Source organism: Streptomyces sp. V1I1 (assembly GCF_030817355.1).
Classification (GTDB): Bacteria; Actinomycetota; Actinomycetes; order Streptomycetales; family Streptomycetaceae; genus Streptomyces.
The window spans coordinates 4,825,306-4,939,279 of the sequence record NZ_JAUSZH010000001.1 but is presented as its reverse complement, the minus strand read 5'-3'; the positions used below and the strand labels follow the sequence as shown (position 1 = coordinate 4,939,279).

Genomic DNA, 113,974 nt, shown 5'->3' with positions numbered 1-113,974 from the left:
GACAGGACGGTACCGGGCTATATCCCGACAGGGTAGGGAGCGACGCCCTTCTTGTGACGGATCCGTGAAGGAACCGGAATGGCTGGATACAGCTGATGCCTGAGTGACGGAAGGGGAGAGGGGGGCCGACGCGTCGGCAATATGAGCAGGAGTTGTCCAACTGACGTTCGCACGTACTCCTGTTGCTCGTAGGATCGCTCCTCCTGCTGCCGCGTCGCCGGAGGAGAGCCCAGTTGACCACCTCACGTGACACCCCGCACCGGATGAACCCGGCCGGCGGCTGCCCGCACGCGGACAACGCCCGGCTGCTCGCCGAGGGCGCCGTCGCCCCGGTCGTGCTCCCCGGTGATGTGGCGGGCATGGCGGTGCTCGGCCATGACGCGCTCAAGGAGTTCCTCGCCCACCCCGATGTCGCCAAAGGCGCCGAGCACTTCACCGCGCTGCGCGACGGGGAGATACCCGACGGCTGGCCGCTGAAGACCTTCGCGACCGTGCAGGGCATGATCACCGCCGACGACGCGGACCACCGGCGGCTGCGCTCGCTGGTGAGCAAGGCGTTCACGGCACGGCGGGTGGAAGAGCTGAGGCCGCGGATCGAGACGGTGACGGCACACCTGCTGGACGGCCTGGGCGAGGCGGCCGTGGGGGGCGACGGCGTGGCCGATCTGCGTACCCACTTCGCGCTGCCGCTGCCGATGGGCGTGATCTGCGAACTCCTCGGCGTGGACGCCGAGCACCAGGACCGCCTGCACCATCTGTCGAACCAGGTGGTCAGCACCTCCATCGGCCCCGAGGAGGCGATGGAGGCGAACCGGGAGATGGTGACGGTCCTCGCGTCTGTCGCCGCGACCCGTCTGGAGAACCCGGGCGACGATCTGACCAGCGCCCTGATCGCCGCCCGCGAGGAGGACGGCGACCGGCTCAGCCAGCACGAGCTGATCGGCACCCTGCTACTGATGATCATCGCCGGGCACGAGACGACGCTGAACCTGATCACCAACGCCGTGCGCGCGCTGTGCGCGCACCGGGACCAGCTGGAGCTCGCGCAGTCCGGCAAGGCGTCCTGGTCGGACGTGGTCGAGGAGACGCTGCGCTGGGACAGCCCGGTCAGCTTCTTCCCGTTCCGCTATCCGACCCGTGATCTCACGCTCGACGGAACGGTGATCCCCAAGGGCACGCCGGTGCTTGCCGGTTACTCGGCCGCGGGCCGCGACAAGGCCGCGCACGGCCCGGACGCGGACCGCTTCGACATCACCAGGAGCGGCGGCGCCCGGCATCTCTCGCTGGGGCACGGCCCGCACTACTGCCTGGGCTCGCCGCTGGCGCGGATGGAGGCGACGATCGCGCTGGAGCAGCTGTTCGCGCGCTTCCCGGAGCTGGACCTGGCGATCCTGGAGGCAGAACTGCCGCGGCACGCAAGCTTCGTAGGCAACAGCGTGCAGAAACTGCCGGTACGCCCGCGGCCCTGAGGCCTTTGGCTCACCCTCTGGCCCGTGGGGCGAGCCTCTGGGCCCGTGGGGCGAGCATCTCGACCCGTTGGCCAGCCCTCTAGGCCCGTAGCGCGAGCCTCTGGCCCAGTGGGCGAGCCTCTACCGCAGCGCCGCGTCCACGGCGGCCTCGGCGTGCAGCCGGGTCGTCGGAAAGATGGGCACGGGACTGTCCTCGTCCCGGATCAGCAACTCGATCTCGGTGCACCCGAGTACGACGCCTTCCGCCCCGGCGGCGACAAGTTTGCCGATGACGTCCTGCTAGGCGGCGCGGGACTCCTCGCGTACGACACCGAGGCACAGCTCCTCGTAGATCACCCGGTGCACCAGCGCACGCCCTTCGCCGTCCGGCGTGAGCACGTCCAGCCCGTGCCCGGCCAGCCGGTCCCGGTAGAAGGCCTGCGCCATGGTGAAGGCGGTCCCGAGCAGCCCGACGCGGCCGATGCCCGCGGCCCGTACGGCATCGGCGGTGGCATCCGCGAGATGCAGCAGCGGGACCGATATGGCGGCCTCCACCTGGCCCGCGACCTTGTGCATGGTGTTCGTGCAGATCAGCAGCAAGCCCGCGCCCGCGGCCTGCAGCCCTCTGGCGGCCTCGGCGAGAATCTCGCCGGCACGCTGCCACTCGCCCGCGGCCTGGAGCTCCTCGATCTCGGCGAAGTCGAGGGAGTGGAGAAGGCACTTGGCGGAGTGCAGCCCGCCGAGACGCTGACGTACAAGCTCGTTGAGGAGCCGGTAGTACTCCGCGCTGGATTCCCAGCTCATGCCGCCGATCAGCCCGATGGTCTTCATCGGCCCACCGTGCCACGCCCGCCGTACGACCTCTGCGGGCAAGTGTCAAAATGGAACAAAGAGCCACAGAGAGCCCTTCTCGGGGATGCTCGCGTGGGAGGCCACGATGATGGCGTCGCAGAGCACGGAACCCGCCCCGCACGCGGAACCCGCCCCGCACAGAGACCTGTGGCCGGGGATCGCCGGTCTGACGGCCGCGGCATTGCTGATCACCGGGCATGTGCTGTGGATGCGCACACCCGACATCGAGGGGAGGGGCGCGATCAGGAGGGTCGTGCTCTTCTACGCCAAGGACAGCAACCGGGACCTCTCGGAAGCGGCGACACTGATCCTGCTGGCGGCGGGCCTGCTGTTCCTGTTCCTCCTGGTCGCACTTTCCCGGCTGGCCGGCAACCGCTCGCATCTGGTGCTGGTGGGCGGCACTGTGTTCACCGTGTTCCTCATGGTCGCGGCGCTCGCCGGGAACATCTTCGCGATCACGGTGGACCACTCCGACGTCTTTCCGGTCGTCCCGGCGACCTCGCTCGCTGCGATCCTGCTGCTGCACGTGGCGTACGGCGCGATGGTCGCGGCGATGGCGGGCGCGGCGGTGATGCTCTTCGCGATCTGGCGGGCGGCACAGGAGACCCGCGCGGTACCGGCCTGGCTCGGCTGGGCGGGCTTCGTGGTGGCCGTGCTGTCGCTGGCGGGTCCGGTCAGCGCCTGGTTCACGCCGCTACTGCTGGCGCTGTGGATGCTGTGGGCGGGGGTGCTGCTGATCCTGAACGCGCGCGTGCGGGAAGGTGAGGGGCGGGCGAGCTGATATCCGCTGAGCAGAAGCCAGTGACCAGGCCGACGAGCAGCCCGGTGCGGGGCAGCGACCTTAAATTCGGATGCGTCAGGATCACTCATCTGCGACAGTCGCGCGCTGTGAACAGTGCTGAGCTTGTCTTTCGGCGTGCGGATGACTCTGACGCGGCCGACATGGCCGACGTGTGGCTGCGCTCCTTCACCGCTGCGCTGCCGACGGTGCGCCGCGCGCACGGCGACGACGAGGTGCGGGAATGGTTCACCTACGTGGTCGTGCCGCAGTACGAGACCTGGGTGGCCGTCGCAGAGGGCTCCGTGGTCGGGCTCCTGGTACTCGACGGCGGGGAGCTGGAACAGCTCTACCTCGATCCGTCTTGGCGCGGCCGGGGTGTGGGCGACCGGTTCGTGGACTTGGCGAAGGAGCAGCGGCCCGACGGGCTGGGACTGTGGACGTTCCAGGTCAACGGATCGGCACAACGGTTCTACGAGCGGCACGGCTTCATCGCGGTTGAGCGCACCGACGGACTGTGCAATGAGGAACATGAGCCGGACGTCCGCTACGTCTGGAAGCCTCAGGTGTAGGACTGGCTCAGAAGACCGGTCACGCGGCCGCCGACAAGGGACGTCCGCCCATCGAGATCTCAGGCATCGAGGAGCACGCTCATGGTCAGTGTCAGTGTCGAGACCGCCCAGCAGACCGAAGAGCGCCTCCAACGCGTGATCGCCGGAGCCGACTTCGTGATCCATGAGGGCCTGTGGCTCTTTGAGGAGTTCCCGGCCGACCGGCCGCCGGCTCTCACCTCGGACACGCTGGCCGTGGTCCGGGACGAGGACAGCTGGAGCCGCCTGGTTCCCGCCGCGGGAAGCGGCGGCGATGCCGGCGGCGCCGAACGGTTCGGGATCTTTTCCTTCCACTTCCCGGACGGGGCGGACAACAGCGGTTTCGTCGGCTGGCTGGCCACGCACCTCAAGGCGCAGCTGGGCACGGGAGTCTTCGTCGTCTGCGGCAGCAACCGCGGCCGTGGCGGCATCTACGACTATTGGGGATGCCCCGCCGATCTGACCGCCGAGGCGATCAAGGTGATCGCCGAACTGCGGGCGGCCTGAGGCTCCTTGCGCCGGGGCATTGGTTTCCAGGCCCGGTGAGCCGTCAACCAGCTTTGACCCGGGTTTCCTCATTTTGCCCTGAAAGTGCGTGAATAGCTTGCGGTGCCTTCGGTCAGTAGCCGCTCCACCCCGGACAGAATTATGTGGTTGCCAAGTTCAATGCACCGCATGTGCGTGCACCGCCGAGGGGTGCCTATCCGTGATCGGCGCCCCTCGGCGGTTCAGGTCAGGGAGTCCTCGATCGCCTCGAAGACATCCGAGTCGGTCTCCTTCTGCCAGTCCGGCAGCTCGGGCCAGTCGGCCACATAGCCCGGCTTGGGGTCCTCGAAGTGCTTGAACATCTGGGCCGTCCAGCACGTCGCGACGAAGCGGCTCTTCTGCTCGCGCGTCAGCCTCGAAGCGTGTCCGCCGCTCGCCTCGAGGAACTGGCGCACCTGCCCGTACACGGCACTCGCAGCCTGGCGCTCCCATTCCGGGGTGTCCTCCCAGGGGGTCACGTAGCCAGGCTTCGGCTCGCCGGGGAAGTGCTTCCGCACGCCCGCGATCCATGCTTCCCGGAACAGTCGAGCGCCCTCGGTCTGCGACATGCCTACCCCTCTTGTCACGTCGTACTCAAAGCCGCGATCTCGACTCCCAGCTCGGCCACACGGCAATCACGGGCAAGGGAGCCGAACTCGTCTCGTAGGCCCAGAAGTCTACGTGCGACGTACCCGGAGGAGGATTCCCGGGCAAGCTGTAGAGCCTCGCGGCCAAACGTGACGACCTGCTCGATATCGCGGCGCTTCGCTCCGATCGCGGCTAGGTCCGTGAGGGCTGCTCCGCGTCGACGGAACGACTGTCCCTGGGCAAGGGCGCCTTGATTCAGGGCGCTCAAGAGAGCCGTCTCGGCGAGATCGAGGCGGCCGAGGTGAACGTATCGGGCCCCGCGTTCCTCAGCCAGCCGCGAACCGTCGAAACGGAGCCAGCCGCCATTGTGGGCGGGCCTGCCAAGGTCACTGACCTTCTCCGCTTCGTCGAGTGCGCGCTCGCAGGCGTACAGATCGCCGAGACCGGCATGCGCCTCAGCCTGCACGGAGGCGATCCAGTGGCGCGTTGAGAGCGAGCTGTCCCCTCGCTTCGCGATCCTCTCGGCGGCCGACAAGATACCAACGGCCTCCTTGTACTGGTGCCCGGACATCTCGACGTACGCGTGCCGCACGAGAGCGCAGGCCCAGAGGTCGAAGGAACCGGCATCCCGGCTCGCCGACGCGGCGAGCGTGTAGGAGGCTGCGGCATCCGTGTAGCGATTGCTGTCGAAGGCCAATTCCCCCGCGAGTTGGAAGAGGTCGCCCGCAGCCCTGCACAGGGAACCAACCTCCCTGTCCGATCGGCCGTCCAGCGTCTTGTTCAGTGACGCGAGTTGCTCGCACACGATCGGATAGACGGAGCCTTTCGATCGAGCGAGCTGGTACACCTGCCAAAGGTGAGTGTTCATGCGTAGGAAGTCGTCGGATGCTCCCTGGTGCACTCCTTCAGCGAGCGCTTCAGCCTCGTCGAGGGGGAGGGCTGTAAGGGCGCCGGTTACAGCAATCACGCGCAGGAATTCGCGTCGCATCATGTCGTCGATGTCCCCCGAGCCGTGGTGGTCGCTTGGCGGCGGCCCTGCGGACGCCTGGGGGGTGGTTCTTGACTGCGCCACCAGGGTGTCGAGTTCGGCAAGGTCGACTTGTAGTGCCTCGGCCAGGTTCGGCCGTAACGGCGGCTGAGGCACGGTCCGTCCGCTCTCCCAGCGGCCAACTGTTGTGCGGTCGACGCCGAGCGCATGGGCAAGGCCTTCCTGACTGTAACCCAGGACTTTCCGCCGTTCAGCAAGACCCATACCGACCCCTTTCCACGCGGCGGTCGCCTTTACGCAGGTGGCGCACCCCGTGCATCGGATATGCATCAAGACTGCCGCATGGATGCCGTGGAGAGCCCCACCTCCGGGCGGTTCCCTGGATGTTGTCAGCAAGTGGAACCGGTCGACGCCAGCAAGGGGTACGGGCATGGAGACGACGAACGCCGGAGCGTCTGAAGGGGAGCAGCTTCCTGTCGATCTGGAAACCATCGGCGTCACCGTGGCCAACGCGCTCGCCATCCGGCTCTCGATGCCTGAGCGCCCGCTGATCGACGCCACGACCCGAACCTTGATCGGGCACCTCGACGAGCTCCTGCTGGAGGACCTCGGATTCGACGAAGACCCCGATGTCCGAGCGATGTACCAGCAGGCGTATCGGCTTCTGGAACTGAGCCGCCGGCCTACTCGCCAAGCCACTCGGTTCGGCGCGTACGAGTACATGCGGGAAGTTGCGCGGCTCACGAAGCGGTTCGCCTCCGTTTACCGCGAGCTGAACGAGGAGGCGAGCAATGCCACCCCGTGAAGAACGACAAACCGAGCTGTCGGGGCGGCTCCACGCACCAGGCACCCATCCCTTCACACAGGAGGACCGCACTATGAGCACAGCCGTTCAGATCCGGACCCGCGATCCGCGCGTCATCCTCAACGCACTCGCTGACCGGGTACCCAACCTGATCACCGAAGAAGAGCCAACCTTGTGGGATCGCGAGGTCGCGCTCCTGGTCCGCGACAACCCGATCATGACCCGGGCCACCGCCCAGCGGCTGCTCGGCCAGGCCATCGCCTACACGATCACCGCCATGGAGCGGCCCGGCGTGGACATGGGCGTCGGCTACACGGTCGACGTAGCCGTGCACCAGCTCATCCTGGACACCTGGCTCTTTTTCGCGATGTGCGACCAGTACAACAACGGCACCTACAAGCACCACGCGCCGCTCATTCGCCGACGCTGCGACGGCACCGTGTTACGCACGGCCGAGCTTCTTCGGGACAACGGCTTCGAGGTGGACGACGAACTCTGGGCCAAGGACGAGGCCACCTGCTCACCGTGTGACAACAAGGTGCCCGACAGCCACTGAGCGGCAGTAAAGTCCTGCCCCCTGCCACTCTCTTCAGGATGGCAGGGGCAGGGCGCACTCCCACTACTCACGCAGAGGATGCACGTTGCCTGCACGACACGACGTCGACGCCGAACGCGAACTCTGGGATGCGTACGCCCAGAGCACCAAAGGCGATGTGTTCGACTCCGATCCCGTCTTCTGCTGGACCCAGTACGCCGGACACGGGCCAGGCACGGAGCTCCTGGGCAACCCGGAGTCCGCGCTGGAGATCGGGTGCGGCACGGGGCGTGCTCTGGCCTTTCTCGCTCAGCAGGGCGTCAAGGTGACCGGCGTCGACCTCTCGCCCGTGATGGTGGAGCACACCACCGAGCGCTGGGGGCCGATGGGTGCGCAGTTCGTCTGCGCCGAGGTACTCGACCACCTGCGCGCCAGCACGAAAACCTACGACGCGATCTATTCGATCTTCGGGGCCGCATGGTTCACCGATCCGGTCAAGCTGTTCCCGCTGATCGCCGAGCGGCTGAACCCCGGTGGAGTCCTGGTCTTCTCCCAGCCACCGGCCATCCCTGGAGCATACGGTCCGCAGGGAATGTACAAAGGGGGATTCGCCGGCAAGGCAATGTTCACCTACCGCTACAGCTACACGCCCCGAAGGTGGTCGAGCCTGCTGGTCAAGAGTGGTCTCAGAAGTGTCGAAGCGCACGTCCTGGATGCTCCGGTGACCGGCCACATCGGCACACTGATAGTGCGCGCTGTTGCAAGTTGAGGCTCCTTGCGCCGGGCGTGGGAAATCCGGGCACCGGTGGACCACCAACTGGCCTTGCTGGATGCCCCTTTAAAGAACTTGGGAAAGAACTTCCCTCACCCAACCGGACTTCTCACTCGTTCAGGTGACGAAGTGGCAGATGTTCGGGGACGGGCGGTACGGTCGCGCATACCAACCGCATATGACGACGGCCCCCGCCGGGACTGGCATCCCGGACGAGGGCCTGTTCATCCAGGAAGAAAAGGCTTCCCGATGACTGCGACGCAGTTTAGCGCGCCCGTGTCCGCGCGCGCCGAGACCGGCTCGCATGCCGGAGTGATGCACGTACGGCACCGCCACGACTCCGAGTTCACCGTCGTCGGCAACCACCTCGCCCAGCACCGTGAGTTGTCCGCCGTCGCGATCGGAATCGGCGTCCACATCCAGTCCCTCCCGGACGGCGCCCGCGTCAGCATCGGCAAGCTCGTCGAGCGTTTCCCGGAGGGCGAGGTCCGCATCGCCCGCGCATTGCGAGAGCTGGAGGCCGCGGGGTACCTGGAGCGGCGGCTCAGGCGGGTCCCGAGCGGGCAGGTCGTGACCCGTACGACGTGGTACGAGCGGCCGGGCGCCCAGCCCGTCGCCGCGGACGCCCCGGCCGAGCCGGAGCCCGCACCCGAACCCGTACAGGCATCGCAGCCAGAACCGGAGCACGCCGACCCCCTCGCCGCCGAGCTCCTCGCCGGGCTCCGCCGCCAGGACCCCCGCGTGCTGCTCTCCGAGCGGGATGTACGCCGCCTCGCCCCTGCCGTCCGGACCTGGCTGGACCGCGGCGTCTCCCCCACTCAGGTCGCCCGCACGCTCACCGCGGACCTCCCCGTCGGGATCATCCGCCGCCCGGCGGGGCTACTGCGGCACCGGCTCACGGAGTGGCTGCCACCTGTGCTGCCTGCGGCTCCATCGTCGGCCGCCAAGCCCGACCCGTTCCAAACATGCGACGGCTGCGAGCGAGCCTTCCGCGCCCCGGAGCCGGGCCGCTGCCGGGACTGCCCGCCTGCGCCGCGCGCCGCCTGACAATTCGGGCGCGGGGCGCGGAGAGGCATTGCCCGACACGGCTGCGCTGGGAGGAATCCAGCGGAATCAGTAAGCTCTCTGGCGCTCAGTGATAGGCATGTTGGGCGGTAGCCCAACGGCGAGCGGTGGGGGACGCCATGGTTGATGCAGTTGTTCCGATACTTCTGGTGCTTGGGATCGCCGCGTGGTTGTTCCTGCGTGAATCAAACAAAACCTCGGTTCAGTCACTTGATAGCTCAGGGTGCGGCTGCATCCTCGGGTTCGTGCTGCTGATCTTTGTGGCGTTGATGTTCGTCGGCGCGAAGTACGGCGGTTGACCGGCGGCACTGCCCCGCCGCCCCGGAGCCGGAGTGGACGACGCGGAGCACTGCCGCTTCGCGGTCGAGGTGCTGCTCAGCGGAATCGGCGAAGCCCGGCCGTAGCCTCGGAGCAAGCAGCACGACGAGAGGACACCCCCATGCCACCTGTCATCGCCGTCACCGGAGCCAGTGGCCGCGTCGGGGGACGGGTTGCCCGTCGGCTTGTCGGGGCCGGGGCCGCCGTTCGGCTGCTTGGGCGGGATCCGGGGCGGCTGCCCGCGCTGGCGGGGGCCGACATCGCGCCCGCCGCCGATTACCGGGACGGGGAAGCGATGCGGCGGGCCCTCGACGGGGCGCAGACGCTGTTTCTCGTCTCCGCGCACGAGGCGCGCGAACGGGTGCGGGTGCACACCAGCGCCGTCGACGCGGCCGTTGCGGCGGGGATCGAGCGCATCGTGTACGTGTCCTTCCTCGGCGCCGCGCCCGCCGCGACGTTCACGTATGCCCGCGACCACTGGCACACCGAGCAGTACATCCGGGGCACGGGGTCGGCGTACACCTTCCTGCGGGACAGCTTCTATCTGGCCGAGCTGCTGGCGATGGCCGGGGCGGACGGGGTGATCCGCGGGCCCGCGGGCGAGGGGCGGGTGGCCGCCGTCGCGCACGAGGACATCGCGGACGTGGCCGCTGCCGTGCTGCTGGGCGATGGGCACGACGGGGCGACGTACGACGTCACCGGGCCCGTCGCGCAATCCCTCGACGAGGTGGCCGCGGAACTGAGCCGGGTCACCGGGCGTACGGTCACCTATGTGGCCGAGACGCGCGAGGGGGCGTATGCCTCACGGGCCCACTACGGCGTCGAGGACTGGGAGGTCACCGGCTGGGTGTCCTCGTACGAGGCGATCGCCGCCGGGGAGATGGCCACCGTCTCCGATGCCGTACCGCGGTTGACCGGGCACCCGGCGAAGACCTTCGCCGAGTATGTGAGGGAGAACCCGGACAGCTACGGGCACCTCTTGCCCTGACGCCATACGTCCGAGACGAGCGGGACGCCCGGCCGGTAGGCGAGGTGGACATGGCTCGGGGCGTCCAGCAGCACCAGGTCGGCGCGGGCGCCGGGGGTGATGCGGCCGACGTCGTCACGGCGCAGGGCCGCCGCGCCGCCCGCCGTCGCGGACCAGATGGCCTCGTCCGGGGTCATCTTCATGTCCCGTACGGCGAGGGCGATGCAGAACGGGACGGAGGACGTGAACGACGAGCCCGGGTTGCAGTCCGTGGACAGCGCGACGGTCACGCTCGCGTCGAGCAGGCGGCGGGCGTCCGGCCACTCGGCGCGGGTGGAGAACTCCGCGCCGGGCAGCAGCGTGGCGACCGTGTTCCCGCTCGCGAGGGCGTCGACGTCCGCGTCGGTAAGGTGCGTGCAGTGGTCGGCGGACGCGGCGTCGAGCTCGACGGCGAGCTGCACGCCGGGGCCGTAGCTCAGCTGGTTGGCGTGCACGCGGGGGTGCAGGCCCTTCGCCTTGCCGGCGGTGAGGATCGCGCGGGCCTGGTCGCCGTCGAAGGCGCCCTTCTCGCAGAAGACGTCGACCCAACGGGCGTACGGAGCACAGGCGTCGAGCATCTCGCCGGTGACCAGGGCGACGTATGCGGCGGGGTCGTCGGCGTAGTCGGGCGAGACGATGTGCGCGCCGAGGTAGGTGACCTCGTCGGTGTGCAGCGCGGCGATGCGCAGGGCGCGGGCCTCGTCCTCGACGGTGAGCCCGTAGCCGGACTTGGTCTCGAAGGTGGTGGTGCCCTGGCGGAGGGCCTCGGCCATGTACTTCGCGACGTTGGCGCTCAGTTCGTCGTCGGTGGCGGCGCGGGTGGCGGCGACGGTGGTGCGGATGCCGCCGGCGGAGTAGGCGCGGCCGGACATCCGGGCGTTGAACTCCTGGGTGCGGTCGCCCGCGAAGACGAGGTGCGAGTGGGAGTCGACGAACCCGGGGATGGCGGCGCGGCCGCCGGCGTCGTACGCCTCGTCGGCGTCGGGCGCGCTTGCGGCGGGGCCGGTCCAGGCGATGCGGTCGCCGTCGATGACGACGGCGGCGTTCTGGAGGAGCCCGATGGGGGTTCCGTCGCCGAGGGCGGGGTTGTTGGTGACGAGGCTGCCGATGTTGGTGATGACTGTGGTGGTCATGGGTTCCTCTTCACTGGCGAACGGTCACGTGGTGCGGCTCCAAGGGAGCCCCTCCGGCGATTGAGGAGGGGGGTCTGGGGCGGAGCCACAGCAGTGGCCCGGGCTGGTCATTCGCGCAGCGCCGCGATCGACTCGGCCAGCGCCCGCGCGACGTCCGGGATCACCGCGTGCACCCCGTCCCGCACAACCTGCCGGCCTCCCACGATCGTGTGGCGTACGTCCGCCGACGTCGCCGCGAAGACCGCCGTCTCGGCCGCGAGGCGCGGCACCGGGCCCGCCGTGCGGACCGAGTTCAGGGTCACCGTCGTGAAGTCCGCGAGCGCGCCCGGCTCGAGGCGGCCCGCGTCCGGGCGGCCGAGGGACGCATGGCCGTCCGCCGTCGCCGCGCGCAGTAGCGCCGCGGCGGTCCAATGGCCGCGGGTGCGGGTGCGCAGGCGTTCGTTCAGTTCCATCGCGCGCGCCTCCTCCAGCAGGTCGATCACCGCATGGCTGTCGCTGCCGAGCGACAGCGGGGAGCCCGCACGCTGCAGCGCCGCCGCCGGGCCGATGCCGTCCGCCAGGTCGCGTTCCGTCGTCGGGCACATGCACGTGCCCGTCGTGGTGCCGCCCAGCAGCGCGATGTCCTCGTCCGTCAGATGCGTGTTGTGGACGCCCGTCGTACGTGGGCCGAGTACGCCGTGGTCGGCGAGCAGCCGCGTCGGGGTGCACCCGTGCGCGGCGAGGCACGCGTCGTTCTCCGCCGTCTGCTCGGAGAGGTGGACGTGGAGCGGGGCCTGCCGGGCCGCGGCCCATTCCGCGACCGTGCTCAGCTGGCCGGCCGGGACGGCTCGTACCGAATGGATCGCCGCGCCGATCAGCGCGTGATCGCTGCCCTTCAGCGCGGAGGCCCGCTCCGCCCACGCCTCCGCCGTGCCGTCGGAGAATCGCAGCTGGTGCTTGTTCGGGGCCTGGCCGAAGCCGGACGACAGATACGCCGTGTCCAGCAGCGTGATGCGGATCCCCGCATCCGCCGCCGCGGCGATCAGCGCCTCGCCCATCGCGTTCGGGTCGGAGTACGCCACGCCCCCGGGCGCGTGGTGCAGATAGTGGAACTCGCCCACCGCCGTGATTCCCGCCAGCGCCATCTCCGCATAGACCGCCCGCGCGAGGGAGAAGTACGAGTCGGGCGTCAGCCGGGACGCCACCTGGTACATCACCTCGCGCCAGGTCCAGAACGTCCCGGAGCCCACCTGGACCGTCCCGCGCAACGCCCGGTGGAAAGCGTGCGAGTGCGCGTTCGCCAGGCCCGGGACCGTCAGCCCGCGCAGCGCCACCGCGCCAGGCGGAGGGGCCTCGACCCCCTTGCGTACGGCGGTGATCCGGCCGTCAGCCACCTCCAGCGCGACGCCCGGCTCGACGTTCGTCTCCAGCCAGGCGTGCTCCGCCCAGTACGTCACCTGCACGCGAGGCCCTCCAGTACGTCGGCGAGTGCGAGCACCCCGGCCACGCAGTCGTTCTCGGCGGCGAACTCCGCCGGGGAGTGCGAGACGCCCGTGGGGTTCCGTACGAACAGCATGGCCGTCGGGATGGATCCGGACAAAATACCTGCGTCGTGTCCCGCGCCCGTGCCGAGGACCGGGACCGCCCCGCCCAGGATCTTGTTCAGCTCGTCGCGCAGCGCGTGCTCGAACTCGATCACGGGGGTGAAGGATTCCCGTACGACCGACAGGTCCACCCCGTGCCGGTCTGCGTACTCGCGCGCGGCTCTCTCGATCCCGGCCGTCACCGTGTCGAGCGTGGCCTGGTCGGGGGCGCGGGAGTCCAGCCAGCCGCGCACCAGCGAGGGGATCGCGTTGACGGCGTTCGGCTCGACGGCGATCTTGCCGAACGTGGCTACCGCGCCCGCGAGTTCCGCCTCGCGGCGCGCGGCGAGGACCGTCTCCGCGTACGTCAGCATCGGGTCGCGGCGGTCGACGAGCCGCGTCGTGCCTGCGTGGTTGGCCTCGCCGTGGAAGTCGTACCGCCAGCGGCCGTGCGGCCAGATCGCGGACGCGATGCCGACCCGGTCGCCGGACAGGTCGAGGGCACGGCCCTGCTCGACGTGGAGCTCGACGAACGCGCCGATACGAGCGAGCCGTTCGGGGTCCGGGCCGATGGCGTCCGGGTCGTACCCGGCGGCCTCCATGGCCTGCGGGAGGGTGATCCCGTCGGCGTCGCGCAGCCGGTGGGCCGCTTCGACGGTCAGCTGTCCGGCCGCGAGGCGCGAACCGACGCAGGCGAGGCCGAAGCGGGCGCCCTCCTCGTCACCGAAGTTGGTGATGGCGAGGGGCCGGGTGAACTCCGCTCCTCTGCGGCGGAGTTCATCGAGCGCGGCGAAGGAGGAGACGACGCCGAGGGGGCCGTCGAACGCGCCGCCGTCGGGGACGGAGTCGAGGTGCGAGCCGGTGACGACGGCGTCCCCGGCGGCGACGTCCTTATATGTCGCAGCGCCGAGCCAGGCCCACTGGTTGCCGTTGCGGTCGACCTCGTAGGTGAGGCCGCGGGACTCGGCCTGCGCCTGGAACCAGGCACGGCAATCGCGATCGGCCTCGGTCCACGCGTACCTCCTGTACCCGCGGGTGTCGGCGTCGCGCCCGATGGGCGCGAGGTCCCGCCACATTTCGTGGAAGGAGGGGGAGCTTTCCCCAGCCCCGCCCCCGTCCGACCCAACACCGCCCCCGTCCGGCCCACCACCGGTCCCGTCCGGCCCACCCGGCTCGTCCGGCGTTTGAGGACCGGGGTCCGGGGCGGAGCCCCGGCCACGGGATGGGGGTACTCCCCCTGGCTGCGCCGGGGGCACCCCCACCCAGGCGAAGCTCTGGGGGAGGGCGGGGTGGGGGGAAAGTCTCCTCGGTCACGCGGTCCCGCCCTCCCGCATCGGAACCCGCACGCCCCGCTCGTCCGCGACCGACTCCGCGATGTCGTAGCCCGCATCCACATGCCGGATGACGCCCATGCCCGGGTCGTTCGTCAGCACCCGGCGGATCTTCTCGCCCGCCAGCTTCGTGCCGTCCGCCACCGAGACCTGGCCCGCATGGATGGAGCGGCCCATGCCGACGCCGCCGCCGTGGTGGATGGAGACCCAGCTCGCGCCGGACGCGACGTTGACCATCGCGTTCAGCAGCGGCCAGTCGGCGATCGCGTCCGAGCCGTCGAGCATGGCCTCCGTCTCGCGGTACGGGGACGCCACCGAGCCGCAGTCCAGGTGGTCGCGGCCGATCGCCAGCGGGGCGGCCAGCTCGCCGGACGCCACCATGTCGTTGAAGCGCTCGCCCGCGCGGTCCCGCTCGCCGTAGCCGAGCCAGCAGATACGGGCCGGCAGGCCCTGGAAGTGGACGCGCTCGCCGGCCATCTTGATCCAGCGGTGCAGGGATTCGTTCTCGGGGAAGAGCTCGAGCATCGCCTTGTCGGTTTTGTGGATGTCCGACTCCTCACCCGACAGGGCGGCCCAGCGGAACGGGCCCTTGCCCTCGCAGAACAGCGGCCGGATGTACGCCGGGACGAAGCCGGGGAAGGCGAACGCCCGGTCGTAACCGGCCAGTTGGGCCTCGCCACGGATCGAGTTGCCGTAGTCGAAGACCTCGGCGCCCGCGTCCATGAAGCCGACCATGGCTTCCACATGCTTGGCCATGGACTCACGCGCGCGCTGGGTGAAGTCCGCCGGCTTCTCCTCCGCGTACGACTGCATTTCGTCGAAGTCGACACCGATCGGCAGGTACGACAGCGGGTCGTGGGCGCTCGTCTGGTCGGTCACGATGTCGATCGGCGCGCCTTCGGCGAGCATCCGCGGCAGCAGCTCCGCCGCGTTGCCGAGCAGGCCGATGGAGAGCGGCTTGCGGGCGTCGCGGGCCTCGACGGCAAGCTGGAGGGCGTGCTCCAGCGAGTTCGCGCGCACATCCAGGTAGCGGTGCTCGATACGGCGCTCGATCGCGCGCGGGTCGACGTCGATGCAGATCGCGACGCCGTCGTTCATGGTCACGGCGAGCGGCTGCGCGCCGCCCATCCCGCCCAGACCGGCGGTGAGAGTAATCGTCCCGGCCAGCGTGCCGCCGAACTTCTTCGCGGCGACCGCGGCGAACGTCTCGTACGTGCCCTGCAGGATGCCCTGCGTGCCGATGTAGATCCACGAACCGGCCGTCATCTGGCCGTACATGGTGAGTCCGAGGGCCTCGAGCCGCCGGAACTCCTCCCAGTTCGCCCAGTCGCCGACCAGGTTGGAGTTGGCGATGAGCACGCGCGGCGCCCACTCGTGCGTCTGCATCACGCCGACCGGGCGGCCGGACTGGACGAGCATCGTCTCGTCCTGCTTCAGCGTCCGCAGCGTGCGCACCATCGCGTCGAAGGAGCGCCAGTCGCGGGCGGCCTTGCCGGTGCCGCCGTAGACGACGAGCTTGTCCGGGTGCTCGGCGACCTCGGGGTCGAGGTTGTTCTGGAGCATACGGAGGGCGGCCTCCTGCTGCCATCCCAGGGCGCTCAGTTCCGTACCGCGCGGTGCCCGTACGGGGCGGGGTCCTGACATGGCAATGCCTCCTCGCGACTGCGACCATGACTGTTGGCTCATCTATTCACATCCTGTCTGGCTGAATAGTCTTAGTCAACAGCTGCGTCGCAGCCTCCCGGATGATTGGCTGGCGGACATGGCTTCAGACCGTCGGGATCAGGCCGTACGAGCGGCCGTGGGGCAGGGACTTCTCAGCGAGGCGCAGCCGGTCGCCGCCCTCCTCGACGTGGCCGGCATTCGCGCCTCCGCCGCCTCGCTGCGGGCGGCATTCGATGCCGTCACCGACGCACCCGTGCTGCACGCCTTCGCCGTGAAGGCCTCACCCCTCGTTCCCGTACTCGCGCTGCTGCGCGCCGAGGGCATCGGGGCGGAGGTCGCGAGCCCGGGCGAGCTGGCGCTGGCCAGGGCCGCTGGTGTGGGCGCCGACCGCACGGTCCTCGACTCCCCCGCGAAAACCCCCTCCGAGCTGCGCGAAGCCCTCGCCCTCGGGATCGCGGTCAACGCCGACAATCCGCAGGAGCTCGCGCGCATCGACGCCCTCGTCTCGTCCGCCCACAGCCGCTCCCCGCTGGGCCTGCGCGTCAATCCGCAAATCGGCCGCGGTGCCATCGGGGCGCTGTCCACGGCCACCCCCACCTCGAAGTTCGGGGTCGCGCTGCGCGACGACGGGGCTCGCGACTGGGTCGTACGCGCGTATCTCGACCGCCCCTGGCTGACCCGGCTGCACACCCACTCCGGCTCTCAGGGGATGCCGCTGACCCTCATGGCCCAGGGCATCCGGGCGGTGTACGAGCTCGCCGAGGAGATCAACGCCGCGGCCGGGCGGCAACAGATCGACACCATCGACATCGGCGGCGGCCTCCCGGTCAACTTCGCCGCCGACGAGGAGACCCCGACGTTCGCCGAGTACGCCGGGCTCCTCAGGGAGCAGGTCCCCGGGCTGCTCGACGGGCGCTACGGTCTGGTCACCGAGTTCGGCCGGTCCCTGCTCGCCAAGCACGGCACGGTCCTCGCCCGCGTCGAGTACGCGAAGACGGCAGGCTCCCGCCCCATCGCGGTCACCCACGCCGGCGTGCAGGTCGCCACCCGTACCGTCTACGACCCGATCTCCTGGCCGCTACGCATCGCCGCGTACGACTCCAAGGGCGTCCCGAAGGCCGGTGCGGACGTCCGGCAGGACGTCGCGGGACCGGCCTGCTTCGCGGGCGACCTGCTCGCCGAGGCGCGGCCGCTGCCGCTGCTGGAGCAGGGCGATGTGATCGCGGCGCTGGACACCGGCGCGTACTACTTCTCGAACCACTACGGCTACAACAGTCTTCCGCGGCCCGGGGTCTATGGCTTCGGGGCCGGTGCGGACGGGTCGGTGCGGTTCGCGACCGTACGGGCTCCGCAGAGCCTGGCGGAGATCGTCAACGAGTCCGGCGGCGATCACCCGGATGCGCTGACCGGCGACGTCTGAGGTATTCCGTACCGCGCATGGGGCAGATCTTCTCTGTCATCCCACCGACCGGAGGGCCCCATGTCCACGACCGGCACACCGGCCACGACGCCGCTCGACCAGCCGCCGCTCAAGCGGGCCATCGGCCCGAAGCTGCTGATCCTGTTCGTGATCGGCGACATCCTGGGCACCGGCATCTACGCCACGACCGGCAAGGTCGCGGGGAAGGTCGGCGGGGCGCTGTGGCTGCCGTTCGCCATCGGCTTCGTGGTCGCCATCCTCACCGCGGCGTCGTACGTCGAACTGGTCGGCAAGTACCCGAAGGCCGCGGGCGCCGCGCTCTACACACAGAAGGCATTCAAGGTCCACTTCCTGACCTTCATCGTCGCTTTCATGGTGATGTGCTCGGGGCTCTCGTCCGCGAGCGCCGCCGCGCGTGCCTTCAGCGGCGACTACTTCCAGGAGTTCACCGACGCCATCCCGTCGACGCTGATCGCGATCATCTTCATCCTGGCCCTGGCGAGCCTGGCGCTGCGCGGCGTGTCCGAGTCGGTGAAGACCAACGTGGTGCTGACGCTGGTCGAGCTGACGGGCCTGCTGGTGATCCTCGCGATCGGCCTGTACGCCGTGCTGGCGGGCGACGGCGAACCGTCCCGGCTGGGCGAGTTCCAGGCCGAAGGAACCGGGTTCGCGCTGCTCACCAGCGTGCTGGGGGCGACCGCGCTCGGCTTCTTCGCCTTCGTGGGCTTCGAGGACTCGGTCAACATGGCCGAGGAGACGCAGGACCCGGCCCGCACCTTCCCCAAGGCGATCTTCATCGGCGTCGCCGTCACCGGCACGATCTATGTGCTGGTCGCGCTGGTGTCGTCGCTGCTGGTCGAGTACACCGTGCTGGAGAAGTCCAGCGGCCCGCTGCTGGAGGTCGTCAAGGCCGGCGGGGTCGCTTTCCCGCCCAGACTCTTCGCCCTGATCGCGCTCTTCGCCGTCACCAACTCCGCGCTGATCAACATCATGATGGCCTCGCGGCTCTGCTACGGCCTCGCCAACGAGAAGGTGCTGCCGCGCGGCATGGGCCGGGTGCTGCGCAACCGCCGCACCCCCGTCACCGGGATCATCTTCGTCACGGTGATCGCCATCGGGCTGGTGTGCACCGGCGAGATCGAGGGGCTCGGCGACACCACGGCATTCCTGCTGCTGTGTGTCTTCGCGGTGGTCAACGTCGCCGTACTGGTCCTGCGCAAGGACCACGTGGACCACCCGCACTTCCGCACCTGGACGCCGCTGCCCGTGCTCGGCGCGATCACCTCAATCATCCTGGCCAGCCCGCTCTCGGACCGGGCTGCGGACGTCTACATCCGGGCCGGGGTGCTGCTCGCGATCGGGCTCGTGCTGTGGGCGATCAACAAGGTGGTGATGAAGGTACGCGGCGAGGAGTAAGGCCACCGGCAGCACCGATCGCCCCCGGCGAGGCTCTGCCATCGCCCACCCGAACGGGCTACTACTCCACGAAAAGCCCCCGCGCCGCCGCCCTCGCGTCGAACTCCTCCAGGCGCGCCTGTGCGTCCGGCAGGTCGTCGCACATCGCCTCCAGAAGCACCCGGCCCAGCAGCATCGGCGCGCACGCCGTGTCGAAGGCCAGGCCGGTGCCCACCGCCGCCGGGATCAGCAGGTCGCTGTGGCCGGCCACCGGGGCGAAGGCCGAGTCCGCGACCGTCACCAACGTCAGGCCCGCGGAGCGTGCGTACGCCAGTGCCTCCACGACCTCCTTGGGGTGCCGCGGCAGCGCGAAGCACATCAGCGCGCTCGCGCCCGCGCGGCGGGCCGCGTCGATGCGGTCGGCGAGCATCGTGCCGCCCTCGTCGAGCAGGCGTACGTCCGGGTGGACCTTGGCCGCGAAGTACGCGAAGCCCCTGGCCTGCGAGGACGCGGCGCGCAGGCCGAGCACCGGCAGCGGGCGGGACGCGGCGAGGAGCCGGCCCGCGCGTTCGACCGGAGACGGGTCGGCGAGCAGCTCGGCCAGGTGGCGCAGGTTCTCGATCTCGGCGTACACCGCCTGCTGGTACTCGTTGTACGCGTCCGGGCCCGCCTCGCTCTCCGCCGGCGCGACCTCCCGCAGATGCCGGCGCAGCGCCGGGTAGCCGTCGAAGCCGAGCGCGACGGCGAAGCGGGTGACGGACGGCTGGCTGACACCGGCCAGCTCGGCGAGCTCCACGCTGGACAGGAAAGGCACATCGGCCGCCCGCCGCACCATGCTGTGTGCGATCCGCCGCTGCGTCGGGGTGAGCCGGTGGCCCTCGAAAAGCTGCTGCAGTCGCGCGGCAGGGCTGTCGTTCATGCCATCCCCCTCGTCGTGTCCCTCATCAGGTCCGTGAACCGGTCGAGCAGCTCGGCCGCCCGCGTCACATCGTCGGTGAGCGGCCGGTCGGCGACGTCCTCGTCGAGGACCGACTCGGCCAGCTCGAAGGCGCGGCCCACCGGGAGTTCCGGGTCTGGCCGCAGCCCGCGCTGGCGCAACGCCCGTACCGCCGCGACGAGTTCACAGCCGACCACAAGACGGTACGCGCCCCCCGCCCGCAGCGTCTGGCGCGCGGCCAGCGAGGCGAAGCTGGCTTGCTCCTCGACGCCCCGGGACAGTACCGCGTGGCCGAGCGACGCGGGCGCGGAGAAGGCCCGCAGATCGCCGAGGGCCGCGCCCGCCGCGTACTCGAGGATCATCACGCCGGAGCTCGCGGCCTCCGCGTCGGCGAGGAAGGGCCGCAGCCGAGTGAAGGCCGGCTCGTTCAGTGCGGAGAGCCGGGAGGTGGACAGCCGCGCGGTCTGGGTGATGGCGAGCCTGAAGTGGTCGAGATCCAGGGCGAGTTGCGCCATGTAGAAGCCGCCGTGGTGGTAGGCGGCCATGTCTGTGGCCCGGATCAGCGGGTTCTCGGCGGCCGCGTTGATCTCAACCGCGAGGGTCCGCTCCAGCGCGTCCGCCGCGTCCTGCGCGGGCCCGTGGATCTGCGGCAGACAGCGGAATCCGTACGGGTCCTGGATCCGGCCGAGCGGCGGTGTCGGCCGCTCGGGCGCGCCGAGCAGCCGACGCATCCTGGCGGCGACTGCGTACGTGCCGGGGTGCGGGCGGGCCGCGTGCACGGGTTCGGCGTACGCCTCGTAGGAGCCGTCGACCGCGAGCAGCGAGAGGGCGGCGACCAGCTCGGTTGCCGAGACGAGCGCGCGCAGCTCGTCGAGGGCGAGCGCGGCCTGGCCGAGGGTGAGGGCGTTGGAACTGATCAGGGCGAGGGCGTCGTTGTTGTCGAGGGCCTGCGCCTCGGGGGGCCGGCCGCCCGCGTCGACATTCCAGGGCTGTTCGCCGGCGAGTGCGAGCCCCATCTGGGCGAGGGCCGCGATGTCGCCGGTGCCGACCGAGCCGAACTCGTTGACGACCGGGTATGCGCCGCTCTCCAGCGCCTCGCAGAGCGCGGTGACGACGCCGGGACGCAGTCCGGCACCGCCCGCGAGCAGCTGGTTCGCCCGCACGGCGAGCATGGCGCGGACCTCGCGGGCGGGCAGTGGATCGCCGATCGCACCGGCGTGCGAGCGCAGCAGCCGCAGCCCGTGGTCGGCGGCGGCCTCGGTGGGCACGTCCTCGTTCCGGTTGGCGCCGACGCCGGTGGAGCGCCCGTAGACGCGGCCGGACGCGGCGAGCTCCCGCGCGGCGTCCCAGGCGGCCTCGACGCGCTTGATCGCTTCCGAGCCGGGTACGGGACGGGCCGCGCCGACGGCCAGCCGGACGACGTCCGCGACGGGGAGGCTCTGTCCGTCGAGGACCACGATGCCGGTGGGCGAGTCCACCATGTGGGACGACATAACGCGCAAACCCTTCCTTTTCGGACGGTTTGTCCTGCCTTCCGAGCGTCCGTAACGAGTGATTTACCCCGGGGCATTGACAACTTATTCAGACACCGAGAACTCTGCATGACGATATGCAGGCCGGGCAAGGGACGAATGATGATCAAATTCGAAGCAGTGAACAAGCGCTTCCCCAACGGCACGACGGCAGTCCACGACCTCACCCTGGAGATGACCGACGGCGGTATCACCGTCCTCGTCGGCTCCTCCGGATGCGGTAAGACCACAACGCTCCGCATGATCAACCGAATGGTCGAACCGACCTCGGGCACGATCCACGTCGGCGGCAAGGATGTTCTGAAGCAGGACGCGGCTCAGCTGCGCCGCTCCATCGGATACGTCATCCAGCAGTCCGGCCTGTTCCCGCACCGCACGATCCTCGACAACATCGCGACGGTGCCGCTGCTGCTGGGCTGGGGCCGGCGCAAGGCGCGGGCGCGGGCCGCCGAACTGCTGGAGACGGTCGGTCTCACCGCCGACGCCGGCAAGCGCTACCCGCACCAGCTCTCGGGCGGACAGCAGCAGCGGGTGGGCGTGGCCCGCGCGCTGGCGGCGGACCCGCCGGTGCTGCTGATGGACGAGCCGTTCGGCGCGGTCGACCCGGTCGTCCGCACCCAGCTCCAGGACGAACTGCTCCGTCTTCAGCAGGAGTTGGGCAAGACGATCGTGTTCGTCACGCACGACATCGACGAGGCGGTCCGGCTGGGCGACCGGATAGCGGTGTTCCGCACGGGCGGCCATCTGGTCCAGTGCGCGACCCCGGCGGAACTGCTGGCGCGCCCGGCGGACGATTTCGTGGCCGACTTCCTGGGCGCTGAGCGGGGGTTGAAGCTGCTGTCGCTCTCGACACTGGCGGGCGTCCCGCAGCAGCGGGCCGCCGCGCTGCGGTCGGACGAGCCGGTCGCCGCGGCGGCCGCGGACGGCCGCTGGCGACTCGTGGTCTCGCCCAAGGGCGAGCCGCAGGGCTGGCTCGACACGGACGCGCTGCCCGCACAAGGCGTGGCCGGTGACGCGCAGTTGCTCCCCGTACGCGCGCTGCGCGACGGTGACTCGCTGCTCTCGGCACTCAACGAGTCGGTCGCATCCCCGGCCGGCCTGGTGGCCCGGGTCGACGCGGACGGCGTCCTGACGGGCGTGAGCGCACGAGAGGTGATCCACGACAAGGCGGGCGAGTGGCACGGCTCGGCGGCGACCGCGACCGGGCCGGAGCCGGCCGGGTCCGCGACGGACACCGCGACCACCCCCCTCAAGGGCGGCACCTCATGACCATCGAATGGTCGTGGATATCCGACCACGCCGGCGACCTCACCACCCTCACTCTCTCCCACCTCCAAGCCGCCCTCTCCGCAGTCCTGTTCGGGCTGCTCATCTCCCTCCCCCTGGCCGTCGTCGCCCACCGGATCAAGCCGCTCCGCGGATTCCTCCTCGGGCTGTCCAACGTCCTGTTCACCATCCCCTCCATCGCCGTATTCGTGCTGCTACTCCCGGTCTCCGGACTGACCCGCACCACCACTGTCATCGGCCTGACGATCTACACCCTCGTCGTCCTGCTCCGGAACACCGTCGAGGGCCTCGACTCCGTGCCGGCCAAGACGAAGGAGGCCGCCCAAGCGATGGGGACACGCCCCCTGCGTACTCTCCTGACCGTCGAGCTGCCCCTCGCGCTGCCCGTGATCATGGCAGGCGTGCGCATCGCCACCGTCATGTCGATCTCGCTCGTCAGCGTCGCCACCTACATCGGCGACGGCGGCCTCGGCCAGCTCTTCACCGACGGCTTCCAGCGCAACTTCCCCACCCCCGTGGTCGTCGGCGTCGTCCTCACCCTCCTCCTCGCGCTGATCGCGGACACGCTGCTCGTCGCCGTGCAGTACGTCCTCACCCCCTGGACCAGGCTGCAACATTCAAAGCGTGAGAGGGCCTGACGACATGTACGAGCTCTTCAAGAACCTCGGCTCCTGGCTGGTCAGCGGCGAGCAGTGGACGGGACCCGACGGCATCGGCCACCGACTGACCGAGCACCTCCAGTACTCGCTCCTCGCGACCCTCATCGCCGCCGTCATCGCGCTGCCCGTCGGCCTGCTCATCGGGCACACCGGCCGCGGCGCGTTCCTCGCCATCAACCTCTCGTCGTTCGGCCGGGCCCTGCCCACCGTCGGCCTCGTCGTCCTGGTGTTCCTGGCCAGCGGCCTGTCCATGACCCCGGTGTACGTCGCGCTGGTCGCCCTCGCCGTCCCGTCGATCGTCACCAACACCTACGCCGGCATGACCGCCGTCGACCCCGAGGTGAAGGACGCCGCCCGCGGCCAGGGCATGCGCGGCCACCAGGTCCTGTTCCAGGTCGAGATCCCGCTCGCGCTGCCGCTGATCATGAGCGGGCTGCGGCTCGCCCTGATCCAGGTCGTGGCGACGGCAACCATCGCCGCGTACGTCAGCTTCGGCGGACTGGGCCGGTACGTCTTCGACGGCCTCGCCCAGCGCGACCTCGTCCAGGTCCTGGGCGGAGCCGTACTCGTCGCGATCGTCGCCGTCGTACTCGACCTGGGGCTCGCCGCCCTCCAGCGTGTCCTCTTCCGCCACCGCACCGCCGCTCACTGAGGAGCTTCAGCCATGAACCGACGTACCCTCCTCGGCGGCCTGTTCGCCGCGGCCTCCGTCCCCGCTCTCGCCGCCTGTAGCAGCGGCATCACCTCCCTCGAAGGCGAAGGCGGCAACGTGTCAGGAGGCGGCTCCAGCAAGGACGGCGTCACCATCGGCACCGCCAACTTCACCGAGAACCAGATACTCGGCTACCTGTACGCGGCCGTGCTCGAAGCCGCCGGTGTGAAGACGAAGGTCCGCCCCAACCTCGGCACCCGCGAGATCCTCATCCCCGCCCTCCGCGGCGGCGACATCGATCTGCTCCCCGAGTACCAGGGCGCGCTGCTGCACTACCTCGACCCGAAGGCGAAGGGCACCGAGGAGGGCGAGATGCAGAACGCCCTCGCCATAGTCCTCCCCAAGGGCCTGCAGATACTCCCCTACGGCCTGGCCGAGGACTCCGACGCCTTCGCCGTCACCCGCGAGACCGCCGACAAGTACGGCCTCAAAACCCTCGGCGACCTCGCCAAGCAGAACGGCAAGCTGGTCATAGGTGCGGCCCCGGAGGTCAAGAAGCGGGTCGTAGGCGTCGTCGGCCTGAAGGACGAATACGGCGTGGAATTCAAGGAGTTCAAGTCGCTGGACTCCTCCGGGCCGCTGGTCAAGGGCGCGCTGAAGAAGGGCGACGTACACGTCGCCAACCTCTTCACCACCGACACCGACATCGCCGCCGAGGGCTGGGTGGTCCTCGCCGACCCCAAGAACCTGATCCCCGGTCAGCATGTGGTCCCGCTGATCGCGGACCGCAAGGCCGACTCGACCGTGCGCAAGGCGCTGGCCCGGCTCGGCGCCGTACTGACCACGGAGCAGCTGACCGAGCTCAACCGGCAGGTCGACAAGGACAAGAAGGACCCGGAGGACGTGGCGAACGCCTGGGCGAAGCAGCACGGGCTCGCGAAGAAGGGAAGCTGAAACCGACGGCGCATCGCGGACCGTACGACCCTCACCCCCCAGGTAGCCCTAGGGACGAACAGTGGGGCTACCCCCACTGACGCGGGCGCCGCCCGTCCGTAGCGTGAACGGTTATGGAAGCCCGCGACCCTGAGCTCAAAAAGGAGCTCGACGCCACCCTGCACGCCCGCCGCGAGCTGGGGGAGGAGTACGACTCCGCGCTCGTCGAATCATTTCTGGAGAAGGTCGAGCAGCGCCTCGACGGCACGGTGGACCGCCGTGTCCGGCGCCAGCTGGCCGAACAGCAGATGGTGGTCGCCCGGGGCGCCCACCCGCCGCAGTCCGCGGAGGCCAATTTCGGGGAGCGGTTCGGCTTCGGGATCATTTCGATGATCCTCGCCGTCCCGCTCTCAGCGATCGCCGTGGTCAATGCCGACCTGCCGGGCCTGGTCGTTGCCTGGTTCGGGATCGTCGGCGTGAACGCGGTGCATGCGGCGCGGGGCTGGCCGTGGATGCGGGGGTCGCGCGAGCGCGACAAGTCCGGCTGGGAGGACTGACCCGGGGCTCCGCCCCGGACCCCGCGCCTCAATCGCCGGCGGGGCTGTTTTCGCCTCGTCCGCCGGAAGATCAAGCCGGACCGGCGGAAATTCAAGCCCGCTGGGGGGTCCATCCGGACGAAGTCTGGGGGGAGATTGAGGACACGCCCGAAGGGCGTCCGGGGTTCGGGGCCGAGCCCCGCCACGGGGCTCCGCCCCGACCGCCTGGCGAGTGAGCCGAAGGGGCGCGGAGGTGTCGAAAGGGATGGGGGTACCTCCCAGCGGTAGCTGGGGGAGCGCGGAGGCGCCGAGGAACGAGGTGTCGAGCACGATCGACCGTCGACACCATCCGCGGCCGGAGGCCGCTGATGGGCACAGCGGCGCCCCGTGGGGGTCCCCCCGCCGAAGGTAGGGGGAGAACCCGAGCGCCAAAAAAGAGTTGTGCGCGGGGACCGCCGCACCCCCGGCGAACCGGGGGGCGGGACGACGGCGGTCCCCGCGTGGGACACGGTCCCGGGTCAGGGCCGGTCTCCGCGTCCAGGGCGTCTTGGGAGGTCCGGGAGCCGCTCCGGAGGTCCTAGACGCCGCATTGGGTGCCGGCCGGGATCCCTGCCCGGGCCCCCTGCCGACATCCACCAATGTGCCGGACGCGTGTTAAGCGGGTGCTGCGCGTACGTGTCGCGCTCGTACCGTTTTCGCGACCAGGGCACTTCGCGGGGGCCGGGGGTCACCCCCGGAAGGCGCAGCGGGGGTCGCAGCCGGGAGCGCCCCGGTCGCGCACAGAGCGAACTCCCGCCCTCCGGCTGCTACTTGCCGCCGCCCGCGAGGAACGCCAGCAGGTCCTGACGGCTCACCACACCCGTCGGCTTGCCCTCCACCAGCACGATCGCCGCGTCCGCCGCGCCGAGCACCGACATCAGGTCGCCGACCGGCTCGCCCGACCCCACCTGCGGGAGCGGCGCGCTCATGTGCTTCTCCAGCGGGTCGCCCAGCGAGGCGCGCTGCGCGAACAGCGCGTCCAGCAGCTCCCGTTCGACGACCGAGCCGATGACCTCGGCGGCCATCACGTCCGGGTGACCGGCGCCCGGCTTCACGATCGGCATCTGGGAGACGCCGTACTCGCGCAGCACCTCGATCGCCTCGCCGACCGTCTCCTCCGGGTGCATGTGCACCAGGCTCGGGATCTTGCCGCCTTCCTTGTGCCGCAGCACATCCGCGACGCTCGCGGACGGGCCCGAGTCCTCCAGGAAGCCGTAGTCCGCCATCCACTCGTCGTTGAAGATCTTGGAGAGATAGCCGCGGCCGCTGTCCGGCAGCAGCACGACCACCACGTCGTCCGGGCCGAGCCCCTCGGCCACACGCAGCGCCGCGACCACCGCCATGCCGCAGGAGCCGCCGACGAGCAGCCCCTCCTCCTTGGCGAGCCGGCGCGTCATCTGGAAGGAGTCCTTGTCGGACACGGCGACGATCTCGTCGGTCACGGTCCGGTCGTACGCGGACGGCCAGAAGTCCTCACCGACGCCCTCGACGAGGTAGGGCCGGCCGGAACCGCCGGAGTACACGGACCCCTCCGGATCGGCGCCGATGACCTTGACCTTGCCGTCGCTGGCCTCCTTGAGGTAGCGGCCGGTGCCGGAGATCGTGCCGCCGGTGCCGACGCCCGCGACGAAGTGGGTGATCCGCCCGTCCGTCTGCTCCCACAGCTCGGGGCCGGTGGTCTCGTAGTGCGAGCGCGGGTTGTTCGGGTTGGAGTACTGGTCGGGCTTCCAGGCGCCGGGCGTCTCCCGCACCAGCCGGTCGGAGACGTTGTAGTACGAGTCGGGGTGCTCGGGGTCGACGGCCGTGGGGCAGACGACGACCTCGGCGCCGTACGCACGCAGCACATTGATCTTGTCCGTGGACACCTTGTCCGGGCAGACGAAGATGCACTTGTAGCCCTTCTGCTGGGCCACGATGGCAAGTCCGACGCCGGTGTTCCCGCTGGTCGGCTCGACGATCGTGCCGCCGGGCTGCAGCGCTCCGCTCTCCTCGGCCGCTTCGATCATGCGCAGGGCGATCCGGTCCTTGACCGACCCGCCAGGGTTGAAGTACTCGACCTTGGCCAGGACGGTCGCCTGGATGCCTGCGGTGACGCTGTTCAGCTTCAGCAGCGGGGTGTTGCCGACGAGACTGATCATCGAGTGGTGGATGCGCACAATGTTCTCCGGGATCTCCGTAGTGATGCGGCCAGCGTAAGCGGAGCAGCGCGTGATTGGGCGACGGTAGCCACGGGGCAGTTAGCTGATGACGACGTAGAGCTGCGACGCAGAGCTACGAGGCGGCTACGAGGAGGTGGCTCGGACTGTGTCGAGGGCGAGGGTGGCACGACGCATCGCCGCGGGCGCGGCCTACGGCGGCGGCAGCATCGGGCTGCTCGGAGCGGCGACCGTGGGGCTGGTACTGGCGGAGGTCCAGCTGGCGAAACGCTCGGTGGGCGGGGGCACGGCCCCGCTCCCGCCGCGCGGTGACGGCCTGTACGGACTGGCCTTCGGGCACAGTGATCCGCTCCTCCTCGGCGTGCTCGGGGACTCCACGGCGGCGGGGCAGGGCGTACGCAGGGCGGGCCAGACGCCGGGGGCGCTGCTCGCGTCCGGACTCGCGGCGGTGGCCGAGCGGCCGGTGGAGGTGTGCAATGTGGCCCTGCCGGGCGCGCAGTCGAACGATCTGGAGCGCCAGGTCACGGTGCTGCTCGCGGACCGGTCCCGGGCCCCGGACGTCTGCGTGATCATGATTGGCGCGAATGACGTGACGCACCGGATGCCGCCCACACACTCCGTCCGGCTGCTCTCCTCCGCGGTGCGCAGGCTGCGTACGGCGGGCGCGGAGGTGGTGGTGGGCACCTGCCCTGATCTGGGCACTATCGAGCCGGTGTACCAGCCGCTGCGCTATCTGGCCCGCCGGGTCTCGCGCCAGCTGGCGGCGGCACAGACGATCGTGGTGGTGGAGCAGGGCGGCCGTACGGTGTCGCTGGGCGACCTGCTGGGCCCTGAGTTCGCTGCGAACCCGCGGGAGATGTTCGGCGCGGACAACTACCACCCGTCGGCGGAGGGCTACGCGACGGCGGCAATGGCGATGCTGCCGACCCTGTGCGCGGTGCTGGGCCTGTGGCCGGAGACCGACCACCTGGACGCGGACCGCGACGAGGGCATGCTCCCGGTGGCGCGGGCGGCGGCCACGGCGGCAGCGGAGGCGGGCACGGAGGTCACGGGCGCGAGGGCCCCGTGGGCGCTCCTGAAGCACCGCCGTCGCCGTCGCCTCCCGGAGCCGCCCCCGACGACCGAACCGGCACCGGCACCGTCGCCGTCCGAAGTACGGCGGGCGTAGGGCGCGGGCAGCGCGGGGCGGCGCGGGCACATCCCGGGCAGCGCGGGGCGGCGCGGGCACATCCCGGGCGACGCGGGGCGGCGCGGGCACATCCCGGGCGACGCGGGGCGGCGGGAAGTTGCCGCCGTCGCCCGCGCCGCGCAGGCGCATAATGGAGGAGCTGAGCGATCGCTTAGAAAAGAGGTCCGTCTCACACGACCCGGCCCGTGACCCCAGCGATACGGACGGGTAACTTCCCAGACAGTCCTGCCCGAACCGCCTCGCCCCTCATGGAGCTGTGATGCCCGAAGCCGTGATTGTCTCTGCTGCCCGCTCCCCCATCGGCCGGGCCTTCAAGGGCTCCCTCAAGGAGCTGCGCGCCGACGACCTGACCGCCACGATCATCCAGGCCGCGCTCGCCAAGGTCCCTGAGCTCGACCCCAAGGACATCGACGACCTGATGCTCGGCTGCGGCCTGCCCGGCGGCGAGCAGGGGCACAACCTCGGCCGCATCGTGGCCGTGCAGATGGGGATGGACCACCTCCCGGGCTGCACCATCACCCGTTACTGTTCCTCGTCCCTCCAGACCTCCCGCATGGCGCTGCACGCCATCAAGGCCGGCGAGGGCGACGTCTTCATATCCGCCGGCGTCGAGACGGTCTCGCGCAGCACCAAGGGCAACTCCGACACCCTGCCCGACACCCACAACCCGCTCTTCGCCGAGGCCGAGGCACGTACCGCCGCCCGCGCCGAGCAGGAGGGTGCGGACTGGCACGACCCGCGCGAGGACGGCCTGATCCCGGACGCGTACATCTCGATGGGCCAGACCGCCGAGAACCTGGCCCGCCTCAAGGGCGTGACCCGCCAGGACATGGACGAGTTCGGCGTGCGGTCCCAGAACCTCGCCGAGGAGGCCATCAAGAACGGCTTCTGGGAGCGCGAGATCACCCCGGTCACCACCCCCGACGGCACAGTCGTCTCCAAGGACGACGGCCCGCGCGCGGGCGTCACCCTCGAGGGCGTCCAGGGCCTCAAGCCGGTGTTCCGCCCCGACGGCCTGGTCACCGCCGGCAACTGCTGCCCGCTGAACGACGGTGCCGCGGCTCTCGTGATCATGTCCGACACCAAGGCGCGCGAGCTGGGCCTGACCCCGCTGGCCCGCATCGTCTCCACCGGCGTCTCCGGCCTCTCCCCCGAGATCATGGGCTACGGACCCGTCGAGGCCTCCAAGCAGGCGCTGTCCCGCGCGGGGCTGACCATCGGCGACATCGACCTGGTCGAGATCAACGAGGCCTTCGCCGCGCAGGTCATCCCGTCCTACCGCGACCTGGGCGTCGACCTGGACAAGCTGAACGTCAACGGCGGCGCCATCGCCGTCGGCCACCCCTTCGGCATGACGGGCGCCAGGATTGCCGGCACGCTGATCAACAGCCTCCAGTTCCACGACAAGCAGTTCGCTCTGGAGACCATGTGCGTGGGCGGTGGCCAGGGCATGGCCATGGTCATCGAGCGGCTGAGCTGAGCGGCAGCGGAGGGTACGGGTCGCCTGAGGTACGAAGGCGGCACTTGCCCGAAGCGGAGGCGAAGCGGAACGCGACCAAGAGAGCGAGCGCCTCTGCTAGAGCTTTCGGGCCTGCGCGGAACTCGAGTCGTGACCGAATCTCCCCCAGGATGTGACCTACCTCCTGGGGGAGAGCCCTTTCCCCAGGTCAGCACTGCTTTCACGCTAAACACAGGACACAAAGTCCTGTCCAATTCGTGACGTAATGCACTGACAGGGGGCGCGCGCTGACCGCAAGCTGATGTAGGAAGTCGGGGGGATCGAGTGAAACCGGGAGTAAGTCAGTGAGCGCCATGTCTCTTGCCCTGCTGCTGACCACGGCCGCAGCCACGGCCGTGGGTGCCGCTGCCCTGCACGCCGCCCACGGGCTCCGTAAGCAGGTCACGGCCCTGCGCACCGAACTGGTCACCGCGCACGGCACCAGCCGCATCGCCTCCGTACCACAGGCCCGCACCGCCCCGGCTGCCGAGATACGCGCCGCCGTCGCCGAGGCGCTCGCCGAGGAGCGGGAGCGCGAACTGGCCGAGGCGCGCGCCTTCTGGGCCGCGCAGGAGTCCCGCGACGCGGCGGACGCTCCCTCCCTGCTGGGCGGCCTGGCCGCCCCGGGCGACGAGCTGCCCTTCTACGTCCCGCGCCACTCCGACTTCGCCGGCCTCGAGGCGATGGACTTCGAGGCGGCCGAGGCGCTCGACGAGCTGGCGGACCTGCCCGAGGTGACGGAGTTCGCCGAGGACTCCCCCGAGCTGGCCGCGGCCCGCCGCCGCCATCCCTCGCACCCGGACTTCGTCCCGGTCCAGACCCCGGTGATCACCGACCACGAGCGCACCGTGGCCCGCCTCGAGGAGCTCGCCGAGACGCGCACGGCCCTCGCCGACGTACGGCCGGGACCGCTCGGCACGCTCGATGTGTACGTCTTCGCAGACGGCACGACGCTCTGTATGACCCCCGGCCACCGCGAGACCGCCGAGCAGCTCGCCGAGGCACTGCGGGCCGGCGACACCCCGGTGCTGCTGGGCGGCTCCGGCGTCGCGGGCGCTTATGCCCTGACTTTCGCGTGCGGCGAGGAGAGCGTCTATATCCTCGCGGACCGCGTCATCGCGTCGCTGTAGACCCGCCCGCGGGCTACAGCCCCGCCCGCCGGGCGGCCGCTTCAACGAGACCCACGGCCTCGTCCACCTCCCCCAGGGACCGGGACGGGGCCGTTCGCAGCGCTTCGGCCAAATCGTTCCCGGCGACGTTAAGTTGATCCGCAACTGCGAACAGGCCCGCCTCCGGCATGATCCGCGGGGCCTCCCCGGGCGTCTCGATCCGCTGGGCCCGCACCGCCAACTCCCTGGCCAGCGCCAGCCCTTCGGCCGCCGCACCCCGGCTCAGCCGGCTCTGCGGGGCGGCCCGCAGACGGTCGGCGAAGCGGTCGACGGCGGCCGTCAGCTCAGTCGTATCAAGCACTCCGCGACCCTACGCGCCACCCCGGCACTGTTGCCAATCCGCGAACCCTCAGGCACGGTGGCGTTAAGGACCACACGCGCAAAGCGTCCGGAGGCGCCGATGTCCCAAGTCTTCTCCGAAGAGACCCATCGCAACCTGCTCTCCAGAATCCCCCACTGCACCGGTCGTGAAATCTCCGACTGGCTCCGCACCGTCGATGAAGGCCCCTCCCTCTTCCGCTTCGAGGAGAAGGTCAGCTGGCTCCGGAGCGAGCACAACCTCGCATACGGACATGCCAAAGCGATCATCCATGAGTACGACCTGAGGCGCGCCGCGCGCAAACTGCTCTAGGTCCCGAGACGCCGAAGAGCCCGCGGGCAATCCCCGCGGGCCCTTCGTCACGGCCTGGACGGCCGGTCCCGGACAGAGCCGGTCCCGGACGGTCAGTCGTTGCCGTTGAGGATCGACAGCAGTCGCAGCATCTCCAGGTAGATCCACACCAGGGTCAGGGTGAGGCCGAAGGCCGCCAGCCAGGACTCCTCGCGCGGAGCGCCGTACGCGAGCCCGTCCTCGACCTGCTTGAAGTCGAGGGCCAGGAAGCACGCACCGAGGATGATGCCGATGACACCGAAGAGGATGCCGAGGCCGCCGCTGCGGAAGCCGAGGCCGTCACCGCCGCCGATGACGGCGAACAGCAGGTTGACCACCATGAGCAGCATGAAGCCCATGGCCGCGGCCATCACAAAGCCGTAGAAGCGGCGGTTGACCCGGATGAGCCGGGTCTTGTACGCGATGAGCACACCGGCGAAGACGCACATGGTGCCGAGCACCGCCTGCATCACTGTGCCCGGGCTGATGTAGGTGCTGACCGCGCTGGAGATCACTCCGAGGAAGACACCCTCGAAGGCGGCGTAGGCCAGGATCAGCGCCGGCACCGGCTTGCGCTTGAAGGCCTGAATGAGCGAAAGGACCATGGCCACCAGGGCCGCGCCGATCGCGATGCCGTACGACTTGCCGATGTTGGCCTCGTCGACGGGCAGCAGGACCCAGGAGAGTACGGCGGTGAGGACGACCGTGCCGAGCGTCATGGCGGTGCGCGCCACGACGTCGTCGATGGTCATCACATTGGGACGGGCGGGGGCCTGCGGACCCGCGCCGAACTGCGTGTCCGCGGGTGCGTACGGGTTGGTCGCGTACGGGGCGGCCGCGCCCTGGGCGTAGGGGTTGTTTCCTACGGCGGGGCCCCCGGCCTGCGGCTGCTGCGCGTTGAACCCCGCGTAGCCATTGTCGCGGCTGAACCCCCGTCGCGAGAAGACCGGGTTACTGCTCCTCATCTCACTCCTCCATGGCCACCCTGCGCGGCCTTGGGGTCAAGAGTAATGCGGGAGCAAAAGAAGCACCCTAGTGCTCGGGGAGGATCTTTCCGCGATCGTGACCGCAGCGGCGTCCGCCGGGGCGGGCACCGCCAGGTGCAGAGGGCGGTGTGGTGCCCGGAACCGGACTTGAACCGGTACGCCCCCGAGGGGCAGCGAGGTTTAAGCTCGCCGTGTCTGCATTCCACCATCCGGGCGTGGCGCGCGGGTCCGCGTTGGCACTTGAGCCTATCCGGGTAGACCCCCCGGTCCGTGGCACCAGTGGCCCGATGTTGTCTTATTTTATTGACTTCTGAGGGTGTGTCAGTGCAGGTAAGAGGGCATTCGTACCCGCCCCGCCCGGCCCGTGGCCGCCACCGTCCGCGCGCGGGATTGACGGAAAGTCGCCGCCCCCTCCGCCGTCTCCTCCACCGGCCCCTCCCCCTCGCCGGATCTCAGGGACGCCGTCATACCAAAGGAGGACGATCCGGCGCTGCGGTCCGACTGAAGAGGGCCCCAGGAACGGGCACCGGGGCTGACGACTCGCCGCCGGATGGCGGAAAGGATGGTCTCGTTCCCGCAGACCACCTCGACAGGAGAGCCCACTCGTGACCACGACCCCCCTCGCTCACCGCGCCACCGCAGTGGCCGCCCGCGCCACGGATCTGTCCAAGGTGTACGGACAGGGCGAGACCCAGGTGGTCGCGCTCGACCGGGTCACCGTGGACTTCCGGCAGGCGGAGTTCACCGCGATCATGGGCCCCTCGGGCTCCGGCAAGTCCACGCTGATGCACTGCGTGGCCGGCCTGGACAGTTTCAGCTCCGGGTCCGTACGGATCGGTGAGACCGAGCTCGGCTCCCTCAAGGACAAGCAGCTGACCCAGCTGCGCCGGGACAAAATCGGCTTCATCTTCCAGGCGTTCAACCTGCTGCCGACGCTGACCGGACTGGAAAACATCACTCTCCCGATGGACATCGCGGGACGTAAGCCCAACAAGCAGTGGCTGCAGCAGGTCATCGAAATGGTGGGCCTGCAGGACCGGCTCAGCCACCGCCCCACGCAGCTCTCCGGCGGCCAGCAGCAGCGCGTCGCCGTCGCCCGCGCCCTCGCCTCGCAGCCGGAGATCATCTTCGGTGACGAGCCGACCGGAAACCTGGACTCGCGCTCGGGCGCGGAGGTGCTGGGCTTCCTGCGCAACTCCGTACGTGAGCTCGGTCAGACCGTCGTCATGGTCACCCACGACCCGGTGGCCGCCTCCTACGCCGACCGGGTGATTTTCCTGGCGGACGGCCGGATCGTCGACGAGATGCTGCACCCCACCGCCGACGGGGTCCTCGACCGGATGAAGGAGTTCGACGCCAAGGGCCGGACCAGCTGAACGACCGCTGTTCCCCACCCTCCGGCTCTCACCCCAGGACTGACACAGACATGTTCCGAACCGCCCTGCGCAATGTGCTCGCGCACAAGGCCAGGCTGCTGATGACCGTGCTCGCCGTGATGCTCGGCGTGGCCTTCGTCTCCGGCACCCTGGTCTTCACCGACACCCTCGGCAACGCCTACCGCAAGCAGTCGGCCAAGAGTTACGACAACGTCGCGGTCGCCGTCACGACATACGCCGACCAGACCGACGGCCAGAAGAATTCCAACATCGACGCCAAGACCCTGGAGAAGATCCGGAGTCTGGACGGGGTCGCCGAGGCCACCGGGCGGGTCTCCGGCTTCGCCGGGGTCGCCGACCAGGACGGCAAGCTGATCGGCAACGGCTGGTCCAACACCGGCGCCAACTTCGCCCCCGGCAAGGACGGCAAGGACGCCGCGTACACCTTCACCGACGGCTCGGGCCCGGTGAAGGACAGTCAGATCGCCCTCGACAAGGACTCCGCGGACAAGGGCAAGTACCGGGTCGGGGACACCGTGCGGGTGGCGACCAACGGCCCGGCGAAGGAGTACACCCTCTCCGGTGTCTTCACCACTGAGGACGGCGCCGTCAACGCGGGCGGCAGCCTCGTCCTCTTCGACACTCCGGTCGCCCAGAAGCTCTATCTGCAGCCCGGCTACTTCAAGGACGTCACGATCGCCGCCGCGGCCGGCGCCTCCGACCAGAAGATCCTGGACGAGGTCAAGCCGCTGCTGCCCAAGGACGCCGAGGCGCAGACCGGCAAGCAGCTCGCCGACGACCAGGCCCGGGAGATCGAGCAAGGCCTGTCCAACCTCAACACGATGCTGCTCGCCTTCGCGGCCATAGCCCTCTTCGTCGGCGTCTTCCTGATCGCCAACACCTTCACCATGCTGGTCGCCCAGCGCACCAGGGAACTGGCCCTGATGCGCGCCGTCGGAGCCTCGCGCCGACAGGTCAAGCGCTCGGTGATGCTCGAGGCGCTGGTCGTGGGCGCGCTCGCCGCCGTGATCGGCTTCGTCCTCGGTATCGGGCTGGCGACCGGGCTGCGTTCCGCGATGGGCTCCTTCGGCGCGAAGGTGCCCGCCGGTCCGCTGGTCGTCTCGCCCACCGCGATCGCCTCCGCACTCGCCGTCGGTGTACTGGTCACCGTGCTCGCCGCGTGGCTGCCCGCCCGCCGGGCCGCGAAGATCCCGCCGGTGGCGGCGATGGGCAGCGCCCATCTGCCCGCGACCACCAAGTCCCTCGTCGTACGCAACACCCTCGGCAGTGTCATCACGCTGGCGGGTGCGGGGGCGATCCTCGCCGGTGCGGCGATGGGCAAGGAAGCAGGCCGGATGGTGATCGGCGCAGGCGCGTTCCTGACGCTGATCGGCATCATCGTGCTGATCCCGCTGCTGTCCCGTCCGGTCATCGCGCTGGTACGGCCGCTGCTGCACCGGGTGTTCGGGGTGTCCGGCAAGCTGGCCGGGCAGAACGCGGTCCGCAATCCGCGCCGTACCGGAGCCACCGCCTCGGCGCTGGCGATCGGCCTCACGCTGGTCACCGGCCTCACGGTCATCGGTGTCACGCTCGGCGGGGCCATCGACAAGCTGACCACGGACAACATCCGCGCCGACTACATGGTCACCATGGCGGGCGGCGGCGCCCTCGACAAGTCGGCGCTCACCGCGCTGGAGAAGGCGAAGGGCGTCAGCGCCGTCTCCCCGCAGCAGGCCACCTCGGTGGAGATCAAGGACGAGTTCCACTCCGCCTCGGCGGTCACTCCCGGGGACGTGGAGAAGGTCTTCGATCTGCAGACGGTCTCCGGCTCCATGGCCACGCTCGGCAAGGGCCAGATCGCGGTCGCCGAGAAGACCGCCAAGTCGAACGGCTGGAAGGCCGGCGACACGGTCGCGGTCAAGTTCGGCTACGACAGCGACGGCGGCAAGGCGGATACGAAGACCCTGACGGTCGGCGCGGTCTACAAGGAAAACGAGTTCCTCTCGCCGGTCCTGCTGTCGACGTCGCTGGTCGCTCCCTACGAGCCGAAGCCGTACATCCCCGAGGTCTGGGTGAAGATGGACGGCGGCGCGAGCAAGGCGAACGAGCAGGCGCTGGTGGACGCGCTGGGTGACAACCCGGCGATGAGCATCATGGACCGGCAGGACATCCGGAACATGTTCGGCGGCATGATCAACACCATGCTGAACATCATGTACGGACTGCTGGCGATGGCTCTGATCATCGCGGTGCTCGGTGTCATCAACACCCTCGCGATGTCCGTCTTCGAACGTCAGCAGGAGATCGGCATGCTGCGGGCGATCGGCCTGGACCGCCGGAAGGTCAAGCGCATGATCCGCCTGGAGGCGGTGGTGATCTCGCTCTTCGGCGCGGTGATCGGTGTTGCGCTCGGCTCCTTCCTGGCCTGGGCGATCGGCGAGACGATCAAGTCGGAGATCCCCGGGTACGCGCTGGTCGTGCCGTGGGACCGGATCGGGATCTTCCTGCTGCTCGCCGGAGTGGTCGGGGTGCTGGCCGCGCTGTGGCCGGCCCGCAGTGCGGCGAAGCTGAACATGCTGACGGCGATCAAGACGGAGTAGCAGTACGGGATGTGAGGGGCCCCGCGACCGGGAGTCGGTCGCGGGGCCCTTTGCGTACGCGCTCAGTGCCAGTCGCGGGCCCGCAGCGGAAGCCCGGACTCCCCGCTCTCGGGGGTCTTCACGGCCAGGATCTGGTTGACGCCGATCCTGTTCCGCTCGAAGGAGACCGCGGACGCGGCCATGTAGAGCCGCCAGACGCGGGCCCGGCCCGGCGAGCTGTGCCGCACGGCCTGGCGCCAGTTCGCCTCCAGGTTGGTGACCCAGCGGCGCAGAGTGAGGGCGTAGTGCTCGCGGATCGACTCGACGTCGCGGACTTCGAAACCGGCTTCCTCCAGGGTGCTGACGGTACGGCCGAGGGGAGCGAGTTCGCCGTCGGGGAAGACGTATCGGTCGATGAACTCATCGACGTGGTAGGCGGATTCGTCTCTTTCGGGACGGCGGGCGATCTGGTGGTTGAGCAGCCGGCCGCCGGGCTTGAGGAGGGAGAAGAGCTGGTCGGCGTACTCGTGGTAGCGGACCTGGCCGACGTGTTCGGCCATGCCGATGGAGGAGATGGCGTCGTACGGGCCGTCCCTGACGTCCCGGTAGTCCTGAACGCGGATCTCGATCCGGTCGGTGAGGCCCTCTTCGGCGATGCGCTTGCGGGCGTAGGCGGCCTGCTCGCGGGAGAGGGTGACGCCGGTGACCTGAACGCCGTACTCGCGTGCGGCGTGGACCGCCATGGAGCCCCAGCCGCAGCCGACGTCGAGGAGCCGGTCGCCCTCCTTGAGGGCGAGCTTGCGACAGATGAGGTCGAGCTTGTCGCGCTGCGCTTCTTCGAGGGTGCCGCCGTCCTGCCAGTAGGCGCAGGAGTAGACCATGGAAGGCCCGAGGACGAGCTCGTAGAAGTTGTTGCCGACGTCGTAGTGGTGGCTGATGGCCTTCTTGTCACGGCGCCTGGTGTGCAACGGCCCGGCGCGCCGTCGGACTTCCTCGGGGGGCGGTGGCGGCGGGGGCAGCGCCCCGCCGATCTTCAACAGCCCGCGGGCCGCGGCGCGCAGCCTGGGGTCGAGAAGCGGATTGCCGCTGTCCTCGGCCCCGTCGCCGCGAACCCAGATCAGCCCGGAGAGCAGATCGAGGACGTGGTACAGATCCCCCTCGACATCGATCTCGCCGGCCACCCAGGCCCTGGCGAGCCCGAGCTCCCCAGGCCGCCACAGCAGCCGGCGCAGGGCGCGGCGGTGCCTGATGACGAGTACGGGAGCGCCTGGAGGTCCGGATTCACTACCGTCCCAGGCCCGGATACGGACCGGGAGCGGGGTCCCCAGCAACTCCTCGGCAAGAGTGGTCAGCCGCAGCGCGGCGTCGCCCATGGCGCACACCTCCGTGACGATGGATCCCAGAAATGCTCCTGCACCAGGCTGCGGTGGACAGCGCGGTGCACTCCTGAGAACAATCCGACCACTGTGCGTGCTTCCCGGCGGCGCGCAATGCCCAGGCAAAATACATGCTCCCCACATATACCTGGCGGAACGGCCACGCGTTCGAGGATGGGGACGGGCGCGCGGGCTGGCCCGGACACAGCAAACGAGCCCGGACACAGCGAAGGGGCCGCCCGCACCACGGATGGCGGGCGGCCCCTTCGCGGGCTTGCCTGGAGCTAGGAGGCCTTCGCCTTCTCCGGGGCCGGCGCTGCCGCCGCCGGAGCCGGAGCCGGCTTGGCCGCCTCGTAGAACTCCTCGCGCGGCGTCTCGATCGCGCCCAGCGAGACCACCTCGCGCTTGAGGAACATCGCCAGCGTCCAGTCCGCGAAGACCCGGATCTTACGGTTCCACGTCGGCATCGCCAGGCCGTGGTAGCCACGGTGCATGTACCACGCCAGACGGCCCTTGAGCTTGATCTTCATCTTGCCCATGACGATCATCGCGACGCCCTTGTGCAGGCCGAGACCGGCCACCGCACCCTTGTTGGCGTGGCTGTACTCCTTCTGCGGGAAGCCCCGCATGCCGGAGATGACGTTGTCGCCGAGGACCCGCGCCTGACGCAGCGCGTGCTGGGCGTTCGGCGGGCACCAGGCGTTCTCGACGCCGGCCTTGCGGGCCGCCATGTCCGGGACCTGCGCGTTGTCGCCCGCGGCCCAGATGTAGTCGGTGCCCTTGACCTGGAGCTTGTCGGTGCAGTCCACATGGCCGCGCGGGCCGAGCGGCAGGCCGTAGCGCGCCAGCGCCGGGTTCGGCTTCACGCCGGCCGTCCACACGATGGTGTTGGAGTCGACCTCGAGGCCGTTCTTCAGCACCACGTGGCCGTCCACGCAGGAGTCCATCGAGGTCGACAGGTAGATCTCGATGCCGCGGCCCTCGAGGTGCTCCTTGCCGTACTTGCCCAGCTTCGGGCCCACCTCGGGAAGGATCTTGTCGGCCGCGTCGACCAGGATGAAGCGCATGTCCTCGCGCTTGACGCTGGTGTAGTACTTGGCCGCGTCGCGCGCCAGGTCCTCCACCTCGCCGATGGTCTCCGCGCCGGCGAAGCCGCCGCCCACGAAGACGAAGGTCAGTGCCTTGCGGCGGACGTTCTCGTCGGTCGTCGAGTCGGCCTTGTCGAGCTGCTCGAGTACGTGGTTGCGCAGGCCGATGGCCTCTTCGATGCCCTTCATACCGATGCCCTGCTCGGCGAGGCCGGGGATCGGGAAGGTGCGGGAGACCGCGCCGAGCGCGACGACCAGGTAGTCGAAGGGCAGCTCGTACGCCTCGCCGACCAGCGGCGAGATCGTGGCGACCTTGCGGTCCTGATCGATGGTGGTGACCCGGCCGGTGAGCACCTCAGCCTTGGGCAGCACGCGTCGCAGCGGGACGACGACATGCCGAGGCGAGATGCTGCCGGCGGCAGCTTCGGGGAGGAAGGGCTGGTACGTCATGTACGAGCGCGGGTCGACGACCGTGACGGTCGCCTCGCCGTAGCGCATCTTCTTCAGAATGCGACGAGCTGCGTACAGGCCTACGTACCCACCGCCTACAACGAGGATCCTGGGACGCTCCGTGGTGCTCATGCCATCGAGTATCCACCCCCCTCAGGGGGGGTGCTCGTGAGCCCCTTCACAAGCTGTCGACCCACCTCTGCTACACTGCGCGGCCCACGTGACCGAGGTCATGGCGCGGCGGGGGAACCACGGTATAAGGGGAAACGTTGTTCACCCCTCGTGAGCTGGACCCTAAGGGACCTCCCGTAGGTGAACCAGCGGCCCGCTTCACACCTCCGTAACGCGCCCCGCGCCGCCCCGAACACACCCAGCGGGGCGGGGCGAACGGGCCGGAGGGGCCTTTCGGCCCCCCACAGCACCCCTCAGGGGCCTTTTCCTTGTGAAGAACTTCACGAAGTTCGTTCCGAGGCTGATTCAGAGGGTGTTTCAGAGGCCGCTTCTAAGCGATCGACCAGGCGATCCCGTCCAGGATGTCGTGCTCGCTCACGACCACCTCCGGCACCCCGATCCGCTCCATGATCGCGAGCAGTACGAGCGCCCCGGCCCCGATGACGTCAACCCGCCCCGGGTGCATCGCCGGGTGTGCGGCTCGCTGCTCGTGGTCGGCCTTCAGCAGCGCGTCGCTGATCGCCTTGACCCGGGTGTACGGGATCCGCGAGTGGTGGATCCTCGTCGGGTCGTACTCGTCGAGACCGAGCGCGATCGCCGCCACCGTCGTCACCGACCCGGCGAGGCCGACCAGGGTCTGCGCCTCGCGGATCGGGACGGTCTCCTCGGCGAGGTCGAGCGCGGCCTCGATGTCGGCGCGAATCGCGGCGACCTCAGCGGGCGTCGGCGGGTCGTGCCGGATGTGCCGCTCGGTCAGCCGTACGCAGCCGATGTCCACGGACCGCGCGGCCTCGACCTCCTCATGGCCGACGACGAACTCGGTCGAGCCGCCGCCGATGTCCACCACCAGGCGCTCCTCATGGCCCGGCAGCTCCCTCGTGGCGCCGGTGAAGGAGAACTCCGCCTCCTCGTCCCCGGTGATCACCTCGGGTTCGACGCCCAGGATGTCGAGCACTCCGCGGACGAAGTCGTCCCGGTTGGACGCGTCGCGCGAGGCGGAGGTGGCCACGAAGCGGATCTTCTCCGCGCCGTGCTTCTTGATCACTGCGGCGTACTCGCGGCAGGCCGCGAAGGTCCGCTCCAGCGCCTCGGGTGCGAGGCGCCCGGTCCGGTCCACGCCCTGGCCGAGCCGGACAATCGTCATCCGCCGGTCGAGATCGGCCAACTCACCGGTGGCCGGGTCCGCGTCGGCGACAAGCAGCCGGATGGAGTTCGTACCGCAGTCGATGGCGGCGACCCGGGTCACTTCTCGTCCCCTTCTTCGAACGGCGTGACGCACGGGCCCTTGCGCCACCACTCGGGCAGCATCGCGATCGCCTCGTCGCCCAGCGGATTGACGCCGGGTCCCGCCGCGAGCGAGTGGCCGACCAGGACGTGCAGGCACTTCACCCGGTCCGGCATGCCGCCCGCGCTCGGGAAGCCCTCCAGCACCTCGATGGCGTCACGGCGTGCGATGTAGTCCTCGTGGGCGGCGCGGTACTTGGCGGCCAGCTCAGGGTCGGTCGCGAGGCGCTCGTTCATCTCCCTCATCACGCCGTTGGCCTCCAGCGTGCCGATCGCCGAGGCGGCCCGCGGGCAGGTCAGGTAGTACAGCGTCGGGAAGGGGGTGCCGTCGGGAAGCCGCGGCGCGGTCTCGACGACGTCGGGCTGACCGCACGGGCAGCGGTGCGCGATGGCGCGCAGTCCGCGCGGCGGACGGCCGAGCTGCTTCTTGAACGCGGCGGTCGATGTCCGCGTCGGTGGGCTCGGTCGGGGCGGTGGTGGGAGGGGGCGTTTCCATGCCTGCCTTGGTTCTACTTGGTTCCAGCGGTGCTTCTGTGTGGCTGCTGCTTGCCGCGGCTGCTACTTGGTGCGGTCGGCGTTGTCGACGCCGTCCCAGACGTTCGAGTACCAGGGGCGGTCGGTCGCCCCCTCTTCGGTGCGGCGCTTCTCGGCGGCCTCGGGGTTGATCATGATGTAGCCGGTCTCTCCCGGCAGCACGAGATGCAGGTGCTCGCGGGCGAGGCGCCGGATGTACATGTCGTCCTGGAGCCGCGCCTTCTCGTCCCTCAGCCGCTCTACCTGCTCCTCGGCGTCCGCCATCCGCCGCTCCTGGTCGGCGATGTCGGCGCGCTGGGAGACGTACTGCCGCATCGGATAGGCGAGCGCGACGGCCAGCGAGCAGACCACCAGGGCCAGAAAGGCCGCGCGGCCGGTGAGCCGGGAGCGGCGGGCCTGCCTGCGGTTCTGCGACCGGTAGACGCGAGCCGCGGTCTGCTCGCCGAGCAGCCGAATCCTGGTCGCGGTGGAGAACCGATCGCGGTCCTGCCCGGCCATGTCCCGCCTCCCCATTACGTACCTACGTCCCCGGACACGGTACGGGACCGCGGCCGGGGACGTACGTAAGGGAGAGCGTCAGCCCTTGCTGTGCTTATTAGTTCGCATAGCGAAACCGCGGAAACGCCGAGCGGCCCGCGTACACCGCGGCGTCGTCGAGGATCTCCTCGATGCGCAGCAGCTGGTTGTACTTGGCGACGCGCTCGGAGCGGGCCGGGGCGCCGGTCTTGATCTGGCCGCAGTTGGTGGCGACGGCCAGGTCGGCGATGGTGACGTCCTCGGTCTCGCCGGAGCGGTGAGACATCATGCACTTGAAGCCGCTGCGCTGGGCGAGCTCGACGGCGTCCAGGGTCTCGGTCAGCGAACCGATCTGGTTGACCTTGACGAGCAGGGCGTTCGCGGCGCCGTCGTCGATGCCGCGGGCGAGGCGCTCCGGATTGGTGACGAAGAGGTCGTCGCCGACGATCTGGACCTTGGTGCCCAGCTTGTCGGTGAGGACCTTCCAGCCGGCCCAGTCGTCCTCGAACAGCGGGTCCTCGATGGAGACGAGCGGGTACGCCGCGACGAGCTCCTCGTAGTACTCCGTCATCTCGGCGGCCGAGCGGGACTTGCCCTCGAACTCGTACGAGCCGTCCTTGTAGAACTCGGACGCGGCGACGTCGAGCGCGAGCGCGATGTCCTTGCCGGGGGCGTAGCCGGCTTCCTTGATGGCCTCGAGGATCAGGTCCAGCGCGGCGCGGTTGGAGTCGAGGTTCGGCGCGAAGCCGCCCTCGTCGCCCAGGCCGGTGGACAGACCCTTCTGCTTCAGGACCTTCTTGAGGGTGTGGTAGACCTCGGCGCCCCAGCGCAGGGCCTCGGAGAAGGACTCCGCGCCGATCGGGGCGATCATGAACTCCTGAATGTCCACGTTGGAGTCGGCGTGCGAGCCGCCGTTCAGGATGTTCATCATCGGAACGGGCAGCAGGTGCGCGTTCGGGCCGCCCAGGTAGCGGAAGAGCGGCAGGTCGGAGGCCTCGGAGGCGGCGTGCGCCACGGCGAGGGAGACGCCGAGGATCGCGTTGGCGCCGAGCGAGGACTTGTCCGGGGTGGCGTCCAGGTCGAACATCGCCTGGTCGATCAGGCGCTGCTCGGTGGCGTCGTACCCGACGAGTTCCGGGCCGATCTGCTCGATGACGGCGAGGACGGCCCTCTCGACGCCCTTGCCCTGGTAGCGGTTCTGGTCACCGTCGCGGAGCTCAAGAGCCTCGAACGCACCGGTGGAGGCGCCGGACGGAACAGCAGCACGACCCGTGCTGCCGTCGTCGAGGCCAACCTCGACCTCGACCGTGGGGTTGCCTCGGGAGTCCAGGATTTCCCGGGCTACGACGACGTCGATGGACGGCACGAGCATCTCCTTCTGGGATGTGACGCTAAATGTGACGCAAGCAGTGGGACTCAAGCAGTGCGGGGCAGTGCAGGGGTCTCCTTGGCCTTGCGACAAGAGCCTAACCGGCTCCGGGGCATCGGTCGGCCGGTGCCCGCCCGCTGGGACGGAAAAGGGCATGAACAGGCAGTGACAAGGCAGAACCCCGGCCCGGCGCGTACGGGGGATGGCGCGCCGGACCGGGGTGGTCTGGGGCCCGGGGGGTCAGCTCGGGCGGAGCCGGGTCGGCCGACTCGGGGGAACCGGGTCAGCCGACTCGGGCGGAGCGGGGTCAGCTCAGGTGGAGCTGCTGGCCCGGGTAGATGACGTCCGCGTCGTCGATGATGTCCTTGTTCAGGTCGAACAGCTTCTGCCAGCCGCCCTTGACCTTCTCGGTCTCGGCGATCTTGCCGAGGGTGTCGCCGGCCTTGACCTTGTACTCGCCGTCGCCCTTCTTGAAGCCCTTGGCCTTCGCGTCGGGCTTCGCCGGGGCGGCGGGGCGCTCGGAGCGGGTGGTGGGAACCTCGGCACGCTTCGGCTGCGCCGGCTGCGTGGTGCCGGCGTCGGCGGCGCCGTCGTTCGCGGCGTTGGACAGGTTGACGCCGCAGTTCGGCCACGCGCCCTTGCCCTGGCCGGCCAGGACCTTCTCGGCGACCGCTATCTGCTGGGACTTGGAGGCCTGGTCGGCGCTCGCGGCGTACTGCGTGCCGCCGTACGCGGCCCAGGTGGAGGGCGAGAACTGCAGGCCGCCGTAGTAGCCGTTGCCGGTGTTGATGGACCAGTTGCCGCCGGACTCGCACTGGGCGACCTGGTCCCACTCGGAGGTGGTCGCGGCGGACGCCGAGGTGGCGCCGAGGAGCGGGGCGGCGACGGCCGCACCGGTGACGCCGGCGATGGCGGCGAAACGCGTAGTCCGATTGAAAACGTTCGGGCGACGGTGCTTGCCCTTGCTGGAGAACAGCATGGAACATCTCCTCACCGACGCCTACGAGGTGAGCTGTCGGGTTCGGGCCAAGTGAGTTGCCCGGCCGCGCGTCCTGCGCGCGGCTTCACCCCAAGCCGGTTGGAGCCGTCGTTCTCAACGGCCGGGGCCGGCGCTTACCTTGGGTCCCCCGCTCCTGCCTTCGGCGCTCTGCGCGACGACTCTCCCCCCGACCGTCGGCAGGATTCGGCGTGACGGTCAGCGGTGCCCGCGGTGGCGAGCGGTCAGACCGTAAACACACCTCTCCCCGATGTTCAAAGGTGAACATCGGGGAGAAATCGCCCATCTCGCCGCCCCAGTCACTCCCGTTTCCGCAGGTGAAGGGCGGAATGAGTGGTTCCGCCGGGCAAGTCACGGCAGTTGGGACAAAGAGACCCTTGTCTCACTTGCACAGACTCGGACATAAGCCCGCGAAACTGACCTCGAACTGGCGGCGAATTACCCCTACTTCACGCCCAGATCGAGGCTCTGGCCAGGAAGAATGAGGTCGGGGTCGGCGCCGACGGTCTGCTGGTTCGCCTCATAGAGCGCGGTCCAGCCGCCGGAGAGCTTCTGCTCGTCGGCGATGACCCACAGACTGTCGCCCGGCCGGACGGTGTACTCACCGGGCGCGGCGTCCGCATTGCCCGTCTCGCCCGCCTCATCCGGGTTGCCCGCATTGTCGCGTGCCGAACCGTCACCTCGCGAGGCATGGCGGCCCGCTTCGCGCTCATTGTCCGTATTGCCCGGCTCGGTCTGCTCCGGGGCGGCCTCGCCGCGGTGCTTGCCGCTGCCGCTGTCGGCGCCGAGCGACGCGTCCGAGCCCGCCGACTCGTCGGGCTCGGCCGACCCGGCAGGGCCCGCGGTCGGCTCGGCAGACGCCGCCGTGGTGGGCTCGGCGGAGGGGTTCGTGGGTATGAGCGACTCGACCGGGGCGCTCTGCCCGGGCGACGGCACGATGCCCGGGTCGACGCCGGTCGCGGCGCCGTCGTTCTTCAGGCCGGCGAGTTCCGCGCAGCCGGGCCACGCCGCGGGGCCCTGCGCGTCGAGGACCTTCTCGGCGACCGCTATCTGCTGCGAGCGGCTGGCGAGGTCGGCGCGGGCCGCGTAGTCCGTACCGCCGAAGTCCTGCCAGGTCTCCTGCGAGAACTGAAGCCCGCCGTAGTGCCCGTTGCCGAGGTCGGCGCTCCACATGCCGCCGCTCTCGCACTCCGCGACGCGGTCCCACACGGAGGCGTCGGCGGCGGAGGCCGAACCGGCGCCGAGAAGGGGGATGGCGATGGCCGATCCCGTCACCCCTGCCGCGACAACAAGGGCAGGAGCCTGACGAGGTCGGCGGTGTCGCCCGTTCCCGGAACGCATGCGGTTGCCTTTCACGTGACTGGTGAGACGACGGTGAACGTAGCCGCATTCGAACGCGAGTCACAAGTCGATGCAGCGGAGATCACGTGAAAGTCACAGTCTTGACAATGCGTCAGATCTGTCGAGCGGTGAACTCAACCGGCAGGGTGCGCAATCCGCGCATAATGAGACCCCCACGCCACCGCAAATCGGCCGGATCGCCCGCAAGCCGCAAGTCCGGCATTCTCCTGAGCAGCGTGGCGAGCGCGGTCTGCCCCTCAAGACGCGCGAGGGGCGCGCCGAGGCAGTAGTGGATGCCGTGCCCGTACCCGAGATGCTGATTGTCGCGCCGGGACAGATCGAGGCTGTCCGGGTCGGCGAACCGCTCCGGGTCCCGGTCGGCGGCCGCGAGTACGACGAGTACGGGATCGCCCGCCGCGATCCGCTGCCCGCCCACGACGAGCGCGTCGGTGGCGAACCGCCAGGTGGCGAGTTCCACGGGCCCGTCGTAGCGCAGGAGTTCTTCGACACCGGCGGCCAGCAGCTCGGTCTCACCGGCGGCGAGGGACGTCTGGAGCCGCTCCCGCTGTTCCGGATGGCGAAGCAGGGCATATACCCCATTGCCGATCAAGTTCACGGTAGTTTCAAAACCCGCGAAGAGAAGGATGAAGGCCATGGCAGCGGCCTCGTTCTCGGTGAGGTGCTCGCCGTGGTCGCTGGCCCGGATCAGCCCCGAGATCAGGTCGTCCCCGGGCTCCTCCCGCTTTCGGTGGATCAGCTCCGCGAGATAGCCCCGCATCTTCTTCACAGAACGGGCGACGCCGCCGCGCGGCCCGCCGCCGTGGCGGATCATCATCCCGGCCCAGTCGCGGAAGTCGTCCTGGTCCTCGCGCGGGACGCCGAGCAAGTCGCAGATGGCATAGATGGGGAGCGGGAACGCGAACTCATGAATCAGGTCCGCCTCCCCCTTCTCCACGAACCCATCAATGAGCCGGTCCGTCAACTCCTGTACGCGCGGGGCGAATTCGGCGACCCGGCGCGGGGTGAACGCCTTCGACACCAGCCGCCGCAGCCGGGTGTGGTCCGGCGGGTCGATGTTCAGCAGATGGGTCATCAGCTCGGCCTTGCGCTCGCCGGGGATCCCCGTCTTCCCCTTGGCGTGGGCGGGCTCGTCGTGATGCGCGGGATTCTTGCTGAGCCGCTGGTCGGCGAGGGCCTGCTTGGCATCGGTGTACCGCGTCACCAGCCATGCCTCGACCCCGCTGGGGAGGGTGGTCCGGTGGACCGGCGAGTTTTCCCGGAGCCACGCATAGGCGGGGTAGGGGTCGGTGGCGAACTCCCAGGTGAACAGCTCGGGCTGAGCGCTCACTCCTGCCCCTCGGCGGCGCGGATCGCGTCCCGGTAGGCGCGGGCCGCTGCGCGCAGGGCGGCCTCGGGGTCGGTGCCGGACTCCTCCGCCCGGACGGCCAGGGCGAGCAGTTCGTAGCCGGTGCCCGGGCCGGCGGGGAGCGGGACGTCGAGGCCGGCGGTACGGACCCGGCCCGCGAGTTTCGCGGCGAGGGCGAGGCCGGGCTGGCCCAGCGGCACGCCGTCCGTCACGGAGTCGCGCTGCTTCTCGATCGCCTTCGTGCGGAGCCAGTGCTCCTTCACGTCCTCCGGCGTCTCGGCGTGCTCGTCGCCGAAGACGTGCGGGTGGCGGTGGATGAGCTTCTCGACGATCGTCCCGGCGACGTCGTCGATGGAGAACGCCTCGGCCCCGTCCTCATCGCGGCCTTCCTGCGCGATGCGCGCGTGGAAGATGACCTGCAGGAGTACGTCGCCGAGCTCCTCGCGCAGCTCGTCGCGGTCGCCGTCCTCGATCGCCTCGACGAGTTCGTACGCCTCCTCGATGCCGTATTTGGCGAGGCCCTTGTGGGTCTGGGTCGACGACCAGGGGCACTCGGCGCGGATCCGGTCCATGACCTGGACGAGGTCGAGGAGACGGGCGCCGGGCAGGTCGTACGAGCCGGGGAGCAGCTCCAGGTCCGGCATCTGCACCCGCCCGGACCCGGCGAGCCGGGCGAGCCCGTCGGTCAGGGCCGTATCGCCCTCGCCGGAGGGGACGACCACGACGGTGCGCCCCCCGGCGCAGGCGTCGACCAGCTCCTGCGCGGTGACGGCCGTTATCTCCACGGCGACACCGGCCTCGCGGAGATACGGCAGCTGGGGGTGGGCCCCGTCGGCGCAGAGCACCCGGTCGGCGGCGTGCAGCGTCTGCCACGCGGGCCAGGACAGCAGCCCGGGCGCGACGCGGTGGCTTGCGGTGAGCAGAACGATTCGGCCGGGGGCGACTGGTGCTTCTGTGGTCACCCCTCGAACCTACCTCGCGCCGTTACGCACCCGCCTCGACGGGCTCCGGCTCCTTGCTGACCTGGGTGATCCACGGGGCCTTGTAGTTGCCGAGCTCGAGTTTCCGGTCGTCCCAGGTGCCGAAGCGGGGGTTGACGTCGATGTCCAGCGCCTTGGCGGCGGTGGTGAATGCCTGGTTCAGCTTCTGCTGGCCCTCGGGGGTGTTGGTCGCGCCGAGGGCTTCGGCGAGCTTGCTGACCAGGATGTCGCGGCGTACGACGTCGCCCAGCTGGTCGGGGGCCACGCCGCGCTGCTGCAGATACATGGCCGCGAGCTGCTCCTCGCCACCGGACTGCTGCACGAGGGCGGCCCGCCCGTCCTGGATCTCCTTGCGGCTGACCTCGACCCCGGCGTCGTCGGCGGCGCGCTGGACGACCCGCTCGACGATCAGGTCGTAGAGCTTGGCGCGGCTGAGCTGCCCGCTGTCCTTGATGAGCTGGGCGGACTGGGGGGAGCGCTGCTGGGCGGCACGCACGTCCTTCACCTTCGCCTGGACGGTGGACACCTCGATCCGCTCCCCACCGACGACGGCGGCGGCCCCTGGGTGAGCCTCACTGCCGCAGGCGGCGAGGAGGGGCGCGGCGACGAGCAGCGCGGCTGAGACGGTGAGCGCGGTGCGACGGCGGCGGTGCAAAGGAGCCTCCCGGCGTGCGGCGTGATTGTGCGACGATGCACAAGACCCTGCGGTGATCGATGTTAGGCAGTCTCCCTGGCCTGGGCCACTGATTCGACCGACGATTCGCCGGAAGTTGCGATACACCCGGCAGCCGTCAGCCCGGCCCGGCCGACCTTCACCTCGCGTTCGACGCGCGCCGCCCAGCGGGCATCGAAGCCATGACGGGCGTGATGCACCTGCGGGCTACGGTGATCGCGGGACGGATGAAGGACCTGGAACATGCGGACGCCCGCCTGGCCGAGGCCCGCGCCCTCGCCCTCGCCCGGACCACCGGAGAGCTGCCCGACTTCGGGGTCACCTGGGCACCGACGAACGTCGGCGTCCACCCCGTGGCCATCCACCAGCAGATAGACGCCGCTCGTGGTGACCACGAAGTTCGCGGCGTCGGTGAGCGGGAAGAGGAAAACCTTCGCCAGCTCGGGTGGGTCTTGTACGTGATGTACGAGGTCGGGAAGAAGGACCCGACCATGCTGAGCGCGAAGGCGACGACATGCGCCGCCACATGCGGGGTCAGCAGGGTCAGGGCGAACCGTCGACGGTCGGCCGGGTCCCGATGCCGGCCGGTGCGGTCGGCCCGCTGCCCGTGATCACCGTGGGCTGAGCGATCCCGCCCGCACGGGCAGGGAAGCTGAGAGGTCAGGAACTCTCCTCGTTCTGCTCGCTGCTGCGCAACAGAGGGGCGCGGAACAGTAAAGCTGTTCCCATACAAAAGAGCCCCAGCGCGCATCCTGCGGAGAACAGATCGCCGCCTTCATGGAGTGCCCATGCCCACCACACCGGTCGATGCCCCTGCATACCGAGCGACGCGATGAAAAAAGGCACGAAGGTGCTGACAGCAGCAGCCACCCGGTAATTCGTCAGCCAGCGGATCGTCAACCCGAGACCCAGGTACCCCACCACATTACGGCCGACCGCAATGCCATCGGGGACTATTGGGGCAGAGACCAGCGCGACCACTGCCACTGTCACCACGAAGATCGCATCCATGACGGGGACAGACCGGACGGCGACCTTTTCCGCAGCATGGTCGGCACGACTCTGCCCGTAGAGAACGATAAGTGTTGGCAGTATGGGGGCTAGATAACGTAACGGCAGCCCCGTACCCAAGGCACCTGCAATCGACGGCAGCGGTACAGAAGATGACGGGATGACGACTGCCACGCAGCCGACGAGAAGCAGCGACCCGAAGATGGCCGGCGCCGCGCGTACCCGTAGCCACCAGCTCACTCGGCACTTCCCGCATAAGCCGACGGATCGATCTGGGGCTGTGTCACGCAGTCGGTCAGTGCCGCTCGGTTTGTCCGGTACCAGTTCAGTTGGGCTTCGGCGGGGAGAGCACGTACCTGCTGGACAAGAGACAGGGTCTTGCCTCCGTCGCCGAGGACACGCTGTGCCACGTCGTCCGCCCGGCCTCCAGCCGTAAGTTCAAGCCACGTCGCCACCGGCGCACCCGCCCGACCGCCAGGCCATGCAGCGCCCTTCTGAGCACAACTCGGCGCATCCTTCGGCATAACGCTGCCCACCAAGGAAGCGAGGACCCTGGCCCGTGTTGGGCCAACGAATGACGGCGTATAGGTCTCTGGCAGATCAACGCCAGCTTCTTTGAGGCGCTTCGTTCCTTCTTCCAGCCACATCCTGAACTTACTGGCGTCATGCTGTTGTTCCGGCCAGAGACAGATGCGAGGCGTACCCGAAGAACAACTCAGGGCGCTGACATCACGATTCCGGGTCGGGTCGTACCCCATGGGCATCACCAGCGGCACGGCGACGGCACAGGCCACCGCCACCGGCGCAAGCGCGAGCAAACGGCTCATCGCGCTACGCCCGCCGATGATGACGAGAGCCGCCACGAAGAGTCCCAAAGCGACGATGGCCGGAGCCTGGAGCGCGCGTGGGTCCAATGTGCGGTCAACTGCACAGCAGTAGTCCAAGTTGGTGCCGTTCAAGCGCCGCAGCCACAGCGGGTCCATGGCCACAGGGTAGGCAAGCCACAGAAAGGTTCCGACAGCTACCGCAGGCACCGCGAGGATTCCAGGCAGGAGCCAGCCCACGGCATACCCCAGAGACGCGTATGTGCAGACCAAGAATGCCAGCAATGCAATGACCCTGAAGTCCGGAACTCCCGGGGCTCCCTTGGCCCCCTCGGCTACACAGAAGAGGGCCCACGCGATGCAGAGCATCCCTACGGCCCCGACGACACCCAATTGCTGCAACATCACGGCGACCGGCGAGCGTACTGCTGCGCCTCCGTCTGCTGCTATCTGCGAACGCTTGAGCCGGACGGCCTCCCAAGTTCCCGCTGCCGCACAAAGGGCCACAGGAAAGATGCCGATATAGGATATCTGAGCCGTCGCCGCTTCCCAGTATCCAACGGTGAAAGTAAAGTCGGGAGAGCGCGAAATGAGCCACATCCAAGCAGCGACAGGCATGAAGCCCCACACCGCACCCGACGTGCGTAGCAGTGATCGCCAGGGCATTTCAGACCTCCCTGCTTATATACCCGATGTACGCAGCCTCGGCCAGCCGCCCTGGAGCAGCATCGGGGGGCGCTTCGGCAAGGAAGCGAGGAACTGTTCCTTGGTAGCGAACTACCCCTCCGTCCAGCACGATCACCGTATCGAATATGTCCGCCAGGTCTTCCGTCTGATGAGTGGAAACGATGAAACTCGTGTCCTCGGAAAGCTCTGACAGGAGATCGCGGAATACGCCACGCTGGTGCGGATCCAGCCCAGCCGTCGGTTCGTCCATGAGGACGACGTCAGCGCCATGAACAAGCGTCTGCGCAATCCCGAGACGCCTCAACTGACCGCCGGACACCTCACGCCCACTTCGGTTCGTGAGTTCCGCCAGTCCAACGCGATGGAGCGCGCCTGCGGCGGCATCCCACGCATCCCGCCTGCTCATGCCCTTCAGCCAGCCTGCATAAGCGACCTGCTCGCGGAGCTTTAATCCAGCGACAGGTTTGACATACTGAGGCAGCCAGCCAACCGCCTTGCGGTATTCCTTGCGGAATTTTCTGGAGCTGGGCGTCAGCCCGTTGAGGCTGACGTGCCCGGACGCAGGACTCAGAGCCGTGGCTGCGATTCCGAGTAGGGTGGATTTACCTGCACCGTTAGGACCGAGCAGGACAGTGCAGCCCGAATCAAAGGTAAGTGACAGACCATCGAGCACGCGTCGCGTGCGCCGATATCCAAAAGTACAGTGACTGATCTCGAGTTTCATAGGGCCTCAAGTGATGAAGTCGGGGCTTGCCAATAGGCAAGCCCCGCAGGGTGGTTCGCTGAGTGACGGTTACCAGTAGATCCCGACGTTCCTCACAGAGATTACGTAAGGACCTTCGTACGCGAAGTAGTAGGTCCCACTTTTCACATCCCCCCAGCTGCTGGCATTGCAAGTGTTGATCCTTGTCCCCATGTCCTCATCGGGGATTCCCCCTCTCACCCGATACAGAGTGATTGGCGCCGAGAATCCGCCAGCTTTATCCGAGTCACAGTTCAGGGCGAACACAACCCTGGTCGCGGCTGCATCGTTGTTTGCGTCACCCCAACGCTGGGACTCCGCACCGTAGCGCCATGCGGAAATGTATGTAGCCCTGCTGCCTTCAGCTTGAGCCGGTATAGCACCAGCTAACGCTATTGTCGCAGCGAGTGCGGTAACCGTAGCCGCCCGCTGTTGAGTCCGACCGCGAAGTTTCGCCACCGTGAGTCTCCCATTCCGCTTACAGACGAGTGAGACGGTGCCGTAACATCGCACCGCCTTGAAGATTGCGCACGAAATGAACGGGCCCAGACGAAACCTCAGTTTCGCCTACCCAGGGCGCGAATGGAGCCGTCGTGGCTCGATAGAGTTTTTGGCTCGCGCGGAGAGCGAGGCGACCACCGTGATGGTCGCAATCTTCTTTCTTATTTCACCCCCGGCTCACACAAGACCCCCACTTGCGTGCGCTGCAAAGTTACGTTGTCATACCGAGATACAGCAAGCGCTATTCCTGGGTGTGATGACGGTCACCCTCCGGGTCTCTGTAATGGAACGAACCGGAAAGCATCTACTCAGCAGGCAAATGGCGGTGTGATCGCCCAAGGCCAGCGGCGTTTTTCCGACAATTGTTTTGAGCCACGACACAGCACACGCTTCCTTTGCAGGCGCTGGCAGCCCGGGCGTCGGGGTTCCTGAGCCTTGAGGCCATCGCCACTCAGCTCCACGCCTACGAGTGGGAGGTCGTCCCCGGACTGCTGCAGACGGAGGCGTATGTCCGTGCCATTCATCAGCGTGCCCACGCCGGGATCGGCTCCACGGAGATCGACCGTCTCGTCGAAGTCCGCATGACGCGGCAGCAGGTCCTGCGCCGGGCGCAGGCGCCGTTGAAGGTCACCGCAATCGTCAACGAATCCGTGCTACGCCGCCGAGTGGGCCAACGCTCAGGTGATGCTGGTGGATTCCTCTGCGCCATCCAGGACGGCCGACCCCACCGACTGATCCCGCCTACGACAAGGGGGCGGCCACCAGGCCGCCCCCGAATGCCTCCCCGCGTCACGCCTGGGGTACCCGCTCCGGCTCACGCTCGCGCGGGGCCGGCTCCGGGCGCAGCATGATCGTCCGGGACACGACAAAGGTGATCGGGACCGCGGCACCCGCCGCGATCAGCGGGGCGTAGCGGCTGCCGAAGTGCAACACGTCCACCAGGAGATAGACGCCGCTCGTGGTGACGACGAAGTTCGCCGCGTTGGTGAGCGGGAAGAGCAGGAACTTCCGCCAGGTGGGGCGGGTCCTGTATGTGAAGTACGAGGTCAGGAAGAAGGACCCGACCATGCTCAGCGCGAAGGCGACGACATGCGCCGCCACATAGGGCAGCCAGGTGAGCAGGGCCAGATACAGGCCGTAGTACGTCCCGGTGTTCACCACCCCCACCAGGGCGAACCTGACCAGCTGGACCTGGACCGTCATCGTCTTACGAGCTCCCCGTTGCGTTTGTGCCGCTCATCTTCCTGCTGGCGCGGAAGGCCGGCGTTGGTGGCCTTCACCAGGAAGTGCGGTCGCCGCTTCACTTCGTAGTAGATACGGCCGACGTACTCGCCGACCACCCCCAGCATCAGCATCTGCACGCCGGAGAGTGCCGTGACCGCCACCAGAAGGGTGACATACCCGGGGGTGTCCACGCCGTTTACCAGGGCGACACCGACAATCCAGGCGGCATACGCCATGGCGAGCGTGACAAGCAGCAGCCCGAGATAGACGGCGGCCCGCAGCGGCTTGTTGTTGAAGGAGAGCAGGCCGTCGAGGCCGTAGTTGAGCAGTTTTCCGAAGCTCCACTTGGAGCGGCCCTGCTCACGCAGCGCATTCTCGTACTCGAAGGTCGTGGTGCGGAAACCGACCCAGGCGAACAGGCCTTTGGAAAAGCGGTTGTACTCGGTGAGTTCGAGGATCGCGTCCACCGTGCGGCGCGACAGCAGCCGGAAATCGCCCACGCCGTCGACGAGTTCGACGTCGACGAGCCGGTTGATCAGCCAGTAGTAGGCGCGGGCGGTGACCGTGCGGGTGACCCGGTCACCCTTGCGGGTGCGGCGGGCGATGACCTGGTCGAAGCCCTCCTCATGAAGCTGCAGCATGCGCCTGACCAGCTCCGGCGGGTGCTGGAGGTCGGCGTCCATGATGACCACGGCGTCGCCCTCGGCATGCTGGAGCCCGGCGAGCATCGCCGCCTCCTTGCCGAAGTTGCGGCTGAAGGAGACATAGCGGGTACGAGGGTCGGCCTCGGCGATCTCCTCGAGGAGAGGGAGCGTCCGGTCCTGGCTTCCATCGTCCACATAGACCAGCTCGAATTCCTGCCCGAGCAGGGAGAGTTCTGCGGTCACATGTTCATGGAAGCGGCCGATGATCTCCTCTTCGTTGAAGCACGGAACAACTATCGAGATCAGCACGGAAGAACAACAACCCACCCGAATGTCCCATGCGGATTCCCTGCATGACGCTCAGGCGACCATTTCGTGAACTGGGCTTCCCACGACATGTTTTCACCATCCACGCTGGCATATTCGAGGAATCATGTCGACTCTGCAATCCGCGCGCGGCCGCGCCGCCGCCCTCGCCGCGCTGATCACCGTGGGAGCCGTGTGCGCCGGTGACGCCGTCGCTCGCAGTTTCCCCTTCGGACCGCACACCCGCAGCGTGAACGACCTCGGCAATCAGTTTGTGCCATTTCATGCGCATCTGTGGGATCTGCTGCACGGGCGGGCCGACGGCGGACTGCTGCTGAACTGGCAGTCCGGATACGGCACCAGCTTTCTGCCCGACCTCGGGACCTATCTGACCAGCCCGTACTCGATGCTGGTCGGACTCTTCCCACGGGACCGGATCGACCTCGCCGTCTATGTGATCACGCTGCTGAAGATGGCGACCGCGGCCGCGGCCATGACCTGGCTGCTGCTGTCACTGCGCAAGGACACGGGCGGGCGCTGGTGGATGGCGGCGGTGCTCGGCGGCTCGTACGCGCTGTGCGGCTGGTCGGTCGTCGAGGCCTCGTACAACCCGATGTGGATGGACGGCCTCGTCGCCTTCCCGCTGCTGTGCCTGGTCGGCGAGTGGGCACGCACGGCACGTCGGCCGGTTCTCGGCCCGGTGGTCGTCGCGGTGGCGTGGATCGCCAACTTCTACACCGCCTACATGGCGACCATCGGAGCCGCGCTGGTGCTTCTCGTGCGGCTGCTGCTGGAGGAGACGGCGGTACGGGACCGGATGCGGGCGCTGCTGCGGGCCGCGCGGGCCGTACTGCTCGGCATCGCGCTGGCCGCGCCCGTCCTGATCCCCGTCTTCCTCGGCTCCAAGCACGCCTATCCGGGGTGGACGAAGGAGTTCGCGCCGGCCGGCTGGGCCGATGTGTTCGCCCGCACGCTGCCGGCGACGTACAGCTTCTTCACGCCCGCGGTCTTCCTCGGCAGCGGCGCGCTGTTGCTGGCCTGCACGCTCGCCTTCAACAGCGCGGTGCCGCGGCGCGAGCGGTGGCTGTGGACGGGTCTCGCGGCGGCGACCCTGGTGTCACTCCAGTGGGCGCCGACGCATCTGGTGTGGCATGTCTTCGCGACGCCCAACGGCAGCCCGTACCGGCAGACCTTCGTCTTCGCCGGGATGCTCGTGATCGCCGCCTGGATCTGCCTCTCGTACGACTGGCCGGGGCGGCGCGCCCTGCTCGGCGGCGGCGCCGTGGTGGCCGTGATCGCACTCACCGCCTCCACCAGCGACCTCGTCACCGACTGGACCTTCCCGCTGTTCGCGGCCGGGATCGCGGCGGTGGCGGGCGGTCTGCTGCTCGCCAGGCGCGGCAAGTACGCCGTGCTCGCGGCGCTGCTGCTCAGCGGCGCTCTGATCGGGCAGGCAGCTGCGACCACCGCCTACGCCGACCGGCAGCGGCTCGGCAGGCTGGACGACTACCCGGCATGGGGCGAGCCGCAGAGCGAGCGGGCGGCGGCCGTGGCGAAGGCCGACGGCTGGCCGCGCTACCGCACCGACCCGGGCCGCGACCAGATCACCGGCAACGATCCGATCCTGATGGGCGGCCAGGGCGGCTCGTACTACAGCAGCCACACGCCCGATGTGTACACCCGCACGCTGGCCGCGCTCGGCGCGGGCTGGACGTCCAACGGCCGCAGTGTGCAGTCCCTGGACAACCCGGTCACGGACGCGATCTTCGCCGTCGGTGCACGGGTACGCACCAAGCCGGGACAGCACCCGGAGGTGACTCGGGCCGACCGGACGCCGCCGCTGCTGACGGTGCGGCCCGCAGGTCCGGCGGGGCGCTACAACTGGAACCCGTTCCGCAACCAGGAGCTGCTGCTCGGCTCGCAGGCCTACGACTCTCCGGTGAACGGCTCCTGCCCGGTCGGCAGCGAAGTCTTCCTCTGGGCGCCGAACTACACCGGCAAGGCCCGCCTCGGCGACAACGAGCAGGTGACGCTGCGCGGCGGACAGCCCAAGCGGCGTGCCGCGCTCACCTCGCTCGGAACAGTGAACTCCCCAGGTACGACGATCAGTTACAGCCGTGGCAATCCTCGCACGACCGTGGGCTGTCTGGACCGGGCGAAACTCACCGCCGCCGTGGACCGGCTGAAGACGACAGGGCCGGTGTCTCTCAAAGTCACCGACAGCGGAGTACGGGCCGAACTCCCGCCCGGCACCCGGGGGACGGCCGTCCTCGCCGCGCCCCGGATCGCGGGCTGGAGCTGCAACGGCAAGCTCGCGGACTCCTACCTCGGGCTCGTCGCCGTACCTCTGGAGGGCAAGGCGACGACGGTCGACTGCTCGTTCCGCCCGCCGGGCCTGAAGGCGGGCGCGGCGATCGGAGCTGCGGGGCTGCTGGCACTTGGGGGCCTGGCTCTGCTGCCCCTGCTGCGGGCGCGCCGGACCGGACGGCAAGTCCAGCCGTCCGGCGCCCCAGGACCGGGTAACGGGGGCGGAGCCCCCTAAGGGGGACGCGGCATTCCGTCGTAACGACGTCACAATTCCGCCGCCGCAAAGCCATCAGGACTTCATCTGCGCAGCATCCCGCCGTGGCCCGCGCGGCGGCGCTCCGGCGTAGCTTCCCCGGCATGCCCTCTCTCCTTCGGAACCGGCTGGCGAAGTGGGTCTTGAGCCCAGCCGACACCATGATCGAACGGCGCATCGAGCAGCATGTGAAGCATGCCACGCAGGCCTTGCAGACCGATCTCGACGCTCTCCACCGAAAAGTGGCCGCCCTGCAGAACCCGCAGTACGGACTCGGCCTGCTCGTCGACGGGACGGGTCGAAGCGGCCACCGGACGCCCACCGCCGCCCAGATCGACACCCTCGCGCGTCAGATCCAGGGCGTGGCAAACGGCAGTGAACACGCTCTCCGCAATGTGACCGTCGCCTATCGCACGGTGATCGCCCTGGAGTCGCTCGGCGTGGGCAGGCTGGCCGGGTCCACCTCCAACGTGTGCGGAAAGCTCGCCACGGTGCCGCTGCTCTCCCCGCCGAACGGCAATGTCCTCGAAATCGGCACTCTGTACGGGATGTTCGCCGCGGGACTGCTGCGGATGCTGCACCGGTCCGGGCTCGAACCGCATCTGACGATCGTCGATCCGCTGGCGGGCGCGCAGCTTCAGCCCGGTGCCGCCCCGCAGGGCGCGGATCCCACCGGCACGCCGGTGCGCGAGGACGTCGTACGGGCCAATCTGGCGCTCGGCGGCGTCGGTTCGGTGATCGACGCGCGAATCCAGCAGGGCTTCTCGGGTGATCCGGAGGTGCGGGCCGCCGTCTCCGACCGGGAGTACGGAGTGATCGTGGTGGACGGCGATCACTCCTTGGACGGGGTGCGTGCCGATCTGGAATGGGCCGAGCAGATCGTGGCCCCGGGCGGGATCGTGGTCCTCGACGACTACGGCGACAAGGCGTGGCCCGGGGTGCAGGACGCCCTGGACAAGCACCTGGCGAGCGGGACTTCGCGGCTGAGCCTGCTGGGGCGGGTGTCCACCTCGGCGTATCTGCGCGCGAACTGATCGTTCGGCGAGAGTCCCGCGGTTAGGTGCTCCCGCGGTTACTTGCTGTGGAACTGCTGCTGCCGGTTGAGCGCGCGTCGCAGCTCGACCGGCAGCTGGTGGTACGGCCCCAACGCCCGCTCGGCGTCGTACAGCAGGCCCTGCAACTGGTGGCTCGCCGCCGTGTGGTCGCCCACGGCGAGCAGCAGATTCCCGATCCGGTGGCGGACGTCGAAGGCGCGGGCCGTGTCCGCGCCGCCCGACTGCTTGTTTTCGTAGTACGGCAGGACGGCGCGGTACTCGGCGAGCGCGGCGGCCGCCTCGCCCAGCTGTTCCAGGCACTGCGCGGCGTCGTAGCGGTACTGCAGCGTCTGCGGGTCGGCCGGGCCCGCCTCGGCGGCCCGGTCGTCGGCAAGCCGCCGCAGCTCGGGAAGCGCACGGCGGTACTGCCCGTCGTCCATCAGCGTCGTCGCGTACTGTTTGCGCAGGATCCGTACGACCGGCGAGTGCTCGCCGTGTTCGGCGGCGGCCGCCGGGAGGATCCCGCCGAGGATGTCCACGGCACGGGTGATGCTGCCCTCGCCGAGGAGGCGCTTGACCTCGTCGACGGCGGCCGCGACATCGGGGCGTGGCGCCGGCGGAGTCGGGGGTGTCATGGGCGGCGGCGGGGCGGTGACACGGTCCGGCCAGGGGGCGTGCGGGCGCAGGAAGGGCCGGGTCGGGTCGAGCGGTCCTGCGGGCGCGCCGCGGCTGGGCAGCAGCGGGGCGAGCGCCTCGTACACCTCCTGCGCGCCCGTCGGGCGGTGCTGCGGGTCCTTGGCCAGCAGCCGCAGGACCAGTGCTTCGAGCGGCTCGGGGATGTCGGGGCGCAGCTGGCGGACCGGGAGCGGCGGCTCGTAGAGATGGCGGTGCAGCACACCGAGTGCGGTGGAGCCCGCGAACGGGACGTTCCCGCTGAGTAGTTCGTGCAACAGCACGCCGAGGGCGTAGAGATCGGTGTACGGGCCGACCGCGCCGCCCATCGCCTGCTCGGGGGCCATATAGGCGGGGCTGCCGATCGGCGATCCGGTGTGCGTGAGGCGGGTGGTGTCCACGTCGATGACGGACGCGACGCCGAGGTCGAGGACCGTGACCGTGCCGTCGGGCTTCACCATGACGTTCCGCGGCTTGAGGTCGCGGTGGACGATCGGCACGGCGTGCACGGCGGCGAGCACCGCGCACAGCTGGGCGGCGACCGAGACGGCCCACGGCCAGGGGTACGGCTCCTGCTCGGCGAGATGGTCGGCGAGGTCCGCGCCCTCGACGTACTGCATGACGAGGAAGAGCTCCTCGCCGTCGCTGCCCGCGTCATGGACGGTGACCAGACCGGGGTGCGAGACCTGGGCGGTGACCCGGCACTCGCGGACGAAGCGGCGGCGCATGTCGTCGGCGGCGGCGGCCGCGGCCATGTGGTCGGGGCGGAGCAGCTTGACGGCGACGCGGCGGTCGAGGCGATTGTCGTACGCCGTCCAGACCTGGCCCATTCCGCCCTGGCCGATGACGGTGGAGAGCTCGTAACGGCTCGCGATGACGCGTCCGTTCACCGGCCCTGCTCCGGGCGCTGCTCCCGGCCCTGCTCCTTGCGGAGGTAGTCGCTGAGCTCGTCGAGCTCGGCGCGTACCTGGTCGATGCGGGGCTTGTCGGACGGGGAGTGCGGCTGCGGCTGCGGCTGGGGCCGGGACTGCGGCTGCGGCCGGGACTGCGGCTGCGGCTGGTGCGGGACCGTCGGGTAGCCGTATCCGGCCACGGGCGGCTTCGGCGGCAGCGGCTGTGCCTGCGGCGGCAGGCCGTAGGGCACGGTGGGCCCGTAGTACGGCTGCGCGACCCGGGAAGAGAAGTGCTTGATGTCCGCGTACAGGAAGTAGGGCTCGACGGCCAAGGCAACGGCGAGCATGATGCCGATCGACACATCCGACCGGGTCATGGTCAGGTTTTCGGTGGGGTCCGACAGCAACACGCCGAAGCAGGCAATGAAGGAGACCAGCACCACCGCGAAGAGCACCCAGTCGAGCGCGCGCTTGGTGACGAGCGCGAGCCGCAGCATCGTGCCCCAGGCCAGCATCCCGCAGCTGAAGACGGGGAGTATCGCGAAGAGCACCCGCAGCACGATCACCGACGTCGGTATGTCGCGCGGAGGCTGCGGCGGCATATAGCCGGGGCCATGCATTGGTGCTCCTGAAGGCCTGGGGACGAGGCGGTATGCGAGGACGAGCGTATACACCGACACGGGCAACGGCTGCCGGGTTGTACGGAACCGTTGTCGAACCGGTCACGCCGTGAGACTGCCGTCCGCCAGACCGTCGTACAGACCCTGGACCAGCTGCTCCCCCAGTCGCCCCGTCAGTCGCAGCGCGTCCTCGAACGCGGCCAGTGCGCGGAAGCGTTCACCGTACCGCCGCTGGTCGGCCAACGGCAGCCGGGGCAGCTGCAGTCGGCGTACGTCCAGCCGGGTCGAGGTGGACGCATAGCTGCTGGCCTGCCGGGTGTTGGCGGTGCCACGCAGGAACCCGGCGAGGAACCACGGGTCGAGCGCCGCCGGATCAGGGCGCAGCAGCTGGAGGTTGCGGCCGAGCGCCGCGCCCGCCGTCGCCGCGTCGACGACGCGTACGACCGAACCGCCACCGAGCACGGGCACGACGACATCGCCTTCCGCGACGAGCACGGCCTCCTCGTCGGGTCCTTCGGGGAGCGTGCCCGAGGGCGCGGTGCCGGCGAGGACGTCCTGCTCGCTGAGTACGGGTACGGATGCACCGGACAACGCGCCCGTGCCGCCGGCCCGGATCACCAGCGCGCCCGCGCGTGCCAGTTCGCCGACCGTGGTGGCGGGCCAGGGCGCGGGCCGGTCGTGGGCGGACGGCGCCGGGGTGAGTTCGCCGGTCAGCCGGAGGGTGTCGGCGAGCCGGTCCCGTACGCGCAGCAGCTCGGCCGCCCCGCCGCCCGCGGCCGGGGGCGGGAGGTGCCGGGCGGGGGCCAGGTCCACGTCGTCGTCGAGGAGTTCGATGACCGGGACCGCGCGGCTGACACCCGGACGCTCCTCGGCCGTGCCGTGCCGGTCGAAGGGCTGCCAGGCGTCGAGTACGGCACTCTGGACGGCCTGCCAGTCGAGCTTGTCGCGGCCGCCGCCGGCTCCGGCCAGCTCGGCGGTGTCCACGAGCAGCAGTTCGGACGCGGACGGCTTGCCCGCCTCGGGCCTGCGCAGCACCCAGAGGTGGAGGGGGATGCCGTACGGGGGCGCGGCGCCGGCCGGCAGCGAGACGACGGCCCGAAGCGCGCCGCGGCGCAGCAGGCCCGCGCGGATACGGCGTCCCGAGCGGCGGGACGCGGCGGCCGGCGGCATCAGCAGGACGGCGGTGCCGCCGGGGCGCAGTCGGGCCAGCGCGTGCTGCACCCAGGCCAGTTCGGACTCGGTGCGGGCCGGGAAGCCGTACTCCCAGCGCGGGTCGTAGGCGAGTTCGTCGTGGCCCCAGTTGCGCTCGTTGAACGGCGGGTGACAGAGCACGGCGTCGACGGAGGCCTCGGGGAAGGCGTCGGCGCGCAGGGTGTCACCGCAGCGGGCGCGGACCGTGGCGTCGCAGTGCAGGGCGAGGCGCAGCGCGGTGAGCGCGGAGAGGTCGGGGTCGGCGTCCTGGGCGTACAGGGCGGCGGGGTTCTCGACGGCGCGCAGCAGGGTGCCTGCTCCGGCGGCCGGGTCGAGCACGGTCGCGGCGGGCCCGGCGACGGCAGCCATGAGGGCGGCGGGGCCGGGCGGCGTGAGGGTGTACTGGCGGAGGTTGGTGTCGAGGAAGCGCCCGAACAGGAACTCGTAGGTCTCCCGGTGGCCCAGCTCGGCGGCGAGCTCGGCGACCGAGCGCAGCAGGGGCACGCTGTGAACCCCTCCGGCGATCGAGGGCACGCCCGAAGAGCCTTCCAAGGCCCCGAGCTCACGGAAGAGGTCACCTCGGTCCTCGCCGAAGCGCCCCCCCAGCACCGGCTCCATCGCGGTCGGCAGCAGTTCCGCCATGCGCTTGTCGGAGGCCGCCGACAGCTCCTGCCACAAGCTCGGCCTGTCCCGTACGAGCAGCAGGGTGCAGCCGGCCTGGACCAGCGCGGTGGCGGCCGTCGCCGGGTGGTCGGCGAGTAGTTGCCAGACCCGTTCGCGCAGCGGGACTTCGGCGAGTTTCCCCTGGTCACGCAGCCACTGCTCGACCTCTGCCAGGGCGAACGACGGACTGGTCTCGGTCCCGCCCACGGGTTTGGGGAAGTCCGCGTGCCGTCGCCGCCAGTTACTGACCGCGGCCCGTCCGACTCCTGCCAGCCGGGCAATCCCGGCGGCGGTCACCTCGCTTGCGTTCTCCGGCACCTGGCCGCCTCCCTCTCCCACGCCAGCCGGTCTGCCCGCCTGCTGTGTCGCCGAGCATACCGGCGCACGAAAGACGCATCCCTTCACAGCGTGAGTAAACCTGAATCTCGTGAATCGTGTTGACTCGGTTCACAGCCTCTGTTCTCATTAACCCGTCGCTACACGAAACTTTCGGCAAGTCCGCACCACACTCCACGTCCCCGGAGGACATCCATGTCCCATTCCATGCAGCAGCCGCAGTACGGCCCCCCGCAGTTCGGGCAGCAGGCACCGCCCCCGGTCCCGATGCGCAACGGCCTCGGCACGGCCGCGCTGGTGCTCGGCATCATCGGCACCGTCTCGGGTCTGATCCCGTTCTTCTTCTGGCTGGCCGGCATCCTCGGCCTGATCGCCCTGATCCTGGGCCTGTCGGGACGGGGCCGCGTCAAGCGCGGCGAGGCCGCCAACAAGGGCGTGACCACCACCGGCGCGATCCTCGGACTCGTCGCGCTGATCCTCTCGGTGGTCGGCGCGGTACTCACCTTCAAGGCCGTGGACGAGGCGGTCGACGAGATCAACAAGGCGGCCACCGGCACCACCGCGTCGAAGGAGCCGGCCGCCGGCAAGAGCGACGGCGCGGCGAAGGGCGACGGTGCCGCGAAGGGCGACGCCAAGGGCAAAGGTGCGGGCCTCGCGGCCGGTGACACCGCCGTCTACGACGACGACCTGAAGATCACGGTCTCCGCACCCAAGGCGTACACCCCGAGCGAGTTCGCCGCCGGTCACACCGCGGGCAACAAGGCGTACGAGGTGACCGTGGTCGTCGAGAACGGCGGCAAGAAGAAGTTCGACACCACGCTGCTGACGACGGACGCCCGCGCCGGGAAGGACGGCGTCAACGCCGAGCAGATCTTCGACGAGAAGGTCGGCAGCGGCTTCAGCGGCACGATCCTGCCCGGCAAGAAGTCCACGGTACGTTTCGCCTTCGACGCCCCGACCGCCGCCAAGGAGCTGACGGTCGAGGTCAGCCCGGGTCTGACGTACGACGCCTCGCAGTGGGAGCTGAAGCTCTGATCCGCCACACCCGTCCCTGACCCACCCCCCTTCCACCCGGAGAACACGCCATGCACGCCATCGCTCCCGCCCGCCGCCGCACCGCCTTCGCCGTACTCGCCGCCGTTGTCGCCCTCGGCTGCGCGGCCTGCGGACCGCTCGACCCGGAGCCCGCCTCCAAGGGGTCGAAGAGCTCCTCGAGTTCGAAGGGCGCCAAGGAGAACGCCAAGGACAAGAAGGCCGCCGAGCCGTTCGCGGGCCTGTCCGGCCCCGAGATAGCCAACAGAGCGGCCAGAGCCACCAAGGCAGCCACCTCCCTGACCCTCGACATCACGATGAAGACGGCCGACGGTCCCACCAAGGGCTTCATGGCCATCAGCACCAAGGGCGACTGCAAGGGCACGCTCTCCGTCGGCACCGACGGCACCGTCGAGCTGATCAAGACGGGGAACACCGCGTACATGCGGTTCGACGAGGCCTTCCTGCGGGAGCAGAGCAAGGGCGAACCGGCCGCGGAGGCCGACGCCGTGATCAAGACGCTCAAGGGCCGCTGGATGCGGACGGACGTCTCCGACCCCGAGGCCAAGGACAGCCTCGAACTCTGCGACCTCGACACCGTGCTGTCCGACCTCGAGGCGAACGACACCGCCGCCCGCAAGGCCGAGGAGACCACGGTCAACGGCCAGAAGGCGCTGAAGCTCACCGAGTCGGACGGCGAGGCGACCTACACGTTGTACGTCGCCACCGAGGGCGAGCCGTATCTGCTGAAGGTCGAGCAGGTGGGCGGCGAGGAGCCGGGCACGATGACCTTCTCCGCGTACAACAAGCCGGTCGCGGCGAAGAAGCCCGCGGCCAAGGACATCCTCGACCTGGACAAGCTCGGCGAGCAGTGACGTACAGCCGCGAGCAGTGAAACACAACAGCTGGAGGCCGCCCGTGAGGCGGCCTCTTCGCGTCAAACCCGGTGCCGCACCCACACATTGGGCTCCACATACACCGCGTACCCGCGCTCGGCGTCGCAATGCACCGGCACGAGCGCGCCCGGCACCTCCACCGGACCGGACTCCTCGAAGGGCAGCCCGGTCCACTCACGCCACTGCTTCAGCGACCCCGAGACCGTCATGGAGGCCGCCGCCACCGACTCCACGAGTCCGCCGGCCCGGACATGGACCCGCAGCCAGGGGTCGTACGGCAGAGCGTCGGCGGCCCGGGTGCGGTGCGCGTACTCCTCGATCAGGGCGTACGGTTCACCGCTCTTCGCGCTCGGCCGCACCGGCGCGACCAGCTCCTGGAAGCCGAGCCTGCGGACGTTCTCGCGCAGCGCGGCCAGCATCCGGCCGGAGATGCCCTGACCCTGCCGGTCCTCGGCGACGGTGATCTCGATCGCGCTCACCGTGTCCGGCGTACGCCCGTGCCGCAGATCGGAGAAGGCCCACAGCATCACCTGGTCCCAGCCGCCTTCGGGGAGCCCGCCGCGCCCCTCCACCGCCATCAGGAACGGCACGCTGAACGCCCGGCCCACGACCTGGCCGTCCGGGTCGGTCGCGACCAGCACGTACTCCGGCAGTTCGGCAACGATCCGCCCGATGTTCGCCCAGCCCACCGGGTCGTTGATCACGAACTTCGGCCAGGTGTCGAGCATCTGCCACATGGGGCCCTGGAGTTCGGGCCGCTCGGCGAGCGTCGTGATGATCAGCTGCATGCGGGGCAGGCTAGCCGCCGCACTGCGTGAGCATCGACTCCTTATCCGCTGCCGTCACCGGCAGGTCGTACTTGACCGCGACCTGGGAGATCCGTACCGCGTACGAGCAGCGGATCCGCTTGCTCGGCGGCAGCCAGGACGCCGGGCCCGAGTCGCTCTTGGAGCTGTTGGCGGGGCCGTCCACGGGCAGCAGGTTCAGCGGGTCGTTGGCGAATTGCTGCCGCTTGGCCTTGTCCCAGCGGGCGGCGCCCATCTGCCAGCCGTAGGAGAGCGGGACGACATGGTCGATCTGGACGGCGGCGGCCTTCTGCTTGCGCCAGTCGATGACGGTGCCGGTGTACGGGTCGTTCAGCGTCATCGCCACGACCACGCAGTCGGAGCCGGAGCGGTAGCGCAGATTCCGCCCGTCGCGGGCGAGCAAGTCGTTCCTGGTGTCACAGCCGTTGCGGGCCAGCGGGACGCCGTCGGCGGTGTCCATCCAGGCGTAGCCGAAGCGGTCGCGGGCGTAGCCGGTCTTGGGGCCGCGGCCCTTGGTGGTCACCTTCTCGATCAACCGGCGGGCGGCGGCCCTGTCCTGCTCGGAAGTGAGGGGGGCCAGGCCCGGCTTCGCGCCTTCCGGGTTGGCCAGCGGGCTGGTGCCACTGCCGGCGGCGGCCGGCGCGGAGCCAGAGCCGGAACCGGAGCCCGGGCCGGAGCCCGAGGGCTTGGCGTCACCCGAGAGTCCGGATCCGTCACAGCCGGTGAGCACCGCCGCAGCGACCGCAGTCGTCAGTACGGCCGCGAGCACGCGCGATATTCGTTCCCCGGGTCTGTTCACCTTCGTACCCTACTGAGCCCAAGTGGCGTACGCAGCACAGCAGTTCGTCCACATCACGGCATATTTGTCCGGGTGTACACCGCTATGGCTCGGCCGGGCCAGGTTCCAGCGCGCGCGAGGGGGAGGGTGCGCGTAGCGTCGAAAGTGTCCTGACCCCCTGCGGAAGGCATCTCATTACGACAGCGATACGCACACATACACATACGCACGCACACGCACCGCCCGCGGAGCCGAGCCGGCCGCCGCGGGCGGTGTCACGTCCCGGGCCCGGGCAGGGGCGCGTCACACCTTGCCGATGCCGAGAGTGTTCTCGGCGGGCAGCACACCCGCGCCCAGCACCTCGATCCAGAGCGGGCCGAGCAGATCCGCCAGGCGGTCCCGTTCTTCCGTACCGAGGGCTGCCCAGGGCGCGGCGGCCAGTTCGTCCGTACGCCGCTCGACCTCGGCCCGCAGCGCCCGCCCGGCTTCCGTGGCCACGCCTTCCACGTCCAACAGCCCGCGCATGACCAGCCGTTCACGCCCCGCGGCCCACTCCTCCGTCAGCGTCGCCCAGTTGGTCAGGGCAGGCTTGTCCGGGTTGGCGGCCGCGGACAGGATGCCGACGTTGGCGTGCTGGCCGGGCAGGCCGACGTAGAAGTCGATGTACACGTCCTGGTCCTGGACGTAGAGCGGCACAACACCAATGCTGTCGATCATAAGGAGGAAGCCGTTCGTGATTCCGACTCATGTCACTCACGGGGCACTTTCCAATCCGGCCAAGTAGACCAGGGGAGACCCTCACCGGGGAACCCGCGAGCGCCCGGGGCGAAACCGACCGGCTCGCCTCCGTGCGAACCGGAATGGAGTGGCCTCGAGAAATATCCACTTGCGGGAGAGAGCGGCCCGCACACACCCGGCCGTCAGGCGGAAGCGTGCTGGCGGTATGTGTCCCAGCCCGGGTCCTCCGCGGCAACCGGCTCGGCGACGACGCCTGCTTCCTGAGCCGCGAGCACGACCACATCGATCCCGGTCCGGCTGTGCCCGGCCGGATCATCGACCACGCCGGAACCGACCACGGCGGGAAGGCCTCCGTACAGATCGGTCTCCGAGCAGATCGGCCTCGGTACAGACCGGCCTCCGCATCCGCGGGAACTGCGCATTACGCCGCGAAGACGCCGGTCACCACTGGCCGATGGCCGGCGCGTCGGGTTCGTGCTGCCGCCACATCCCGGTGAGGCGGGCGAGCCGTTCTGCGGCGGCGAAGCCGTGCAGCGCCGCCACCTTGCCGTCGCTGATCTCGAACGCCACGGCGCCCACGATCCGGTCCTCGAGCACGACGAGCTCGGCGGGCCAGCCGTTGACCTGCCCGATGTGGATCGTGGGCGAGCCGCCGACCAGGCGCCGCTTCGCAGGAGTGGGTTTGAAGGCGGTCCGCATCATGGTGGCGACGCGCTCGGGGGTTTCGTAGCGCCACAGCGTCCTGGCGAGTCCCGCACCGTCGGAGACCGCGGTCGCGTCGTCGGTGAGAAGCGCCACCAGACGTTCGGTACGACCCGAGGACGCGGCGGCGAGGAACTCCTCGAGGACCTTGCGCGCCGACGCCGGGTCGACCTCACCGCCGCCGCGGCGCGCGGCTGCGACCCGGCGCCGGGCCCGGTGGACGTGCTGCTGGCTCGCGGACTCCGAGATGTCGAGGATCCCGGCGATCTCGGAGTGGGGGTCTCCACCTGGTGGCCTTCGAAGTCGGGTAAGTGGGCGTAACCATGTATGAGTGAGTGTCGTTGTCGGAGTGTGAATCTGACGGAATGGGCGAAGAGGCAGGGCGTGCATCCGCAGACCGCGTATCGCTGGTTCCGTGAGGGGACGTTGCCGGTACCGGCTCAGCGGGTCGGGCCACGCACGATCTTGGTGAACATCGACGCGAACACCACGCCCGGAGCCATCGGCGGTCTGGGCCTGTATGCCCGTGTCTCCTCGCACGATCAGAAGACCGATCTGGAAGGCCAGGTCGCTCGGCTGTCGGCGTGGGCGGCGAAGGCCGGTCACCGAGTCGTTCGTGTCGAGGCGGAGATCGCTTCCGGGATGAACGGCTGCCGTTCCAAGGCCCGGCGTCTGCTGGCCGACTCGCAGGTGACCTGCGTGGTGGTGGAGCACAAAGACCGGCTCGGCCGGATGAACGTCGAGCTTGTCGAGGCCGCCTTGTCCGCGACGGGCCGTCGCCTGCTGGTGCTGGACGACGGCGAGGTTGAGGGCGACCTGGTGCGCGACATGGTGGAGGTGCTGACGTCGTTCTGCGCCCGCCTGTATGGCCGCCGCTCGGCGAGGAACCGGGCGAAGGCCGCGCTGGAGGCCGCCGAACATGGCTGACCTGCGCCCGATTGATCCGCCGTTCGTTGCTCTCGGGCCGTCCGGCGTCGCGATCCGTACCCGGCTCAAGGCGATCACGGCCGAGGACGAGAAGGTGCTCAGGCTGGTCGGTGACCACTTGGGGACGCTGGCCGGGCGCGACCTCAAGGCCCGCTGTGCGGCCGGTCTGGAGCACGACACCGACCAGTGGGCGGCGCGGAAGCGCACCCTGACGCAAGCGGCGTCATCCCGCTGGGCCGGGAGCATCACGAAGGCCACCCACGACCAGTGGGCGCTGTCCCGCCGCGCCCAACTCGCCCACATCCAGAACCTGGAGGCCGGTGTCCGTACGATTGCGCACCGGTTGTCCCTCCCAGTCGGGGAGAAGGGCACAAAGCGGGCACCGGGCGGATACCGCACGAAGCAGGAGTGGTTCGCCAAGTCCCGCCGCCTGCACGTGCTTGAGGACCGGCTGATTGCTGAACGCGCCGACCGTGAGGCCGGGCGCGTCCGGATAGCACGCGGCGGTGAACGCCTGCTGGGCACCCGGCGCAGCCTCACGGCCGCAAACCTGAACGAGGCCCAATGGCGTGAGCACTGGGAGGCTGAGCGCCGGTTTCTCCAGGCGGACGGCGAGTCGGGGAAGCGGTTCGGGAACGAGACAATTCGCGTCACCCCTGACGGGGAGGTCAGCATCAAGCTGCCCGCCCCGCTGGCTCATCTGGCCAACGCCCCGCGCGGCCGGTACGTCCTCACTGGCACCATGGTGTTCCACCACCGGGGCGACGAATGGGCCGACCGCGTCACCGGCAACCGGGCGGTCGCCTACCGCATCCACGAAGACGTGCAGCGCCGGCGCTGGTATCTGACCGCCTCCTGGTCCATCCCACCGGTCAAGACCGTTCCCCTGGCCCACGCCCGCGCCAGAGGGCTGATCGGCGTGGACACCAACGCCGACCACCTGGCCGCCTGGCGGCTCGACCAGCATGGCAACCCGAGTGGTCAGCCCCGAAGGTTCTACTTCAACTTGTCCGGCACCGCCGATCACCGTGACGCGCAGGTCCGGCACGCCCTCATCCGACTCCTGCACTGGGCAGCCCGGCACCAACTCGCCATCGGCATCGAAGACCTGGACTTCAGCGCGGAGAAGACCAGGGAAAAGCACGGCCGCCGCAAGCGGTTCCGCAAACTGATCTCCGGCATGCCCGTCAGCAAACTGCGCGCCCGGCTCGTCAGCATGGCCGCCGAACTCGGCTTGACGATCGTCGCCGTTGACCCCGCCTACACCTCGATGTGGGGCGCCCAGCACTGGCAAAAGCCCCTCACCAGCAACACCAGGAAAACCACCCGCCACGACGCGGCAGCCGTGGCGATCGGCAGGCGCGCCCTGGGGCACCCGATCCGGCGACGGACGGCACCGCCCCCACACGACCAGAGCGATCGTGCGGGGCATCGGACCGTCCAGGCCCGACCGGGCTTCTCGGGGCGTGAGGAAACCCGCCCCTCCGTCCCTGGACAACGGACACGACCCGTTGCGCCGGACGTGAGAGCGAAAGCGGGGGACCAGTGTGCCCAACACCGTTCGGGGCACACGGCTGAGCACGGGTTCTGGCAACAGGACTCACTCCCGCTCAGTCTTTAGGAACGGTAGGAGAACACCTCGCGCAGGACGTAGACGGCCCGTTCGACCGGTGAGAGTCGCTCCATCAGGGTCAGGACGGCGAGCGAGACCGATTCGCGCTGCTCGAAGGTGTCGGCCGGGCCGAGCATCGGGTCGCCGTCGAGAAGTGGCTCGGGCATCCAGGCGCCGGCCGCGCGTTCGCGGCGCGCCGGTGCCGAGCGGAGCCGGTCCAGGCACAGGTTGGTGACGACCTTGGCCAGCCACGCCTCCGGCACCTCGATCCGCCCCCGGTCAGCGGCGTGCCAGCGCAGGTACGCGTCCTGCACGACGTCCTCGGCGTCGGCTGCCGAGCCGAGCAGACGGTACGCGAGCGAGGCCAGCCGTGCCCGGCCGGCCTCGAAGCGATCAGCGGCGGTGCTGTCCATGCAGACGACCTTATGCGGCAGCATTCTCGGGCGCGGTGGCAGTCGCCGTGGTGCTGGCAGCCGTCGTGGTGGCGGTCAGGCGGCGCTTGCGCTTCGGCATGCCGAAGGTCGGGTTCGAGACGCCCCACAGGCTGCCCCTGAGGACGCCCGCCTTGAGCCGCGCGGCCTTCCGGCCACCCACGAACCAGGACTTCGCCCTTACGTCGCCATCGACCATCTGAAAGATCGCGTCGTACCGCCCGAGGCTGATGTGATTGCCGATGTAGGTCTTCTTGCCGCTCGGAACCCGGCGTCCGGTCAGCCGTCCCACGATCGCGTCCGTCGCCTGCATGTTGGTATGTCCTGCCGAGGCGCAGGACATCGGCAGCGGCCGGCCGTTCGCGCCGATCGCGTACGCGCTGTCGCCCGCGGCGTAGACGTCCGGGTGCGAGACCGAGCGCATGGTGTCGTCGACGACGATCCGGCCGTCCTCGGTGACCTCGAGACCGGCGGCGGCCGCGATGGGGGCGACGGCGAACCCGGCCGTCCACACGGTCGCGCCGACCGGGAAGGAGGTGCCGTCCGCGCCGACCGCGTACGTCGCCCCGACGGCTTCGATGCCGGTGTACTCGTGGACGGTGACGCCCAGCCGGTCGAAGGCCTCGCGCAGGTGGAGCCGGGCCCCCGGGGAGAGCCAGGCTCCCACCTCACCACGGGCGGCGAGCGCCACGGAAAGACCGGGACGCGACTCGGCGATCTCGGTGGCGGTCTCGATGCCGGTCAGGCCCTCGCCGACGACCAGTACGGTGCCGACTCCGCCCAGACTGTCCAGGCGTGCGCGCAGCCGCAGCGCCGACGGCCGTCCCGCGACGTCGAAGGCGTGCTCGGCCACACCGGGGACACCGTGGTCGGCGACCCGGCTGCCGAGCGTGTACAGCAGCGTGTCGTACCCGAGCTCGCCGTCACCATCCTCGCCCGTCACGGCGACAGTCCTGCGCTCCGGGTCCACCGCGGTGACACGCGCCACGCGCAGCCGTACCCCGGTGCCCGCGAACACGTCGGCGAGCCGCCGGGTCGCGAGTTCCCGGCCCGCCGCGAGCTGGTGCAGGCGCATCCGCTCGACGAAGACCGGCTCGGCGTTGACGACGGTGATCTCGGTGTCGGCGGGCGAGAGGCGGCGGGCCAGGCTCCCGGCGGCGAAGGCCCCGGCGTAACCGGCGCCGAGGACGAGGATGCGGTGCTTCATGGTGTGGCTCCTGTCTGAATCGCTTGCCCCTTGAGCGGGACAGCGCAGCGATTCCTGACAGGAGCCGGGTGTGAGGTGGGTCACTGGACCGGTGCGGGTGGCTCTCCGTGGGCGCGCCGGAGCCGTCCGGAAACAGGGGGCGGCATCAACCACACGTTGAAGCGGAACATCCGAACCAGATTTTCGACCTGCGGAAACACCGAAAAGCCGGCGCGGATCCAGCCACGATCCAGCCACCTGAAACGGCCGTCCGCGACCCGTGGCCTACTGGAGCACCGTCACCATGCTGGAAGACGTGATGCCCAGCGCAGTACGCGAGTTCCGCACGACGCCGGAACGCCCCTGGTCACCCGCCTCGGCCCCCTCCCCCCATACAGGGACGGCTCCCGACTTTCATGAGGAGGACCAGGTCAGAGCCCCCGTTCCAGACAGCACAGCACGACGGAGTCAGCTCGGCTTCGGCACTTGAACAGCCAGTCAGGATCGCACAAGGGACTGTGTCCTGCGCCGCAATCGGCGATTCTCCACTGCCGCCGCGAACCCCCGCTAGAGTCCAAGCAATCTCAGGTCCGTCACTGACTGGCCTGTCCGCTCCCTGGGCGGCCCGGCCACAGTGCTGGGGTGCCAGGAAGAACAGATGTAGGCGGGATCAGTGGCCGGCACCACTTCCTGTGTGCACTGTTGGCCCTCGCAAGGCCACCCCTGCTCCACGTATGACCCGCAGTACCTGCACCAGGGGGCTCCCTGCCCCCGAACTGAATTTCTGTGTCGGCGGGAACTCGGTTCGACCATGTTTAGAAATGGTCGAACTGATCCCGTCGGGAGAGGTTCGGCCACTCATCAGAGAGGCCGGACCGTGGGAGACAGCCTTACCCTCGCCATCTTGACGATCTCAGGCGTGATCACTGTGACGCTATTCGTCGTCAAGGGCATTCTGGACCAACTCCCTGGCGTTTTGGATTCCTGGCGCCGCGCTGCACGCGCGTTGCGCGAGGCCGATCTCAGGGATGAGGGCGAGGACGAGGAGCCGCCGAACCGGCCCGGCTGACCTGGCTGGTGAAGGGCACCGGAGATGCCAAGCCGTACTTAGCTTGAGTTTAACCTCGACCGTCGTCCCCCTCGCGTGTCGGTGCAGGTCAGCGGCAGACCTGATCCAACTGGCAGCGGGCCTGCTCAGGTTCTGGAACACCGCCCCGCCGAAGGCTTGTCCCGCGGGTGTTCCTTAACCTGGGCTTTCACGGTGTTGGGCGTCCCGGATGCTGATCGAATGAGTAGAGAGCGCTCCTGACCTGGGGAGATGGGGCTTGTCGAGGCTCCGTCCACCGCGGGAAAGAAGTCACTCACCAGGTGAAGCGTGCGGCTCTGTCTCCGCGTGTTCGGGTCCAGGCCGGGGCGTCGGCGGTGGTCTCGCAGGCCGGCGGGTGCTGCTGGTCGAGACGGTTCCGCAAGACGGGACACCCCGGCTGCTCAGGCGGGGACGGGCTCCAGGTCAGCATCGTCAAAGGGTGGATAGCCCTCGTTGCCCATTCGCTCGGCCGCATCGATGTAGTCGGCAAGAGCGTCGCGGGATTGAGCGAGCCTGTCCATCTGATCGTCCAGTCGCTGTAGCCGTGACCGCATCGCGGCCAGCAACTCGGGACACCCGGGCAGCTCCGGGGCCTCTCCGGCCGCACAGGGCAGCAGGTATGCGATGTCCTCGGAGGATAAACCGGCACCAAGCAGGTGCCGGATCTGCTTCACCCGCAGCACGGCGCTCTCGTCGTATTCGCGGTAACCGTTCGCGCCGCGGTCTGCCTCCAGCAGGCCCCGGGCCTCGTAGTAGCGCAACTGATGGGCGTTGACGCCCGTCCGACGACTCAGTTCCCCGATCCGCATCGAAACCTCGCTTGACCTTCACACCGGTATCAACGTTGACGATGCTGCCATGAACAACAAAACCGATACACCCGTGACAGTCATCGGACTCGGACTGATGGGCCAGGCACTCGCCGGCGCGTTCCTGAAAGCCGGGCATCCCACAACCGTGTGGAACCGTACGGCCTCCAAGGCCGACCAGTTGGTGGCCGAGGGCGCACGGCTGGCGCCAACGGTTGGCGACGCGCTCAAAGCAGGTTCCCTGACGATCATCTGCGTCACCGACTACCAGGCCATGCACGAGCTGTTCGGCGCGAGCGATGTCGAGCTGGGCGGCACGATGTTGATCAATCTGACCTCGGGCGACTCGGCCCAGGCCCGGCAAGCCGCCCAATGGGCCGAGCAGCGCGACGCCCGTTACCTGGACGGCGCCATCATGGCCATCCCGCCGGCGATCGGGACCGCCGAGGCAGTGATCCTGCACAGCGGGCCGCAGTCGGACTTCGAGGCACACAAGTCAACACTCGACGCGCTCGGTACCGTCACCTACCTTGGCGCGGACCAAGGGCTGGCGTCCCTGTACGACGTAGCCGGCCTGGCCATGATGTGGAGCGTCCTGAACGCCTGGCTCCAGGGCACTGCCCTGCTCAGGACGGCCGGTGTTGACGCCGCAACGTATGCGCCGTTTGCGCAGCAGATCGCTGCCGGTGTGGCCGCATGGCTGCCGGGGTATGCCGAGCAGATCGACAGCGGCTCCTTCCCGGCCGAGGTGTCGGCCCTGGAGACCGACGCGCGGGCGATGGCACACCTGATAGAGGAGAGCGAGGCGGGGGGCGTCAACGCCGAACTACCGAAGTTGATCAAGGCGATGGCCGACCGCTCGATCGCCGCCGGACACGGTGGAGAGCAGTATCCCGTGCTGATCGAAGAGTTCGGCAAACCCCACTACGACTGACCGATCCCGACACCGGGCTCTAGTCGGGGGCTTTCGCGTGGCGGGCAAGGCGGCTAAGACCCCAGGATCGTCGTCAGGAACTCGCCCGTCCACGCCAGCAGTTCCCGCCCCACCACCGGCTTCCCGCCGATCTTGCCCGCCGTCGGGCGGGGCACCAGGATCTGGTGGACCGCCGGCTTGATGACCGTACGCGGGTAGAGACGCTTGAGCCGCAGCTCCTGCGACTCTCTCAACTCCACCGGCGCGAAGCGGATGTTGGAGCCCTGGAGCACGATCTCGCCCACCCCGCACGCCCTGGCCAGCATCCGCAGGCCCGCCACCAGGAGCAGGTTCTCGACCGGCTCCGGGAGCTTGCCGTAGCGGTCCGTGAGCTCTTCGCGGACCGCCTTGATGTCCTCCTCCGAGTTGGCGGAGGCGATCGCGCGGTACGCCTGGAGACGCAGCCGCTCGCCCGGTGCGTAGTCGTGCGGGACATGCGCGTCGACCGGGAGCTCGATCTTGACCTCGAGCGGGGGCTCCTCCTCCACGCCGCCCTCGACCGCGGCGCGGTAGTCGGCGACCGCCTCGCCCACCATGCGGATGTACAGGTCGAACCCGACGCCCGCGATATGGCCGGACTGCTCGCCGCCGAGCAGATTGCCCGCGCCGCGGATCTCCAGGTCCTTCATCGCGACGTACATCCCCGCGCCCATCTCGGTGTGCTGGGCGATGGTCGCCAGGCGCTCGTGGGCGGTCTCGGTGAGCGGCTTCTCCGGCGGGTAGAGGAAGTACGCGTAACCGCGCTCGCGGCCCCGGCCCACCCGGCCGCGCAGCTGATGCAGCTGCGAGAGACCGAAGTTGTCGCCACGCTCGACGATCAGCGTGTTCGCGTTGGAGATGTCGATGCCCGACTCGACGATCGTGGTCGAGACGAGGACGTCGAACTTCTTCTCCCAGAAGTCCACCACGACCTGCTCGAGCGCCGACTCGTGCATCTGGCCGTGTGCGGTCGCGATGCGGGCCTCGGGCACGATGTCGCGCAGCCGGGCCGCGGCCCGGTCGATGGACTCGACCCGGTTGTGGATGTAGAAGACCTGGCCCTCGCGCAGCAGTTCACGGCGGATGGCCGCGCCCAGCTGCTTCTCCTCGTACGGCCCGACGAAGGTGAGCACGGGGTGCCGCTCCTCCGGAGGCGTTGTGATCGTCGACATCTCGCGGATGCCGGTGACCGCCATCTCCAGGGTGCGCGGGATGGGGGTTGCCGACATGGTCAGTACGTCGACGTTCGCGCGGAGCTTCTTCAGCTGCTCCTTGTGCTCGACGCCGAAGCGCTGCTCCTCGTCGACGACGACCAGTCCCAGGTCCTTGAACTTCGTCTCGGCGGAGAACAGGCGGTGCGTGCCGATGACGATGTCGACCGAGCCGTCCCGCAGGCCCTCCAGGGTCGCCTTCGCCTCCGCGTCGGACTGGAAGCGGGACAACGCCCGTACATTCACCGGGAATTGGGAGTAGCGCTCGGAGAAGGTGCCGAAGTGCTGCTGCACGAGCAGCGTCGTCGGCACCAGGACCGCGGCCTGCTTGCCGTCCTGGACGGCCTTGAACGCGGCCCGTACCGCGATCTCCGTCTTTCCGTAGCCGACGTCGCCGCAGATCAGGCGGTCCATCGGGACCGTCTTCTCCATGTCCTCCTTGACCTCGGCGATCGTGGAGAGCTGGTCGGGTGTCTCGACGTACGGGAACGCGTCCTCCAGCTCCCGCTGCCAGGGTGTGTCCGGGCCGAAGGCGTGGCCGGGGGCGGCCATCCGGGCGCTGTACAGCTTGATCAGGTCGGCGGCGATCTCCTTGACCGCCTTCTTCGCGCGCGCCTTGGTCTTCGTCCAGTCGGCGCCGCCGAGCCGGTGCAGGGTCGGGGCCTCGCCGCCGACGTACTTGGTGACCTGCTCCAGCTGGTCGGTGGGGATGTAGAGCCGGTCGCCGGGCTGGCCGCGCTTGGCGGGCGCGTACTCGACGAGCAGATACTCGCGGGTCGCGGTCTGCACGGTGCGCTGCACCATCTCGATGTACCGGCCCACGCCGTGCTGCTCGTGGACGATGTAGTCGCCCGCCTCCAGGGTGAGCGGGTCGATCGTCTTGCGGCGCTTGGCCGGCATCCGCTGACCGTCCTTGCCGGCCGCCTTCTGGCCGGAGAGGTCGGTCTCGGTCAGCACCGCGAGCTTGAGGCCCGGGTCGATGAAGCCGTAGTCGATCGAGCCGCAGGCCACATGGACGACGGACGGGGAGAGCTCGGCGAGGTCGGCGTCGAGGCGGGCGGCGATGCCTTCGCCGCCCAGCACCTCGACGGTACGGGCCGCGGGACCGTGCGCCTCGGTGACGTACACCGTGCGCCAGCCGTCCGCGAGCCAGCCCTTGGTGTCGGCGAGCGCGCGGGCCGTGTCGCCGCGGTACATCTCCGGGGCGTGCATCCCCAGCTTGATCGTGTCGTCCGACAGCTCCTCGTCGGCGGCGAACGGGGATACGGACCACCACATCATGCCGAGCTCGCGCGCCCGGTCCCGTACGTCCGCGATCCCCCACAGCGAGGCCGCGTCGACGTCGATCGGGGCGTCCCCGCCGCCAGCGGTCGCCGCCCAGGACGCCTGCAGGAACTCCTGGCTCGTCGCCACCAGATCCGCGGCCCGCGTCCGCACCCGCTCCGGGTCGCAGACGACAGCCATCGAGCCCTTCGGCAGGACGTCGATCAGCAGCTCCATGTCGTCGACGAGGACCGGCGCGAGGGACTCCATGCCCTCGACCGCGATCCCCTCGGCGATCTTGCCGAGCAGCTCGCCCAGCTCGGGGTGTTGTTCGGCGAGGGCCGCGGCCCGTTGCCGTACGTCGTCGGTCAGCAGCAGCTCGCGGCAGGGCGGGGCCCACAGCCCGTGCTCGGCGACTTCGAGCGAGCGCTGGTCGGCAACCTTGAAGTACCGGATCTCCTCGACGTCGTCGCCCCAGAACTCCACCCGAAGGGGGTGCTCCTCGGTCGGCGGGAAGACATCGAGGATGCCGCCGCGGACGGCGAACTCGCCGCGCTTCTCGACCAGTTCGACCCGGGAGTACGCGGCGGCGGCGAGCGCCTCCGTGACCTCACCGAGATCGGCGCTCTCCCCGGTCCGCAGCGCCACAGGCTCCAGGTCGCCGAGCCCCTTGACCTGCGGCTGCAGCACGGAACGGACCGGCGCGACGACGACCGAGACCGGTCCGGCGGCCGGGTCGTCATCCGCCGGGTGGGCCAGCCTGCGCAGCACCGCGATCCTGCGGCCCACCGTGTCGGAACGGGGCGACAGCCGCTCGTGCGGCAGCGTCTCCCACGAGGGGTACTCGGCGATGCCCTCCTCGGGCAGCAGCGAGCGCAGCGCCGCCGCGAGATCCTCGGCCTCGCGCCCGGTCGCGGTGACGGCCAGCACCGGCCGCCCGGACTCGCGGGCGAGCGCGGCCACCGCGAAGGCGCGGGCGGCGGGCGGGCCGACCAGGTCGACATGCATACGGTGGCCGTCACCGGCAGCCTTCACCGCGTCGGCGAGCGCCGGGTCACGTACGACGGCATCGAGCAGACCGTGCAGGCTCATGAAGGGCTTCCATCCGGGGCGGGGGGTGGGCAACGCGAACCGCCCGACACGTCGAACGGGCCGGGGGTCTCCAGCGTACGACGCGGCTGTGACAGCCGCGTCCGGAACCCTCGCGCGTGCGTCCACCGGGAGCCGCATCGACCGACGAGGAGCCCGCGGAGTTCCGCGCCGCACACCGTGAAACAGCAGGTCGGGCAGGTGTACCTGATGACCGGGGCTCTCCGCGGGGCCCAGGACGTCGTCCGGGAGGCATTCGCACGGGGGCACACCCCGGCCCCGGGGTGTTTGGAGGAACACCCCGGGCCGGGACCCCCTACGGTAACGCGCCGCCGCCCCCTACTCCGTGGCGATCGCGTTCAGCACGTTCATCCGGCCCGCCCTGAACGCCGGCACCAGTGCCGCGAACAGGCCCACGAACGCCGAGCCCACGAACACGGTGAGGATCGTCGGCCACGGGATCTCCAGGACCCCCAGGCCTTCCAGGGCCAGCAGCTTCTGCGCCGTTGTGCCCCAGCCCATGCCCAGGCCGAGGCCGAGCAGCGCGCCGAAGAGGGCGATGACCACCGACTCCAGGCGGATCATGCGGCGCAGCTGGCGGCGCGAGAGGCCGATGGCGCGCATCAGGCCGATCTCCCGGGTCCGCTCGACCACCGACAGGGCGAGGGTGTTCACCACGCCCAGCACCGCGACGATGATCGCGAGCGCCAGCAGGCCGTAGACGATGTTCAGCAGCTGACCGATCTGGTCCTTCAGGTCCTGCTTGAAGTCGGTCTGGTTCTGCACCTTGTACTGCGGGTACTTGGCGACCGACGCCTTGAGCGCCGCGTAGGCCTCCTTCTCCTTGCCGTCCTCCGCCTTCGCGAACATGATCAGGTTCTTGGGCATCTTGTCGGCGGGGACGTACTGCGCGGCGGTCGTGATGTTGGTGTACATCGCGCCCTTGTCGACGTTCCCGTCGTCGGAGGTGATCGCCGCGACCTTCAGCTCGGCGGTCCGGCCGTTCTTGAAGGCGACCTTGATCTTGTCGCCGACCTTCACGCCGTGCCTCTTGGCGTAGGCGTCGCCCACCGACATCGCGTTCTTCCCGTAAGCCGCCGAGAGCTCGCCCGCGACGGTCTCGCGGCGCAGATCCTGTGCGTACGTCGGGTCGGCCGCGACGATTTCCTCGTCCTCCGTCTTGCCGTCGGGGGAGGTCAGCTTCGTCTGCACGCCCTTGTAGTTGGTGACGTGCTCGATGTGCGCGGCCGACTTCAGCGCCTTCTCGACCTGCGGCATGATCGGCTGGCCCTTGCCCGACTGGACGATGAAGTCCGCGCCGACCGACCTGTCGAGCTCATCCGTCGCCGATGCGACCATCGAGGAGCCGACCACCGACAGGCACGCCACCAGGGCGAGGCCGATCATCAGGGCGGCGCCGGTCGCTCCCGTACGGCGGGGATTGCGCAGCGCGTTGCGCTCCGCGAGCCGCCCGACCGGGCCGAACATCCGCAGGACGACCGCGCTGATCACCCGGACCACGACGCCCGCGAGCAGCGGGCCGATGACCACGAAGCCGATGAGCGAGAGGACCACGCCGAGGCCGAGGAACATCGAGCCCTCGCTCGCCTTGTCGGCCTGGGTGGAGACCAGGAGCGCGGCGGCACCGGCACCCGTGAGCAGGAGGCCGATCCCGGCCCGGATCCAGCCGGCCTTGCCGTCCGCCGGCGTACCGGCGTCGCGCAGCGCGGCCATCGGGGAGACCTTGCCGGCCCGGCGGGCCGGGACATACGCGGCGACGACGGTGACGACGATGCCGAGGACGAGTCCGACCACCGGGGTGGTCCACTTCACGGTCAGGTCCTGGGTGGACAGGTGCATGCCCATGGAGCCCATGAGCTTCATCAGCCCGACGGCCAGCCCCACGCCGGCGGCGACCCCCGCGATCGAGCCGACAATGCCGAGCAGCAGCGCCTCTACGAGCACGGAGCGGTTGACCTGCTTGCGACTTGAGCCGATGGCCCGCATCAGGCCGATCTCGCGGGTGCGCTGGGCGACCAGCATCGAGAAGGTGTTGACGATCAGGAAGATGCCGACGAGGAGGGCGATCCCGGCGAAGCCGAGCATCGCGTACTTCATCACGTCGAGGAAGGAGCCGACGTCTTCGCGGCTCGCGTCGGCGGCTTCCTTCGCCGTCTGCAGCTTGAAGGGACCGCCGAGGGTCGTGGCGACGTTCTGCTTGAGCTGCTCGTCACTCACGCCCTCGGCCGCTGTGACGGAGACATGGGTGAACAGGCCGTCCTTGCCGAGCAGTTCACGCTGCGCGGTGGCGGTGTCGAAGTAGACGACGGCCGCACCCGGGTTGGTGACCTGGAAGGAGGCGATGCCGGAGATCTTGGCGGTGAAGTCGCCGGTGACGGCGATGGTGCGCAGCTCGTCACCGAGCCCCAGGCTGTGCTTCTCGGCGGTGTCGGCGTCGACCATCACCTCGGTGGGGCCGCGCGGTGCGTGGCCGGAGGTGATGTCCATCGACTTGAGCACATTCTCGGTCCAGTTGCCCGCGATCGTCGGAGCGCCGCTGCTGGAACCCATGTCCTTGTTCTTGGAGTTGACGACGGTCACGCTCATGCTGACGACCGCGCCTTCGGCGGACTTCACGCCGTCGGCCTTCGCCACCTTCTCGACGAGCGAGGCGGGCAGCGACTCGGGCTTGCCGGTCTGCGGGTTGTCGTTGTCGTCGCCGCTGTCACCCGAGCCCTTGGGGCTGACGGTGACATCGGACGCGGTCGCGGCGAAGAGCTTGTCGAATGTCGTGTTCATCGTGTCGGTGAAGACAAGCGTCCCCGACACGAAGGCCACCGACAGCAGCACCGCCACAGCGGAGAGCGCCATTCGCCCCTTGTGCGCAAAGAAGTTGCGCATCGACGTCTTCCATACAGTCACGACGTCCGCCCCCGCGCGTCGAAGTCCTTCATACGGTCGAGTACGGCGTCGGCGGTCGGCCGGAACATCTCGTCGACGATCCGGCCGTCGGCGAGGTAGAGGACCCGGTCCGCGTACGAGGCGGCCACCGGGTCGTGCGTGACCATCACGATGGTCTGGCCCAGTTCGTCGACCGAGCGGCGCAGGAAGCCCAGCACCTCGGCGCCCGCGCGGGAGTCGAGGTTTCCGGTCGGCTCGTCGCCGAAGATGATCTCGGGTCGGGCGGCGAGCGCCCTGGCCACGGCGACACGCTGCTGCTGGCCGCCGGAGAGCTGGGTGGGCCGGTGCTTGAGGCGGTCGATGAGGCCGACCGTCTCGACGACCCGGTTGAGCCAGGCGGCGTCCGGCTTGCGGCCGGCGATGTCCATGGGAAGCGTGATGTTCTCCAGGGCGTTGAGCGTCGGCAGCAGGTTGAAGGCCTGGAAGATGAAGCCGATCCGGTCCCGGCGCAGCTGCGTGAGCTTCTTGTCCTTGAGCTTGGTGATCTCGGTCTCGTCGAGGTAGATCTCGCCCGACGTGACGGTGTCGAGGCCGGCCAGGCAGTGCATCAGCGTCGACTTGCCGGACCCGGACGGGCCCATGATCGCGGTGAACTGCCCGCGGGCGATGTCGACGTCGACATGGTCGAGCGCGACGACGCGGGTCTCCCCGAAGCCGTACGCCTTGACGACCTGCCGCCCTCGCGCCGCGACGGCCGTACGCCCTCCGGTGTCCCCGTGCCGGGGAATGGTCACAGCCGTTGTCACGGTATGTCTCCTAAATCGGTGATGAGCTGGTGTCGCCGCTACGGTCCGAGTGCGGATGCGAGTACGGGTTCGAGTCTGTCGGCGGAAGCGGTCCGGCGCGCTGGTGCGCAGCGCAGTCTTGAACCGGGGGTTTTCCCCACCCCCCGGTGGTGCGGGCCTCAGCTGCGGCCGTAAGACCAAGCTAAGGAATTGATCCCCGCCACCTCGTCGTCCCCCGGGACGAACCACCCCTGGCCATTAGTAAGGAGGAGCCCCTAAGGGGACTCCACCTCCGGGTGGAACGGCACGGGTCGAGCCTGCACCCTCCCCCTGCGTGAGGCTCAAGTGAGAGGCTGTCCCGGGAAATACGTGCAGGGGGAAAGGATTCAGGGGTGAGCGCCACGGGCGGCAGTACGGGCAGCACCGGCGCCGACGGCGAGACATCCGGGGCGGCGAGTGGGTCGGTGAGCGGGGCGGCGAGCGCGGCATCGGAGGCGTCCGAGGCATCCGCGGCGTCGGAGGCATCCACTGCAACCGCCGCCCCGCGCGGCCGCCGCGGCCCGGTCGTCGCCGCCCTGATGCTCGGCATGGCGCTCGCCGCGCTGGACGGCACCATCGTCTCAACCGCCGTACCGCAGATCGTCGGCGACCTCGGCGGGTTCTCGGTCTTCTCCTGGCTCTTCTCCGGCTATCTGCTAGCCGTCACCGTCTCTCTCCCCGTCTACGGAAAGCTTTCCGACACCTTCGGCCGCAAGCCGGTACTGATCGCCGGCATCATCCTCTTCCTCGCCGGCTCGCTGCTGTGCGCCGCCGCCTGGAACATGGCCTCGCTGATCGCCTTCCGAGTCGTGCAAGGCCTGGGCGGCGGGGCGCTCCAGGGCACGGTGCAGACCATCGCCGCCGACCTCTACCCGCTCAAGGAACGCCCCAAGATCCAGGCGAAGTTGTCGACGGTGTGGGCGGTCTCGGCGGTGGCGGGCCCGGCGATCGGCGGGCTGCTCGCCGGGTACGCCGACTGGCGCTGGATCTTCCTGATCAATCTGCCGGTCGGGGCAGTGGCGTTGTGGCTGGTCGCCCGCCATCTCACCGAGCCAGTACGGGAACGGGGACCCCGCCCCCGTATCGACTGGCCCGGCGCACTGGCCGTCTTCCTCACCGGCAGCCTGCTGCTCTTCGCGCTCGTGCAGGGCGGTATCGCCTGGCCGTGGCTCTCCACCCCGTCGCTCGCGCTGCTCGGCGGCAGCGCGGTCCTCGTCGCCGTGACCGTCGTCATCGAACGGCGGGCCGCGGAGCCGATCATCCCCGGCTGGGTCTGGCGCCGCCGCACGATCGCCGCGGTCAATCTGGCGCTCGGCGCGCTGGGCCTGCTCATGGTGGCCCCGACCGTCTTCCTCCCGACGTACGCGCAGTCGGTGCTCGGCCTCGGGCCGATCGCCGCGGGATTCGTACTCTCCGTCATGACACTGAGCTGGCCGATCACCGCGGCGCTGTCGAACCGGGTCTACACACGGATCGGCTTCCGGCTCACCGCGGTCGTCGGGATCACGCTCGCGATGCTGGTCCTGCTGGCCTTCCCGCTGCTCCCCCACCCCGCCGAACCCTGGCAGCCGGCCCTGATCATGCTGCTGCTCGGCGCGGCGCTCGGCCTCTTCCAACTCCCGCTGATCGTCGGCGTCCAGTCGACGGTCCCCTGGTCGGAGCGGGGTACGACAACGGCGTCTGTCCTCTTCTGCCGCCAGGTCGGCCAGAGCGTGGGCGCGGCCCTCTTCGGGGCGATCGCGAACGGAGTGCTGGCGACTCGCCTCGGCGGCGGCGACCTCGACTCGGTGGCACGCACGCTGGCGACGGACGAGTCGGCGGACAATCTGCGGCGTGCGGTCGCGACTGCGGTCGACTATGTCTACGTGGGCGCGGCAGCGGCGGCCGGAGTCGCCCTGCTGGTCCTGGTGTTCGTCGCCCCGCGCCGCTTCCCGGTCATCGCCGACAAGCCCGAGAAGTAGCCGGCGCGTGCACTACGGCGTGCCCGAGCTTGCCCTCAGACCGCGACCGGGTCGGCCCGCACGACCGGCGTAGGGCCCGCTCAGCCCTCCGCCGCCGCGCGGCCCGTCAGGGCCGCCAGACTGTTGCTGATGTGCGCCATGTGCGCCTCCATCTCCTCCCGGGACTCCTCGTGCTCCCGCAGCAGCCGCTCCGTCTCGCGCGCGATCCGCTCCGCGGACGCCCGGGCCTCGGCGAGCAGCTCGGCGGCCCGGGCCTCCGCGTCCTCCTGGCCGTGGCGGGTGTACTCCTCCGACTCGGCGAAGATGCACTTGGCCTCCGAGAGACCGGCCTCCGCGTCAGCGGTGAGTTCGGCGTGGCGCGCGTCCAACTCGGCTGAGCAGTCTGCAAGTTCGCGCTCCACCGCCTCCCAGCGACCGGCCTGCTCCGTCTCCAGGTCGGCCAGGGCGCTCTCGGTGCGCAGACGCATCTCCTTCCACGCGGCAACCGCTTCGCCGCGCCGCTCCTTGACGTCGCGGCGGGCCTCGATGCGGATCTCGTCCGCCGTGGCCTGCGCGGCGAGGAGGGTCTGCTGGGCCCGGGTCTCGGCGTCCGCCCGTACCGAATCGGCGTGCTCGCGGGCCGCGTCGCGCGTCCGGCGGGCGGCCGCGTCGGACGCCTCGATCACCGCCTGCGCCTCGTCCTGGGACGTGGCCCGCAGTTCCTCGGACGCCTCAACGGCCAGCGCCAGCAGGCACTCGGCGCGTCGGCCGAGTGTCTCGTACGTCGGCGGTGCGAGCGCCGCGACCCTCTCGCGCAGGCCGGCCGCCTCCGCCTCCATCTCTCTGGCGAGGACGGTGAGGCGCGCGGCGCGTTCCCAGGCGTCGTCGCGGTCCTGGGACAGGGAGGTGACGTAGGCGTCGGTCTCCTTCAGCGGGTAGCCACGCCCACGTACGGCGACGAAGCCGTGAGGTGACACCGATGCAGCACTCATCCCAATCTCCTTGCGGGTAAACCCCCGGTTTCAGCCGGGGCGGGAAACGCATCCTTGGCCCGGAGCCGCGAAGCGGCGGTGTGTCGTTGCATCTCTGTTCTGACGCTTCGACCTCTCACCAACTGGCCTATAGTTTGTGAGATATGAAGACCGAGTATGTGAAGCGGGCGTTCAAGTACCGCTTCCACCCGACCGATGCGCAGGCAGCCGAGCTGTCGCGCACGTTCGGGTGCGTGCGCAAGGTCTACAACTTGGCGCTGGAGGCCCGTACCACGGCGTGGTTCGGCGAGCAGCGGCGCGTGAACTACAACGAGACCTCGGCCATGCTCACCGCGTGGAAGAAGACCCGGGAACTGGCCTTTCTGTCCGAGGTGTCGTCGGTTCCGTTGCAGCAGACGCTTCGTCACCTGCAACACGGGTTCTCGAACTTCTTCGAGGGACGGGCGAAGTATCCACGGTTCAAGTCGAAGAAGAAGACGCGCCGCTCCGCGGAATACACCCGCTCCGCGTTCAAGTACCGGGACGGTCAGTTGACGCTGGCCAAGATGGACGGCCCGCTGGCGATCGCGTGGTCGCGTCCCCTCCCGGAGGGTGCTGAGCCGTCTACGGTCACCATGTCGCAGGACAGCGCCGGGCGCTGGTTCGTGTCCATGCTGTGTGAGGACCCCGGCGTCCAGCCGCTCCCCGCCACGGATACGGCAGTGGGGATCGACGCCGGGATCGCCACCCTCGTGACGCTCTCCACCGGGGAGAAGATCGCCAACCCCCGGCATGAGCGCAAGGACCGCGCCCGGCTCGTCAAGACCCAGCGTGTGCTGGCGAAGAAGGAGAAGGGCTCCGCGAACCGGGCCAAGGCCCGGCGCAAGGTCGCCAAGGTGCACGCCCGGATCGCCGACCGCCGCAGGGACTTCCTGCACAAGCTCACCACTCGACTCGTTCGTGAAAACCAAACGATCGTGGTCGAGGACCTGACCGTACGCAACATGGTCAAGAACCACACCCTGGCCCGCGCGATCTCGGACGCGGCCTGGACCGACATGCGCTCCATGCTGGAGTACAAGTGCGCCTGGTACGGACGGAACCTGGTCGCCATCGACCGCTGGTTCCCCTCCTCCAAGCTGTGCTCCGAATGCGGCACCATCCGAGACACGCTGCCCCTGAACGTCCGGACATGGACATGCGACTGCGGAACAGTCCACGACCGGGACGTGAACGCAGCGAAGAACATACTGGCCGCCGGGCTGGCGGTGACAGTCTGTGGAGACGGTGTAAGACCTCAACGGAGCACTCCTGAGAGGCAACTGTCAGCGAAGCAGAAAGCCCAACCCGCAAGGGAAGGAATCCACCCCCGCCAGGGGGTGGAGGATGTCAACCTTCAAGCCTCTCTCGAGTGACAGACAATGACAGACATCGTGATTTGCGCACATCCTGCTGGATCGGACTGAAGTACTCATAACGCAACACTCCACCTCACCACGCTCAGAAATGCGCCATTTGGTGAAAGAAGTCGGAGTCGAGTGCAAACGGAGGGGCGCCCGGTCTGCCGCAGCAGACCGGGCGCCCCGGTGATTCGTCGTGTACGGCGTTACAGCAGTCCGTCCCACATCTGCTCGACCAGCACCGACCACCAGCTCTCCGGCGACGCCAGCGCCGCCGGGTCCAGCGCGGCGAGCTGCGCCTGGAAGTCCACCGTCCAGCGGCCGGCCTGCTCAGGGTTGAGCCCGAAGCGCAGCCGCCACATCCGGCCGAGCAGCGCCAGGCAGCGGGTGAATTCCGGCAGCCCGCTGTTCACGAACTGCGGCGCCACCGGCTGACCGCCCGGACCCGCCTCCACCGGCACCGCCACGATGTGCGCCGTGCCGTACTGGACGCAGATCGCGCGGCCGAAGTCGCTGCCCACCACGAGGTACGAACCCGCGTCGGCGGCGGGCTGGATCTGCCGCTGTGCCGCGAGCTCCGCGAGCGTCGGGACGACGGGCTGGGCCGGCTGCGCCCAGAAGAACGGGTTGAAGTCGCCCGGCAGCCCCGCCCACACCAGCGTGGCCGCGACAATTTCCGGCACTCCCTGACGCGAGACGGCCCGCTGGTCGAACCGGCAGATGCCCTGCGGCCCGAACGCGCCCACCAGTTCCTGCGCGATCCCCTCCGGGGGGATCGGCGGGGCCGGCGCCACCTGCGGCAACGGCGCCCGCACCGGCGCGGGCCGCGCCGGGCCGTCCGCGACCTGGTGCAACTCGCCCTGGTGGGTGAGCAAATGCTGCATGCCCTGCTGCCGGCTGGCGTGATCCCTGCCGTACGGAGCGACGGAGGTGATCCGCACCTGCGGCCAGGTCTCCCGGATCATCCGCGCGCAGTAGGCGCCGGGCAGCTCGCACGACTCCAGCTCGGTGTGCAGCTCCAGCACCTGCTGCGGCGGCACGTTCATGGCGCGCAGCTCATGCAGGATCTGCCACTCCGGGTGCGGAGTGCCGGGCGCCGAGCGGCGGATCAGCTGGGCCTCGGAGCCGTCGGGCGCGCGGTAGCGCAGCACGGCCTGGTAGCCGGGGCCGACGGTCGGCATGCCGGACGGCGGCTGCTGCGGATAGCCGTACGCGGGTGGCTGCGGCGCATGCGGTACGGGACCACCGGGCGGCGGGCCGGGAGGCGCACCGGGCGGGCCGGGGGGCTGCGGCGCAGCGGGGCCCGTCTGGGCGGGTCCGGCGAGCATCGTCGCGGCATGGTGCACGCCACCACCGGGCGGACCAGGGGGCGTCGGCGCACCGGGCGGACCCGGAGGCTGCGGCGCACCGGGGCCGCCCATCTGGCTCGGATCGGCCAGCATCGTCGCGGCATGGTGCACGCCGCCACCGGGCGGCGGCGTGCCACCAGGAGGGCCGGGCGGACCAGGAGGCTGCGGAGCCCCAGGCGGACCGGGGGGCTGCGGAGCCCCAGGCGGACCGGGGGGCTGCGGCGCACCGGGGCCCGTCTGGGCGGGTCCGGCGAGCATCGTCGCGGCATGATGCACGCCACCACCGGGCGGACCAGGGGGCGTCGGCGCACCAGGCGGACCCGGAGGCGTCGGAGCAGCACCGGGCGCACCGGGCGGGCCGGGCGGCTGCGGTCCCTCCGAACCCAGCTGCGAGACGAGCTGCGTCGGCAGATAGCCGGCCGCCGGAGCACCGGGAGCACCCGGCCCCGACGGCGGCGGCGTCGCCCCCGGCCGTGCGCCCGGAGTGCCGGGAGCGCCGGGCGGCGGCGGAGTCGTCGGACCGCTTCCGCGCGAGCCACGCGGCGGCAGGACCGCCTTGCTCGTCGCCGCGTCGGCGATGTCGGCCGCACCCGGACCGGCAGGTCCCCCAGGCTGCTGGTTCAGCGCCGGGGCGACCGCGGTCCGCGGCAACTGGCTGCCGCCAGACATCAGCGCGGTCGGCGCATCCGCGCCCACCGCGGGCGACGGGGTGTCTTCGTCGTCGGCACCGGAGATCGGCGGCGCGAACACCGTGGCCGGCAGCGGCACGGACGCGTCGTCCGACCCCGCGGCGTTGGTGTCCGTCCACGCGGCGGCCCCGGACGGCGTGGAGGGCACACCGTCGGATGCCGTCGGCTCGTAGTCGCCGCCACCGGCGCTGGGCCACAGCGACCCGCCCTGCGAGGCGTCGCCGCCCGAGGACCCGGCGGCGGGCCACGCCGACCCGGAGGCGGACGAACTCCCGCCCGCCTGCGACGCGTTGGGGCCGGTGGCATCCGAAGCGGCAGCGGGGGCCGACCAGTCGGCCCCGGAAGACGGCGCGCCCGCAGCCGCCGGTTCCGGCGAACCCGAACCCGAACCCGAACCCGAAGCCGCCGCGCCGGACTCCGGCGACCGCCGGTCCGGGATCCCCAGCTTGTCCGCCGCCTCCTGGAGCCACTCCGGCGGGCTCAACAAGAACGACGTCTGATTCAGGTCGATGCGCTGCGGCGGCTCCGGCGCGGCGGCGACCTCTTCCTGGATCCCGTACTCCTCCTCGTACCGGCGGATCACCTCACCCACCGGCAGCCCCGGCCACAGCGTCGCCTCACCGCTGTCGCGGGCGATCACCAGCCGCTGCTGCCCGCCAGTCGAACGGGCGCCTCCGCCAGAGCCTTCGGCCTGGGAGGTACCCCCATCGCGGTCCTCCGCCCAGACCACAAAGCCCAGCTCGAACTCCCGCACCCGCACCTCACGGTGCTGATACGCGGGCACATCGCCGTTGACCCACTCTTCCGCGCGCTCCTGCGCCTGCGCGAAGGTCACCATCGGACCGTCACCCCTCGTCCGAGATCGGGACGGCTTGCGCGAAGCCGCCGTCCACCATCAGGTTCGCCACGGTCTCCAGCTCCGGCGGATTGCCCGCCAGGCGCTGCAGAAAACCGTCGAAGTCGTCGCCGCACGGCAGCAGCAGCCGCTCCACGCGCTCCTGCACGCTCCAGCCGTCCTGGTCCCGTGCGTCGTCGTACGCGCAGAACCACACCGAGCCGACAGCCGAGCCCTTGACCTTCACCGCCAGGATCCCGCCCTGGACGAACGCGACGCCCAGGTAGTCCTTGGTCAGATGGTCCCGCAGGCACTTGTTGACGTACACCAGGTCATTGACCCCGGCCTCGTCCCGCACCGTGAAGAACGGCTGGTCGACCAGCAGCCCCAACTCGGCGTCGAGCGCCGCCCCGACCGGCGCGCAGCCGCCCGCCGCCTTGAGGAAGGAGCGGTAGGCGCCCGGCAGCCGATAACCCAAGTCCTCCTCGACGCCGAGCAGTTGCTGCTCAGTCACCGACACCACGCCCTTGGGCAGGCCGAAGTGCGCGGGCCGGGTCTCCTGGAGCGGCCGGGTGCCCCGCTTGCTCTGGTCCACCGGCGTCGTCGCCAGTCCGCCGTGATGCCGCAGCAGCGCCTTCACCTCGACCGGGACCAGCTCGAGACGGCGGGTGCCCGGCACGTGGTGCCAGGTCCAGCCGTGCGGCGTGGCGACCGCGGGAATCGTGGCCCACAGCGCATGGCCGTCGGCGTGCAACGCCGCATTCGCCGATACGTAGTCGGTGAGCCGCAGTTCGTCGACGCCGAAGCCCTCCGGGGGCTCGGCAATCTGCGCGGCGGCACGCGCGTACGGCGAAAAGTCCGGAAAGCCGTTCTCGTCCACGCGCACACCTCTAGGGTGGCGGGAGGCCCGGACCGGATCCGGGAAGTTCACGACCTGCCCGGCGTAGGCCGCGTTAGGTGGCGCGGTTTGTCCCCCGGCCTGGGGGCCGGGAGGTGCCCCCAGCCCTTGCCGACCTGTCGTCATGGCGGTATGCCCCCTGCTGCGTTCCGGCTGGTTCAGGACAGCCTATGCGGTGGGGCAGTAGGGAGAACCGACGCTCCGGTTCCGTCACGAACAGTCACAGTCGAGTGACCGTTTGCCGACGGGTCGACACGTTTCAGTGCCCCAGCTTCCGCACCCCCCGCCCCATTTGGCAGGCTGTCCCCGCAACTCGGGGGATTGCAGGGGAGGGGACGACAGCACCATGCACACAGCGCAACCAAGTACGTCTGGCACCTCAGGTGATCCACGCCTCAGTTGGAGCAGCACCGAGCCCCACTGCCCGCCCGCCCTGAACCACCGCCGCGACGGCATCCTGCCCGCCGTCGCCGCAGCCCTCTCCGTCCGCGGCGAGACCCTCACCTGCACCGCGGGAAAGGGCGACCAGCCGCCCGTACTTCACGCGCTCGTACAGGATTTCCTCGATACCCTCACCAGCGGCCAGCGCGAACGCTTCACCGGCCGCTGCCCCGAGGCGATCCTGCTCTCGCGCCATCTCACCGCCGCCGAGTCGCAGCGCTCGAAGCGGGCGCAGCGCAAGCCGCTGACCCACAGCGAGGCGCGGCGCACACTCAAACAGTCGAAACTGACCGCACGCCGGATCCGAGAGGACGGCGACCCGCTGCACGGCAGCTACGCACCGCCCTGCCGTTCCTGTACGGCGATGCTCGACCACTTCGGGGTACGCCCCGTCGACCCGACCGCACCCGAGAACGGCTGAACCCGCACCGATGCCCGACCACCTCAGCACCACCCGGTTCCCGGTCGCGGTCGACGCCGCCCTGCGCGAGGCGGGGTGGCAGCCCGGCCGCTGGGACATCAAGCTGGCCGAGCACTGGGCGGACACGCTGCGCGCGTACGCCTCGCCGGCCGGCCACCGGCACGCGGTGTTCCCCGCGGCCGTCGAGGCCTGGGCGGAATTCGGCGGACTGCGCGTCGCGGCCCCCGGCCCCGGCCGGCAGACGGCCCCCACGCCCGTGCGCTTCGACCCGCTGGCCGGGCTCCACCTCGCCCGTACCCTCGCCGATCTGGGGCGCGCGCTGGACACCGAGATCTCCCCGCTCGGGGAGGAGGGCGACAGCCAGGCGGTACTGGCGATCGACGTCGAGGGACGGGTCTACAGCCTCGACCACACCGGCGACTGGTACCTCGGCCCGGACATCGACCATGCGCTCGCCACGCTGGTCACGGGCGCCCAGCCGCCACGGCTCACGCTCGGCTGAGCCCAGGGCCGACCGGAGCCTACGGGGCCGACCGGGGCCGATCAGTACAGGCCAGTACGGGTCAGAACTGCTGCTCGCCGTGCCCGTCCCGGTCCGGCAGCACCGCCGACACCCGGAAGCCGCCCACGTCGGTCGGCCCCGACACGAACACCCCGCCCAGCGCAAGCACCCGCTCCCGCATCCCCACCAGGCCGTTGCCGCCGCTCGGCAGCCGCGCGGCCGCTGCCGCACCGTCGGCGTCCGGAGCGCCGTTCTCCACCTGCATGGCGACCTCGGCCCCGCGGTGCGCGAGCCGCACCATCACCTTCGCCCCGGCCGCGTGCTTGTGGACGTTCGTCAGAGCCTCCTGGACCACGCGGTACGCGGTCTGCTCGACCTCCGGCGCGTACTCCCGTCCCTCGCCCTGGACCACGAGCTCGACCACCATCCCCGCCTGCCGCGACTGGCCGACCAGACCCTCCAAGTCGGCGAGACACGGCCCGTCCTCGGCGGCGGCGGCCGCCGCGGCGGCCGCGGCGACCCCCACCGCGGCCAGCGGCACCGGCTTCGCAGCCCGCTGCTCGTCGTCGCCCGCCCGCAGCACGCCGAGCATCTCGCGCAGCTCGGTCAGCGCCTGCCGGCCCATGTCCCCCACCAGCGCGGCGTTCTTCACGGCCTTCTGCGGATCCTTGAGCGCCACCGCCTGCAGCGCGGCCGAGTGCACCACCATCAGGCTCACCCGGTGCGCCACGACGTCGTGCATCTCCCGCGCGATCCGGGTCCGCTCCTCCGTACGCGCCCACTGGGCCCGCTGCTCGGCCCGGTCGGCCAGCAGCGACAGCTCCTGCTCCAGGCTGTCCGCGCGCTCCCGCAGGCTCTCCATCAGCCGGCGTCTGGCCCCTATGTAGAGACCGAGCAGCACCGGCGGCGCGGTCAGGCCGAGCGACATGAAGCCCGCCATCGTCGGTACGTACCAGGCGCCGGGCGCCGGATCGAAGTCCGCGGACTGCACCTCCTGGCGTACCCGCACGAACGACACGATCAGCGTCGCGGCCAGCGACATCCCGGCGAGCGTCGCGGTGATCCGGCGCGGCACCTCGGACGCGGCGAGCGTATAGAGCCCGACGATGCCCATCAAAAAGCCCATCTCGGCGGGCATGATCGCGATCGACACCAGCACCACGGCGATCGGCCACCGCCGCCGCAGCACCAGCACGGACCCGACGACCAGCCCGAACAGCACCCCGACGGGCACGGGAATGGCGGCCCTGTCCGCGAACCCCACACCCTCCAGAGCGCACTCGATGGCGGAGACGATCCCGAGCCCCACGTCCAACGCGACACTGCGCCGCCGTCTCCACCACAGCCAGCCACGGGCGGTCGTGCCCGTGCCGTCCTGGTGTTCCCCCGTTGTGGTCATGCCTTCCAGCCTACGGGCGGGTGCGACTCATTTTCCGGGGAGTGCGGGGCAGCTTCTGTGGGGAGTGCGGGGCAGCCTGAGGACAAGTACCGTCGCACCGAGGGCGGGTGGTACGGCATAGTGTGGGGTGCCCAGTCGGCAGCCCGGGGGTAATGTCCGGAATGATCGACTCAGCTATCCCCTGTGGTGTAATTGGCAGCACAGTGGCTTTTGGTGCCATTAGTCCGGGTTCGAGTCCTGGCGGGGGAGCCTCTTGCATCGGGTTCTGACTCTCATTGTCAGGACCCGCCCTTATTTCACTCCTGAAACCCCCCGGTATCCTTCGGATGTCCACCACCCGAAGCCGAAGGGCATTCCCGTGAGCGCCAACCGCCCGGCAGCCGTCGTCGTCCTCGCAGCGGGTGAGGGCACCCGCATGAAGTCGAAGACCCCCAAGGTCCTGCACGAAATCTGCGGGCGCTCGCTCGTCGGACACGTCGTCTCCGCCGCTCGCGAGCTGGACCCCGAGCACCTCGTCGTCGTCGTCGGCCACGCCAGTGAGCAGGTCAAGGGACATCTCGCCGAGCAGTACGCCGGCACCCGCACCGCCTACCAGGCTGAGCAGAACGGCACCGGGCACGCCGTCCGGATGGCCCTCGAAGAGCTCGGCCAGACCCCCGAGGGAACCGTCGTCGTCGTGTGCGGCGACACTCCCCTGCTCTCCGGCGAGACGCTCACCGCGCTCGCCGCGACGCACGCCGCCGACGGCAACGCCGTCACCGTGCTGACCGCCGAGGTCCCCGACTCCACCGGCTACGGCCGGATCGTGCGGGACAGCGTCACCGGCGCCGTCACCGCGATCGTCGAGCACAAGGACGCCACCGAGGAGCAGCGCGCGATCCGGGAGATCAACTCCGGGGTCTTCGCCTTCGACGGCCAGCTGCTCGCGGACGCGCTCGGCAAGGTGCGTACGGACAACAGCCAGGGCGAGGAGTACCTCACCGACGTCCTCGGCATCCTGCGCGAGGCCGGTCACCGGGTCGGCGCGTCCGTCGCCGGTGACCACCGGGAGATCCTGGGCATCAACAACCGCGTACAGCTGGCCGAGGCGCGCAAGCTGCTCAACGAGCGCCTCCTGGAGCGGGCGATGATGGCCGGTGTCACGGTCGTCGACCCGGCGTCGGTGCTCGTGGACGTGACGGTGACGTTCGAGCCGGACGCGATCGTGCACCCCGGGACGCAGCTGCTGGGCGCGACCCATCTCGCCGAGGGCGCGGAGGTCGGCCCCAACTCACGGCTCAAAGACACCACGGTCGGCGCGGGCGCGCGGGTGGACAACACGGTGGCGGACACCGCGGAGATCGGGGAGTCGGCGTCGGTCGGCCCGTACGCGTATCTGCGTCCCGGCACCCGGCTCGGCCTGAAGGCCAAGGCCGGTACGTACGTGGAGATGAAGAACGCCACGATCGGCGAGGGCACGAAGGTGCCGCATCTCTCCTACGTCGGCGACGCGACGATCGGCGAGTACACGAACATCGGCGCCGCGAGCGTGTTCGTGAACTACGACGGCGAGACCAAGCACCACACCACGATCGGCTCGCACTGCAAGACCGGCTCGGACAACATGTTTGTGGCTCCCGTCACGATCGGGGACGGCGCGTACACCGCGGCGGGCTCGGTCATCACCAAGGATGTACCGGCGGGTTCGCTGGCCGTCGCCCGCGGCCAGCAGCGGAATATCGAGGGTTGGGTGGCTCGGAAGCGCCCCGGAAGCGCCGCCGCGCAAGCGGCGCAGGTGGCAACGGAACCGGTCGCCGACGGGAACTGACCGGAAACGGGTGCGTCGATCTCGGCGTACCGTGATACGTGCACACAAATTCGGCTGGCTCACGCTCAGTACGCCCGTGGCCAGAGAACACGTCTGAGGAGACAGTGCTGTGACCGGGATCAAGACGACCGGCGAGAAGAAGCTGATGCTCTTCTCCGGCCGCGCCCACCCCGAGCTGGCCGAGGAGGTCGCACACCAGCTGGGTGTCGGCCTGGTGCCGACGAAGGCCTTCGACTTCGCGAACGGCGAGATCTACGTCCGCTTCCAGGAGTCGGCCCGCGGTGCGGACTGCTTCCTGATGCAGAGCCACACGGCTCCCATCAATAAGTGGATCATGGAGCAGCTGATCATGATCGACGCTCTGAAGCGGGCCTCCGCCCGGAGCATCACCGTGATCATCCCGTCGTACGGCTACGCCCGTCAGGACAAGAAGCACCGTGGCCGCGAGCCGATCTCGGCCCGGCTGATCGCCGACCTGCTGAAGACCGCGGGCGCCGACCGCATCCTCACGGTCGATCTGCACACCGACCAGATCCAGGGCTTCTTCGACGGCCCGGTGGACCACCTCTCCGCGCTGCCGGTGCTCGCCGACTACGTGGGCGCGAAGGTTGACCGCAACAAGCTCACCGTCGTCTCCCCCGACGCCGGCCGGGTGCGCGTCGCCGACCGCTGGTGCGACCGGCTCGACGCCCCGCTGGCGATCGTCCACAAGCGCCGCGACAAGGACGTCGCCAACCAGGTGACCGTCCACGAGGTCGTGGGTGAGGTCGAGGGCCGCGTCTGCATCCTCGTCGACGACATGATCGACACCGGTGGCACCATCTGCGCCGCCGCGGACGCGCTGTTCGCGCACGGCGCGGAGGACGTGATCGTGACGGCGACGCACGGCATCCTGTCCGGCCCGGCCGCGGACCGTCTGAAGAACTCCAAGGTGAGCGAGTTCGTGTTCACGAACACGCTGCCCGACCCGGGCGACCTGGAGCTCGACAAGATCACGGTGCTGTCGATCGCGCCGACGATCGCGCGTGCGGTGCGTGAGGTGTTCGAGGACGGTTCGGTGACGAGCCTCTTCGAGGAGCAGGGCTAAAGGACGTACGAGAAAGGGCCGTTCCCGCCGGGAGCGGCCCTTTCTCATGTCCTGCCGGTGGCTGGGCTCGGGACCTCTTGATCGAATTGGGTGGCTCGGGGCACTCCGAGTAGACTGTCCAAGTTGCTCGGCGAGGGAGGCCGCACTTTTCGGTGCGGCGGTCCGTTATCGACGCGCTCTTCGTAGCAGGCCTGTCGTGGCCGGGTGACCGCCACCAGAGTTTTTTCTGCAATACGAGGAGTGCACATGTCCGAGGTGAAGCTCGCCGCCGAGATCCGTACCGAGTTCGGCAAGGGTGCGGCCCGTCGCGTCCGCCGCGAGAACAAGGTTCCCGGTGTTCTGTACGGTCACGGCTCCAACCCGGTCCACATCACGCTGCCGGGCCACGAGCTGCTGCTCGCCCTGCGTACGTCCAACGTTCTGCTCTCCCTGGACATCGAGGGCAAGACCGAGCTGGCCATCCCGAAGGCCGTGCAGCGCGACGCGATCAAGGGCTTTCTGGAGCACGTCGACCTGCTCATCGTGAAGCGCGGCGAGAAGGTCAACGTCGAGATCCCCGTGCACACCGAGGGCGAGCTGGCCCCGGGTGCGTACCTGGTCGAGCACGTGCTGAACGCCCTGCCGGTCGAGGCCGAGGCCACGCACATCCCCGAGTCCGTCACGGTCTCCATCGCGGGCCTGGCTGCCGGTGACTCCATCCTCGCCAAGGACGTGCCGCTGCCGTCCGGCACGACCCTGGCCGTCGAGGACGACACCGTCGTCGTGCAGGTCCTGGCCGCGCAGGCCGAGGAGCCGACCGGCGAGGCCGAGGCCGAGGGTGAAGAGGCCGCCGAGGCCTGAGCCGTAAGCTCTGCCTGAGCTTGGCTTGACGGGGTGGCGGGCTGCGGCCCGCCACCCCGTTTCCTCTGGGTACCAATGCCCTTACGCCTTACGCGAGGAGACGCAGCGCAGATGTCCGAGGTGAACAGCCCCTGGCTCATCGTGGGCCTCGGCAATCCCGGGCCCGACTACGCCGCGAACCGGCACAACGTCGGGTTCATGGTCGCCGACCTGCTCGCGGAGCGCATCGGCGGCAAGTTCAAGCGCGCGCAGAAGGCGCAGGCGCAGGTCGTGGAGGGCCGGATCGGCGCGCCCGGTCCTGAGAACCGGCGGGTGATCCTCGCCAAGCCGATGTCGTACATGAATCTGTCCGGCGGCCCGGTCAGCTCGCTGCGCGACTTCTACAAGGTGCCGGTCTCCAACATCGTCGCGATCCACGACGAGCTGGACATCGACTACGGCATGCTGCGGCTGAAGCTGGGCGGCGGCGACAACGGGCACAACGGCCTGAAGTCCATGACCAAGGCGATGGGCGCGGACTATCACCGGGTGCGGTTCGGGATCGGCCGCCCGCCGGGCCGGATGCAGGTCGCGGACTTCGTACTGAAGGACTTCTCGTCCACCGAACGCAAGGAATTTGGCTACCTGGTGGACCGGGCGGCGGACTCGGTGGAGTGCCTGGTGACCGAGGGCCTGGAGCGGGCGCAAAGTACGTACAACTCCTGATAAGGCCGGGCCATAGGTTGACCGAGCGCGGTCGCATGGCCAAGGATCGCGCGTTGTGAACCGGACTCGTTTGCTCCTCTACGGCCGCCGGGCGGCCATGGCCTGTGTTGCCGCGCTGCTACTGGTGGCCGGTTTCTGGTCGTCGTGGGGCACGGCCCAGCACGTCCTGCTCGCGAAGGGCCGGGAACACGGCACGCTCACGGTCACCGGCTGCGGCGAGGACACCTGCACAGGACCGTACGACCCGGAGGGCTCGGCCGCGCCCCGCACAGGTATGACGATCGAGAAGTCGATCGCCGTGAAGAAGGGCGCGAAGCTCCAGGTGGTGGTGAAGCCGGGCACGGCGGAAGTGGTCCGCACCGGCACGGCGGGCGCCCTTCACGCCTGGCTTCCGTTCGGCGGCGCACTGCTCCTCGCCGCCCTTGTCATCGGCGGCGGCCTCAGACTGACCCGGCTCGCCTGGGCGACGGCGGCGGCGGGCGGCGGGCTGCTGGTGGGAGCGTTCTTCGCACTCTGAGCCCGGACTCCCGGAGCCCCAACCCGCTTGCCGGAACGGCGCATTCACCTGATCGTTATCCAGGACTATCGGGACAAGTGTCGACTCTTGGTGCAGATGCGTCACTATTTGCCTTGACGGGCGCGCGAGTTCACAGGACGCTGAGCCGCCCCCCACGGCACCCACCCTCTCTCACGTTGGATTGCCCATGCGCACCCTTACGTCCACAGGCGCCCTGGTGGCAGCAGCGGCGCTCTCGCTGTCGGCCGCTCCATCCGCGTTCGCCACTCCGCCCGGCGACAACGGCACCGTGAAAATCCACGACGCCAAGACCGGCGAAGAGCTCCGCAAGAACGAGCCGCACGTCTGCTCCTTCTACCTCGACGCCTTCGGCTTCGACGGCGGCCAGAAAGTCGACTGGAAGATCGTCGAGATGCCGCCCACCGGCACCAAGGGCACGGTCGCTGACACCGGCTCACTGACCCTGGACGGCGAGGGTCACGGCCGTACGGACGACAAGACCCTGCCCGACGGGCACTACAAGCTCGTCTGGAACTTCGACGGCGAGCACGGCAAGGCCAAGCACAAGGTCTTCTGGACCGACTGCGAGGACGACGGCAAGCCGAGCGAGGAGCCGACCGGCAAGCCTTCGGAGAAGCCCTCCGAGGAGCCCTCACAGGAGCCGACGGCGGAGCCCACCTCCTCCACTTCCGCCTCCACGGCTCCGACGGCCGCCCCGTCCCCGTCCGCGGGCGGCGACGGTGACCTCGCCGAGACCGGTTCGAGCGCCCCGATCGGCGCGATCTCGGCGGTCGCCGCGGCCCTGGTCGGCGCGGGTGGCTACCTGATCGCGCGCCGCCGCAAGGCCCAGCAGCACTGACGCGCACTGAGCACTGCCGAGTACCAAAGCACTGACGCGCACCAAGAACGGCCCCCTCCCCGCGCGGGGAGGGGGCCGTTTCGCGTGTCGTCAGCCGGTGTTGCGCAGCCCCGCCGCCACGCCGTTGACCGTCAGCAGCAGCGCCCGCGACAGCAGCGGGTCCGGCTCCTCGCCCCGGGCCGCCGCCCCGCGCTGGCGCGCAAGCAGCGAGACCTGCAGGTAGGAGATCGGGTCCAGATATGCGTCGCGGATGCCGAACGTCTGCTGCAGCACAGGGTTCGAGCCCAGCAGCCGCTCGCCGCCCGTGACCTTCAGGACTTCGCTGACCGTCAGCGCGTGCTCCGCCTCGATCGTGGCGAAGACATGCTTCAGGTCATCGGGGACGAGCGTGTCCACATAGTGCCGGGCGATCCGCAGGTCCGTCTTGGCCAGCGTCATCTCGACGTTCGCGATGAAGTTCTGGAAGAAGTGCCACTGCTCGTGCATCTCGTCCAGAACCGTGTCCAGACCCGCCTCACGCAGCGCCTTCAGGCCCGAGCCGACGCCGAACCAGCCCGGCACGATCTGCCGCGACTGCGTCCAGCCGAAGACCCACGGGATGGCCCGCAGACCGTCGAGGCCCGCCCCCGAGTCCGGCCGGCGGGACGGCCGCGAGCCCAGGTGCAGCTCCGCCAGCTGGTCCACCGGCGTGGAGGCGAAGAAGTACGCGGGCAGGTCCGGGTCCTCGACCAGGCGCCGGTACGCCGAGTGCGCCGCGTCCGAGACCGTGTCCATCGCCGCGTCCCAGCGGGCCAGCGCCTCGTCTGACTGGCGCGGGGCGGTGTGCAGCGCGGACGCCTGCAGCGTCGCCGCGACCGTCAGCTCCAGGTTCTCCCTGGCCAGCGACGGGATCAGATACTTGTCGGAGATGACCTCGCCCTGCTCGGTCACCTTGATCTCGCCCTCGAGCGTGCCCCACGGCTGCGCCAGGATCGCGTCGTGCGAGGGGCCGCCGCCGCGGCCGACCGTGCCGCCGCGGCCGTGGAAGAGCCGCAGCCGTACGCCGTACCGGTGCGCCACATCACGCAGCCTGCGCTGCGCCCGGTGGATCTCCCACTGCGAGGTGGTGATGCCGCCGAACTTCGACGAGTCGGAGTACCCGAGCATGACCTCCTGGACGTCGCCCCGCAGCGAGACGAGCCGCCGGTAGGAGGGGTCGGCGAGCATCCCGTCGAGGATGACGTCCGCGGCCTTCAGCTCGTCCGTGGTCTCGAGCAGCGGCACGATGCCGATCTTCGCCCAGCCCGCGTGCAGATCGATCAGCCCGGCCTCACGCGCCAGCACCGCCGCGGCGAAGACGTCGTCCGCGCCCTGGCACATCGAGATGATGTACGACTCGATGACCTCGGGCCCGAAGCGCTCGAAGGCTTCCTTGACGGTGTGGAAGACGCCGAGGGTCTTCTGCCCCGCGGCGTCCAGCGGCGCGGGCGTCGGCGCCAGCGGCCGCCGCGAGCGCAGCTCCTTGGCGAGCAGCTTCTGCCGGTAGTCCCGCGGCATGTCCGCGTACCGCCAGGACTCCTCGCCGAGCCGGTCGAAGAGCTGCCCGAGCGCATGGTGATGCGCGTCCGCGTGCTCGCGTACGTCCATCGTCGCGAGCTGAAGCCCGAACGCCGCGATCGTGCGGATCGTACGGTCCATGTGGCCGTCGGCGAAGAGGCCGCCGCGGTGCGCGCGCAGCGACGTCCGGATCAGGGTGAGGTCGTGCAGCAGCTCTCCGGTGCCGAGGTAGTCGCGGCCCTCCTCGTGCGGCGTGCCCTTGGCGAGCCGCTCCCGGGTGTTGACGAGCTTCTGCCGGATGCAGGTGGCCTTGAGGCGGTACGGCTCCTCGGCATTCAGCCGCTTGTAGCGGGGGCTGATCTCCGGCAGCCGCTCCAGATCGCTCTGCAACGACGTGAGCAGCTCCTCCGTGGCGCCCGCGTAGCGGATGGAGTTGGAGAGCAGTCCGCGCAGATAGTCGATGATCTCGATGGCGTCGCCGATGCCGTGCTCGTGCTGCAGGATCAGCACCTCCCAGGTCACCGCGGGGGTGACATTGGGGTTGCCGTCACGGTCGCCGCCGATCCAGGTGCCGAAGGTCAACGGCCGTGTCTCCGGGGGCAGTTCGACGCCGACCCGCTCCAGCTCCGCGGACAGGTCCTCCAGCACGTCGCCGACCGCTCCCGCGTGCAGCTCGTCGAGGTAGTAGATCGCGTTGCGCGCCTCGTCGGCCGGCTCGGGCCGCACCACACGCAGCTCGTCGGTCTGCCAGATCAGGTCGATGTTCTCGGCGAGCCGCAGATCGTGCCGGCGCCGGTCGGCCGGGCTGACCGGGGCCTCGAGGAGTTCGGCGATACGGCGCAGCTTGTTCAGTACGGAACGCCGGGCCGCCTCGGTCGGGTGCGCGGTGAAGACCGGCCGTACGTTCAGATTCTTGACGGTCTGGCGCAGATGCTCGGGGTCGGCGTCCTTGAGCCGGTCCGCGGTACGGGCCAGCAGCCCGCCCTCGGCGGCCCGCCGCTCACGCATCTCATGGCCCCGGTGCACCTGCTCGGTGACGTTCGCCAGATGGAAGTAGGTGGAGAAGGCGCGCACCAGCTTGGCCGCGGTCTCCAGGTCGGTGTCGCCGAGCAGCTCGGCTGCGGCCTCACCGTCACTGCGCGTCAGCGCCCGGACCCGCTCGACGAGCTCAAGGAGCTCGGGGCCCTCCTGCCGGACGAGGGTCTCGCCCAGCAGATCGCCCAGGCGGCGGATGTCGGCGCGCATTTCGGCGCTGGCGGTGGGGGTCTGGTCGGCACTGCTCACAGGTGCGGCTCCTTGCAGTGTTTGAGCACGTCTGGAGGGGTTCTGGAGGCTGCGGACCGCGCTGTCCGACGACACCCAGGATAGGTGTCCATTTCCCTGACGTTATCCACAGGTCTCTTGCCGCGAGGCTGCGCACTGCCATACTTACGATGCCGTAGGTTACGCGTCCGTAATGCGGTTTCTGTTGTACCTCTCACCCCACAGGGGAACCCCATGACGACAAGCCCTGATCTGCTGGACGAAGTCCCTCAGACGCCGTCGCCCGACCTCCCTTCCGCCACCCTGGGCGGGGACAGCAAGCGGTCGATCGAGCAGATCGCCCTGCTGCTGTTCATCACGGTGCCCTTTGTCGCCCTGCTCGCGGCGGTGCCGCTGGCCTGGGGCTGGGGCGTGAGCTGGCTCGATCTGGGCCTGCTGGTGGCGATGTACTACATCGGCTGCCACGGCATCACGATCGGCTTCCACCGCTATTTCACGCACGGCGCCTTCAAGGCGAAGCGCCCGCTGCGCATCGCGCTCGCGATCATGGGCTCGCTGGCCGTCGAGGGCCCGCTGGTGCGCTGGGTGGCCGACCACCGAAGGCACCACAAGTTCTCGGACGCGGAGGGTGACCCGCACTCGCCGTGGCGCTTCGGCGAGACCGTCCCCGCGCTGATGAAGGGCCTGTGGTGGGCACACATCGGCTGGATGTTCGACGAGGAGCGGACGCCCCAGCACAAGTACGCGCCGGATCTGATCAAGGACGGGGCGATCCGCCGGATCTCCCGCGACTTCATCTACTGGACGATCCTCTCGCTGGCCGTCCCGCCGCTGATCGGCGGTCTGGTCACCATGTCGTGGTGGGGGGCGTTCACCGCCTTCTTCTGGGGTTCGCTGGTCCGCGTCTGCCTGCTGCACCACGTCACGTGGTCGATCAACTCCATCTGCCACGCGGTCGGCAAGCGCCCCTTCAAATCACGTGACCGCTCGGGCAATGTGTGGTGGCTCGCGGTGCTGTCCTGCGGCGAGTCCTGGCACAACCTGCACCACGCCGACCCGACGAGCGCACGCCACGGCGTGCTGCGCGGCCAGATCGACTCCAGCGCCCGGATCATCCGCTGGTTCGAGCAGCTGGGCTGGGCGTACGACGTGCGCTGGCCCGATGCGTCCCGTATCGACGCCCGCCGCAAGAGCGACACCGCCGACGCGGCATGATTGGCGACGTGGCGATCGACGGCAGTACCAGCAAACCGGACAAGAGCCGGCCCTCCGGGAGCCGGCGCGCGCGCCGGGTCCGGATGACCGGGGCGGAGCGCCGGGAGCAGCTGCTGGACATCGGCCGCACCCTGTTCGCCGAGAAGGGTTTCGAGGGCACGTCGGTCGAGGAGATCGCCGCGAAGGCGGGCGTCTCCAAACCGGTGGTGTACGAGCACTTCGGCGGCAAGGAGGGGCTGTACGCCGTCGTGGTGGACCGCGAGATGCGCCAGCTGCTCGACATGGTGACGAGCGCGCTGACCGCGGGGCATCCGCGGGAGCTGCTGGAGCAGGCGGCGTTCGCGCTCCTCGACTACATCGAGAGGTATACGGACGGGTTCCGCATCCTCGTCCGGGACTCCCCGGTCGCCCAGTCGACCGGCACCTTCGCCTCGTTGATCAGCGATATCGCCACCCAGGTCGAGGACATCCTCGGCCTCGAGTTCAAGACCCGGGGCTTCGACCCGAAGCTCGCCCCGCTGTACGCGCAGGCGCTGGTCGGCATGGTCGCGCTGACCGGCCAGTGGTGGGTGGACGCCCGCCGGCCGAAGAAGGCGGAGGTCGCGGCGCATCTGGTGAATCTGGCATGGCACGGCCTGGACGGTCTTGAGCAGAAGCCGCGGCTGATAGGGCACCGCAAGAACTGACGCCTCTTCGGTCCCCTGTCCATCTACCGGCCCGGATTCCACAGTTGTAGAATTTGCGATTATCCGGGGAACGGTTCGCCACTCAAAAAGAGCAACTGCGAACGTCTTCAACCCGGTTCCACCATTTTCCCCAGGGGGGGACCTTGTCTTCAGTGGAACCCGGCCGTCCCGTCGGCGTGCGCTTCAGACGCGCCCGCAGGATCGCGGCCTGCACGGCACTCGCCGTCTCGGCAGGCATGCTGCTCGCCGTCCCTGCGGCGGCCGACGACAGCGTGCCGCCGCCCGCGCCGGTCGAGCAGACCAGGCCGAGCATTGAGCAGCCGAAGCTGACGCTTCCCAGGCACGGCGCCAAGCAGCACTCCGCGGTCGGCGCGGCCGCCGTCCCGGTCGCCAAACCGCGCAGCGACATCGACGGCGACGGCTTCACCGATCTTCTCTACCGTGCCGGCAACGGCAGGATCTACGTGGCGCCGACCAGTGGCACCACTTCCTACGAGTACCTCTTCGACACCAGTGAGACTGCGAACGAGACGTTCAAGGACGTCTTCTCGGTCGCCGGTCTCGAGGAGGCCGGACCGGTCCACTTCACCCTGCTGTCGAGCGGCCGGCTCTCGGCCTACCGGAGCTCCCCCGACCACGGCACGATCATCTGGTCCGGGGTGGGCTGGCAGGCGTACAACAAGGTCTTCTCGCCCGGCGACCTTACCGGCGACGGCAGCGGCGACATCCTCGCGCGTACGCCCTCGGGCGACCTGTACCTGTACCGGACGACGCCGGGGGCAGCCGCCCCCATGGCCGCCCGGGTCAAGGTCGGCTCCGGCTGGGGCGCGTACGACCAGCTCATCGGCGTGAACGACGTCAACAGCGACGCCATCGCCGACCTCTTCGCCCGTACGCCGGGCGGCGAGCTGTTCTTCTACTCCGGCAACCCCAACCCCGACTCGCCCTTCAAGGGCCGCGTCAGCGTCGGCCCCGGCTGGAACGGCTACAACCAGATCCTCAGCCTCGACGACCAGAGCGGCGACGGTCTCGGCGACCTCGTGGCCCGTACGCCGTCGGGCCTGCTGTACACCTACGAGTCCACGGGGACGGGCGAGTTCCTCCCGCGCGTGTCGGGCGGGTCGGGCTGGAACGCGGTAGCGCAGTTCGCCGGCGCGGGCAACAACCCGCATCTCGGCAAGGACGAGGTCCTCGGGCTGGACACCAACGGCACACTGTTCACGTACTACGCGCTGAACAACGGCCTGCTCAGCGCCCGTGACCAGGTCAGCGAGATCGGCGGTTTCAAGGGGACGAAGCTCACCTTCACCTCCTCGCTCGACCTCAACGGCTTCGCCGACATTCTCGAGCTGTACAACGGCACGCTGTACAACCTCAGCCACTCGTCGGGCGAAGTCCACGTGATCGGCAGCGGCTGGGGTGTCTACAACCTCCTCGTCGGCCCCGGCGACCTGAACGGCGACGGCAAGGGCGACCTGCTGGCGCGTGACGGCTCCGGTGCGCTGTATCTGTACCGCGGGGACGGCACGGGTTCGAAGTTCGCCGCCCGGCTCAAGGTCGGCACCGGCTGGAACGGGTTCAACAAGCTGCTCGGCGCAGGTGACGTCAACGGCGACGGCCGCAGCGACCTGATCGCCCGCGGCAGCGACGGCAGGCTGTATCTCTACGCCGGTACGGGCGTCAGCTCGGCGCCGTTCAAGGCGAGGACGCTGATCGGCTCGGGCTGGAACACGTACACCAAGCTGTCGGCCCCCGGCGACCTCGACGGCGACGGACGGGCGGACCTGGTCGGCGCCAACGCGGCGGGGGAGCTGTACCGCTACACCGCCAAGGCCACGGGCGGGTTCAACACCAAGGCCAAGATCGGCAACGGCTGGAACACGTACAGCAACCTGTACTAGAGAACAACGGAGCGCCCCGTCTGACCGGTCTATGACCGGGGGCGGGGCGCTCCCGCGTGCTCAGCACGCCGTCACACGGTCGACGATCGGCATCACGACCCCCTTCGTGCGACGGCGAAGATCCGGCGGAACGGGAACACCGTGCCGTGCGGGCCCGGCGGGTAGGCCTTGCGGAGCAGATCGCGGTACTGGGCGAGGAATTCGTTCGCGGCGTCGGGCTCGTCCGCGAGCTCGGTGAGGACCGGGCGCAGGGCGGTGCCCTTGACCCAGTCCAGCACCGGGTCGTCCCCGGTGAGGAGTTGGTAGTACGTGGTCTCCCAGGTGTCCGTCCGGCAGCCGAGGTCAACCAGGCGGGCGAGGTAGTCGGCGGGCTCCAGTATGTGTACGAAGCGGCGACCGTGGTCGCCGAGGCGGGCGCGCCACTGCGGGGTTTCGCAGAGCTCGCCGAGGAGTGCGTGGCTGGGTGAGGTGAAGTTGCCGGGGACCTGGAAGGCGAGGGTGCCGCCCGGGGCCAGGTTCTCGATCCAGAGGGGAAACGATTCGGGGTGGTTGGGCACCCATTGCAGGGCCGCGTTGGAGACGATCAGGTCGTAAGGCTCGTCGGGCGTCCAGTGCGCGGCGTCGGCGGGCCTGAAGTCGAGCCAGCCGCCGCCGAATGTGGTACCGGCGTGTTCTTTGTCGGCGATGGCGAGCATCTCGGGCGAAAGGTCGAAGCCGGTGATGTGGGCGGTGGGCCAGCGGTCGGCGAGGAGTGCAGTGACGTTTCCGGGGCCGCAGCCGATGTCCGCGATACGGGCGGGCATATCGCGATTCGGTAGCTGCGGTATCCGGGCGAGCAGATCGATGAACGGGCGGGTGCGATGCCCGGCGTGACGCAGGTATTGATGTGGATCCCAGGTTGGTACGGAATGCATGTTCGAGCCCCCTTGCAGGAACGGTGCGCCGAAACGGAACGAAGTCCCGGCCCGACCATGCCCAAGCCTGAGCCCGAATATATCTTGACGTCAAGAGACTTCACATCGACAGACCCTCTACACTGATCGACATGGAGGACGAGGTCGATCGACTGGTCGCAGCATGGCGCCGTGAGCGCCCCGACCTCGACGTGGAACCGCTTGAGGTGCTCAGCCGCGTCTCCAGGCTCGCCCGCCATCTGGACCGGGCCCGTCGGCTCGCCTTCGCCGAGCACAATCTCGAGCCGTGGGAGTTCGACGTACTGACCTCGCTGCGGCGCGCGGGGGCTCCGTACCAGCTCTCACCCGGCCAGTTGCTGACCCAGACGCTGGTCACCTCGGGCACCATGACCAACCGCATCGACCGGCTCGCCAAGAAGGACCTGGTGGAGCGACTGCCGGACCCCTCCGACCGGCGCGGGGTGCTGGTGCGGCTCACGCCCGAGGGGCGGGACCGCGCGGACCAGGCGCTGGCCGGGCTGCTCGCGCAGGAGCGCGCGATCCTGGCGGAGCTGTCGCGGGCGCAACGGGCGGAACTGGCCGCGCTGCTACGCCAGTTGACCGCCCCGTTCGACAACATCCCCGGCTAGGTCGACCGGGCCGACGCCGGCGCGGCGGGCGAGGGCGACCGCGGCGAGCGTGGAATGCACGCCCAGTTTCCCCAGAACGTTCTGCATATGCGTCCGGACGGTGTGCGGGGACAGGAAGAGGCGCTCGGCCACGGCTTTGCGCCCCAGACCGGCGACCATGCAGCGCAGTACCTCGCGCTCGCGTGGCGTGAGCGACTCCACGAGCCGCTCACTCTCGGTGCGGTGCTTGCGCGCCGCGGTCAACTCCCGCAGTACGCCGGTGAGCAGGGCGGGCGGCAGATGCGTCTCGTCCCGCAGGACGCCTCGTATCACCGCGAGCAGCCGCTGCAGGGAGCAGTCCTTGGCGACCCAGCCGGAGGCGCCGGCCTGGAGCGCGAGGGCGGCACGGCGCGGGTCGTCCTTCTCGGCGAGCACGACGGTACGGACCGCGAGCTGGCCGGAACGGACGCCCGCGACCAGGGAGATGCCGTCGACGAGGCCGTCCTCGCCGTTGTCCGGCACGGCGCGGGCGACGACGGCACGGGCGCCGGGCACGACCTGGTCGCCGAGGTCGGCGTCGACGAGCATGACGTCGAACCTGCGTCCTTCGGCGGCCGCCCGCTCCAGACACCGCAGCGCGGCGGGGCCGCTGCCGGCCGCGGCGACGTCGACATCGGGCTCGGCCGCGAGGGCGGCAGCGAGCGACTCGGCGAAGATTCGGTGGTCGTCCACCACCAGGACCCGGATACGAACCACAGACACCCCCAGTGTCGGAGGAGAGACCGGCGCGGGTACGGCGCCCGGAGAAATGGGGTAGTACAGCGGTCGCTCGGCCGCCGTGCTGTGACTGATACCCCGCCCCGGGCGTCGTACCCGACTGTCTCGCCCCCTGATCGACACCGGCCCCCACCGGTGCTGAGCATCAGACTACGGCTGGGTGGCTGGAGCGGAAGGCTATTTGCAGAACTGATTGGCCAGGGTGTTTAGGGTGTGCCACATGTTTCGTATTGAGGCGGAAGTCGACAAAGATCGACGCAGGCTGCTCGGTGAACGGCTGGAGGCCGACAACGCGGAACGGTCCCCGGCGATACGCAGGTTGCGGGGTACGCCGCACGAGGAGGAAGTGCCGCTGGAGGTCTGGGCGGTGGAGGACAGGACGGGCGAACTTGCGGGCGGCCTGACGGCCCTGACGTGGGCGCGCTGGCTCCACGTGGACCTGCTGTGGGTGGCGGAGGCGCACCGGGGCGCGGGGCTGGGCAAGCGTCTGCTGGGGGAGGCGGAGCGGCTGGCGCGGCGGGAACGGGGGTGCGGGTATGCGCGGCTGGAGACGTGGGACTTCCAGGCGCCGGGGTTTTACCGGGGGCGGGGGTATGAGGTGGTGGGGCAGGTGGCGGAGTACCCGCCGGGGGCGACGGAGTTCTTGCTGGTGAAGCGGCTGGGTGACGGTGGTTGAGGGGGCGGCTTTCTCCCCTCCCCGCCCCTTCCCGAACTGGGGCAAGCCCCCAGACCCCCGAGGGGCCAGGGGGACGGCGGGGGGCTGACGCCCCCACACCCCGAGACGCCGGCTTCGCGGCGCGAACGCGCCCCGGCAGGCGGGCCGCCTGGCGACGCGAAACCGCCGCAACATGACGTGCCCCACCCCGCGGCACGAAGCCGCAACCCGGCACGTGGGCTTCCCCAGGCGCCAAGCCGCCGCAACCCGGCACATGGCTTCCCCAGGCACGAAGCCGCCACAGTCGGCAAGCGCACCCGCCCGGGGCGGAGCCGCCGCAAACGGACGCCCCTCGCGGCGCGAAGCTGCCGCGGTTGCCCGCAGGGGGCGTGGGGGCCCGTGGCCCCCGCTCCAAGGGCGGGTGGGTGGGCAACTTCCCCTCAGGACACGCGGCGCGCTCCCGGGGACGGGGTTGCCGGGAAGATTCGTGGCTCTTCGTAATCCGTCGACGCGAACGCCTCCAGGAGCGACTTCTTCAGCGTCGTCGACGTCGACGACTGCGTCAGGACGATCGCCGAGCCGCCGAAGCCCCCGCCCGTCATCCTCGCGCCCAGCGCGCCCGCCGACAGGGACGTGTCGACCACCAGGTCCAGCTCCGGGCAGGAGACGCGGAAGTCGTCCCGCAGGGACGCGTGGCCCTCGGTGAGGATCGGGCCTATCGCGTCGGCCTCGCCCGCCTCCAGAAGGGCGATCACCCGTTGCACCCGGTGGTTCTCGGTCACGATGTGGCGGACCAGGGCGCGTACTGCCGGGTCGTCCAGCAGGGACAGAGCCGCCGCGAGGTCCGCGTACGCGACGTCCCGTAGTGCAGCGACCCCCAGCGCCGCCGCGCCCGCCTCGCAGCCCGCGCGGCGTTTGCCGTACTCGCCCTCGCTGTGGGCGTGTTTGACCCGGGTGTCGACCACCAGGAGTTCCAGGCCGAGCGCCGCCAGGTCGAACGGGATCTGGCGCTGCGACAGGTCCCGGGTGTCCAGGTGCAGCGCGTGGCCCGCGGTGCAGCACGCCGAGGCCGTCTGGTCCATGATCCCGGTGGGCGCGCCGACGTAGACGTTCTCGGCGCGCTGGCACAGCCGGGCCATCCGACCTCGCTCCAGGCCCAGTTCGTACAGATCGCTCAAGGCCAGGGCCGTGACGACTTCGAGTGCGGCGGAGGACGAGAGCCCGGCGCCCGCCGGGACCGTCGACTCGTAGTGGAAGTCCGCGCCGCCCACCGCATGGCCCGCGTCCCGCAGCGCCCACACCACACCCGCCGGATAGTCGGTCCAGCCGCCAGGCCCCCGCCCCGGCGCGAGGTCGTCGACGCGCAGTTCGACCGTGCCGCCCGGGACGTCCGCCGAGTGCAGCCGCAGTACGCCGTCGTCCCGGCGGGCCGCCGTCGCGACGGTGGTGTGCGACAGCGCGAAGGGCATCACGAAACCGTCGTTGTAATCGGTGTGTTCACCGATCAGATTCACCCTGCCGGGTGCCGCCCAGACGCCTTCGCTCATGACACGTTCTCCCTCCCCCGGGCAAAGCCCCAGGCGTCCGACACGATGCCCGCCAGGTCCGCGCGGCTCGGCCGCCAGCCCAGCCGTTCCCGCGCGGTGGCCGCGGAGGCGACCAGCACCGCCGGGTCGCCGCCGCGGCGCGGGGCCACGACCTCCGGGACCGGGTGCCCGGTGACCTCGCGTACGGTCTCGATGACCTCGCGCACCGAGAACCCGTTTCCGTTGCCGAGGTTGCAGATCAGATGCTCCCCCCGCCGTCGCCGCGCCCAGCGCCAGCAGATGCGCCTCGGCGAGGTCCGCGACATGGATGTAGTCGCGTACGCAGGTGCCGTCCGGCGTCGGATAGTCGTCCCCGAACACCGAGATCGACTCGCGCCTGCCGAGCGCCACCTGAAGCACCAGCGGGATGAGATGCGACTCGGGATCGTGGCGCTCACCGCAACTGCCGTACGCACCTGCCACGTTGAAGTACCGAAGGGACACGGCCGCCAGACCGTGCGCTGCCGCCTCACCCGTGATCATGTGGTCGACGGCCAGCTTCGACGCACCGTACGGGCTGGTCGGCGCGGTCGGGTCGGTCTCGGTGATCGGGGCCCTGACCGGCTCTCCGTACGTCGCCGCGGTGGAGGAGAAGACCAGCTTGCGCACCCCCGCGGCGCGCATCGCCGCGAGCAGCTCCATCGTTCCGCCGACGTTGTTCGCCCAGTACTTCTCGGGGTGCACGACGGACTCGCCGACCTGCGAGAAGGCCGCAAAGTGCAGTACCGCGTCGTACGAGGCGTCGAGCCACTTGGTGGCGTCGCGGATGTCGCCCTCGACGAAGGCCGCGCCCGCGGGCACGCCCTCCCTGAAGCCGGTGGAGAGGTTGTCGAGGACGGTCACCTCGTGCCCCGCCTCCAGCAGGTGCTGCGCCACCACACTGCCGACGTATCCGGCCCCGCCCGTCACCAAGTACTTGCTCACTCGCTCGCTACCTCTCGCAGTCGCTCGGCCGCGGTTTCCGGCGGCACGTCATTGATGAACACGCTCATACCGGACTCGGAACCCGCGAGGAACTTCAGCTTGCCGGAAGTCCGGCGGATGGTGAAAAGCTCGAGATGCAGCCCGAAATCATTCCGGTCGACCTCGCCGAAGGGCGCCTGGTGCCAGGCCGCGATGTACGGCGTCGGCGGCTCGGCCTCCCCGAAGATCCGGTCGAAGCGCCTCAACAGTTCCAGATAGATCTGTGGGAACTCTGTGCGCGCCGCGTCTTCCAGCGCCCGGAGGTCCGGCACGCGCCGCCGCGGGTAGAGGTGCACCTCGTACGGCCAGTGCGCGGCGTACGGCACGAAGGCCACCCAGTGTTCACCCTCCAGTACCACCCGTGCGCGCTCGGCGCGCTCCCGTTCGACGATGTCGTCGAAGAGATTGCGGCCGGTCCTCGCCCGGTGCTCGGCGGCCGAGCGCAGCATCAGCGCGGTGCGCGGCGTGACGAAGGGGTACGCGTAGATCTGGCCGTGCGGGTGCCCGAGCGTCACGCCGATCTCCGCGCCCCGGTTCTCGAAGCAGAAGACCTGCTCCACCTGCGGGAGTTCGGCGAGCTCGGCGGTGCGGTCGGTCCAGGCCTCCAGCACCAGCGCGGCCTGCTCCTCGCTGAGGTCGGCGAAGGAGGCGTCGTGGTCGGAGGTGAAGCAGACGACCTCGCAGCGGCCGGAGTCGCCGGCCAGGGAGGGAAAGCGGTTCTCGAAGACGGCGACGTCGTAGTCGGCGGCCGGGATCTCGCTGAGGCGCCCGTCCCGGGACGGGCAGAGCGGGCATTCGTCGGCCGGCGGGTGGTAGGTGCGTCCCTGGCGGTGTGAGGCAATGGCGACCGAGTCGCGGAGCAGCGGGTCGCGGCGGACCTCGGACGTGGTGGAGATGGGCTCGAGCGGCCGCCGGTCGACGGCGTCCCGTACGGCGTCGTCGCGGGAGTCGTAGTAGAGCAGCTCACGACCGTCGGCAAGCCGGGTCGACGTCTTCTTCACCGTGGAGCCCCTCACTCCCACCAAACAGAACCGCACATAACAAACCACGAGCCAACAGTGGCGTCAATGGTGGGCGACACACAGAGAGAGCGCTTGCACGCAGATACGAACAAGAGTTCAGATCAGAACTCTCAGGAGTGAACTGGGGTTCATCTACCGATGGCTACGCCCGAGGAGGCGCAGCCCTTAATCCGCCGCTTGGCCGGACGTCGATGAGACGATCGCCGCCCGGTCGAGCAGCCCGGTGCGCGCGGCCAGCGCCGCCGCCTCAAGGCGGGAGCCGACCCCCAGCTTCATCAGCACCCGCTGCACATGCGTACGGGCCGTGCTCGGCGCGATCCCCATGCCGGCCGCGATGAGCCGGGTGTCCTCGCCCTCCGCGACCCGCACCAGCACCTCGACCTCGCGCGGGGTGAGCAGCTGCAGCAGCCGCTGCCCCTCGTCGTCCGGCTGCGCGACCGGGTTGAGCAGCTCCGCGAACGCGCCCTGAAGCAGCTGCGGCGCCACCACCGCCTCGCCCGCCCGGGCCTTGACCATGGCGCGCTCGACGCCCTCGATGCGCTCGTCGTGGCGTACGTAACCGGAGGCGCCGGCCGCGAAGGCCGCGGCGATTCCGCGCGGACTCGGCACCGGACCGAGCACCACCACGGCCACCTGCGGACGCTCCCGCTTGATCTTGACGATGGGGTCGAACGCGCCCGGCTCCGCGGGCGTCGCGGTGCCCAGCAGGCACACCTCGGGCGCCCTGCTGACCACCAGGTCGGCGGCGCCGGCCGCGGGGGCCGCCGCCGCGAGCACCCGGTGCCCACGCAGCTTCAAGGCCGAGGCGAGTGCCTCGGCGAGCAGTCGGTGATCATCGAGCACCATGAGCCGCACGCCCATCGAGCAACCCTCCCCCTTGGAGCTGGCCCCCCGGCCCTCCTGCCCCGGCAAGCTACACGCTTGTTCGACATCGCGCTCCCCTAACTCGGCAAAAGCCCCCCAGAGTGCCGAATTCTTCTCCAAACAGGGCTACTTATGGCCGTGGCCCGGCACATCGGAAAACCGATGTGCCGGGCCACCTGCCCACTTGTCCGGAAATCAGTCGGCCGTACTGAAGGCGACAGCCAGGTACTTCTTCCCGAAGGACGACGAGGAAGACGACGGCTTGCTCATCAGAACCGCCCCGACGTACAGCCGCCCATTGGCATAGCGGTACTCGGCGTAGTCCGAGGAGAAGCTGGTCTCCGCTTCCCGTACCGCCTTGTCCGCCGGATTCTCCATCAGGACCGTCTGCTTGAAGGTGCTGCCGTCGATGCTGACGACCTGGCCGCCCTTGTCGTAGGGAGGCCACTTGTACGCGATGAGGTTGCCGCCGTCCATGCGCACGGGGAACATCGTGTACCGGTCGCCCGCGTCCGCCCGGTCGCTGGTCGGCTTTCCGGTGGCGAGGTCGAAGGAGACGATCTCGTTGGTGTCGCCGTACTCCCCGGTGCCTTCGTGGTCCGAGGTCGGCAGATACAGCCGGCCGTTGCCGACGACGGCCTTCTGGCAGTTCTCGACCTCGGTGGAGCCGCACCGCGCCTGGTACTTGTCGCCCGTGGCCGGGATCTTGGCGCGCAGCGTCCCGCTCTTGTCGTCGAGCGAGAAGAAGTCCGAGATGCCGCCCGAGCCCGTGTCGCCGACGTCTGCGGCGACGACCAGCGGCTTGCTGGAGAGGACGCTCGCGTACTCCACGCCGGCAGGCATCTTGTACGAGAACGCCGGGGTGCCGTTGTCCGGGTTCAGGCCCTGGATGATGACCTGCGGGCTGTCGTACGAACCGCACTTGCGGACCGCGACGAGCGCCGGGCCGCCGCCGTACCCCATGTCGTAGCAGCCCTCGGCGTTGGCCGTGGGCTTCCAGCGGACGGCGCCGCTGGTGAGGTCGAAGGCCGCGCCGCCGTCGGTGCCGCCCGCGGCGACCGTGGTGCCGCTCTG

95 protein-coding genes, 2 tRNA genes, 7 pseudogenes and 1 riboswitch (1 of these 105 cut by a window edge) are annotated in these 113,974 nt (G+C 69.7%); of the genes and pseudogenes, 48 read left to right on the top strand and 56 right to left on the bottom strand.

What is annotated here, in order from left to right:
* Positions 1 to 263: 263 nt before the first annotated feature.
* Positions 264 to 1,469, top strand: coding sequence for a cytochrome P450 (locus tag QFZ67_RS23305; RefSeq protein ID WP_307665936.1), 1,206 nt, complete (start codon positions 264 to 266; stop codon positions 1,467 to 1,469).
* A gap of 120 nt (positions 1,470 to 1,589) precedes the next feature.
* Here QFZ67_RS23305 and QFZ67_RS23300 read toward each other — a convergent pair.
* Positions 1,590 to 2,279: pseudogene (locus QFZ67_RS23300) on the bottom strand (aspartate/glutamate racemase family protein).
* Between the two features lie 106 nt (positions 2,280 to 2,385).
* Here QFZ67_RS23300 and QFZ67_RS23295 point away from each other — a divergent pair.
* The 3 genes from QFZ67_RS23295 to QFZ67_RS23285 all read left to right on the top strand — a co-directional run bounded on the left by QFZ67_RS23295 (position 2,386) and on the right by QFZ67_RS23285 (position 4,175).
* Entirely contained in the window at positions 2,386 to 3,081 is a 696-nt protein-coding gene (locus QFZ67_RS23295) for a hypothetical protein (RefSeq protein WP_307663016.1), read from the top strand.
* Positions 3,082 to 3,242: 161 nt separating this feature from the next.
* Entirely contained in the window at positions 3,243 to 3,650 is a 408-nt protein-coding gene (locus QFZ67_RS23290; RefSeq protein ID WP_373430098.1) for a GNAT family N-acetyltransferase, read from the top strand.
* Between the two features lie 81 nt (positions 3,651 to 3,731).
* Positions 3,732 to 4,175, top strand: coding sequence for a DUF6196 family protein (locus tag QFZ67_RS23285; RefSeq protein WP_307663014.1), 444 nt, complete (start codon positions 3,732 to 3,734; stop codon positions 4,173 to 4,175).
* A 221-nt stretch (positions 4,176 to 4,396) separates the two neighbouring features.
* Here QFZ67_RS23285 and QFZ67_RS23280 read toward each other — a convergent pair whose 3' ends face one another.
* Positions 4,397 to 4,762: a hypothetical protein gene (locus tag QFZ67_RS23280; RefSeq protein WP_307663013.1), complete on the bottom strand. Its 366-nt coding sequence runs from the start codon at positions 4,760 to 4,762 to the stop codon at positions 4,397 to 4,399.
* 14 nt (positions 4,763 to 4,776) lie between these two features.
* The gene (locus tag QFZ67_RS23275) at positions 4,777 to 6,033 is read right to left on the bottom strand and encodes a helix-turn-helix domain-containing protein (RefSeq protein WP_307665935.1); all 1,257 of its coding nucleotides are present in this window, start codon (positions 6,031 to 6,033) and stop codon (positions 4,777 to 4,779) included.
* 166 nt (positions 6,034 to 6,199) lie between these two features.
* Between QFZ67_RS23275 and QFZ67_RS23270 the strand changes: the two genes are divergently transcribed.
* The 6 genes from QFZ67_RS23270 (at position 6,200) to QFZ67_RS23245 (ending at position 10,252) form a co-directional block, all read left to right on the top strand.
* Entirely contained in the window at positions 6,200 to 6,574 is a 375-nt protein-coding gene (locus tag QFZ67_RS23270; RefSeq protein WP_307663012.1) for a hypothetical protein, read from the top strand.
* A 73-nt stretch (positions 6,575 to 6,647) separates the two neighbouring features.
* Positions 6,648 to 7,130 carry a hypothetical protein gene (locus QFZ67_RS23265; protein WP_307663011.1) on the top strand — a complete coding sequence of 161 codons (483 nt, stop codon included), beginning with the start codon at positions 6,648 to 6,650 and terminating at the stop codon, positions 7,128 to 7,130.
* Positions 7,131 to 7,215: 85 nt separating this feature from the next.
* The gene (locus QFZ67_RS23260; RefSeq protein ID WP_307663010.1) at positions 7,216 to 7,878 is read left to right on the top strand and encodes a bifunctional 2-polyprenyl-6-hydroxyphenol methylase/3-demethylubiquinol 3-O-methyltransferase UbiG; all 663 of its coding nucleotides are present in this window, start codon (positions 7,216 to 7,218) and stop codon (positions 7,876 to 7,878) included.
* A 252-nt stretch (positions 7,879 to 8,130) separates the two neighbouring features.
* Positions 8,131 to 8,928, top strand: a complete 798-nt coding sequence (locus QFZ67_RS23255; protein WP_307663009.1) for a helix-turn-helix domain-containing protein — start codon at positions 8,131 to 8,133, stop codon at positions 8,926 to 8,928.
* 137 nt (positions 8,929 to 9,065) lie between these two features.
* Positions 9,066 to 9,245 carry a hypothetical protein gene (locus QFZ67_RS23250; protein ID WP_307663008.1) on the top strand — a complete coding sequence of 60 codons (180 nt, stop codon included), beginning with the start codon at positions 9,066 to 9,068 and terminating at the stop codon, positions 9,243 to 9,245.
* A gap of 140 nt (positions 9,246 to 9,385) precedes the next feature.
* On the top strand, positions 9,386 to 10,252 hold the full coding sequence (locus QFZ67_RS23245; RefSeq protein WP_307663007.1) for an SDR family oxidoreductase: 867 nt from the start codon (positions 9,386 to 9,388) through the stop codon (positions 10,250 to 10,252).
* On the opposite strand, the gene hutI is transcribed toward QFZ67_RS23245, so the two are convergent.
* The 4 genes from hutI to hutU all read right to left on the bottom strand — a co-directional run bounded on the left by hutI (position 10,231) and on the right by hutU (position 15,940).
* Positions 10,231 to 11,403 carry an imidazolonepropionase gene (gene hutI / locus QFZ67_RS23240; protein WP_307663006.1) on the bottom strand — a complete coding sequence of 391 codons (1,173 nt, stop codon included), beginning with the start codon at positions 11,401 to 11,403 and terminating at the stop codon, positions 10,231 to 10,233. The genes QFZ67_RS23245 and hutI overlap by 22 nt on opposite strands.
* A 107-nt stretch (positions 11,404 to 11,510) precedes the next feature.
* A complete protein-coding gene (locus tag QFZ67_RS23235; RefSeq protein WP_307663005.1) occupies positions 11,511 to 12,845 on the bottom strand; it encodes a formimidoylglutamate deiminase in 1,335 nt (444 codons plus the stop codon).
* The gene (locus QFZ67_RS23230) at positions 12,836 to 14,041 is read right to left on the bottom strand and encodes an allantoate amidohydrolase (RefSeq protein ID WP_307663004.1); all 1,206 of its coding nucleotides are present in this window, start codon (positions 14,039 to 14,041) and stop codon (positions 12,836 to 12,838) included. The genes QFZ67_RS23235 and QFZ67_RS23230 overlap by 10 nt, the downstream gene beginning before the upstream one ends.
* A 234-nt stretch (positions 14,042 to 14,275) precedes the next feature.
* Positions 14,276 to 15,940: a urocanate hydratase gene (gene hutU / locus QFZ67_RS23225; protein WP_307663003.1), complete on the bottom strand. Its 1,665-nt coding sequence runs from the start codon at positions 15,938 to 15,940 to the stop codon at positions 14,276 to 14,278.
* A gap of 118 nt (positions 15,941 to 16,058) precedes the next feature.
* Here hutU and QFZ67_RS23220 point away from each other — a divergent pair, with 118 nt between their 5' ends.
* Together QFZ67_RS23220 and QFZ67_RS23215 are read left to right on the top strand one after the other, a co-directional pair.
* A complete protein-coding gene (locus QFZ67_RS23220; protein ID WP_307663002.1) occupies positions 16,059 to 17,381 on the top strand; it encodes a diaminopimelate decarboxylase in 1,323 nt (440 codons plus the stop codon).
* A gap of 60 nt (positions 17,382 to 17,441) precedes the next feature.
* Complete coding sequence (locus QFZ67_RS23215; RefSeq protein ID WP_307663001.1) at positions 17,442 to 18,797, top strand: APC family permease; 1,356 nt, start codon at positions 17,442 to 17,444, stop codon at positions 18,795 to 18,797.
* Between the two features lie 61 nt (positions 18,798 to 18,858).
* On the opposite strand, the gene QFZ67_RS23210 is transcribed toward QFZ67_RS23215, so the two are convergent.
* Positions 18,859 to 19,695 carry a MurR/RpiR family transcriptional regulator gene (locus QFZ67_RS23210; RefSeq protein WP_307663000.1) on the bottom strand — a complete coding sequence of 279 codons (837 nt, stop codon included), beginning with the start codon at positions 19,693 to 19,695 and terminating at the stop codon, positions 18,859 to 18,861.
* The gene (locus QFZ67_RS23205) at positions 19,692 to 21,206 is read right to left on the bottom strand and encodes an aromatic amino acid ammonia-lyase (RefSeq protein ID WP_307662999.1); all 1,515 of its coding nucleotides are present in this window, start codon (positions 21,204 to 21,206) and stop codon (positions 19,692 to 19,694) included. The genes QFZ67_RS23210 and QFZ67_RS23205 overlap by 4 nt, the downstream gene beginning before the upstream one ends.
* 141 nt (positions 21,207 to 21,347) lie before the next feature.
* Here QFZ67_RS23205 and QFZ67_RS23200 point away from each other — a divergent pair, with 141 nt between their 5' ends.
* From QFZ67_RS23200 to QFZ67_RS23180, 5 genes are all read left to right on the top strand, one after another.
* Positions 21,348 to 22,514: an ABC transporter ATP-binding protein gene (locus QFZ67_RS23200; RefSeq protein ID WP_307662998.1), complete on the top strand. Its 1,167-nt coding sequence runs from the start codon at positions 21,348 to 21,350 to the stop codon at positions 22,512 to 22,514.
* Entirely contained in the window at positions 22,511 to 23,170 is a 660-nt protein-coding gene (locus QFZ67_RS23195; protein ID WP_307662997.1) for an ABC transporter permease, read from the top strand. Before QFZ67_RS23200 ends, QFZ67_RS23195 begins: the two co-directional genes overlap by 4 nt.
* A 4-nt stretch (positions 23,171 to 23,174) precedes the next feature.
* A complete protein-coding gene (locus tag QFZ67_RS23190; RefSeq protein WP_307665934.1) occupies positions 23,175 to 23,843 on the top strand; it encodes an ABC transporter permease in 669 nt (222 codons plus the stop codon).
* A 12-nt stretch (positions 23,844 to 23,855) separates the two neighbouring features.
* Positions 23,856 to 24,797, top strand: a complete 942-nt coding sequence (locus QFZ67_RS23185) for an ABC transporter substrate-binding protein (protein WP_307662996.1) — start codon at positions 23,856 to 23,858, stop codon at positions 24,795 to 24,797.
* A gap of 113 nt (positions 24,798 to 24,910) precedes the next feature.
* Positions 24,911 to 25,333 carry a hypothetical protein gene (locus QFZ67_RS23180; RefSeq protein WP_307662995.1) on the top strand — a complete coding sequence of 141 codons (423 nt, stop codon included), beginning with the start codon at positions 24,911 to 24,913 and terminating at the stop codon, positions 25,331 to 25,333.
* 785 nt (positions 25,334 to 26,118) lie between these two features.
* Here the strand turns inward: QFZ67_RS23180 and QFZ67_RS23175 are convergent.
* Entirely contained in the window at positions 26,119 to 27,507 is a 1,389-nt protein-coding gene (locus QFZ67_RS23175; RefSeq protein WP_307662994.1) for a cystathionine beta-synthase, read from the bottom strand.
* Positions 27,508 to 27,670: 163 nt separating this feature from the next.
* Here QFZ67_RS23175 and QFZ67_RS23170 point away from each other — a divergent pair, with 163 nt between their 5' ends.
* The 3 genes from QFZ67_RS23170 to QFZ67_RS23160 all read left to right on the top strand — a co-directional run bounded on the left by QFZ67_RS23170 (position 27,671) and on the right by QFZ67_RS23160 (position 31,324).
* Positions 27,671 to 28,675 (top strand): SGNH/GDSL hydrolase family protein, encoded by a 1,005-nt coding sequence (locus QFZ67_RS23170; protein WP_307662993.1) that lies wholly within the window; start codon positions 27,671 to 27,673, stop codon positions 28,673 to 28,675.
* 280 nt (positions 28,676 to 28,955) lie between these two features.
* On the top strand, positions 28,956 to 30,176 hold the full coding sequence (locus tag QFZ67_RS23165; protein ID WP_307662992.1) for an acetyl-CoA C-acetyltransferase: 1,221 nt from the start codon (positions 28,956 to 28,958) through the stop codon (positions 30,174 to 30,176).
* Positions 30,177 to 30,508: 332 nt separating this feature from the next.
* Complete coding sequence (locus tag QFZ67_RS23160; protein WP_307665933.1) at positions 30,509 to 31,324, top strand: hypothetical protein; 816 nt, start codon at positions 30,509 to 30,511, stop codon at positions 31,322 to 31,324.
* A 13-nt stretch (positions 31,325 to 31,337) separates the two neighbouring features.
* Here the strand turns inward: QFZ67_RS23160 and QFZ67_RS23155 are convergent, their stop codons facing one another.
* Positions 31,338 to 31,664: a hypothetical protein gene (locus QFZ67_RS23155; RefSeq protein WP_307662991.1), complete on the bottom strand. Its 327-nt coding sequence runs from the start codon at positions 31,662 to 31,664 to the stop codon at positions 31,338 to 31,340.
* Positions 31,665 to 31,763: 99 nt separating this feature from the next.
* Here QFZ67_RS23155 and QFZ67_RS23150 point away from each other — a divergent pair, with 99 nt between their 5' ends.
* Positions 31,764 to 31,994, top strand: coding sequence for a DUF4287 domain-containing protein (locus tag QFZ67_RS23150; RefSeq protein ID WP_307662990.1), 231 nt, complete (start codon positions 31,764 to 31,766; stop codon positions 31,992 to 31,994).
* 92 nt (positions 31,995 to 32,086) lie between these two features.
* Here the strand turns inward: QFZ67_RS23150 and QFZ67_RS23145 are convergent, their stop codons facing one another.
* The gene (locus QFZ67_RS23145) at positions 32,087 to 32,977 is read right to left on the bottom strand and encodes a Bax inhibitor-1/YccA family protein (protein WP_307662989.1); all 891 of its coding nucleotides are present in this window, start codon (positions 32,975 to 32,977) and stop codon (positions 32,087 to 32,089) included.
* A gap of 150 nt (positions 32,978 to 33,127) precedes the next feature.
* Positions 33,128 to 33,213: transfer RNA gene (locus QFZ67_RS23140), tRNA-Leu, on the bottom strand.
* Between the two features lie 390 nt (positions 33,214 to 33,603).
* Here QFZ67_RS23140 and QFZ67_RS23135 point away from each other — a divergent pair.
* Together QFZ67_RS23135 and QFZ67_RS23130 are read left to right on the top strand one after the other, a co-directional pair.
* Positions 33,604 to 34,374, top strand: a complete 771-nt coding sequence (locus QFZ67_RS23135) for an ABC transporter ATP-binding protein (RefSeq protein ID WP_307662988.1) — start codon at positions 33,604 to 33,606, stop codon at positions 34,372 to 34,374.
* Between the two features lie 50 nt (positions 34,375 to 34,424).
* Positions 34,425 to 36,974: an ABC transporter permease gene (locus QFZ67_RS23130; protein ID WP_307662987.1), complete on the top strand. Its 2,550-nt coding sequence runs from the start codon at positions 34,425 to 34,427 to the stop codon at positions 36,972 to 36,974.
* Positions 36,975 to 37,036: 62 nt separating this feature from the next.
* On the opposite strand, the gene QFZ67_RS23125 is transcribed toward QFZ67_RS23130, so the two are convergent.
* The 15 genes and pseudogenes from QFZ67_RS23125 to QFZ67_RS23055 all read right to left on the bottom strand — a co-directional run bounded on the left by QFZ67_RS23125 (position 37,037) and on the right by QFZ67_RS23055 (position 52,344).
* Positions 37,037 to 38,326 carry a cyclopropane-fatty-acyl-phospholipid synthase family protein gene (locus QFZ67_RS23125; protein WP_307662986.1) on the bottom strand — a complete coding sequence of 430 codons (1,290 nt, stop codon included), beginning with the start codon at positions 38,324 to 38,326 and terminating at the stop codon, positions 37,037 to 37,039.
* Positions 38,327 to 38,613: 287 nt separating this feature from the next.
* Positions 38,614 to 39,999, bottom strand: a complete 1,386-nt coding sequence (locus tag QFZ67_RS23120) for an NAD(P)/FAD-dependent oxidoreductase (RefSeq protein ID WP_307662985.1) — start codon at positions 39,997 to 39,999, stop codon at positions 38,614 to 38,616.
* A 370-nt stretch (positions 40,000 to 40,369) separates the two neighbouring features.
* Entirely contained in the window at positions 40,370 to 41,284 is a 915-nt protein-coding gene (locus QFZ67_RS23115; RefSeq protein ID WP_307662984.1) for a Ppx/GppA phosphatase family protein, read from the bottom strand.
* A pseudogene (locus tag QFZ67_RS23110) lies at positions 41,281 to 41,818 on the bottom strand (DUF501 domain-containing protein). Before QFZ67_RS23110 ends, QFZ67_RS23115 begins: the two are co-directional and overlap by 4 nt.
* Before the next feature lie 62 nt (positions 41,819 to 41,880).
* Entirely contained in the window at positions 41,881 to 42,354 is a 474-nt protein-coding gene (locus QFZ67_RS23105) for a septum formation initiator family protein (protein WP_307662983.1), read from the bottom strand.
* Positions 42,355 to 42,451: 97 nt separating this feature from the next.
* Complete coding sequence (eno, locus tag QFZ67_RS23100; protein WP_307662982.1) at positions 42,452 to 43,738, bottom strand: phosphopyruvate hydratase; 1,287 nt, start codon at positions 43,736 to 43,738, stop codon at positions 42,452 to 42,454.
* A 310-nt stretch (positions 43,739 to 44,048) separates the two neighbouring features.
* Positions 44,049 to 44,720: a transglycosylase family protein gene (locus tag QFZ67_RS23095; protein ID WP_307662981.1), complete on the bottom strand. Its 672-nt coding sequence runs from the start codon at positions 44,718 to 44,720 to the stop codon at positions 44,049 to 44,051.
* 3 nt (positions 44,721 to 44,723) lie between these two features.
* Positions 44,724 to 44,896, bottom strand: a riboswitch (cyclic di-AMP (ydaO/yuaA leader).
* A 286-nt stretch (positions 44,897 to 45,182) separates the two neighbouring features.
* Positions 45,183 to 46,079 carry a transglycosylase family protein gene (locus tag QFZ67_RS23090; protein WP_307662980.1) on the bottom strand — a complete coding sequence of 299 codons (897 nt, stop codon included), beginning with the start codon at positions 46,077 to 46,079 and terminating at the stop codon, positions 45,183 to 45,185.
* 112 nt (positions 46,080 to 46,191) lie between these two features.
* Entirely contained in the window at positions 46,192 to 47,427 is a 1,236-nt protein-coding gene (locus tag QFZ67_RS23085; RefSeq protein WP_307662979.1) for a cytochrome P450, read from the bottom strand.
* A complete protein-coding gene (locus QFZ67_RS23080) occupies positions 47,424 to 48,407 on the bottom strand; it encodes a nucleoside triphosphate pyrophosphohydrolase (protein ID WP_307662978.1) in 984 nt (327 codons plus the stop codon). Before QFZ67_RS23080 ends, QFZ67_RS23085 begins: the two co-directional genes overlap by 4 nt.
* 22 nt (positions 48,408 to 48,429) lie before the next feature.
* Complete coding sequence (locus QFZ67_RS23075) at positions 48,430 to 49,080, bottom strand: SurA N-terminal domain-containing protein (protein ID WP_307662977.1); 651 nt, start codon at positions 49,078 to 49,080, stop codon at positions 48,430 to 48,432.
* A gap of 377 nt (positions 49,081 to 49,457) precedes the next feature.
* Positions 49,458 to 49,630: pseudogene (locus QFZ67_RS23070) on the bottom strand (GtrA family protein); the annotation flags it as partial.
* A 128-nt stretch (positions 49,631 to 49,758) separates the two neighbouring features.
* On the bottom strand, positions 49,759 to 50,283 hold the full coding sequence (locus QFZ67_RS23065; protein ID WP_307662976.1) for a hypothetical protein: 525 nt from the start codon (positions 50,281 to 50,283) through the stop codon (positions 49,759 to 49,761).
* 62 nt (positions 50,284 to 50,345) lie between these two features.
* A complete protein-coding gene (locus QFZ67_RS23060; protein ID WP_307662975.1) occupies positions 50,346 to 51,092 on the bottom strand; it encodes a hypothetical protein in 747 nt (248 codons plus the stop codon).
* Between the two features lie 508 nt (positions 51,093 to 51,600).
* A complete protein-coding gene (locus QFZ67_RS23055; protein ID WP_307662974.1) occupies positions 51,601 to 52,344 on the bottom strand; it encodes an ATP-binding cassette domain-containing protein in 744 nt (247 codons plus the stop codon).
* A 914-nt stretch (positions 52,345 to 53,258) separates the two neighbouring features.
* On the opposite strand from QFZ67_RS23055, the gene QFZ67_RS23050 reads away from it, so the two are divergent.
* Entirely contained in the window at positions 53,259 to 53,714 is a 456-nt protein-coding gene (locus QFZ67_RS23050; RefSeq protein ID WP_307662973.1) for a Scr1 family TA system antitoxin-like transcriptional regulator, read from the top strand.
* Here the strand turns inward: QFZ67_RS23050 and QFZ67_RS23045 are convergent.
* Together QFZ67_RS23045 and QFZ67_RS23040 are read right to left on the bottom strand one after the other, a co-directional pair.
* A complete protein-coding gene (locus QFZ67_RS23045) occupies positions 53,653 to 54,066 on the bottom strand; it encodes a GtrA family protein (RefSeq protein ID WP_307662972.1) in 414 nt (137 codons plus the stop codon). The two genes, QFZ67_RS23050 and QFZ67_RS23045, sit on opposite strands and share 62 nt — an antisense overlap.
* Positions 54,063 to 55,040, bottom strand: a complete 978-nt coding sequence (locus QFZ67_RS23040) for a glycosyltransferase family 2 protein (RefSeq protein WP_307662971.1) — start codon at positions 55,038 to 55,040, stop codon at positions 54,063 to 54,065. Before QFZ67_RS23040 ends, QFZ67_RS23045 begins: the two co-directional genes overlap by 4 nt.
* Before the next feature lie 124 nt (positions 55,041 to 55,164).
* Here QFZ67_RS23040 and QFZ67_RS23035 point away from each other — a divergent pair, with 124 nt between their 5' ends.
* The gene (locus QFZ67_RS23035; protein WP_307662970.1) at positions 55,165 to 57,579 is read left to right on the top strand and encodes a YfhO family protein; all 2,415 of its coding nucleotides are present in this window, start codon (positions 55,165 to 55,167) and stop codon (positions 57,577 to 57,579) included.
* Between the two features lie 122 nt (positions 57,580 to 57,701).
* The gene (locus QFZ67_RS23030) at positions 57,702 to 58,631 is read left to right on the top strand and encodes a class I SAM-dependent methyltransferase (RefSeq protein WP_307662969.1); all 930 of its coding nucleotides are present in this window, start codon (positions 57,702 to 57,704) and stop codon (positions 58,629 to 58,631) included.
* Positions 58,632 to 58,669: 38 nt separating this feature from the next.
* On the opposite strand, the gene QFZ67_RS23025 is transcribed toward QFZ67_RS23030, so the two are convergent.
* The 3 genes from QFZ67_RS23025 to QFZ67_RS23015 form a co-directional block, all read right to left on the bottom strand.
* Positions 58,670 to 60,193 carry a serine/threonine-protein kinase gene (locus tag QFZ67_RS23025; RefSeq protein ID WP_307662968.1) on the bottom strand — a complete coding sequence of 508 codons (1,524 nt, stop codon included), beginning with the start codon at positions 60,191 to 60,193 and terminating at the stop codon, positions 58,670 to 58,672.
* Positions 60,190 to 60,816, bottom strand: coding sequence for a hypothetical protein (locus tag QFZ67_RS23020; protein ID WP_307662967.1), 627 nt, complete (start codon positions 60,814 to 60,816; stop codon positions 60,190 to 60,192). The genes QFZ67_RS23025 and QFZ67_RS23020 overlap by 4 nt, the downstream gene beginning before the upstream one ends.
* A 102-nt stretch (positions 60,817 to 60,918) precedes the next feature.
* The gene (locus QFZ67_RS23015) at positions 60,919 to 62,988 is read right to left on the bottom strand and encodes an N-6 DNA methylase (RefSeq protein WP_307662966.1); all 2,070 of its coding nucleotides are present in this window, start codon (positions 62,986 to 62,988) and stop codon (positions 60,919 to 60,921) included.
* 213 nt (positions 62,989 to 63,201) lie between these two features.
* Here QFZ67_RS23015 and QFZ67_RS23010 point away from each other — a divergent pair, with 213 nt between their 5' ends.
* A complete protein-coding gene (locus QFZ67_RS23010; protein ID WP_373430096.1) occupies positions 63,202 to 64,041 on the top strand; it encodes a DUF4352 domain-containing protein in 840 nt (279 codons plus the stop codon).
* 50 nt (positions 64,042 to 64,091) lie between these two features.
* Positions 64,092 to 64,913: a hypothetical protein gene (locus QFZ67_RS23005; RefSeq protein ID WP_307662965.1), complete on the top strand. Its 822-nt coding sequence runs from the start codon at positions 64,092 to 64,094 to the stop codon at positions 64,911 to 64,913.
* A gap of 62 nt (positions 64,914 to 64,975) precedes the next feature.
* Here the strand turns inward: QFZ67_RS23005 and QFZ67_RS23000 are convergent, their stop codons facing one another.
* The 5 genes and pseudogenes from QFZ67_RS23000 to QFZ67_RS22980 all read right to left on the bottom strand — a co-directional run.
* Entirely contained in the window at positions 64,976 to 65,722 is a 747-nt protein-coding gene (locus QFZ67_RS23000) for an N-acetyltransferase (protein ID WP_307662964.1), read from the bottom strand.
* Between the two features lie 10 nt (positions 65,723 to 65,732).
* The gene (locus QFZ67_RS22995) at positions 65,733 to 66,539 is read right to left on the bottom strand and encodes an HNH endonuclease family protein (RefSeq protein ID WP_307662963.1); all 807 of its coding nucleotides are present in this window, start codon (positions 66,537 to 66,539) and stop codon (positions 65,733 to 65,735) included.
* A gap of 282 nt (positions 66,540 to 66,821) precedes the next feature.
* Positions 66,822 to 67,166, bottom strand: a pseudogene (locus tag QFZ67_RS22990) (hypothetical protein); the annotation flags it as partial.
* A 272-nt stretch (positions 67,167 to 67,438) separates the two neighbouring features.
* On the bottom strand, positions 67,439 to 67,594 hold the full coding sequence (locus QFZ67_RS22985) for a hypothetical protein (RefSeq protein WP_307662962.1): 156 nt from the start codon (positions 67,592 to 67,594) through the stop codon (positions 67,439 to 67,441).
* A 103-nt stretch (positions 67,595 to 67,697) separates the two neighbouring features.
* A pseudogene (locus QFZ67_RS22980) lies at positions 67,698 to 68,234 on the bottom strand (RNA polymerase subunit sigma-70); the annotation flags it as partial.
* A gap of 75 nt (positions 68,235 to 68,309) precedes the next feature.
* On the opposite strand from QFZ67_RS22980, the gene QFZ67_RS22975 reads away from it, so the two are divergent.
* Complete coding sequence (locus tag QFZ67_RS22975; RefSeq protein ID WP_307662961.1) at positions 68,310 to 68,885, top strand: IS607 family transposase; 576 nt, start codon at positions 68,310 to 68,312, stop codon at positions 68,883 to 68,885.
* Positions 68,878 to 70,506, top strand: a complete 1,629-nt coding sequence (locus QFZ67_RS22970; RefSeq protein WP_307662960.1) for a transposase — start codon at positions 68,878 to 68,880, stop codon at positions 70,504 to 70,506. Before QFZ67_RS22975 ends, QFZ67_RS22970 begins: the two co-directional genes overlap by 8 nt.
* A gap of 5 nt (positions 70,507 to 70,511) precedes the next feature.
* Here the strand turns inward: QFZ67_RS22970 and QFZ67_RS22965 are convergent.
* A pseudogene (locus QFZ67_RS22965) lies at positions 70,512 to 70,910 on the bottom strand (sigma factor); the annotation flags it as partial.
* 10 nt (positions 70,911 to 70,920) lie between these two features.
* Positions 70,921 to 72,135, bottom strand: coding sequence for an NAD(P)/FAD-dependent oxidoreductase (locus QFZ67_RS22960; RefSeq protein ID WP_307662959.1), 1,215 nt, complete (start codon positions 72,133 to 72,135; stop codon positions 70,921 to 70,923).
* Between the two features lie 883 nt (positions 72,136 to 73,018).
* Between QFZ67_RS22960 and QFZ67_RS22955 the strand changes: the two genes are divergently transcribed.
* Positions 73,019 to 73,183 carry a hypothetical protein gene (locus QFZ67_RS22955; protein WP_307662958.1) on the top strand — a complete coding sequence of 55 codons (165 nt, stop codon included), beginning with the start codon at positions 73,019 to 73,021 and terminating at the stop codon, positions 73,181 to 73,183.
* 419 nt (positions 73,184 to 73,602) lie between these two features.
* Here the strand turns inward: QFZ67_RS22955 and QFZ67_RS22950 are convergent, their stop codons facing one another.
* Positions 73,603 to 74,010, bottom strand: a complete 408-nt coding sequence (locus QFZ67_RS22950) for a MerR family transcriptional regulator (protein ID WP_307662957.1) — start codon at positions 74,008 to 74,010, stop codon at positions 73,603 to 73,605.
* 49 nt (positions 74,011 to 74,059) lie between these two features.
* On the opposite strand from QFZ67_RS22950, the gene QFZ67_RS22945 reads away from it, so the two are divergent.
* On the top strand, positions 74,060 to 74,944 hold the full coding sequence (locus tag QFZ67_RS22945) for an NAD(P)-dependent oxidoreductase (RefSeq protein ID WP_307665931.1): 885 nt from the start codon (positions 74,060 to 74,062) through the stop codon (positions 74,942 to 74,944).
* 53 nt (positions 74,945 to 74,997) lie between these two features.
* Here the strand turns inward: QFZ67_RS22945 and mfd are convergent, their stop codons facing one another.
* The 3 genes from mfd to QFZ67_RS22930 all read right to left on the bottom strand — a co-directional run bounded on the left by mfd (position 74,998) and on the right by QFZ67_RS22930 (position 82,232).
* Positions 74,998 to 78,528 (bottom strand): transcription-repair coupling factor, encoded by a 3,531-nt coding sequence (mfd, locus tag QFZ67_RS22940; RefSeq protein ID WP_307662956.1) that lies wholly within the window; start codon positions 78,526 to 78,528, stop codon positions 74,998 to 75,000.
* Positions 78,529 to 78,864: 336 nt separating this feature from the next.
* On the bottom strand, positions 78,865 to 81,447 hold the full coding sequence (locus QFZ67_RS22935) for an ABC transporter permease (RefSeq protein WP_307662955.1): 2,583 nt from the start codon (positions 81,445 to 81,447) through the stop codon (positions 78,865 to 78,867).
* The gene (locus QFZ67_RS22930; RefSeq protein ID WP_307662954.1) at positions 81,444 to 82,232 is read right to left on the bottom strand and encodes an ABC transporter ATP-binding protein; all 789 of its coding nucleotides are present in this window, start codon (positions 82,230 to 82,232) and stop codon (positions 81,444 to 81,446) included. Before QFZ67_RS22930 ends, QFZ67_RS22935 begins: the two co-directional genes overlap by 4 nt.
* 371 nt (positions 82,233 to 82,603) lie before the next feature.
* On the opposite strand from QFZ67_RS22930, the gene QFZ67_RS22925 reads away from it, so the two are divergent.
* Complete coding sequence (locus QFZ67_RS22925; protein ID WP_307662953.1) at positions 82,604 to 84,211, top strand: MFS transporter; 1,608 nt, start codon at positions 82,604 to 82,606, stop codon at positions 84,209 to 84,211.
* A gap of 80 nt (positions 84,212 to 84,291) precedes the next feature.
* On the opposite strand, the gene QFZ67_RS22920 is transcribed toward QFZ67_RS22925, so the two are convergent.
* Positions 84,292 to 85,182 (bottom strand): cellulose-binding protein, encoded by an 891-nt coding sequence (locus tag QFZ67_RS22920; protein WP_307662952.1) that lies wholly within the window; start codon positions 85,180 to 85,182, stop codon positions 84,292 to 84,294.
* 143 nt (positions 85,183 to 85,325) lie between these two features.
* Between QFZ67_RS22920 and QFZ67_RS22915 the strand changes: the two genes are divergently transcribed.
* On the top strand, positions 85,326 to 86,576 hold the full coding sequence (locus QFZ67_RS22915; RefSeq protein WP_307662951.1) for an RNA-guided endonuclease TnpB family protein: 1,251 nt from the start codon (positions 85,326 to 85,328) through the stop codon (positions 86,574 to 86,576).
* A gap of 191 nt (positions 86,577 to 86,767) precedes the next feature.
* On the opposite strand, the gene QFZ67_RS22910 is transcribed toward QFZ67_RS22915, so the two are convergent.
* On the bottom strand, positions 86,768 to 89,437 hold the full coding sequence (locus QFZ67_RS22910) for an SUKH-4 family immunity protein (RefSeq protein WP_307662950.1): 2,670 nt from the start codon (positions 89,435 to 89,437) through the stop codon (positions 86,768 to 86,770).
* A 7-nt stretch (positions 89,438 to 89,444) separates the two neighbouring features.
* The gene (locus QFZ67_RS22905; protein ID WP_307662949.1) at positions 89,445 to 90,458 is read right to left on the bottom strand and encodes an SMI1/KNR4 family protein; all 1,014 of its coding nucleotides are present in this window, start codon (positions 90,456 to 90,458) and stop codon (positions 89,445 to 89,447) included.
* A 220-nt stretch (positions 90,459 to 90,678) separates the two neighbouring features.
* On the opposite strand from QFZ67_RS22905, the gene QFZ67_RS22900 reads away from it, so the two are divergent.
* Together QFZ67_RS22900 and QFZ67_RS22895 are read left to right on the top strand one after the other, a co-directional pair.
* Entirely contained in the window at positions 90,679 to 91,194 is a 516-nt protein-coding gene (locus QFZ67_RS22900) for a YwqJ-related putative deaminase (protein ID WP_307662948.1), read from the top strand.
* 10 nt (positions 91,195 to 91,204) lie between these two features.
* On the top strand, positions 91,205 to 91,696 hold the full coding sequence (locus QFZ67_RS22895; RefSeq protein WP_307662947.1) for an SUKH-3 domain-containing protein: 492 nt from the start codon (positions 91,205 to 91,207) through the stop codon (positions 91,694 to 91,696).
* A gap of 61 nt (positions 91,697 to 91,757) precedes the next feature.
* Here QFZ67_RS22895 and QFZ67_RS22890 read toward each other — a convergent pair whose 3' ends face one another.
* Positions 91,758 to 93,095: a sensor histidine kinase gene (locus tag QFZ67_RS22890; RefSeq protein WP_307662946.1), complete on the bottom strand. Its 1,338-nt coding sequence runs from the start codon at positions 93,093 to 93,095 to the stop codon at positions 91,758 to 91,760.
* 177 nt (positions 93,096 to 93,272) lie between these two features.
* Between QFZ67_RS22890 and QFZ67_RS22885 the strand changes: the two genes are divergently transcribed.
* From QFZ67_RS22885 to QFZ67_RS22855, 7 genes are all read left to right on the top strand, one after another.
* Positions 93,273 to 93,344: transfer RNA gene (locus tag QFZ67_RS22885), tRNA-Gln, on the top strand.
* Positions 93,345 to 93,453: 109 nt separating this feature from the next.
* Positions 93,454 to 94,902 (top strand): bifunctional UDP-N-acetylglucosamine diphosphorylase/glucosamine-1-phosphate N-acetyltransferase GlmU, encoded by a 1,449-nt coding sequence (gene glmU / locus QFZ67_RS22880; RefSeq protein ID WP_307662945.1) that lies wholly within the window; start codon positions 93,454 to 93,456, stop codon positions 94,900 to 94,902.
* Positions 94,903 to 95,011: 109 nt separating this feature from the next.
* On the top strand, positions 95,012 to 95,989 hold the full coding sequence (locus tag QFZ67_RS22875) for a ribose-phosphate diphosphokinase (protein WP_307662944.1): 978 nt from the start codon (positions 95,012 to 95,014) through the stop codon (positions 95,987 to 95,989).
* A gap of 246 nt (positions 95,990 to 96,235) precedes the next feature.
* Complete coding sequence (locus tag QFZ67_RS22870; RefSeq protein WP_307662943.1) at positions 96,236 to 96,829, top strand: 50S ribosomal protein L25/general stress protein Ctc; 594 nt, start codon at positions 96,236 to 96,238, stop codon at positions 96,827 to 96,829.
* Between the two features lie 111 nt (positions 96,830 to 96,940).
* A complete protein-coding gene (gene pth, locus QFZ67_RS22865) occupies positions 96,941 to 97,534 on the top strand; it encodes an aminoacyl-tRNA hydrolase (protein ID WP_307662942.1) in 594 nt (197 codons plus the stop codon).
* Positions 97,535 to 97,631: 97 nt separating this feature from the next.
* Positions 97,632 to 98,051 carry a hypothetical protein gene (locus QFZ67_RS22860; RefSeq protein ID WP_307665930.1) on the top strand — a complete coding sequence of 140 codons (420 nt, stop codon included), beginning with the start codon at positions 97,632 to 97,634 and terminating at the stop codon, positions 98,049 to 98,051.
* Between the two features lie 187 nt (positions 98,052 to 98,238).
* A complete protein-coding gene (locus QFZ67_RS22855) occupies positions 98,239 to 98,910 on the top strand; it encodes a PT domain-containing protein (protein WP_307662941.1) in 672 nt (223 codons plus the stop codon).
* Positions 98,911 to 99,000: 90 nt separating this feature from the next.
* Here QFZ67_RS22855 and ppc read toward each other — a convergent pair whose 3' ends face one another.
* Positions 99,001 to 101,730 (bottom strand): phosphoenolpyruvate carboxylase, encoded by a 2,730-nt coding sequence (ppc, locus tag QFZ67_RS22850; protein ID WP_307662940.1) that lies wholly within the window; start codon positions 101,728 to 101,730, stop codon positions 99,001 to 99,003.
* Positions 101,731 to 101,943: 213 nt separating this feature from the next.
* On the opposite strand from ppc, the gene QFZ67_RS22845 reads away from it, so the two are divergent.
* From QFZ67_RS22845 to QFZ67_RS22835, 3 genes are all read left to right on the top strand, one after another.
* The gene (locus tag QFZ67_RS22845; RefSeq protein WP_307662939.1) at positions 101,944 to 102,924 is read left to right on the top strand and encodes a fatty acid desaturase; all 981 of its coding nucleotides are present in this window, start codon (positions 101,944 to 101,946) and stop codon (positions 102,922 to 102,924) included.
* Complete coding sequence (locus QFZ67_RS22840) at positions 102,921 to 103,610, top strand: TetR/AcrR family transcriptional regulator (protein ID WP_307662938.1); 690 nt, start codon at positions 102,921 to 102,923, stop codon at positions 103,608 to 103,610. Before QFZ67_RS22845 ends, QFZ67_RS22840 begins: the two co-directional genes overlap by 4 nt.
* A 152-nt stretch (positions 103,611 to 103,762) precedes the next feature.
* Positions 103,763 to 105,511 (top strand): VCBS repeat-containing protein, encoded by a 1,749-nt coding sequence (locus tag QFZ67_RS22835; RefSeq protein ID WP_307665929.1) that lies wholly within the window; start codon positions 103,763 to 103,765, stop codon positions 105,509 to 105,511.
* A 92-nt stretch (positions 105,512 to 105,603) separates the two neighbouring features.
* On the opposite strand, the gene QFZ67_RS22830 is transcribed toward QFZ67_RS22835, so the two are convergent.
* Positions 105,604 to 106,425 carry a trans-aconitate 2-methyltransferase gene (locus QFZ67_RS22830; RefSeq protein ID WP_307662937.1) on the bottom strand — a complete coding sequence of 274 codons (822 nt, stop codon included), beginning with the start codon at positions 106,423 to 106,425 and terminating at the stop codon, positions 105,604 to 105,606.
* 131 nt (positions 106,426 to 106,556) lie between these two features.
* On the opposite strand from QFZ67_RS22830, the gene tamR reads away from it, so the two are divergent.
* Positions 106,557 to 107,054 carry a MarR family transcriptional regulator TamR gene (gene tamR, locus QFZ67_RS22825; protein ID WP_307662936.1) on the top strand — a complete coding sequence of 166 codons (498 nt, stop codon included), beginning with the start codon at positions 106,557 to 106,559 and terminating at the stop codon, positions 107,052 to 107,054.
* On the opposite strand, the gene QFZ67_RS22820 is transcribed toward tamR, so the two are convergent.
* On the bottom strand, positions 107,013 to 107,789 hold the full coding sequence (locus QFZ67_RS22820) for a response regulator transcription factor (protein WP_307665928.1): 777 nt from the start codon (positions 107,787 to 107,789) through the stop codon (positions 107,013 to 107,015). The two genes, tamR and QFZ67_RS22820, sit on opposite strands and share 42 nt — an antisense overlap.
* A 241-nt stretch (positions 107,790 to 108,030) precedes the next feature.
* Between QFZ67_RS22820 and QFZ67_RS22815 the strand changes: the two genes are divergently transcribed.
* A complete protein-coding gene (locus QFZ67_RS22815) occupies positions 108,031 to 108,486 on the top strand; it encodes an N-acetyltransferase (protein ID WP_307662935.1) in 456 nt (151 codons plus the stop codon).
* 419 nt (positions 108,487 to 108,905) lie between these two features.
* Here the strand turns inward: QFZ67_RS22815 and galK are convergent, their stop codons facing one another.
* The 5 genes and pseudogenes from galK to QFZ67_RS22790 all read right to left on the bottom strand — a co-directional run.
* Positions 108,906 to 110,012 (bottom strand): galactokinase, encoded by a 1,107-nt coding sequence (galK, locus tag QFZ67_RS22810; RefSeq protein WP_307662934.1) that lies wholly within the window; start codon positions 110,010 to 110,012, stop codon positions 108,906 to 108,908.
* Positions 110,009 to 110,975, bottom strand: a pseudogene (gene galE, locus QFZ67_RS22805) (UDP-glucose 4-epimerase GalE). The gene galK and the pseudogene galE overlap by 4 nt, the downstream one beginning before the upstream one ends.
* Positions 110,972 to 112,015 (bottom strand): galactose-1-phosphate uridylyltransferase, encoded by a 1,044-nt coding sequence (galT, locus tag QFZ67_RS22800; RefSeq protein WP_307662933.1) that lies wholly within the window; start codon positions 112,013 to 112,015, stop codon positions 110,972 to 110,974. The pseudogene galE and the gene galT overlap by 4 nt, the downstream one beginning before the upstream one ends.
* A 186-nt stretch (positions 112,016 to 112,201) precedes the next feature.
* Positions 112,202 to 112,897: a LuxR C-terminal-related transcriptional regulator gene (locus tag QFZ67_RS22795; RefSeq protein ID WP_307662932.1), complete on the bottom strand. Its 696-nt coding sequence runs from the start codon at positions 112,895 to 112,897 to the stop codon at positions 112,202 to 112,204.
* Positions 112,898 to 113,095: 198 nt separating this feature from the next.
* On the bottom strand, positions 113,096 to 113,974 hold the final stretch of the coding sequence (locus QFZ67_RS22790; protein WP_307662931.1) for a PQQ-binding-like beta-propeller repeat protein. The gene runs 981 nt beyond the window's last position; only the last 879 of its 1,860 coding nucleotides appear in the window; the start codon falls outside the window, past its right edge; its stop codon occupies positions 113,096 to 113,098.

What these genes read in the sequence shown, in the direction of transcription:
- QFZ67_RS23130 (WP_307662987.1), top strand. Translation starts at nt 34,425, where the DNA reads ATGTTCCGAACCGCCCTGCGCAATGTGCTCGCGCACAAGGCCAGGCTG.
- QFZ67_RS23160 (WP_307665933.1), top strand. Translation starts at nt 30,509, where the DNA reads ATGTCTCTTGCCCTGCTGCTGACCACGGCCGCAGCCACGGCCGTGGGT.
- QFZ67_RS22830 (WP_307662937.1), bottom strand. Translation starts at nt 106,425, where the DNA reads ATGCATTCCGTACCAACCTGGGATCCACATCAATACCTGCGTCACGCC.
- hutI (WP_307663006.1), bottom strand. Translation starts at nt 11,403, where the DNA reads ATGACCACCACAGTCATCACCAACATCGGCAGCCTCGTCACCAACAAC.
- QFZ67_RS23245 (WP_307663007.1), top strand. Translation starts at nt 9,386, where the DNA reads ATGCCACCTGTCATCGCCGTCACCGGAGCCAGTGGCCGCGTCGGGGGA.
- QFZ67_RS22950 (WP_307662957.1), bottom strand. Translation starts at nt 74,010, where the DNA reads ATGCGGATCGGGGAACTGAGTCGTCGGACGGGCGTCAACGCCCATCAG.
- QFZ67_RS23030 (WP_307662969.1), top strand. Translation starts at nt 57,702, where the DNA reads ATGCCCTCTCTCCTTCGGAACCGGCTGGCGAAGTGGGTCTTGAGCCCA.
- QFZ67_RS22815 (WP_307662935.1), top strand. Translation starts at nt 108,031, where the DNA reads ATGTTTCGTATTGAGGCGGAAGTCGACAAAGATCGACGCAGGCTGCTC.
- QFZ67_RS22845 (WP_307662939.1), top strand. Translation starts at nt 101,944, where the DNA reads ATGACGACAAGCCCTGATCTGCTGGACGAAGTCCCTCAGACGCCGTCG.
- QFZ67_RS23090 (WP_307662980.1), bottom strand. Translation starts at nt 46,079, where the DNA reads ATGCGTTCCGGGAACGGGCGACACCGCCGACCTCGTCAGGCTCCTGCC.
- QFZ67_RS23265 (WP_307663011.1), top strand. Translation starts at nt 6,648, where the DNA reads ATGAGCACAGCCGTTCAGATCCGGACCCGCGATCCGCGCGTCATCCTC.
- QFZ67_RS22945 (WP_307665931.1), top strand. Translation starts at nt 74,060, where the DNA reads ATGAACAACAAAACCGATACACCCGTGACAGTCATCGGACTCGGACTG.
- QFZ67_RS23275 (WP_307665935.1), bottom strand. Translation starts at nt 6,033, where the DNA reads ATGGGTCTTGCTGAACGGCGGAAAGTCCTGGGTTACAGTCAGGAAGGC.
- QFZ67_RS22890 (WP_307662946.1), bottom strand. Translation starts at nt 93,095, where the DNA reads ATGACCACAACGGGGGAACACCAGGACGGCACGGGCACGACCGCCCGT.
- QFZ67_RS23295 (WP_307663016.1), top strand. Translation starts at nt 2,386, where the DNA reads ATGATGGCGTCGCAGAGCACGGAACCCGCCCCGCACGCGGAACCCGCC.
- QFZ67_RS23280 (WP_307663013.1), bottom strand. Translation starts at nt 4,762, where the DNA reads ATGTCGCAGACCGAGGGCGCTCGACTGTTCCGGGAAGCATGGATCGCG.
- QFZ67_RS22905 (WP_307662949.1), bottom strand. Translation starts at nt 90,458, where the DNA reads ATGACGACAGGTCGGCAAGGGCTGGGGGCACCTCCCGGCCCCCAGGCC.
- QFZ67_RS23270 (WP_307663012.1), top strand. Translation starts at nt 6,200, where the DNA reads ATGGAGACGACGAACGCCGGAGCGTCTGAAGGGGAGCAGCTTCCTGTC.
- QFZ67_RS23060 (WP_307662975.1), bottom strand. Translation starts at nt 51,092, where the DNA reads ATGGACCCGCTGTGGCTGCGGCGCTTGAACGGCACCAACTTGGACTAC.
- QFZ67_RS23230 (WP_307663004.1), bottom strand. Translation starts at nt 14,041, where the DNA reads ATGTGGCGGGACCTCGCGCCCATCGGGCGCGACGCCGACACCCGCGGG.
- QFZ67_RS23255 (WP_307663009.1), top strand. Translation starts at nt 8,131, where the DNA reads ATGACTGCGACGCAGTTTAGCGCGCCCGTGTCCGCGCGCGCCGAGACC.
- QFZ67_RS23180 (WP_307662995.1), top strand. Translation starts at nt 24,911, where the DNA reads ATGGAAGCCCGCGACCCTGAGCTCAAAAAGGAGCTCGACGCCACCCTG.
- QFZ67_RS23045 (WP_307662972.1), bottom strand. Translation starts at nt 54,066, where the DNA reads ATGACGGTCCAGGTCCAGCTGGTCAGGTTCGCCCTGGTGGGGGTGGTG.
- QFZ67_RS23220 (WP_307663002.1), top strand. Translation starts at nt 16,059, where the DNA reads ATGGCTTCAGACCGTCGGGATCAGGCCGTACGAGCGGCCGTGGGGCAG.
- QFZ67_RS23105 (WP_307662983.1), bottom strand. Translation starts at nt 42,354, where the DNA reads ATGGCCGGGCAGGACCGCGATCGGTTCTCCACCGCGACCAGGATTCGG.
- QFZ67_RS22960 (WP_307662959.1), bottom strand. Translation starts at nt 72,135, where the DNA reads ATGAAGCACCGCATCCTCGTCCTCGGCGCCGGTTACGCCGGGGCCTTC.
- QFZ67_RS23250 (WP_307663008.1), top strand. Translation starts at nt 9,066, where the DNA reads ATGGTTGATGCAGTTGTTCCGATACTTCTGGTGCTTGGGATCGCCGCG.
- QFZ67_RS23195 (WP_307662997.1), top strand. Translation starts at nt 22,511, where the DNA reads ATGACCATCGAATGGTCGTGGATATCCGACCACGCCGGCGACCTCACC.
- QFZ67_RS22870 (WP_307662943.1), top strand. Translation starts at nt 96,236, where the DNA reads ATGTCCGAGGTGAAGCTCGCCGCCGAGATCCGTACCGAGTTCGGCAAG.
- QFZ67_RS23205 (WP_307662999.1), bottom strand. Translation starts at nt 21,206, where the DNA reads ATGTCGTCCCACATGGTGGACTCGCCCACCGGCATCGTGGTCCTCGAC.
- QFZ67_RS22970 (WP_307662960.1), top strand. Translation starts at nt 68,878, where the DNA reads ATGGCTGACCTGCGCCCGATTGATCCGCCGTTCGTTGCTCTCGGGCCG.
- QFZ67_RS22920 (WP_307662952.1), bottom strand. Translation starts at nt 85,182, where the DNA reads ATGAGTGCTGCATCGGTGTCACCTCACGGCTTCGTCGCCGTACGTGGG.
- QFZ67_RS23200 (WP_307662998.1), top strand. Translation starts at nt 21,348, where the DNA reads ATGATCAAATTCGAAGCAGTGAACAAGCGCTTCCCCAACGGCACGACG.
- tamR (WP_307662936.1), top strand. Translation starts at nt 106,557, where the DNA reads ATGGAGGACGAGGTCGATCGACTGGTCGCAGCATGGCGCCGTGAGCGC.
- QFZ67_RS22900 (WP_307662948.1), top strand. Translation starts at nt 90,679, where the DNA reads ATGCACACAGCGCAACCAAGTACGTCTGGCACCTCAGGTGATCCACGC.
- QFZ67_RS23125 (WP_307662986.1), bottom strand. Translation starts at nt 38,326, where the DNA reads ATGGGCGACGCCGCGCTGCGGCTGACCACTCTTGCCGAGGAGTTGCTG.
- QFZ67_RS23005 (WP_307662965.1), top strand. Translation starts at nt 64,092, where the DNA reads ATGCACGCCATCGCTCCCGCCCGCCGCCGCACCGCCTTCGCCGTACTC.
- QFZ67_RS23055 (WP_307662974.1), bottom strand. Translation starts at nt 52,344, where the DNA reads ATGAAACTCGAGATCAGTCACTGTACTTTTGGATATCGGCGCACGCGA.
- pth (WP_307662942.1), top strand. Translation starts at nt 96,941, where the DNA reads ATGTCCGAGGTGAACAGCCCCTGGCTCATCGTGGGCCTCGGCAATCCC.
- hutU (WP_307663003.1), bottom strand. Translation starts at nt 15,940, where the DNA reads ATGTCAGGACCCCGCCCCGTACGGGCACCGCGCGGTACGGAACTGAGC.
- QFZ67_RS22795 (WP_307662932.1), bottom strand. Translation starts at nt 112,897, where the DNA reads ATGGGCGTGCGGCTCATGGTGCTCGATGATCACCGACTGCTCGCCGAG.
- QFZ67_RS23150 (WP_307662990.1), top strand. Translation starts at nt 31,764, where the DNA reads ATGTCCCAAGTCTTCTCCGAAGAGACCCATCGCAACCTGCTCTCCAGA.
- QFZ67_RS23145 (WP_307662989.1), bottom strand. Translation starts at nt 32,977, where the DNA reads ATGAGGAGCAGTAACCCGGTCTTCTCGCGACGGGGGTTCAGCCGCGAC.
- QFZ67_RS23185 (WP_307662996.1), top strand. Translation starts at nt 23,856, where the DNA reads ATGAACCGACGTACCCTCCTCGGCGGCCTGTTCGCCGCGGCCTCCGTC.
- QFZ67_RS23095 (WP_307662981.1), bottom strand. Translation starts at nt 44,720, where the DNA reads ATGCTGTTCTCCAGCAAGGGCAAGCACCGTCGCCCGAACGTTTTCAAT.
- QFZ67_RS23190 (WP_307665934.1), top strand. Translation starts at nt 23,175, where the DNA reads ATGTACGAGCTCTTCAAGAACCTCGGCTCCTGGCTGGTCAGCGGCGAG.
- QFZ67_RS22855 (WP_307662941.1), top strand. Translation starts at nt 98,239, where the DNA reads ATGCGCACCCTTACGTCCACAGGCGCCCTGGTGGCAGCAGCGGCGCTC.
- QFZ67_RS22860 (WP_307665930.1), top strand. Translation starts at nt 97,632, where the DNA reads ATGGCCTGTGTTGCCGCGCTGCTACTGGTGGCCGGTTTCTGGTCGTCG.
- QFZ67_RS23020 (WP_307662967.1), bottom strand. Translation starts at nt 60,816, where the DNA reads ATGCATGGCCCCGGCTATATGCCGCCGCAGCCTCCGCGCGACATACCG.
- QFZ67_RS22840 (WP_307662938.1), top strand. Translation starts at nt 102,921, where the DNA reads ATGATTGGCGACGTGGCGATCGACGGCAGTACCAGCAAACCGGACAAG.
- QFZ67_RS22895 (WP_307662947.1), top strand. Translation starts at nt 91,205, where the DNA reads ATGCCCGACCACCTCAGCACCACCCGGTTCCCGGTCGCGGTCGACGCC.
- galK (WP_307662934.1), bottom strand. Translation starts at nt 110,012, where the DNA reads ATGAGCGAAGGCGTCTGGGCGGCACCCGGCAGGGTGAATCTGATCGGT.
- QFZ67_RS23210 (WP_307663000.1), bottom strand. Translation starts at nt 19,695, where the DNA reads ATGAACGACAGCCCTGCCGCGCGACTGCAGCAGCTTTTCGAGGGCCAC.
- QFZ67_RS23000 (WP_307662964.1), bottom strand. Translation starts at nt 65,722, where the DNA reads ATGCAGCTGATCATCACGACGCTCGCCGAGCGGCCCGAACTCCAGGGC.
- QFZ67_RS23120 (WP_307662985.1), bottom strand. Translation starts at nt 39,999, where the DNA reads ATGAGCACCACGGAGCGTCCCAGGATCCTCGTTGTAGGCGGTGGGTAC.
- QFZ67_RS23165 (WP_307662992.1), top strand. Translation starts at nt 28,956, where the DNA reads ATGCCCGAAGCCGTGATTGTCTCTGCTGCCCGCTCCCCCATCGGCCGG.
- QFZ67_RS23010 (WP_373430096.1), top strand. Translation starts at nt 63,202, where the DNA reads ATGTCCCATTCCATGCAGCAGCCGCAGTACGGCCCCCCGCAGTTCGGG.
- QFZ67_RS23215 (WP_307663001.1), top strand. Translation starts at nt 17,442, where the DNA reads ATGTCCACGACCGGCACACCGGCCACGACGCCGCTCGACCAGCCGCCG.
- QFZ67_RS22915 (WP_307662951.1), top strand. Translation starts at nt 85,326, where the DNA reads ATGAAGACCGAGTATGTGAAGCGGGCGTTCAAGTACCGCTTCCACCCG.
- QFZ67_RS23285 (WP_307663014.1), top strand. Translation starts at nt 3,732, where the DNA reads ATGGTCAGTGTCAGTGTCGAGACCGCCCAGCAGACCGAAGAGCGCCTC.
- QFZ67_RS23035 (WP_307662970.1), top strand. Translation starts at nt 55,165, where the DNA reads ATGTCGACTCTGCAATCCGCGCGCGGCCGCGCCGCCGCCCTCGCCGCG.
- QFZ67_RS23305 (WP_307665936.1), top strand. Translation starts at nt 264, where the DNA reads ATGAACCCGGCCGGCGGCTGCCCGCACGCGGACAACGCCCGGCTGCTC.
- QFZ67_RS22910 (WP_307662950.1), bottom strand. Translation starts at nt 89,437, where the DNA reads ATGGTGACCTTCGCGCAGGCGCAGGAGCGCGCGGAAGAGTGGGTCAAC.
- QFZ67_RS23290 (WP_373430098.1), top strand. Translation starts at nt 3,243, where the DNA reads ATGGCCGACGTGTGGCTGCGCTCCTTCACCGCTGCGCTGCCGACGGTG.
- mfd (WP_307662956.1), bottom strand. Translation starts at nt 78,528, where the DNA reads ATGAGCCTGCACGGTCTGCTCGATGCCGTCGTACGTGACCCGGCGCTC.